Here is a 110,607-nt window from a genome sequence, read left to right on the forward strand (position 1 = left end):
TCGGATCTGGGGGCCCGCACGGACGACGAGCTGCACGCGGCGATGGGGCGGCTCGTCCGGTACGAGCAGCAGGTCTCCCGGCGCCGCCAGGTCCTGCAGCGCGTCGCGGACGACTGCAGCGCGGAGATCGCGCGGCGGTACCGGGAGGGCGAGGCCCAGGTCGACGATCTGCTCGGGGGGTGAGCTCGGCTCCGCCTCGGGGTGCGGGTCTCGTCGTGGCCGGGGTGCGCGGTTCCCCGCGCCCCTTTCGCCTGTACGTCTGCCCGGTTCCTGTTGCGTGGGCGGCCGCGGGCCGGTGGTCCTGCTTCGCGCGGTTCCCCGCGCCCCTGAAGGCGAGCTCCGCTCGCCCCAGGGGAAGCTGCGCGCAGCGCATGCTTCAGGGGCGCGGGGCTGTGTCCATCAGCCGCTCGGCCGCCGGGCGCGAGAAGCCCCAGCGGCGCGCAGCCGGCGAACAATCCGCGGGACACCCCCAAGGGGGCCCGCCTAGCGTGGTCCCATGAGCGACATCGACGTACGGCACATCACCGAGGACGAATTCCCCGCGTGGTGCCGCGCCCTGAACACCGGATTCCTGCGCCCCCCGACCGTCTCCGACGAGGACGTCGCCCGGCGCCGCCCGCACTTCGACCTGACCCGGGTCCGCGCCGCCTTCGCCCCGACGGGGGAAGGGGCCGGCACCCGCCAGGTGGCGACGTTCCGTTCGTTCGCGCAGGAGTTGAGCCTGCCCGGCGGCGGCGTCGTCCCCGCCGACGCGATCTCGAACGTCACGGTCAGCCCCACCCACCGCCGCCGCGGCCTGCTCAACCGCATGATGGCCGCCGACCTCGCCGAGGCGAAGGAGCGCGGCGACGTGGCCGCCACCCTGAACGCCGCCGAGTACCCCATCTACGGGCGGTACGGCTTCGGGCCCGCGACCCACACGATCCGCTGGGAGATCGACGTACCGCGGTCCGGCCTCGACGTGCGCCGGGCGGCGCCCGACGACGGCGGCCGGGTCGATCTCGCCGACGCCGAGGAGGTGCGCCGGGTCGGGCCCGCGCTGCACGACGGGGTGCGCGGGCGGATCGCGGGCGTGGTGTCGCGCGACGACTACTGGTGGCAGCTGAACACCGGACTGCTCCCGACCCCCGAGGAGCCGTGGCAGGAGCCCTTCCACGCCCTGTACCGCAATGACCGGGGCGAGGTGGAGGGGCTGGTGTCCTACCGGGTCGACGCCCGGTTCAACGACGCCGTGCAGCCGGTGTGCACCGCCCAGGTGCTGAACCTGTTCGGGCTCACCCCGGCCGCCGAGCGCGCCCTGTGGCACTACGTCTGCTCGGTCGACTGGGTCACGACCGTGAAGACGGGCCTGCGCGCGACCGACGACCTGCTCCCGGACTTCCTGCCCGATCCGCGCGCCGCCCACGTCGTGTCGCGGGCCGACTTCCTGTGGGTGCGGATCCTCGACGTCGTACGGGCCCTTGAGGCGCGGTCGTACGAGGCGAGCGGCGAGCTCGTCATCGAGGTGCACGACGCGGACGGGCTCGCCGGGGGACGGTTCTCGTTGGCGGCGGCGCCCGGCGGCGCGGTCTGCGCGCCGAGCGCCGCGGCTCCCCAACTCACCCTGGGTATCGGTGAACTGGGGGCGCTGTGGCTGGGCGGCGGCTCCGCGGTGCGCCTCGCCGCCCTGGGCCGGGTGGTGGAGGAAGAGGCGGGCGCCGCCGCCGTTGCCGACGCCCTGTTCCGTACGTCGCGGCGACCGTGGTGCCCCGACGTGTTCTGAACTGTGCGGGTGGTCCGAGACCGACCGGGCTCCCGGCTCCCCTCCGGAAGGGAGCCCGGTCAGCCGCTCTGGGCGAGCAGCATCACGAGGACGACCGCTCCGATGCCGCTGATCACGGTGTTCTTGGCCTTCAGGCCGACCGAGAGCACGATGAAGGCGATGATCCCCATCGGCCCGTACTTCCACTGGATGAGCTGCTCGAATCCGATGGCCAGCGCGGCGACGAGAATGGCGAAGACCGGCATGCTCCTACCCCCTTGGGTTGAGAGTGGTGACCAACTCGCCCGACCTTTCGGTGACGTAGACCAACCGGTGTGGTCGACGCCAACCCCCGAGGTTGTCCGACCATGTCGCTCAAGTTGGTCACCAACTCACTGACTCTTATCTCCGCTGAAGCGCGACTCATAACCACCTTTCTTTCAACTCCCCGAAGATGGCGGGAAGTTGTAGCGTTGGAATGTGAGCGTGGAGCATGCCGCCGTCAATGGACGGCCAGGGCCGCAGCGGGCGCAGTGGACGTACCGCGAAGTGGCCGACGAGCTGCGTGCCCGGATCCGGTCCGGGCTTCTGCGTCCTGGCCAACGGATGCCTACGCAGGCTCAGTTGGCGGACGAATTCGGGGTGGAGCGATCCGCGGTGCGGCAGGCGCTGCGCATTCTGCAGGCCGAGCACCTGTTGGCCAACGTTTCCAAGGGCAGCCCGGCCACCGTCGCGGAGAACACCCAGCCGGCGTTCAACGGCCCCGGTGCGCCTCCGCAGCCGACGATGGTGGGGCTCGGACCGCGGATCGCGGCCGCCTTCGCCCAGCCCGACGTGGAGATCGACGCCCTGTGCCTGACGTCGGTGTCCCTCACCCTGGCGATGGGGGAACCGCTGCGGCACATCCACGCGGGCCGTATGAAACCGGCCAAGGTCCGGGTCCGGGTGCTGATGCCCAGCCGGGACATCGATCTCGCGTTCCCGGCGCCGGCCGCCGCACTGGAGGCCGCGGCGGGGGCGGCGGTGGGCGGCCGACTGCGGCGCAACTGGCTCGCGCAGCGCAACGCGCAGGGCCAGGTCCTCCGGCACAACCTGCTGGCCCTGCGCGCCACGCACGGCATCGACGTGCAGGTCGCGTTCCGGGCGCTGCCGTTCACGCCCCCGGTCAAGCTCTATCTGCTCAACAACACCGAGGCGCTGTTCGCGTACTACACGCTGAGCCTGCGGGGGACGCAGATCGACCACGAGCGGGTCGACGTGTACGACGCGGAGGGGGTGCAGCAGATGCTGTTCGCGTTCGACCAGAGAGCGGGACTGCGCGACACCACCTTCGTCGAGCAGTCCCACCTGTGGTTCAACAGCCTGTGGAACACGATCAGTTCGGACCTGACACTGGGTGCGTGAAGCGGTGTCAGGTCCGGTTCCCAGGGGGATGATCAGTGATGATCAGTGGAGCGCGGGGCCGGCCACCATGATCGCGAGCAGTACGCCGCCGATGGAGCTGCAGGTGGCGTTCCTGGCCTTCACGCCGATGGCCAGCAGGAGCAGTCCCGCTATGCCGGCCGGCCCGTAGTGCCACTGGACGAGCTGCTCGAAGGTGATCACGAAGGCCGCGGAGAGGAGGCTCAGGAAGGGCATGACGGTTCCTCCTTCATCGGCTTCGGGTGGTGCTTCGGGCGAGTGCCCTGTGTCAGTTGGTCTCCGTGCCCGCCAGCGAGTGCCACCTCGCACCAACTGACCGCCAACTACAAGATAGTTGTCCCCGCTTGGTCGTACGAGATAAACAAGGTTCCAACAACTCCCGCCAAATCAAGGGAAGTTGTACCGTTTGGTTGTGACCCGGGAGAGCGTGGCAGACATGGCGGACATGGTGGAGACGGCCGGCGCGGCGGACGTGACACTGAACGGCAGCCGACGGAAGGGCGCGCCGGAGATCGCCGACGACCTGCGCCGACGCATCCGGTCGGGCGAGCTCAGGCCGGGTGAGCGGCTGCCCACCCAGGCGGCGCTCGCCGAGGAGTTCGGCGTGGAGCGCGGCACGATCCGCCAGGCGCTTCAACTCCTCGAAGCCGATGGTCTGTTGAGCAGCCGCAGCAAGGGCAGTCCGCCGCGCATCGCCACCGCGGGACCGGCCCGCGACGAGCCGCAGCCCACGATGGTCGCCCTCGCGCCCCGGCTGGTCGAGGCGTTCCACGCGCCGAAGGTGCGCATCGACGCGGTCTGCATGACCTCCGAGACCCTGATGATGGCCCTCGGCGAGCCGCTCCGCCTCATCCACGAGGGCCGGATGCGCCCGGGGAACATCGACGTCCGCATCCTGCTGCCCGGCCGCGACATCGACCTCGCCTTCCCGGTCCCGGTCCCGGCCCCGGACCACACCGTCAGCTCCCACCGCACCCACCACACGGACCGCGGCGACGGCAGCGAGCGCACGGACCAGCAGGCGGTCCACCAGCGCTGGCTCGCCACGCGCAACGCGCAGGGCCAGGTTCTGCGCCACAACCTCCGCTCGCTGCGCTCCTCGCACGGCATCGACGTACAGGTGACCTTCAGGGCCCTGCCGTTCACGCCCCCGGTGAAGCTCTACCTCCTCAACGAGCAGGAGGCGCTCCTCTCGTACTACATGGTCACCAAGCGGGAGGAGGAGATCGACAGCGGCACCAAACTGGAGATGTACGCGGCCACCGGCACCCAGGCGCTGCTCTTCTCCTTCGAGAGGCGCGCGGGCCACCGCGACCGGGCGTTCGTGGAGGAGTCGCAGAAATGGTTCGACGCGCTCTGGGCAACCATCACCTCCGACCTGACACTCTCCTAGTGACTTCAGATGTGGTGAAGCAGACTGACGCCGTGACTGATTCTGTTGCCGAAGAGACAGAACCGCACGGGGAGTTGACCGGGCTGGTGCGAAGGGCGCGGTACGTGCTCTTCGACTTCGACGGGCCGATCTGCCGGCTGTTCGCCGGCCGTCCGGCCGACCTGATCGCGCGGGAACAGGTGGACTGGCTCGACGCCCAGGGACTCGGGGAGGCCCTGACGGCACAGGAGCGCGTCGACACGGACCCGCACAGCGCGCTGCGCAGCCTGGGCCTGCAGCGCCCGCGCAGCGACCTCGTCGTGGAGATGGAGAAACGTCTCACCGCGGAGGAGCTGCGCGCCGTCCCCACGGCCTGGCCCACCCCGTACGCGGACCCGCTGATCCGCACCTGGACCGCGATGGGCGCGCGGCTCGCCATCACCACCAACAACTCGCCCGAAGTGGCGAGACGTTACCTGGAGGGCCGCGGCCTGTCCGGCTGCTTCCACCCGCACGTCTACGGCCGCACCCAGGACCTGACCCGCCTCAAGCCCGACCCGTACTGCCTCCACCGCGCGCTGAACGCCATGGGGGCCGCGCCCGCCTCGGCGCTGATGATCGGGGACACCCCGACGGACTATCTCGCGTCGCGCGCCGCCGGGGTCGAGTTCCTGGGCTACGCGCGTAATGAACGCAAGGCGGGGCTGCTGCGGGACGCGGGGGCCCGGGTGCTGGTGGGCTCGCTGGAACCGGTGTTGGGGGCGTTGCGGGCCGCCAGGTGAAGAAGGCGCACCCCGGTGAAGATCGCGCGCGGGTGAAGAGGGCCGAGCGCGGATGCGTTCCGCCAACTCCGGGTACGTCATCCCACCCCTGTGACCTGCACCCCTGCCATCCCTCTCGGTAAGTCGGGTGGAGTTGGTCGCCAACTGTCGTAGAGTTGACGGGACTTGGCACTGTGGGACGGGAGTGGGTCGCAGTGAGCGAAAAGGGCAGTCTCGTTCCCCGGGCCACCTCCGAAGAGATCGCCGATGTGCTGCGGGAGCGGATCAGGTCCGGGGTGCTCAAGGCGGGAGACCGGCTGCCCACGCAGGCGGCGCTGACCGAGGAGTTCGGGGTCGAGCGCGGCGCGGTGCGCGGGGCGCTGCAACGGCTGCAGGCGGACGGCCTGTTGGTCAACGTGAGCAAGGGGAGCCCGCCGCAGGTGGCGGCCTCCAAGGAGACGGTGTCGGCCACCTCCCGCTCCGCGCGCAGCATCCTCGGCCCGCACCTGGTGGAGGCGTTCGAGCAGTCGCACGTACAGGTCGACGCGGTCTGCCTGACGGCGGAGACCCTGATGCTGGCACTCGGCGAGCCGCTGCGCCGCGTGTACGACGGGTCGAGCCGCCCGGAGTCGGTGCATGTGCGGGTGGTGCTGCCCAGCCTGGGCCAGGACCTCGACTACCCCCAGCCGGAGAAGGGCTGGGGCCACGACGCCTTCCTGGACGACGCCGTACGGGCCCGCAGCCGCGCCCAGCTGGGCGCGCAGCGCACGGTGCTGGAACACAACCTCGCCGGGCTGCGCAGGGCGGGCGAGATCGACGTACAGGTCGAGTTCCGCGAGACGCGCGGCACGCCGACCCGGAAGGTGTACCTCCTCAACCGCCAGGAAGCGCTCATCGGCCACTACATCCCGGGACGCTTCCTCCGCGAGGTCGAGGACTACGAGGGCGCCAACCCGGTCCCGCTCTGCGACGTCGAGGGCTTCGACACGGCGATGTTCGTCTTCGCGAAGGCCAGGAGCGCGACGGAGGCCGCGTTCGTGGAGGCGGAGCAGACGATGTTCGACGGCATCTGGGAGCACGTGGCGCGGGGTCGGGCCTGAGCGGTCCAATGGGACTGTTTGGCTGCGATTGGTCTCGCCCTGGACCGGAGATCGCTGAGGAACTCGGCTTCTGGAGACGGAAGTTGACTGACTTCGGTATGCGGTCGGGCTGACGGAGGTACGTTCCCCCTGTGACGAGGGGCCGGAGCGGTGGCAGCGGCGGCAAAGAGGTCTTCCGTGTCGTCGAGGAGTTGCGCAGTCGCATAGCCGGCGGTGTCTACCCGACCGACTCGCTCCTGCCGCCCCAGCGAAGGCTCGCCGACGAGTTCTCGGTGTCGAGGGACACCATTCAAAGGGCCTTGGAGCAGCTGAAGGCCGAGGGCTGGATCGATCCGCGTCAGGGCAGCGGCACCCGGGTCGTACAGCGAGTGCTCAGAGAGCAGCAGGTCCAGGCGTACACCGCGAAGGCGGCGGTCGAGGGCCGGGTGTCACTGCGTGAGTACTTCGACGAGGCGTTCTCGGAACCGGATGTCCTGCTCGACGTCTACAGCCTCACCTCGGAGTCGCTCGACACCCAGGTGAAGGGGCAGATCGAGCGGATCAGGTCCGGGTTGACGGCTCCGCAGAGCATCCGCATCCGGATGCTGCTGCCCGCGGAGTCACTCGATCTGCCGTATCCGGTGGCCGTGGATGATCCGGACGGCCCACTGACCGCCCGCTTGAAGGGGCGCCTGCTGGACATCAGCCATCTCCACAGTGCGTCGATACGGACGGAACTGCGTCAGCTCCAGGCCGAAGGGCTGGTGGAGTCCACGGAGATGGAGATCCGTCATGTGGCCCTCACCCCGGCTTTCAAGCTCTACCTGATCAATGGCGCCCAGGCGCTGCACGGCCCGTACGAGGTCATCGAGCGGCCGATCGTCCTGGACGACGAAGAGGTACGGGCGCTGGACGTCCTGGGGCTGGGCGCCAAGCTCACTCACTACGCCAAGGACCCGGGCCACCCGGACTCGCGCGGGTCGGTCTTCCTCGCGTCCTGGCAGACGTGGTTCGACTCGGTGTGGGAGAAACTGGCGCGCTGAATCGGGCCCGGTTCGAACGCCGGACCCCAAGGGCGCTTTTTTGGGAGCCGAGACGGACCAGTCACGGACTCCGGTCGTGAGTCCTTTCACGCGGCACTACTGTGTGGGCCTGTTTACGGCCGCATGCATGTATATCCAGGAGTGGCCTGTGGGCGAATTCAACGCCCCGAGTGCCTGTAGGTCGGACGAGGTCGACACGTCGGCCAGGGACGACTTGCTGAACCGCATCGTCGCGCGTGCGCGGACATCGGGCGTGGGGCTGGGCGGACACCACAACCTCAACCACGTGGTGGGGGTCTCCCCGGAGGAGGCCCGCTTCCTGCGGGTCCCCACCGACTCCAGGGTCATGGTCCGGCACCGCAGGGACGACGTGCTGCCGGTGGTGATCAGGACGTGGCGGGACGAGCACGAGATCCTGGGCGCGATCGGCGGCTCGCTGCCGAACGTGCCTCAGTGCCTGGCGCGGAGCGAGGGCGTGGCGATCCACAGCTACATGGTGGGCGTCCCCCTCGCCGTCGTCTGCCACAACGGGAAGCCGGTCGAGTCGCTGCTCATCGAGGCACTCGCCGGGCAGCTGGCGGAGATGGCACGTGTACCGGTCGACGGCCTCCCGGTGCTGCCGGCCCGGTGGCCGCGTGACGGGGACAGCCGGGGGTTCCTCCGCGTCCTGGCACACCAGGCGGACGCACAGATCCTGAAGCCCAACTGGGCTGAATTCGGCGCACTGTTCGCGTCCTTGGGGGTGAGGAGAACGGCGCTGACCGACTACGCCGGCAGCTCGCCGCCCCTGCGCTCGCGCCCGTTCGGTCTCCTCCACGGCGACCTGCACCGGGACAACGTCATCGTCACCTTCGACGGCACCCCACCGCTCATGTGCGTGGACTGGGAACTGGCCACGTACGGGGATCCGCTGCACGACCTGGCCGTTCACCTCGTGCGGATGCACTATCCGGCGGAGCAGCGATGCGAAGTGGTCGCGAGGTGGCGTGAGGCGATGACACGGGTCCGCTCCGAAGCGACCGCGGGCCTGGGGGAGGACCTGCGGCACTACGTCGACTTCGAGTACGCGCAGTCCGTTTTCCCGGACGTGATCCGGGCCGTGAGCAGGCTCGGCGAGACGTTCACCCAGAGCGACCTGGAAGCGTCCGCGTACGACGTCCACCGCGCTCTGTCCCTTGCCGCCGAGCCGCTTCGGCTGGGCCGGGTGCCGGAGGTGGACGCGATCGAGCCTTTGCTCCAGCGGTGGAAAGCGGCCACCGCACGAGGCTAGGTTCTCGCGGGAAGACTCTGTACCGCACGCAGCAGCGGCTCCAGCGTTTCCACCACGAGCTCCGCGCCCTGCGCGATCATCAAGTCCCTCTCCTCGGCGTCGTTCGTGCACCCGATGAACCGGGTTCCAGCGGCCTGAGCGGCCCGCAGATCGGTTGCCTTGTCTCCCACGAGAGCGCATTCCGAGACGTGCAACCCCAGTTGCGCCACCGCGCGCAGCACGCTGTCCGGGGCCGGCTTCAGTCTGCGGAGGTCGAGGGGATCCCGTCCGCACACGCGCCCCTGGAACAGGGGGCTCATGTCGTGGAGCTCGAGAAAGCGCAGGATGGGGCCCGGCGCGTTGTTACTGGCGATCGACAACTGCTTCCCCCGCGCGGCGAGTTGGTCGACCACCTCGCGGATGTGGGGTGTCGGGAGCACATGGGAGACCGCCGCGTCCTCGTAAGCGGTGATCAGGTCGGCCACCTGGGCGTTCACCTCGGGGGATTCGCCACCGACTTCCTTGAGCAGGTCGTGCGTGTCTTCCACCTTGACGAGGGCGGGCGGGATCTGCTCCGGGTTCCGCCACACCGCTGCTTTGACGGCCGCGGTCTCTGAAGCCGTTCCGTCGGGGAAGAGCAGGCAGACGGGGCCGTCGAAGTCGAAGATCACTCCGTCGACGTCCTGGAGCATTGCCTTCAGGGCGGACCGGACGCACGTGCCGTTTGAGTCGCTCATTCGGCCAGTGTCCCCCCTTGCGGGTCGGCGGTGACGTCAAGCGGCTGCGGAGCGTTGTTGATGAGCAGTACGTTTCTGCCCTCTGTGCGGCTGGGCCAAGATCCTGTGGAGAGCGAGTGATGGCACACACGGCGTTCACGCGAGGCATGCGGAAGGCCTTGGCGCTGAGCGCCGATGAACAGGCGATCATGGGCCCGCTCAAGGGGTTTCACCATGACACGTATGTCTTTCCTCTGACACTTCCGGGCGCCGAGGGCGCCGGCGGCCGCTGGAAGTGCAGGGAACCGCGGGACGGACTCTTCTGGTTCGATCGACGCTGCTTCCCTTCGGAGGCGCAGGTCATCGCCGCGGTGGGCCCACGTGTCCGGCGCATCCCGGGATTCATCAACGTGGGTGACGTCAGGTTGCAGCGTTTCGTCGAGGGGGACACGCTGGGCGCCTCCTGTCCCGCGGACGATCCCGTGCCCGATCGCTATGTCCGTCACATCATGGAGCTGTTCGGCGAGCTGGTGCTGCTCCGCCCGTGGAACCTGTACCTCAAGCCAGGCTGCAAGCCCGAGGACCGGGTGCGGGAAGGCGATACCAAACGGTTCCTCCAACGCCTGGTCTCCTTCGTCCAACGTGGCGTCTACGCGTCTCACCGGGACGAGTTCGGTGTCCTCTTCGCGTCCCTCGGGGTGGGAGAGGAGACCTTCCGGCGGTTGTACGCGCTGGGCGACGGGATGGCGGCCCGTCCGTTCTGTCTGCTCCACGCGGATCTGCACCGGGAGAACCTGATCGTCGACCTGCGGAATGAACTGTGGGTCATCGACTGGGAGTTGGCCATGTTCGGTGATCCGCTCTACGACTTGGCGACTCATCTGTACCTGATGAGGTACCCGGAGGAGCAGGAACGCAGGGTCATCGACCTGTGGACGGCGACCGTGGAGAGCGGTCTTCCGGGAAGCTCGCGGGGAGCGGAGCGCGATCTGTCCAGGCTTCTGGACTTCAAGCGGGCCCAGTCCGTATTCACCGATGTCATTCGGGCGGCCTTGCACCTCAAGGCCACGCCGGACGTAGGGACCGCTCGCGCCGACGAGCTGACCAAGGCCGTGCGCAAGACACGACATGTGCTGGACCAGGCGGCGAAGCCTTTGGGTATCGTCCCGGTTCCCGAGGAGGGGGAGATCCGCACAGCACTTGAGCAGTGGCTCGACGGCAGTGGATGAATGTTTGAACTCCCCGTCTTTTGAACGGGGTTGATGAACAGAGCCGACGTGGTGACCATGGGTCCATGACACGTGGCGGGGGGCGCATCGGTCGGCGTTCGGGCAGAGCGGGCGCAGGCCCGTTCCATGAACGGTTCAGACCCTTGGCCGTGCGCGTCCTCCTGGTGTGCATCTTCGTGTTCGGTTTGGTGGCGAGCTTCGTCAAGCCCGTCGGAGACTGGATCGGAGATCGTGCGTTCGCGGGCGGCTCGTTGCTCAGTCTCATCGCCTTCCTGCTGTACGACGCGATCCTGGATCTGAGCTCCAAAGTGGCTGCGCGCCCGGCGCCTCGGGCGGCCGTGACGTCCGATGCGCTCAAGGAACGGATCATTGTCGCCTTCTCGGCGCGGAAGGTGGAGATCAGGTTCCTCGGATACACGGGCGAGACACTCGTCTCGACCATCGATCAGTGCCTTCGTCGTCTGCAGGACAGCCGGGGGAGGGTGGAGACGGTGACGGTCCGGTTGTTGGTACCGGATTTCACCCATCCCGTAGTGGTTCCCTCGCGGGTGGGTGAAGACGGGTCGCCCGTCGATGACCGGGCCTATCGGCAGCGGCTCATCGACCGGTGCGGGGACAGTGACCGCATCCTCAAAGGGTCGGTCGACAACTTGAGGCGGCACGGGTGGAGCGTGGGTGCGGTGTCGTGCGAGTACAAGGTCTTCCGTGGATTCCCTCGCGACAAGGTAGTGATCCTCAACGACGAGTCGGTGCTGCAGGGGCTGTATGACGTGCGGTCGACCCGGCATTGGCAGGAGAAGGACTACTACGACCCGGAGGGTGCGAGCACCTTGCTGAGCTTCGTGGCTCACCAGTCGGAACCCCTGCAGACGGGACACAGCGTGGAGACCTGGATCAACCACTTCGACGGGCTGTGGCAGCTCGCCGCGTCCCCTGACTGGAGTGGCGGCGGCCGGACGGTCTGAGGTGTGCGCGCGGTTGCCGCCTCGCGGCGAGCCTGGCCGCGGCGACGGCCGGGGGACGAGCCGGCCATCGCCCTGTGGGTCAAGCACCTCGACGACGTGTGGGCGCTCGCGTCCCAGGAGCCGGGGTGGCGGCGCGCCGAGGCCGCCTGACCGTACGCTCGCTGGCATGAGTAGCCCGGAATCAGCCCTTTCTCTGCGCGAGCTGAAGAAGCGGCGCACCCGCGAGACCCTCTCCGAGACCGCCATCCGGCTCTTCCTGGAGAAGGGGTACGACCAGGTGTCCGTCGCCGAGGTCGCGGCCGCCGCCGAGGTGTCGAAGCCGACGCTGTTCCGGTACTTCGCGGCGAAGGAGGACCTGGTGCTGCACCGGTTCGCCGACCACGAGGACGAGGCGGCGCGGGTCGTGGCGGGGCGGGCGCGGGGGGAGACCGCGCTGGTCGCGCTGCGGCGGAACTTCCTGGCGGGCCTTGAGCGGCGGGACCCGGTGACGGGGCTGTGCGATCACCCGGCGGTGCTCGCCTACCAGCGGCTGCTGTACGGGACGCCGGCGCTGGTGGCCCGGCTGTACGGGTACCAGGAGCGGTCGGAGAAGGCGCTGGCCGCTGCGCTCGGCGGGCCGGAGTTCGAGGCGCGGCTCGCGGCCGGGCAGATCGTGGCGGTGCAGCGGATCCTGGCGCAGGAGAACGGACGGCGGATCGCGGCGGGGGAGTCGGTGGACGCGGTCGAGGCGGATGCGGTGCGCGCCGCGGAGCTGGGGTTCGGGCAGTTGGCGCGGGGGCTGCCGGAGCGGCTGGCATAGGAAGCAGCCGGCGTAGGGATCGGGTTCCGTAAAGCGCAACAGAGTAAAAAATTTAACTCGGTAACGTTATTCGGTTACCGTGGAGGGATGAGCCATCCCTCCCTCGACCCCTCCCTCGGCGCCGAGCGCCGCTTCCACGACACCTGCCGCGCCGCCCTCACCGCCATGGTCGAGGGCGCCGACGAGCAGGTCGTCATCGGTGAGAACGCCTCGGCCTCCGGCGCCGACGCGGAAGTGCTCGGGTATCAACTCCGGAGCAAGGCGAAGGAGTTGAAGGAGCTGCCGCGCGGTCCGCTGTTCTTCGGGCGGCTCGACTTCGGGGCGGCGGGGGAGCACGCGGGGCAGAGCTATCACGTGGGGCGGCTGCGCATCACCGAGCATCCGTCCGCACCGCCCCTCGTCGTGGACTGGCGGGCACCGGTGTCGCGGGCGTTCTACCAGGCGAGCGCCAAGGATCCACAGGGTGTGGATGTGCGGCGCCGGTTCGGGTGGGCGCCGGGCAGCACGGGGGAGTCGCGGGACCTGACGAGCCTGGAGGACGAGCGGGTCGGCGCGGGCGAGGTTTCCTCCGGGGGCCGGATCCTGGCCGGGGAGATCGAGCGGCCGCGCGTCGGGCCGATGCGGGACATCGCCGCGACCATCCAGCCCGAGCAGGACGACCTGGTCCGCGAGTCGCCGTCCGCGTCCGTGTGCGTGCAGGGGGCGCCCGGCACCGGCAAGACCGCGGTCGGGCTGCACCGGGCCGCGTACCTGCTCTATACGTATCCGCAGCGCATCCAGCGCGGCGGACTCCTGGTCCTCGGACCGAACCGGACCTTCCTCTCGTACATCTCCGCCGTGCTGCCCGCCCTCGGCGAGACGGGCGTGGGGCAGTCGACCGTGGAGGAGCTCGTCGGCGCCCATCCCGTGCGGGCCCGCGACGACGAGGCCACGGCCGCCGTCAAGCACGACGCCCGGATGGCCGAGGTGCTGCGCCGCGCGCTGTACGCGCGGGTCTCGGCCGACGGGATCGCCGACTCCCTCGCGGTGCCGGACCCGAACGTCTCGTACCGGTGGCGGGTGCCGGTGGACGAGCTGGTGCGGATCGTCGAGGGGGTGCTCGCCGAGGCCCCGCCGTACGCCGTCGGACGGGAGCGTGTCCGCAGCAGGGCCGTGCGCTACATCCAGGAGCGGGCCGAGCGGCGGGCCGTGAACGTGACGGGCGCCTGGCTGCAGAAGATCGAGCGGTCGCGGCCGATGAGTGCGTACGTGGATGCCGTGTGGCCCCGGGTGCGGGCCGACGAGGTGGTGCATCAACTCCTCGCGGACGGTGCGGAGTTGGAGCGGGTCGCGGAAGGGGTGCTGGAGGCCGGGGAGCGGAAGGCGCTGCTCTGGGCGCGGCCCGCTCGCTCGTACAAGTCGGTGAAGTGGTCCGCCGCCGACCTCGTGCTCATCGACGAGGTCGCCGGGCTGCTCGAACACCCCGAGGGGTACGGCCACATCGTCGTCGACGAGGCGCAGGACCTGTCGCCGATGCAGGCGCGGGCCATCGCGCGCCGCGCCGTCTTCGGTTCGCTGACCGTGCTCGGCGATCTCGCCCAGGGCACCACGCCCTGGGCGGCGCGGAACTGGGCCGAGCTGCTCGGGCACCTCGGCAAACCGGAGGCCCACGTGGTGCCGCTCACCACCGGGTTCCGGGTGCCCGCGGCGGTGGTCGCGCTCGCGAACCGGGTGCTCGAACGGATCGACGTGGACGTACCCGCCGCGCGGTCGCTCCGCTCGGACGGGGAGCTGACGGTGCGGGAGGTCGCCGATCTGGGGGCGGGGGTGGTCGCCGCCGTGCGGCGGGCGCTCGCGCACGAGGGGTCCGTCGGGGTGATCGCCGCGGAGGGGGACGTCGAGCGGGTGCGGGGGGCTCTCGCGCGGGGCGGGGTCGAGGTGGCCGACGCCGATGAACTGGGGGCGCGGGTCACCGTGCTCGCCGCGGGGGTGGCGAAGGGGCTCGAGTACGACCATGTCGTCGCCGTCGAGCCCGCGGCGATCGTGGAGGCGGAGGCGCGGGGGTTCGAGCGGCTGTACGTGGTGCTGACCCGGGCGGTGTCGCGGCTGGACGTGGTGCACACGCGGGCGTTGCCGTTCGCCTAGGCGCCGGCGGGGGTTCCTTCCGGGCGGGTGCGGGTCTCGTCGTGGCTGGTCGCGCGGTTCCCCGCGCCTCTGAGGCATGCGGAACCGCGCGAGACGCCCCACCGAGCCGCACCCGCCGACGAACCCGCGCCCTACCCGCGCTGCCGCGGCCGCCGCGCAGGGGCAGGACCGGCGACCGGCGTACTCAAGTGCCCCTGCGCCAGATGGTTCATCAGGCGCAGGAACACCTCCCGGTCCCCCGGAGGGAAGGAGGCGAGCGCCTCCTCGTGCACCCCGTCCACGATCTCCTGGCTCCGCGCGGCGACCTTCGCGCCCTCTGGCGTCACCGCCACGATCCGCGCCCGCCGGTCCGTGCTGGACGGCCTGCGCTCCGCGAGGCCCGCCTTCTCCAGGGCGTCGACGGTGACGACCATCGTCGTCTTGTCCATGTCGCCGATCTCGGCGAGCTGGTTCTGCGTGCGCTCCGCTTCGAGGGCGTGCACGAGGACGCAGTGCATCCGCGCCGTCAGACCGATCTCGGCGAGCGCCGCCGCCATCCGGGTGCGCAGCACGTGGCTCGTGTGGTCCAGGAGGTACGAGAGATCCGGCCTGGTCCGGGTGGGGGCGGGCGTCATCGCGGTCATGGGGCCAGGGTAGTCCACCACTGGTTCCGATAAATATAGTCTGCAACGGAACCATCTGCTACGGTCGTGTTGTCGTCGCCACCCGGTGGGGGTGGTGGCCCGACTCTGGAGGACCGCTGCCGTGTCCGCCGTACCCGACGCGTCCGTCGATTCCCGTACCGCACCCGCCGCGCCCGGGGCCGGGCCGCGCAACCGCTGGCTGGCCCTCGGGGTCATCGCCACCGGGACCCTGATGATCATCCTCGACGGATCCATCGTCACCGTCGCCATGCCGGCCATCCAAAGCGACCTCAACTTCACGCCGACCGGCCTGAGTTGGGTGGTCAACGCCTACCTCATCGCCTTCGGCAGCCTGCTGCTGCTCGCCGGGCGGCTCGGTGATCTGATCGGGCGCAAGCGGATGTTCCTCGCGGGCACCGTCGTCTTCACCGCGGCCTCGCTGCTCGCCGGGGTCGCCGCGACGCCCGCCGTACTGCTCGCCGCGCGGTTCCTTCAGGGCGTCGGGAGCGCCATGGCCGCCGCCGTCGGACTCGGCATCCTCGTCACGCTCTTCGCCGATCCGCGCGAACGGGCCCGCGCCATCGGGGTGTTCAGCTTCACCGGCGCCGCGGGGGCCTCGATCGGGCAGGTCCTGGGCGGCGTACTGACCGACGCCCTCGACTGGCACTGGATCTTCTTCATCAACCTGCCCCTCGGCGCCGCCGTCCTCGCCCTCGCCGTGCCCGCGCTGCCCGCCGACCGGGGGCTCGGACTGCGCGCCGGAGCGGATGTGTGGGGCGCGCTGCTGATCACCGCGGGGCTGATGCTGTCCATCTACGGCGTCGTCAACATCGAGGCGTACGGCGCCGGTTCGCTGCGGGCGGGTGGCCTCGTCGCCGTCGGGATCGGACTCGTCGCCGCGTTCGTCGTACGGCAGGCCCGGGCCCGTACGCCGCTCATGCCCCTGCGCATCCTGCGCTCGCGGGCCGTGGCCGGTGCCAACATCACCCAGGTCCTCACCCTGGCCGCCATGTTCGCCTTCCAGGTGCTCGCCGCGCTCTACATGCAGCAGGTCCTCGGGTACGGGGCCCTGGAGACCGGCCTCGCGATGCTGCCCGCCGCCGTGCTGATCGGGGCCGTGTCGCTCGGCGCCTCGGCCCGCCTCGCCACGCGCTTCGGCGAACGGACGGTGCTGCTCGCGGGCCTGGTGCTGCTGGCCGGAGCGCTCGGGTACCTGGCGCGGGTGCCCGTACAGGGGCAGTACGTGGCCGACCTGCTGCCCGTGATGCTGCTGATCTCCGGCGGCGGGCTCGTCCTCCCGGCGCTCGCCGGGCTCGGGATGTCCGCCGCGAGCGAGGAGGACGCGGGGCTCGCCTCCGGCCTCTTCAACACCACGCAGCAGATCGGCATGGCACTCGGCGTCGCCGTCCTGTCGACCCTCGCCGCATCCCGCGCCAACTCGCTCATGGAGAGCGGGAGTTCGCGCACGACCGCGCTCACCGAGGGGTACCGGCTCGCGTTCGGCGCCGGGGCGGGGCTGATCGCGGTGGCGTTCGTGGTGGCGCTGGTCGTGCTGCGGCCGACGCAGGCGGAAACCGCGCGCTCCGCGAGCTGATCGACGCACTGATCAACGCACTGATCAACGTACGGACCATTGCTGCTGAAGGAGAGTTCCCATGGCCGGCCCCGAACCTCGTTCGCTCACCGAACCCGAACTGCAACAGATCCTGGAGGAAGGGCAGTTCGGGACGCTCGCCAGTGTCCGTGGTTCCGGGCATCCGCACCTGTCCACGGTCCTGTACCGCTGGAGCCCACAGGAGCGCCTGCTGCGGATCTCCACGACGGAAGGACGGCTCAAGCCGCGCCAGTTCCGGGCCGATCCGCACGCGGCGCTGCATGTCAGGCGGGACGACTTCGCGTTCGCCGTCGCCGAGGGCGAGGCCGAGGTGAGCGCGCCGAGTGCCGAACCCGGGGACGCGGTGGGGCGAGAACTCCTTGCCATGGCGCGGGAGTTCGTCGAGGACAGCGGCGAGGAGGAGTTTCTGGCGGAACAGGTCGCCGAACGGCGCGTCGTCATCCGGATCAAGGTGACGCGGTTGTACGGGACCGCGCTCGACGTCGCATAGCGGGCGGGTTCGCGCGGCGCGGACATCGGGTGGACCGGACTCGAACCCCGTCCCTACCGTGACGCGCATGATCTCTCCAGCCGTACGCCTGCGACCGGCCCGCCCCGATGACGCCGAACCGGTTGCCCAACTCCACGCCCGCAGCTGGCGCCTGCACTATCGCGGTGCCTACTCCGATGCCTATCTCGACGGTGATGTCGTCGCCGACCGGCTGGCCGTGTGGTCGGCGCGGCTGGCGGAGGCCGGGCCGGGGGCGGAGACGTTCGTCGCCGAGGACGACGGCGGGCTCGTCGGGTTCGTGCACGTCGTGTTCGACCACGACGAGCGCTGGGGCAGCCTGGTCGACAATCTGCACGTGGCCCAGGAGCGCAGGCGTGGTGGTGTCGGCGCCCTGCTGCTGACCCGGGCGGCCGAGGCCGTCGCCGAACGAGCGGCCGGGCGGGGCCTGTACCTGTGGGTGCAGGAGCAGAACACGGCGGCGCGGGGGTTCTACCGCGCGATGGGCGGTGCGCAGGTGGAGACCGTGGCGATCGCGCCGCCGGGCGGGGTGCCCGAGTGGCTGAACGGGTCGCCGCGGAAGCTGCAGATGGCGTGGGAGGACGTGAAGTCGTGCGAGGCGCGGGTGAGTTGAGCTGAGCGGTGGCGCGGAAAACCCTTGGCGGGCCGCGCCGAGTGGTCTGTACCTTTTCGCATCGTGATGCGATCTGCGCGGTCCGAGCCGTCCGAGCCGTCCGAGCCGTCAGAGAGGGCTGACGGGCTCTTCTCCCGTACGTATCTGCCCGCCACCGCCAGTTTCGCCGCGGTGATGTTCCTGACCGGGTTCGCCGCCCTCGCCGTGATGCCGATGCTGCCGCTGGCGGCCCGGGATCTCGGCGGGGTCGCCCTGTATCCGCTGGTGGCCGGGGCGTTCGTCGCCGCGAGCCTGCTGGGCGGGGTGCTCGGCGGGGCGTGGGCCGACCGGTCGGGGGCGCGCAGGCCGCTCATGGCGGGCGTCGTGCTCACCGTCGCCACGCTCCTCGTCTCCGCGACCAGCACCACGATCTGGCAGCTGGCGCTCGGGCGGTTCACGGACGGGATCGCGGCGGGGCTCGTCGCCGTGTCGGTGAACGCGGCGATCGGGCAGTCGTACCCCGATCACGTACGGGCCAGGGCCCTCGCCCTGATGAGCACCTGCTGGATCGTGCCCTCGCTCGTCGGGCCGCCGCTGGCCGGGCTCGTGGCGGCCTGGTCGTCGTGGCGGACCGTGTTCTTCGGGCTCGCCGTGCTCACCGTGATCCCCGCGGTGGCCGCCGTGCTGCTGCTCCGGGGACAGCCGTCGCGGGCCGACGCCGTGTCCGAGGGGCCGCCGCCCCGGCCCGCGCTGCCGGCGGCGGTCGCGGTGAGCCTGGCCGCGGCGCTGACCCAGTACGGCGTCTCCGCGTGGGACGTCACGCACGTGCTGTGTACGGGATCCGGGCTGGCCCTGCTGGTCTCCTTCGGGCCGCGGCTGCTGCCCCGCGGCACCTGGCGCGCCGCCCGTGGCCTTCCGTCGACGGTGCTGCTGCGCGCCCTGACGTCGGGCGCGTACTTCACCCTGGAGGCGTTCGTGCCGCTGATGCTGACCACGGTGCGGCGGGTGCCGGGGGTGGTGACCGGGCTCGCGTTCACCGGCGCGGCGATCGCCTGGGCCGGGGCGTCCTGGCTGCAGGGACGGCTGCAGGACCGGATTCCGCGGCACCGCATGGTGAGCGCGGGCGCGGCCGTGATGGGCGTCGCGGTGGCGATCGCCGCGCTCTGCACCCTGCCCGCGGTGCCCGCCGCCGTGGCCGTGGCCTCGATGATCCTGGCCGCCGTCGGCATGGGCGGGGCGGCGCCGTCCCTGACCCTGCTCTCCCTCGCGCACAGCCCTGCGGACCGGCAGGGCGCGGCGAGCAGCGCGATGCAGACGTCCCAGAACCTGGGCCAGACGCTGGTGCTGGCCGTCGCGTCCGGCCTGTTCAGCGCGGTGACAGCAGTCGCCTCCGGTCAACTCCCGGCCTTCGCGGGGGCGTTCGCGCTGTTGCTGCTGCCGGTCGCGGGAGCGGTGTCGCTGGCCGCTCGGGCGCGGGTTGCCGTGACGGGCGGGGCGGCTTCGGCCGCGGGTGCGGCGCCGGTGCGGGTGGTGGGGTAGGGCGCGGTCGCGTCTGCCGGGTTTCCGTTTCGGGTGCGGGTGCGGGTGCGGGTGCGGGTGCGGCTCGGTGGGGGCTGGTCGCGCCCCGCGGCGGAGCCGCTGGTCGATACAGCCCCGCGCCCCTGAGGCGCGGGGAACTGCGCGAGAAGCCCCACCGGCCGTCAGCCGGGAAACAAGCGAACCCGGCAGACGCGACCGCCCCCTACCCGGCCACCCGCACGACCGTCACGCCCCCACGTACGCCGCCAGATGCTCCCCCGTCAGCGTCGACCGCGCCGAGACCAGGTCCGTCGGCGCCCCCTCGTAGACGATCTTGCCGCCGTCGTGGCCTGCGCCGGGGCCGAGGTCGATGATCCAGTCGGCGTGGGCCATCACCGCCGGGTGGTGCTCGACCACGATGACCGTCTTGCCGGAGTCGACCAACCGGTCGAGCAGGCCGAGGAGTTGCTCGACATCGGCGAGGTGGAGGCCGGTGGTCGGCTCGTCCAGGACGTAGATGCCGCCCTTGTCCGCCATGTGCGTGGCCAGCTTCAGGCGCTGGCGTTCACCGCCGGACAGGGTGGTGAGCGGCTGGCCCAGGGTGAGGTAGCCGAGGCCGACGTCGGCGAGGTGGGTGAGGATCTTGTGGGCGGCCGGGGTGCGCGCGTCGCCCGTACCGAAGAACTCCTGCGCCTGCGCCACCGGCATCGCGAGCACCTCGCTGATGTCACGACCGCCGAACCTGTACTCCAGGACCGACGAGTCGAAGCGCCGTCCCTCGCAGTCCTCGCAGGTGGAGGAGGTGCCGGCCATCATCGCCAGGTCGGTGAAGATGACGCCCGCGCCGTTGCACGTCGGGCACGCGCCCTCGGAGTTCGCGGAGAAGAGGGCCGGCTTCACACCGTTCTCCTTCGCGAACGCCTTGCGGATCGGCTCCAGCAGGCCTGTGTACGTCGCCGGGTTGCTGCGGCGCGAACCGCGGATCGGGGTCTGGTCGACCGACACCACCCCTTCCGCGCTCTCCTGGAGGGGCATCGCGCCGTGCACCAGCGAGCTCTTGCCGGAGCCCGCCACGCCCGTGACCACCGTCAGGACGCCGAGCGGGATGTCGACGTCCACGTCCTGGAGGTTGTGCTTGTCCGCGCCGCGGATCGGCAGCTTGCCCGTGGGCTTGCGGGTCTCCGGCTTGAGCGACGCGCGGTCGTCGAGGTGCCGGCCGGTCACCGTGTCGCTGGCGCGCAGGCCGTCCACGTCGCCCTCGAAACAGACCGTGCCGCCGCCCGCGCCCGCGCCGGGGCCGAGGTCCACCACATGGTCGGCGATGGCGATGGCCTGCGGCTTGTGCTCGACGACGAGCACCGTGTTGCCCTTGTCGCGCAGGCGCAGCAGCAGGTTGTTCATGTTGCCGATGTCGTGCGGGTGCAGACCCGTCGTCGGCTCGTCGAAGACGTACGTGACGTCGGTGAGGGACGAGCCGAGGTGGCGGATCATCTTCACGCGCTGTGCCTCGCCGCCGGAGAGGGTGCCGGAGGGGCGGTCGAGCGACAGGTAGCCGAGGCCGATCTCGGCGAAGGAGTCGAGGGTCTGCCGGAGGGCTTCGATGAGCGGGGCGACGGACGGTTCCTCCAGACCCTCGACCCACTTCGCCAGGTCCCTGATCTCCATCGCGCAGGCGTCCGCGATGGAGATCCTCTTGATCTTGGACGAGCGCGCGCCCTCGCTCAGCCGCGTGCCCTCGCACTCCGGGCAGACCGAGAAGGCCGTGGCCCGCTCCACGAACGCCCGGATGTGCGGCTGCAACGAGTCGATGTCCTTCGACAGCATCGACTTCTGGATGCGCGGGATCAGACCCTCGTAGGTGAGGTTGATGCCCTCGACCTTGATCTTCGTGGGCTCCTTGTGGAGCAGGTCGTTCAGCTCGCGCTTGGTGTACTTGCGGATCGGCTTGTCCGGGTCGAAGAAGCCGCAGCCGCGGAAGATGCGGCCGTACCAGCCGTCCATGGTGTAGCCGGGGATGGTGAGCGCGCCCTCGTTGAGCGACTTGCTGTCGTCGTAGAGCTGGGTGAGGTCGATGTCGGAGACCGAGCCGCGGCCCTCGCAGCGCGGACACATGCCGCCGGTGCGCGAGAAGCTCGCCCGCACCGCCTTCTTGTTGCCGACCGAGATCGCGCCGCTGCCCTGCGCCGAGGCCGTGTTGAAGGAGAACGCGCTCGGCGGGCCGATGTGCGGCTTGCCGAGCCGGCTGAACAGGATCCGCAGCATCGCGTGCACGTCGGTGGCGGTGCCGACCGTGGAACGCGGATCGGCGCCCATCCGCTGCTGGTCCACGATGATCGCCGTCGTCAGACCGTCGAGGACGTCGACCTCGGGCCGGGCCAGCGTCGGCATGAAGCCCTGCACGAAGGTGCTGTACGTCTCGTTGATCAGGCGCTGCGACTCGGCGGCGATCGTGTCGAAGACGAGTGAGCTCTTGCCCGAGCCCGAGACACCGGTGAACACCGTCAGGCGCCGCTTCGGGATCTCGATGCTGACGTCCTTGAGGTTGTTCTCACGGGCGCCGTGCACGCGGATCAGGTCGTGGCTGTCCGCGTCGTGCGGCTCGGACGCCTGCGGCGACCGGGCCGCGGGCTTCTTCGCCGGCTGCTTCGCCACTGACTTCTTGGCCGCCGCCTTCTTGGCCGCCGCCTTCTTGGCCGGGCGCGGGCTCGGGCTCATCTGTCTCGTCTCTCCATCGGTCGGGCGGGCGGTGCCGGTCCCGCGGGTCAGCTGTCCTGGAGCACACCGAGGACGTTGCCGTCGGGGTCGGTGAAGGTGGCCACGAGGCGGCCGCCGCCGACATCGTGCGCGGGCTCCTTCACAGTGCCACCCGCGGCGGTCACCTCGGTGAGCTTTGCCTCGATGTCCGGTACGTGCCAGTAGGTCACCGGGGCCGTCATGCCCTGCGCGGCGCCGCCCGGGACGAGCCCGATGTGCTGCCCCGCGACCTCGAAGCCGACGTAGTACGCCTCGTCGACCTGCGGCGCGGTGCCGAGCAGGGCCGCGTACACGTCCTTGGCCTTGGCGACGTCGGAGACGGGGTGAAGGACGGTCTTGATGCCCTGGTTCGTCATGATTACTCCCGGAATTCTGGTTTTCGTGCGGTGTGGGTGCCTACGAAGAACGCTAACCGTGGCCCCGCCACAGCGCTTCTCGATTCCTGACCGCTTGCATCGCCGCAGGTCAGAGCCGTGTTCGGGCGGCTCTGTCACAGCCGCGGGCGCTGCGGTGTCTTCATGCCGGACGGCCGAACAAGCACGCTGTACGTCGTCCCTGCGTCCCTACGTCCCCACGTCCCCACGTCCCCACGCATGAGGAGCTCGGACATGACAGAGGAGCCGCAGGACCCGTTCGTGGTCCACCGGAGCCTTCTCTTCACCGTCGCCTACGAGATGCTCGGTTCCGCCGCCGACGCGGAGGACGTGGTCCAGGAGTCCTGGCTGCGCTGGTCCGCCGTGGACCGCGCGCGGGTGAGCGACGCGCGCGCCTATCTCGTACGGATCGTCACGCGGCAGTCCCTGAACCGGCTGCGCACGCTGTCCCGGCGCCGCGAGGACTACGTGGGCGAATGGCTTCCGGAACCGTTGCTGACCAGCCCGGACGTCGCCGAGGACGTCGAGCTGGCGGAGAGCGTCTCCATCGCCATGCTCACCGTCCTGGAGACCCTGGGGCCGGCCGAGCGCGCGGTGTTCGTGCTGCGCGAGGTCTTCGACCTGCCGTACGAGGAGATCGCCGCGGCCGTCGGGAAGTCCACGGCCGCGGTACGGCAGATCGCCCGGCGGGCCCGCGACCACGTTGCGGCGCGCAGGCCGCGGATGCGGGTGGAGCGGGCGGAGCGGCAGGCGGTGGTGGACCGGTTCCTGGCGGCGCTGCGCACCGGACGGCTGCAGGAGCTGATGGAGGTTATGGCACCGGACGTGGTCATGATCACCGATGGTGGGGGAGTGGTGGCCGCCGCTCCGGCCCCGCTGCACGGCGCGGACCTGGTCGCCGGGATCCTCGCGGGCGCGCACGCCAAGGTGACCGCGCTCGAGATGACGGCCCTGCTCCTCAACGGCGAGCCCGCGGGCCGCGTCGACTTCGACGGCGAACCGTCCACGGTCAGCGTCACGGTGGAGAACGGCCTGATCACCCGCATCTACGTGGTCCGCAACCCCGGCAAGCTGACCCGCCTGGACGCCCCGTCGGAGCTGACCAGGTGACACGCCTGAACGTCGCCGTACGGGGCGGTGGGTGACGGGGTGTCAGAGCAGGTCGGGGGCGTTGTCAGTGCCTCCTCCTAGAGTGAGAACGTCACTCGGGGAGCGTCGAAGGGGGAGCACAGTCATGTCCGCAAACAGGTTGGCGAACCGGATCCGGCACAAGGTCAATCACGTCGCGCTGGTCGTGGACTGTTCGGGTTCCATGCGGCCGCACGAGAACCAACTCGTGCGCGTCGTCGACGAGTTCGTGGCGGGTCTGAAGGCCGAGTCGGACAGCCTCGGCCACGAGACCAGGATCAGTCTCTACTCCTTCGACCACCGGGTGGAGAACCTGGTGTGGGACATGGACGTGAAGCACCTGCCGTCCATGCGCGGTCTGTACAGGGTGAACAACGGAGCGACGGCGCTCATCGAGGCTTCGCTCAAATCCCTGGACGACCTGGGGCACATCTGGGAGGAGTACGGGGAGCACAGCTTCCTCCAGATCGTGGTGACGGACGGCGAGGAGAACGCCTCGGGCGGCGACCGGCGGCACGACGGCGACATGCGGATCCTCGGCCCGTGGCTGAAGAGGATCACGGCCACGATGGGCGGGCTCCCGGGCCACTGGACCTCGGCGATCCTCGTGCCGAACTCGCTGGCCAAGCGGACCGCGCAGAACTACGGATTCCCGGCCGGCAACATCGCGATATGGGACGCGGACTCGCAGCAGGGCGTCGAGGAGGCGATCGGCACGGTGCGCGCCGCCGCCACCAGCTTCCTGCGCGGCCGTGAGCAGGGCGTGCGCGGCACGAAGAACCTCTTCGCCGTCGGCCAGGACATATCGGTGGACGAGGTGCGGGCGAACCTGGAGCCGATAGCGGCGGACCGGTACCGGCTCCTGAAGGTCGACAAGGAGATCGCGATCCGCGACTTCGTCAACTCGCACCCGGGCGTGACGTACGAGCGCGGGTCCTGCTACTACCAGCTCGGCTCCCGGGTCCAGGTCCAGCCGGACAAGGAGGTCATCGTCGTCGAGAAGGACACCGACCGCGCCTACACGGGCGACGCGGCCCGCGCCCTGCTCTTCGGCACGGACATCCGGGGGACCGTCTCGGTGAAGGCGGGCAACAACCCCGAGCTGGAGGTCTACGTACAGAGCCGCTCGGTGAACAGAAAGCTGAAGCCGAACACCCGCCTGCTCATCACGCTCTGACGGAGCCTGTGACAGAACGAAGACGTCACGGAGGACCGCCTGTAACTCGGTGCGAGATACAAATATGTCCGACCGCACGAACGGACCGCGTACCGCGTCACACATGGGGGAACACCGTGAAGTACACCCGCATCACCGCTCTCGCCGCCATCACCGTCGCCGCCACCCTCTCGCTCACGGCCTGTGGCGGCGGCGACTCCGGCAAGGACTCGTCCTCCAAGGGCACTTCGACCTCGTCCTCTTCGTCCGCGGACGGCGGCTCGAAGGCGGAGGCCGGTTCGGAGGCCGGTTCGGAAAGCGGCGCGGAGGCCGGTGACGCGAAGTCGGGCTCCGGGAAGAACAGCACGGCGGCGGGAGCGGCGAACGGCGCGACGAACACGAGCGCGAAGGTCACGTTCTGCAGGACGGAGGACCTGGCCATCGACGCCCAGTACGCCGCGGCCGGCGCGGACGAGGGCAGGATCAACATCACCATGATCAACCGGGGTTCGACCACCTGCTCGGCGACGGGCTTCGCGGGCGTCGACATCAAGGACGCCGACCACACCTCGAGCCCCATCGCGCGCGGCCAGGCCCAGCCGCGCATCACCACCCTGAAGCCCGGCGCCGCCGCCGTCTTCGACCTGGCCTACACCGTTGACAACTCCGGCGACAGCCTTGCGTCCCCGACCAACATCCTGGTGACGCCCCCGAACGAGACCCACACCGTGACCCTGGACTGGCCCGAGGGCGCGGGCGCGATCAAGGGCGCCTACACGGACGTCGAGGTCTACCCCACGCACACCACCGAGTGAGCGAGTTGGCGCGTGGGGCAGTGTCCGGTCTCGCTGAGGATGAGGCAGGTTGATGCTCTGACCTGGGGTGCCTCAAGTTGAGTGAGACGCTTCTGGAGATTCCGTCTCGGTCAAGATGAGGTGTCTGGCCTTGAATAAGGGGGCGTGTTGGCCGGCTCGGTCGGCGGGTGGTGCGCTTCGTGGGCGTCGATGAGTTCGTCCAGGTGTGCCTCTGCCCAGGTGCGTGCCGCGTCGAGCAGGTCAAGGAGACTCCGGCCGAGCGAGGTGAGTTCGTATTCGACGTGGCGGGCGGGTCGGGCGTGGACCGTTCGGACGATGAAGCCGTCACGTTCCAGCGCCCGAAGAGACTGTGTGAGCACCTTGGACGTGATGTTCCGCAGTGGGACCCGTAGTTCGGAGAACCGGCGGGGGCCGTCCTCAAGGCACTGGATGATCATCCCGGCCCATTTGTCCCCCACTCGGAAGGGCACCAGGTCAGAGGGGCAGAGAGGGTCGAACATCTCTGGGTCCAGGGGCTTGGTCACAGCGCCACCGTAGTGCGGTATCCAGGAGGTAACCATGAGTGTGGCTACCTTGCTCGGGCATGTCAGCGGACAGATCTTCTTGAGACGCGAGCGAGGTAATCCATGGGCAAGGTCCTTGTTTTCGGGGCAGGCGGGCGAGTCGGACGGGCGGCTGTTGGTGAGGCTCTCCGCCGGGGACACCACGTCACTGCAGTCCTCCGGAACGCCTCCAGGTACCCGGACATGGAAGGTGCGGGAGTCCGTCTGGTGAGCGGTGATGTCACTGACGCAGACGCTGTCGCCGATCTCGCGGCCGGGCATGATGCCGCGATCATGGCCGCCTACGATGCTGGCGCCCAGCCGGACGTCTTCTTCACAGCCGCGGCTCGCGCTCTCCTTGATGGGCTGGCGCGTGCGGGGGTCGGCCGGTTGGTCGCTGTCGGCCTGGCGGCAACACTGGAGACCAGCGAGGGGACGCCTTTGATGGACACTCCCGGTTTTCCGCAGGAGTACCGGCCCTTCTGTCTCGGTCACGCGGCCGGGACAGCTGTGTTGCGTTCCTCGGCGACTTCTCTGGACTGGCTGATCATCAGCCCGGCTGGTGACTTCGATCATGCCGGGGCGGGATCTGGCCGCTACTCCACTTCAGACGTCAACATGGCCAGTCGCATTTCCCACGACGACTTCGCGATCGCCCTGCTCGACGAGATCGATGCTCCTCGTCACCACCACATGCATGTCGGTGTCGAAGGGGCCTGATCCGAGTATGCAGCTGGCCGCCCATGCTTCAGAGCGAGGACGTCGATCATCCGGCTTGCGCGGTGTGTGACAGGGGTTCGTCGTCCCAGGTCAGATCGGCGACGACTTCCACCAGGCCGACGAGGCCGTTGCGGAGCCACGGGAGTGTGATGCCTCGGGGGCGGTGGTCCAGGTGGAAGGCTTGTTCGAACTCGATCTGGGTGGTGCCGGTGAGGTGCGCGACCTTGCGTTCGGTCTCCGGTCGCTGTGCCAGGGAGATGATCAGTTTCGTGAACCTGGCGACCTGGGGGTAGTTGGCGGCCCGGTGGAAGCGCTGCGACCGGATAAGGTCGAAGCGGTCCGGGAGGGTCTTGGAGTCCGGCCGGTAGATGCGCGCAAGCACGGAATCCCGGTCGCCGCGGACAAGTGCCCGTCGGTCGATCTCTCTCCAGAACCGCTCGCAGTGGCGGTAGGCGGTTCCCAGAGCGAACGTCCCGTGCCGGCGTTCCAGCCGGTCAAGGAGGCGCTGGGCGCGGACGACTTCTGGAGCGTGGGAGAGGTCGACCTGCTCGAAGACGTTCGCGCGACCGCAGCTGAGCCAGCGCCGGTGACGGATGCAGACATTGTCGTGAAGCCCGCGAAGGTAGACCTGGATGGGCTGGCCGTTGTTGCCGGAGCGCTCGCTGCAGAGATCACAGGCGGCGCGCGTGTTGAAGATGAAGACTTCGGGCGGGGCGACGATGTCTGGTGCGTGGGACCGCAGTTCGGGAAGTGCCCAGAGCAGGGTCGTGCGGGGCTGGCCGCTGAGTATTTCCAGCCGTTCGAGTTCGTTGAGGGGGCATTGGAGCCAGCGTGAGGGGTTGCGCATGGTGCGGAACTCGGTCTGGTTCGCGGCGGCGAGGCGGTGGCGGTAGGAGTCGAGGGTCTCGTTCGCGAACGGAGTGACTGGATGTGGCAGCGGACGCAGCATGGTCGGGACGAAGGGCAGCGAGGTGACCGGGGCGGGCCCTCGGCGTCGGCCGTTCATCCGGCGGCCTTGCCGCGCAGGGCTTCGCCCCGGAAGGCCCTTTCGCTGGCGTGGTCGACGTGGATGGTGTCGAGCTGGCGGCGGGTGATGCGTTCGCTGCCGTCGAGGATGGCGGAGATCGCGGCGGCCCTGATCAAGTGGGAGAGGCTTCCGATCATGCCTGCGGTGCGCTGATGTAGGTAGGGGTGCAGGTCGGCGAGGGTCTCGGCCTTGTGGTGGTGGAGCCGGAGCGTGGCTTCCATCGTCGCGACCAGGGCCTCCCACTCGGAGTTCAGCGGGAACGGGCCGGTGTGCAGGAGCGTGCAGCGGCCAGCGATCTGGTCGCCGCGGATGCCGGTGAAGAGTCCGGAGTGTTCGACGTCGATGCCCGCATAGATGAAGGTGGCGGGCAGGTGCTCGGTGAAGTACTTGAGATGGTCGGACAGTTCCTCGCCGGCGCTGGTGGCCAGGTTCATGAGGTGGATCTCGTCGACCAGGACCAGGTCCGTGCGGGCCTCGATGAGGACCTGGCAGACGGCGCTGGTGATGTCGACGGTGTTGTGCCGGGGAGAGATCACCGGCAGTCCGAGGAACCGGGCGAACTCGATGGCGAGTTTGCGGGGCGAGCCCTTGGGCGGGGCGGTGACGTAGACGACTGGGACTCGCCTGCCGTCCGGGTAGCGCTGGCGGGTGCGCAGTTCGTGGAGTCTGCCGAGCTGCCGCAGGGCGGTGGTCTTCCCGGTGGTCCGCTCACCCGAGATGATCAGTCCCCGCCGGGCGCCGTGCTCACGGCGGTTCAGCAGGGTCAGCAGCCTTCCCTGGTGGGCGACTTCCCTGACCGTGGACGTCCGCACGACTTGTAGTTCGGAGTGGTAGTCGATGCGCCGTTCGTTGTAGGAGTTGCGGACCCGATCGCCCATGCTCTCCCAGAGTCTGGGGGAGGTGAGCTGGAAGGTGGCGGCGTCCTTTTCGACGAAGTGCCGCCAGCCGGCGAGTGTCGTGGGCGGTTCGATGCGTTCCTCGCCGGCCTCGTCGAAGGGTGCCGTGTCGTCGGCGGACGGGTTCACCACCATCGTTTCGCCTCCTCGCGGGCGTCGAAGATGCCCAGCGGGACTACCTTGGCCAACTCCTCGGTTTCCTCGGCCTCCTCGGAGTCGTGAGCCGCTTCTTCCGGCGACGGCTCCTCGTGTCCGGGAGGTTCGGGCCGGGGCCAGGCGGCCGTGCTGGTTGCCCGGGTGCGGGCTGCGGCTTTGCGGTCGCGCCGCTCGTCCGCTCGGGTTTTCCCCTTCCGCCGCCGGACGGGACGGTCGTCGGGGCCGTCGCTCGCCCGGTCCAGCAGTTCGGCCGCAGCGCGGGCGACGGCTTCCTCGTCCGGCTTGCGTTGTTCACGTTCGGTCAACACCTGGTGGGCCCGCTCGAAGATCAGCTCACCCATAGGGACGGGGGAGGTGCGCAGATGGCGCCAGGTCGCGGTGATCCAGCCGCCTTCGCGATGGTCGCGTACCCAGACACGGGAGATGTCGTAGGGGTCGTAGTGGACCTCCCAGAGCCTGCCGTCCGGACCGGCCCCCGAGGACTGGCGCCGGTAGGGGCCGAGCGCGCGGGCGTCGTAGGTCCGGTTGTTGATCCTCACCCCGCCAGGTCCGATGACCCGCCGCTCGCGGGGCATGAGCTGGATGTACTCCTCCTGCGCCAGAGCAACCGGCACGTATCCGGCCGCCGTAACCAGCGCGGCGTACTTCTCGTTCGGGCTCAGCGGGCGGTCCGGCATCAGCGGGTCCCGCAGACCGTCGTGCGGCCTCGTCTGCCAGACGGCGACGACCCACTCCTGTAAGAGTTCCTGGAGTTCGTGGATGGACCAGGCCGCTTGCGCGGCAGGGTCCTTGCCCCGCATCTCGGCGCTGCGGCCGGTGTAACCGGCAACGTGCTGGGCGAACATCGTCGAGACCGAGCCCAAGGTCCGCTCGATGTGCGGCTTGTCGGTCGGAGTGTCGGGGTGCGAGGGCTGGAACGAGATCCCCAAGTGGCGGCAGGCGTTGCGGAAGTTGTCCGAGATGTATGCCTTCCCCCGGTCGCTGACCACCGTCTCCGGGACGATCACCGGCTTCGCGGCGGCCTTGGCCAGCCGCTCGTCCAACGGCAGCAGCGAGGCGTAGGGCAGCACCGACCGCGACATGCGCAGTGCCTCCGGCCAGCCCGGCCGCACCGGTTCCGGCGTCATCGCCCGTGCCAGCAACAGCGCGGCGTCGACCGCCTTCGTCGACGGCCGCAGCACCACCGCGGCGAGTGTCCTGGTCGCCAGGTCCACCAGTCCGGTCAGTTCGCAGCGGTCCAACGTCCCGTCGTCGTGGACGACCATCACGTCCAGCGGCGTGGAGTCGATCTCCATCACCTCACCCGGTCGCGCTGCCGTCAGCTGCCCGAACATCCGCTTCGGCTGCTTGCCCAGCGAGCGGCGGGTGCGGGCCGAGCCCAGCAGGTGCCGTCCCGTGGAGACCGCCTGAAGCAGCCGATAGAACGCGGCCCGCGACGGCATCGCTACTGTCTCGGCGCCGTGTTCGTCCGCGAGGAGCCGTTCGACCTGGCGCCGCAGCACCTGCGCAGACACGGTCGCCTCTTCGGTCCGGCTGCCGACGACCTTCTCGATCGCCGCCACGACTCGCGGGTCAGCCCTGCTGGTGCCGGTGGCAGGCTTGACCAGCCGCCGGTCCACCAGACCTGCCACCCCCTCGCGCTCGAAACGGGTCCGCAGCCGCTGCAGGGTGCTCAGGGCCACCTCTTCGCCGGCCTCCCGGAGTTCGGCGAGTTTGGCCAGCTCCCGCTGTCGCACCGAGCACACGTCCGGGTCGTACTCGGCCCTCACCGCAGTGCCGGGTTCGGCATCCGGGCGGCCAGTTATCAGCTCGGTCAGATGCTGCTGCCACCACCGAACCCGTTCCGCCTCCTCCTCGGGCAGGCCCTCCAGCACCCCCTCCTCCGGCAGCGGCGGGCGGGACGGGCCCGTGCCGAGCACCGCGAACCCCTCGGAGGCCAGCAGATGACCCAGCAGCACCACGCTCGCGGCCTGGGCGTCGTCGACCAGTCGCACCGCCGTCCCGTGCAGGGCGACGACGCTGTGCTCGCGCCCCTCGTAGCGGACCCGGTCACCCAGCGACAGCAGCCGTGGACGTGCCGGCACCGCTCCCCACCTCCCCCGTCGCCGCGGGCGCCGGTCGCACCACCGTCGCCGCCGACAACCTCTCGCTGGCCAGATCCACGACCAGCTCCCGGCGCCAGACCAGATGGAAGAGCACCGGCAGCACGGCGATCGGATCTCCGACCGTCCGGGCCCCGGCCAGCAGGCCCTGCGGCTGGGCGAACACCGTCCGCAGACACTCCGCCACCGGCTCACACCGCACCCGCGGATGCCGGTAGCCCGACAGCCAGCGCAGATTCGCCGCCAGCACCGGACCGATCACCCCGACCCGCTCAAAGCCCCAGCCGACCCGAGCGCAGGCCACCGCTGTCGCCGCGAACTTCGCCGCGTCCTCCGCCTCGACCAGCTCATCCGGACGCACATCCAGCACCACCGCCCTGCCGTCCTGGCGGCGTACGAAGTAGTCCGGCGTGTGCCTGATCCGCCGACGCCCACCGCCGTACCGCCACGACAGCCGAAACGGCTGGGAAACCACCCCGACCACCTCCGGCTCGGCATCCAGCCGCATCAGATGGCTCAGCTCCACCCACGACTCGTAACCCACCAACTCGGCGCTGGTCGCAGCCCAGTACCAGCCAGAAAAGTTCCGCTGCCCTCGGTACGACGGAAATGCCCGAACCTGCCTGCACGACTCGAACCGGGTCGGCCACATCACCTCAAGCGGCCCACCGCATAGTTCACCCCGGGCATCGACGTACTCCAGCCAGAAGTCATCCGCCTCCACCAGCCACCCCCACTCGGCGCTGACCAGGTGGAACGACCGTAGGCGGCAGGAGCAGCACGTACCTCACATTGAGCGAGACACCGCACCAGTTGCCCGAGATTGAGCGAGACGTGCGACCGAATGCCTCATATCGAGCGGGACTGCCTCAGCTCCGCAGAGACAGGTCAACAGGTCAGTGAGCGAGTTGGCGCGTGAGGGAGTGACTCGGCGCACTATTGCAAGCACGTGCTTGCAATAGTTAGCGCGGGTGCGGCACCATCGAGGCATGGCATCGCTCAACGTCGGAAGTCTCGGCGAGTATCTGCGCGAGCAGCGTCGCAACGCGCAGCTGTCGCTCCGTCAACTCGCCGACGCCGCCGGGGTGTCCAACCCGTATCTCAGCCAGATCGAGCGCGGGCTGCGGAAGCCGAGCGCGGAGGTGCTGCAGCAGGTCGCCAAGGCGCTGCGGATCTCCGCCGAGACGCTGTACGTGCGTGCCGGCATCCTCGACGCGGAGCGCGAGCGGGACGAGATCGAGACGCGTGCGGTGATTCTCGCCGACCCTTCGCTCGACGAGCGCCAGAAGCAAGTCCTGTTGCAGATCTACGAGTCCTTCAGGAAAGAGAACGGCAACCACGAAGGCAGTATCCGCGACGACGGCGATGCCACGCCCTCAAGCACCAGTTGATGTGATCCGGGAGGACCACGCCATGGCCATCAAGGACGACCTGCGCAAGACCTTCTCCGACCCGACCCCCCTCTACTTCGCCGCGGGCGCCGCCGAGTTGACGTACCAGCAGGCGAAGAAGGTGCCGGGACTCGTCGAGCAGCTGCGGACCGAGGCGCCCGCCCGTTTCGAGGCCGTGCGCAACACCGACCCCAAGGACGTGCAGGACAAGGCGACCACCCGCGCCAAGGAGGCCCAGGCCACCATCACGGCGAAGGTGAACGAGTTCGTCACCACCCTCGACACCGACCTGAAGAAGTTCGGGGAGAGCGCCCAGGAGTTCGCGCTGCGCGGTGTCGGGTACGCCGCCGAGGCGGCCGTCAAGGCACGTGAGACGTACGAGAAGGTCGCCGAGCACGGCGAGGAGGCCGTGAAGCACTGGCGCGGCGAGGCCGCCGAGGAGATCGTCGAGATCGCCGAGTCCGTCGAGCCGGACCCCGAGCCGACGGCCAAGGAGACCCCGGCCGCCGCCGCGAAGCCCGCGCCGGCGCCCGCGCCCGCGAAGAAGAGCACCGCCAAGAAGACGACGGCGAAGAAGACCGCTCCCGCCAAGAAGACGGGCTCCGGCTCCACGCCGCCCGCCAAGTAGGGCATACGTTGACGGGCCGGGCACGTGTCGCGTGCCCGGCCCGTTGTACGGGTACGGTGGCCACGATGACCGGGCGCCGTGCGTGCAGGCAGTCGATTCAGGTGGTGGCGTTGTGCTGATGCAGGGTTTCAACAGTCTCTTGTCGCTGCTGAACCTGGCGTTGATCGTCTTCAGCGGCTTCGCGTTCATCGACGCCGCGATGCGGCGCGAGGACGCCTATCGTGCGGCGGACAAGCAGACCAAGCCGTTCTGGCTGATCGTCCTCGGGATCGCCTTCGTCGTGAACTGGATCTTCGGGATCCTGTCGTTCCTGCCGATCATCGGGCTCATCGCGACCATCGTGTACATGGTGGACGTGCGCCCCGCCGTCCGGCAGATCGGCGGAGGAGGCGGCGGCCGCAAGGGACGCGGCTCCAGCAGCGACGGCCCCTACGGTCCGTACAACGGCGGCCGCTGAACCGGGAGCCCGTCGCCCCCGGTCACCGGTCCAGCAGCAGGACCGCCACGTCGTCCGTCAGGTCGCCTCCGTTGAGGTCGCGCACCTCGTTCATCGCGGCCTCCAGGAGCTCCTCGCCGTGCAGGCCCTGCGCGCGCCGGCGGCGGATCAGCTCGACCATGCCGTCCTGGCCCAGGCGCTGGTTGCCCTGGCCGACCCGGCCCTCGATCAGGCCGTCCGTGTAGAGCATCAGGCTCCACTCGGGCCCCAACTCCACCTGCATGCGCGGCCATCGGGCCTTCGGGAGCAGTCCGAGCGCCGGTCCGTTGTTCTCGTACGGGAGCAGCGTCGCCGGGCGGCCCGGGCTCGCGATCAGCGGGGACGGGTGGCCCGCCAGGCACAGGCCCGCGCGGCGTCCGTCCGGCGCGATGTCCACCGTGCACAGCGTCGCGAAGATCTCGTCGTCGGCGCGCTCGTGCTCCAGGACCCGCTGGAGGGTGGAGAGGAGCTCGTCCCCGCACAGGCCCGCGAACGTCAACGCCCGCCAGGCGATGCGCAGTTCCACACCGAGCGCCGCCTCGTCGGGGCCGTGTCCGCAGACGTCGCCGATCATCGCGTGGACCGTGCCGTCGGGCGTGCGGACCACGTCGTAGAAGTCGCCGCCGAGCAGCGCCCGGGAGCGGCCCGGACGGTAGCGCGACGCGAATCGCAGCGGCGAGCCGTCGAGCAGGGGCGTCGGCAGCAGGCCGCGCTCCAGGCGGGCGTTCTCCTGCGCGCGGAGCCGGGACTCGGTGAGCTTGCGCTGGGCCACGTCGGCGCGCTTGCGCTCCACGGCGTAGCGGACGGCACGGCCGAGCAGGCGGCCGTCCAGCTCGTCGCGGAACAGGTAGTCCTGCGCGCCCACCCGCACCGCTTCCGCGCCGCGCTCGGCGTCGCCCGACGCGGTGAGCGCCAGGACGGCGTGCCGGGGCGCGAGGCGCAGCACGTGCCGCAGCGTCTCCAGCTCGTCGGCGTCCTCGCGGCCCGCCTTCGTGGCGGGCAGGGTCAGGTCGAGCAGGATGCAGTTCACGTCGTGCGTGAGCAGCCGCTCGGCCTCGGTGAGGTTGCGGGCCGTGCGGACACGGATCGGCTTGCCCGCGGCGTCCTGCATCTCCGGGACCGTGAGCGACCCGGTCGGGTCGTCCTCGAGCACCAGGAGCGTGAGGCCGGTGGACGAGCCCGACGAGCCGATCGAGCCCGACGAGCCGGTCGGGCCGACGTTCTGGCTGGTCGAGCCAGTGGCCGGGCGGGCCGTGGTGGTGCCGACGGCCGTGGTGCTTCCGGCAGCCGTGTCCGCCGCGGTCGCTGTGGTCGCCGTTCGTGTCGCCGCTGCGGAGACGACCGCGGCGGTCGTGTTGTCGGTAGTGCTGGTCGGGCTGGTCGTGCTGGTGGTGAAGGTCGTGTTGTCGGTCGTGTCGCGGACGGCGGCTGTCTGCCGCGCCGGTCCGGCGGCCGGTGTAGTGGACGCAGCTTGAGCCTGACCACTTTCCACGGCCGGGATCGCTCTCTGCCGCGGTACGGGTACGGGCATCGCTAGGTTTCCTTCCCTCCCCCCGAGGGCGCGGTGGCACGAAGGTCGTCGCACCACCGTCGGGGACCTTAGCGTCAGGCGCCGCTCCAACGGAATGGCGAGTGGTGAACGGCCAGCGTCATATGCCGCTTCCCGCACCGGAATTGGAGGGTTCCGGCCCGTGATGGGCAGGTTCGGGATGACGAACATCACGTCGGACCTGTGCAACCGCGGTGAAGGAAGTGTGGTGCGTCACGTGCGGCGGGTCACCCGGCGCGGGCCTGCGCGCGGGGCGCGTCACGCGTCGGGCCGCACGACTCCGAGTATCGCCATCGACCCGGCTCCGGCGACGGTCACGGTCCGCCCGGGGCGCGGCGCGTGGATGATCGCGCCGTCGCCGATGTACATCCCGACATGGCTGGCGTCGTCGTGGTAGATGATCAGGTCGCCGGGGCGCATGTCGTCGATGTCGATGTGCTTGAGCTGCTTCCACTGCTCCTGCGAGGTGCGCGGGATGCCGTGCCCCGCCGCCGCCCACGCCTGGGAGGTGAGCCCCGAGCAGTCGTACGACTTCGGGCCCTCGGCGCCCCACACGTACGGCTTGCCCAGCTGGGCCGTGGCGAACTGGACCGCCTTCTTGCCCGAGGCGGTCGCCCTGCCGTTGATCTCCTTGAGGACGCCCGAGGAGAGCCAGGCCGTCTGCGCCTTCTGCTCGGCCTCCTCCTCCAGCTTGCGCAGCCGCTCGCGCTCCTTCTTCTCCAGCGTGCTCTCGAGCTTCTGCGCTTCCTCGATCTGCCGCTCGACCTTCTTCTTCGCCGTGGCCTTCCGCTGGGCGCCCTCGTCCAGTTCCTTCCACTTCGCGGAGGCGTCGTCGGCGTACTCCCCGAGTTCCTTCTGCGTCGCGGTGAGTTGGGACAGCAGGTTCTTGGTGGCCTGCTGCCCCTGGTACGCCCGGCCCGCGTTGTCGAGGAACTGCTGCGGGTCGCCGGAGAGCAGGAACTGGGTCTCGCGCGGTATCCCGCCGGTGCGGTACTGCTCGCGGGCGACCGCGCCCGCGCTCTTCTTGAGGCGGTCCAGCTTCTGCTGCCCGACGGCGATCTTCTTGGCCAGCTTCACGATCTCGACGGACTGCTGGTCGGCCTTCTCCTCCGCCGCGTTGTACTCGTCCGTCGCCACCGCCGCGTCGTGGTACAGCTTGTCGATCTTCTTGCGGACGGCTTCGAGATCCGTGCTCTTCGGCGTGGCCGAGGGCGAGGGCGTGGGCGTCGGAGCCGCGAGGGCCGTGCCCGGTGCCGCGAGCACGGTCACGGCACAGACCAGCGCCACGGCCGCCATCTGCGCCACCGACATCGAGTTCCGCTTGCTCATCCGCTCCGCCCCCACAGCCGAGACAACTCAGGTTCACCGCGCGGCAAAACCTGATTTACCGTCAGTAACTTGTGCGCGCTCCGGTGGATGGTGCCACGTGAGCGTCAAATCCGACAGACCCCGCACGATGTGACGAACGGCGTGGGGAGATCGTTCCCCCTGCCCCACCCGGCTTCCCCCGCCCCTCGGGCCTACGCCTTCGGTGCCGGCCCGCCCGGGGCCAACGCCCCCCACGCCACGGTCACTTCGCCCTGCCGCCAGCGCCCCGGGCCGTCCACCACCGGCCAGTCCGCGGCGAGGGCGCGAACCGTACGGATCCAGCGCTGCCGCGCACCGTAGGAGGCGTAGGGCGAGGCCGCCGCCCATGCGCGGTCGAAGTCCCGCAGAAAGGCGTGCACCGGCTCGCCCGGGACGTTCCGGTGGATCAGCGCCTTCGGCAGGCGCTCGGCCAGATCGGAGGGGGCCGCGAGCGAGCCGAGCCGCGTCGCGAAGGTGACCGTGCGCGGGCCCTCCGGGCCGAGCGCCACCCACACGTGCCGCCGCCCGATCTCGTCGCAGGTGCCCTCCACGAGCAGCCCGCCGGGCGCCAGCCGCCCGCACAGCCGCTGCCAGACCTCGGCCACCTGGTCCTCGTCGTACTGGCGCAGCACGTTCGCGGCACGGATCAGCGTCGGGGACGTACCCGCGGGGTCCAGCGGCACCTCGAAGCCGCCGTGCCGGAAGGTGAGGCCCTCGCGCTCGTACGGCTTCGCGGCGGCGACCCGGGCCGGTTCGATCTCGATGCCGACCACGCGCGCGCGGGGCGCGGCCGCGCGCAGCCGGGCGAGGAGCTCCACGGCGGTCCAGGGCGCGGCCCCGTACCCGAGGTCGACGGCGACCGGGTCGTCGGCCCGGCGCAGCGCGGCGCCCTGCACGGACGCGATCCAGCGGTCCATGCGGCGCAGGCGGTTGGGGTTGGTGGTGCCCCGGGTCACCGTTCCAACAGGGCGGGACGGGGTACGCGGGCTCACAGGTACGAGAGTACGCGGCGGTGGCACGCCGAGCCGCCACGCAGACTCGTACGGTAATGATTCGGCAAAGTGGAAATGGAGGGGCGCGGTCCGGTGTTGCCGTCCTTGGACGAGGGCCTGCGCCCTCTTCGAGTCGTGCCCGCAGTAGAGCCGCAGTAGAGCCGTAGTACCGCCGTAAGTAGAGCCGCCAGCAGGAGGACCGCACGTGAGTCAGTACGTGTCCAGGTTCCGCCGTACCGGAGCGGGCGCGGGCCCGGCCCGGCTGCGTTTCCCCGGTGCGCAGCGACGCCCCCGCCGGGTCGCGATGCTCAGCGTCCACACCTCACCGCTGCACCAGCCCGGTACGGGCGACGCGGGCGGCATGAACGTCTACATCGTCGAGCTCGCCAAGCGCCTGGCCTCGATCAACATCGAGGTCGAGATCTTCACGCGCGCGACCACGGGCGGCCTGCCGCCGGAGGTCGAGCTCGCGCCGGGCGTCCTCGTCCGGCACGTGGACGCGGGCCCCTACGAGGGCCTCGCCAAGGAGGACCTCCCCGCCCAGCTGTGCGCCTTCACGCACGGGGTCATGCAGGCGTGGGCGGGCCACCGCCCCGGCTACTACGACCTGGTCCACTCGCACTACTGGCTCTCCGGGCACGTCGGCTGGCTGGCCGCCGAGCGCTGGGGCGCCCCGCTCGTGCACGCGATGCACACCATGGCCAAGGTCAAGAACGCCGCGCTCGCCGAGGGCGACACCCCCGAGCCGCCCGCCCGTGTCATCGGCGAGACGCAGATCGTGCGCGCCGCCGACCGGCTGATCGCCAACACCGCGGGCGAGGCCGACGAGCTGATCCACCACTACGAGGCCGATCCCGGCAAGGTCGCGGTCGTGCACCCCGGCGTGAACCTGGAGCGGTTCCGGGTCGGTGACGGGCGGGCCGCCGCCCGTGCCCGCCTCGGCCTGCCCCAGGACGCCCTGATCCCGCTCTTCGCGGGCCGCATCCAGCCGCTCAAGGCCCCCGACATCCTGCTCAAGGCGGTCGCCGTCCTCCTCGACGAGCGTCCCGACCTGCGCTCGCGCATGGTCGTCCCCGTGGTCGGCGGCCCGAGCGGCAGCGGCCTCGCCAAGCCCGCCGCGCTGCAGAAGCTCGCCGCCCAGCTGGGCATCTCGGACGTCGTGCGGTTCCAGCCGCCGGTCGGCCAGGACCAGCTCGCGGACTGGTTCCGGGCCGCCTCCCTGCTCGTCATGCCCTCCTACAGCGAGTCCTTCGGGCTCGTCGCCATCGAGGCGCAGGCGACCGGGACGCCGGTCCTCGCCGCGTCCGTGGGCGGCCTGCCGGTGGCGGTGCGGAACGAGAGCACCGGCTTCCTCGTCGACGGCCACGAACCCGCCGCCTACGCGCGCGTGCTGCGCGAGTTCGCCGACCATCCCCACCTTGTGGACAGCATGGGCGGTGCGGCCGCCCGGCACGCGCAGTCCTTCGGCTGGGGCACGGCCGCCTCCGCGACGGCGGACGTCTACACCGCGGCCATGCAGGAACACCGCCGTCACGTACTCTCGCACCATGGCTGACCAGCACCCGGCACACCAGGTCATCGAGGCGTTCCTCAAGGACGCGGAGCTGGAGTGGGAGAGCCCCGAGCCGGGCGCGTACGTCGTCAAGCTGCCCGGCACCCGCAAGCTCTCCACGACGCTCTCGCTGCGCGCCGGCAGGCACAGCCTGTCCCTGAACGCCTTCGTGATCCGCCACCCGGACGAGAACGAGACCGGGGTCCACCGCTGGCTCCTGGAGCGCAATCTGCGCCTGTACGGGGTGAGTTACGCGGTCGACCAGCTCGGCGACATCTATCTCGCCGGCAAGCTCCCGCTCGCCGCCGTCACGCCCGACGAACTCGACCGGCTCCTCGGCTCGGTCCTGGAGGCGTCCGACGGCGCGTTCAACACGCTCCTGGAGCTCGGTTTCGCGAGCGCGATCCGCCGGGAGTACGAGTGGCGGGTGTCGCGCGGTGAATCCACCCGCAACCTGGACGCGTTCACGCATCTGATCCAGCGCCCCTCCAAGTAGCCCTTCCCTTCCCGTAGTTCACTGCTGCTGGTCGACCGCTGCGCGATCCCTTCCGTGCCCGCGGTCTCCGTGGCATGCTCGCGCCCGGCATTCACGTGAACAGTGTTCATGTATATGTACGTCGACGAAGGGTGACAGCCGTGCGGGACCTCAGCAGGCGTGGTGTGTTGGGCGGGGCGATAGCGGTGGCGGCCGGCACCGCGGCCGGCGCCGGGGCAGGCGTCGCCGCGGCCGCCCCCGGCCAAGTCCCCGACATCTGGGGAGAGTTCACCAAGACTCCCTACGCCCACCCGCAGATCCCGTACATCGGCCGCGCCGGACACCGCGCGGGCCGCGGCTCCGTCCCCCGCCGGGGCCGGATCCTCCGGGCCGAGGCCTTCGGAGCGGTCGCCGACGGCAGCATCGACAGCGCCCCCGCGATCAACCGTGCCCTCGCCGCCGCCGGACGGGCCGGCGGGGGCACGGTGCTGCTCGGCAAGGGCACGTACCGGATCGACGACCTGATCCACATCGGGGACGACGACGTCGTCCTCAAGGGCGCGGGCAGCGCCGCCACCAAGCTCTACGCGACGAAGAACCTCACCGAGCTGATCGGCGTCTACGGCTCCCGCTACGGCGGCGACAAGTCCTCCTGGTCCTGGGCCGGCGGCCTGATCTGGCTCTGCCCGGCCGACCGTTTCCGTACGCTCACGGACGCCATCAAGGCGCGGGCCTGGCCCTTCGAGGGCTGGACCGGCAACCGGCGCGACGAGTGGCAGACCCTGACGACGGTCGAACCGGCGCGGCGGGGCGCGTGGTCGGTCACGGTCGCCGACGCGTCCCGGCTGCGGCGGGGCGACCTCGTCCTCCTGCGCCTCGCCGACGACGCGGACCACACGCTGCTGGAGCACATGGCGGGCGGCGGCGCGGGCCCCGAGGCGTACTACTGGGACGACAAGACCAAGCTGACCTCGTACGTTCCCTACGAATGGCCCGTGCGGATCGCCTCGGTGCGCGGCGCCCGGGTCACCTTCGAGCGCCCGCTGCCGCTCGACGTGCGCCCCGAGTGGGACCCGAGACTCACGACCCACGTGAAGGCCCTGTCCGGAGCGGGAGTCGAGGGCCTGACCCTGGAGGCGGTGGAGACCCCGCAGGCGCAGCATCTCCTGGACAAGGGCTACAACGGGGTCGCGCTGCAATGCACGTACGACTGCTTCGTCGACGACGTCACGGTGTGGAACGTCGACAACGGCTTCGGCTTCGTCGCGGCGTCGGCCTCGACGCTGCGCCGCACCACGGTCGGTGGCCGCGGCGCGCACCACCCCTATTTCTGCCGCGAGGGCTCGCACGACAACCTGGTCGAGGACTTCACCGTCGCCCGGCGCACGGTCCCGGCCCCGCCCGGGACACAGCTGCACGGCATCAACGTGGAAGGGCTGTCGTCCCACAACGTCTGGTCGCGCGGCCGCATGGAGATGGGCACCTTCGACTCGCACCGTGGCATGCCGTTCGCGAACGTGCGCACCGACATCACGGTGAACAACGACGGCCGGCACGGCGGCGACGCGTCCGCGGGACCGCTGTTCGGGGCGCGCTTCACCCACTGGAACATCAGGGTCACCAACGAGCGCGCGGGCCTCATGAAGATCGACGGGCTCGCCCCGTGGAGCGCGACCGTCGGCGTCACCACGGTCCGGGAGTTCGACCAGATCGACGTACCCGACTTCGAGGGGGACCTCCACTCCCGGCTGGAGCTGTACGGAACGACGGACGCGGTCCGGCCGCGCAACCTGTACGACGCGCAACGACGCCTGTAGTGCGGCTGGTTGCGCGTGGCTGGTGGAGCGAGGCTGGTGGAGCGAGGCTGGTTGAGCGCGGCTAGTTGAGCGCGACCATCCGGACGACGGTGACCGTGAGGACGGACCCGGACACGTAGTACAGGACTATCGCCCCGCCGATCGTCGCCTCGCGGCGGTCGCGCTCGCCGGTCACCGAACTGGAGCCGTGCCCGTACGGGTCGTGGGCGAGGGTGCGGCTCATCTCGGCGCGGAAGGCCTCGGGGTTCGCCATCTTCGTGAGGGTGTCGTCGGCGGGCGGGGCGTACGCGATTCGGCAGGGACTGCGCCTGCGGCGACGGCTCAAGCCGGGCCCCGCCTCTCCGCCTCGTCGCGGGCGAGCCGGGCCAGGATCGCGTCGGCCTCCGGGTCGGGCACGGCCTCCAGCATCCAGTGCCGCATGACGGCGTGGATCTCGTCGACCCCGGCGGCGTTGATGTCCTTGTCGAACTCGGTGCGGCGCTCGGGGGTGAGCGCCGCACGGATCGCCGGAATGCTGTTGGGGACGTCGACCTCGATGCCGCCCACCAGCGTTCTGGGCGGTTCGTCAGTTCTGGAGGAGGTCCTTGGGGCTTCGGACATGTTCGGGTACGTACCCGCCGAAGTGCCCGCTCACGCCGGGGCGTTCTCCGGGGTGCTCTTCGGGGAGTTCTTCGGGGAGTTCTTCGGGGCGGTGACCAAGTCCCTTGCGGGAGAGGCCTCCTGGACGAACTCCTGCGTGGGCAGCCCGCGCATCAGTGCCCAGTAACCGAACGCGGTCACCGTGCCGAGCGCCGCGCACCCCGCCCACAGCCACCCGGCACCGGCCGAGTCGAGCACCCAGCCGCCGGCCAGCGGCGCGACGAGGGCGGCCGCCGACCACGAGGTCGTGTACACGCCCTGGTAGCGGCCGCGCCCGTCGGCGGGCGCGAGCCGGGCGACGAGCCCCGACTGGGTGGGCGCGTTGATCATCTCGCCGAGCGTCCACACCACGACGGTCAGCGCGTACGCGGCCAGCGACCCGGCGAAGGCGGTGAGCGCGAAGCCGTAGCCGATGAGGAGCGAGGAGACGGTGAGCAGCCGGCCCGGGTCGCGGCGCTGGAGGTAGCGGGTCAGCGGGATCTGCAGCGCGACGATGACGAGGCCGTTCACGGCGGCGACGAGCCCGACGTCGGAGCTGCTGAGCCCGTTCGCGCCCATGACGATCGGCAGGCCGACCGAGCTCTGCGTGAAGACGACGGCCACCAGGAAGGACAGGCCCACCATGACCATGAAGCGACGGTCGCGCAGCACGGTCCCCATGGTGACGGCCTGCCGCGCGGCGACCTTCGGGCCCGGCTCGGGCCGCGACTCCTTCACCTTCACGAACACGACGCAGGCGCAGGCCAGCGTCATGGCGGCCTCGACGAGGAAGCCGAGGGTGTAGCTCTGCGCGACCAGGAACCCGGCGTAGACGGACGAGACCGCGAACCCCAGGTTGATCGCCCAGTAGTTGAGCGAGAAGGCGCGGACCCGGTCGTGCGGGGGCACGATGTCGGCCATCATCGCCTGGATCGCGGGCCGCGAGGCGTTCGAGGCGAGGCCGAGGGCGAAGCCGGTCGCGGCGATGGAGACGGGGTCGCGCACGAAGGCGAGCACGGCGACGGTCGCGGCGGTCGCCAACTGCGCGCCGAGCAGGGTGGGCCGCCGCCCGACCCGGTCCGCGAGCACGCCGCCGAGCATGGAGGCGATGACGCCGCCGGCGCCGATGAGCGAGGCGACCAGACCGGCGTACGCGGCCGAGAAGCCACGCGCGGCGGTCAGGTAGAGGGCGAGGAAGGTGAGGACGAACCCGCCGAGCCGGTTCACGAGCGTGCTCGTCCACAGCCACCAGTACGCGCGGGGGAGCCCGGCGACAGAGTCCTTGGCGGCACGTCTGAGCGAGGCGACTGACATGGGTGCATCCCCCGGGGCTGAAGTAAGTGGTGGCGAAGGTTTTCGTAACTTACTTGCCGGGTAGCGGTAGGGGCCAATCAATTGACGGCCACCGTCAATCGGCGAGGACCAGAGCGGTCTATTAGGCTCGGGACCATGGCCGACGCACCGTACAAGCTGATCCTCCTCCGCCACGGCGAGAGCGAATGGAACGCGAAGAACCTGTTCACCGGATGGGTGGACGTCAACCTGAACGAGAAGGGCGAGAAGGAGGCGGTCCGCGGCGGTGAGCTGCTCAAGGACGCCGGCCTGCTCCCCGACGTGGTCCACACCTCGCTCCAGAAGCGCGCGATCCGCACGGCGCAGCTCGCGCTGGAGTCCGCGGACCGCCACTGGATCCCCGTCCACCGCAGCTGGCGCCTGAACGAGCGCCACTACGGCGCCCTGCAGGGCAAGGACAAGGCGCAGACCCTCGCCGAGTTCGGCGAGGAGCAGTTCATGCTGTGGCGCCGCTCCTACGACACCCCGCCGCCGCCGCTCGACCGCGACGCCGAGTACTCGCAGTTCGATGACCCGCGCTACGCGACCCTCCCGCCGGAGCTGCGCCCGCAGACGGAGTGCCTCAAGGACGTCGTCGTCCGCATGCTCCCGTACTGGTTCGACGGCATCGTCCCCGACCTCCTGACGGGTAAGACGGTCCTGGTCGCGGCCCACGGCAACAGCCTCCGCGCCCTGGTCAAGCACCTCGACGGCATCTCGGACGCCGACATCGCGGGCCTGAACATCCCGACGGGCATCCCGCTCTCCTACGAGCTCGACGCCGACTTCAAGCCGGTCAAGCCGGGCGGCACGTACCTGGACCCGGACGCGGCCGCGGCGGCGATCGAGGCGGTCAAGAACCAGGGCAAGAAGAAGTAGCCCACCCCGCTCGCGCTGAGGCCCCCTGCCGACGGTTCGTCCCGTCGGCAGGGGGCCTTTCGCGTGGCCGTGAGGGCAGCGCCGGCCCTACGCCGCGATCACCGCCACCCCGGTCCGCCCGCCGTCCACGTCCACCACGGTGCCGTGGACGAAGGACGCCTCGTCGCTCGCCAGCCAGAGGGCCGCGTGGGCGATGGCGTCGGGGGTGCCGACGGTGCCCGCCGGGGTGCCCTGCATCATCACCTCGCCGGGGTGGGGCTCGGCGCCCTCGGGGGTCGGCGGGAGGACGACGCCGGGGGAGACCGCGTTGACGCGGACGCCCTGCGGGCCGAACTCCGCGGCCCAGGCGCGGGTCAGGGTCTCCATGGCGCCCTTGGTGGAGCTGTAGAGCGCGCCGAGCGGGACGGCGAGTCGCGTGATCCACGAGCCGAGGTTGACGATCGTGCCGCCGCCGGCCGCCGCCATGGCCGGGGCGACGGCGGCGGTGAGGAAGAACGGTGCCTTCACGTTCACGCCGTAGACCTGGTCGAAGGTCTTCTCGTCGGTGTCGGCCGTGCCGGGTGCCGGGTAGATGCCGGCGTTGTTGACCAGGATGTCGATCCGGCCGCCGAGGGCCGCGCGGGCCCGGTCGGCCAGGTCGCGGGAGGCCGCCGGGCTGCCGTCGAGGTCCGCCGCCACGAAGTCGGCCCGGCCGCCGGACGCGCGGATGCCGGTGACGACGGCGGCTCCGCGGCCCGCGTCGCGCCCGGACACGACGACATGGGCGCCCTCGGCGGCGAACACCTCGGCGATCGCCTGCCCGATGTTGCTGGTCGATCCCGTGACCAGTGCCGTTTTGCCGTGCAGTCGTCCACTCATGACGTGATCTCCCAGGTGTTCGTACGTGCGATGACGTGATGACGGCGTCCACGGTGCTCCGCGAAAAATGGACCGGCAAGTCCAGAAAGGGGATACGGTACGAGGCAGGGGGCGACCGGCGAACAGGAGGAGGGGCGGATGCCCGACGTACTGACCGCGAAGGGGCGTGCCACCCGGGCCCGCATCGTCTCCGGCGCGGCCGAGGTGCTGCGCGAGCAGGGCGTCTCCTTCACGACGCTCGACGACGTCCGCGCCCGCACCGGCACCAGCAAGAGCCAGCTCTTCCACTACTTCCCCGACGGCAAGGACGAACTGCTGCTCGCCGTGGCCCGGTTCGAGGCCGACCGGGTGCTGGAGGACCAGCAGCCGCACCTGGGCCGCCTCGACTCGTGGGAGTCCTGGGAGCAATGGCGTGACCTGGTCGTCGCGCGCTACGAACTCCAGGGCGACCACTGCCCGTTGGGCGCGCTGTTCCTCCAGGTCGGACGGTCGAGCACTGGCGCGAGGGCGATCGTCGCGGAGCTGATGCGGCAGTGGCAGGAGCAGCTCGCCCGCGGTGTCCGTGCTCTGCAGGCGGGCGGCCTGGTGGCGGCAGGGCTCGACGCGGACCGCACGGCCGCCGCGCTGCTCGCCGGGATCCAGGGCGGGGTGACGATCATGATGTCCACCGGCGACTCGACCCACCTCAAGGCGGCACTCGACACCGGCATCGAGCATCTGCGGGACCACGCCTGAGGGAACCGTCCCCGGTCCGGCGGAGTCTGGACGGTCGTGACAAGTGCCCTGACGCTTCTCTACCTGGCCGTGCTCTTCGCCCCGATCGTGACGCCGTTCGTGGCCCTGGGCGCCGCCGCGGCGCTGGTGCGACGGGCCCGCGCCCGAGTGCCGGGCAGCGGCTGGCCGCCGGGCGGCGGGACCTGCGCGCTGGTACTGCTCCTCGCGGGGTCGGTCGCGTTCGGGGCGTACGCGTGGGGCGTGATGTCGGGACCGCTGCTCGACCCGGGCCAGTGGTGTTCGGCCCAGGGCGTGGCCGGGGACCGCGTCGTGACCCGGATGTCGCTGCCCGTCAGCGTCCGGTGCGTGACCTCCGACGGGCATGGCACCGAGATGGTCGGGAGCTGGATCAACCCCACCGTCTGCACCGGGCTCGCCGTCGCCGCCCTCGCCGTCGGAGCATGGGCGGCCGCCCTCCGCTACCGGCTCACGCCGCTCTCCCCAGACGCCGCAGCACTCGCCCGCGCAACAGCTCGTACTCCTCACGCAGGCGGCGCAGTTCGGCGTCGGGCGGTCGGGGGATCACGGTTCCCTCGGTGACGATCTCGTGCGGGGCGAACTGCTCGCGGGTCAGGTCGATTTCGAGGCCCTCGCCCAGCCGGTTCCACCAGTGATAGTCGACGCGGACACCGTCGACGAGCACCTCGCCGCGCAACAGCTCCCCGCCCAGCAGATCGTTGAGCACCAGCGCCGTCACCCCGCACTGGTCCCGCGCGGGGTTCTCCCGCGTCCAGCGCGCGCGGTACTCGGGCGTACAGGTGGCGGCGTCCCAACTGGCGCGTACCGCCTGCTCGATGTGGGTGAGCAGCAAGGGCGCATCGGTGGCTGTGGTCATATGGGAACTGTCGCACCCGGCACTGACAACGCCCCCTCACCGCAGGAGACCCCATGACCCGCGACCTGTACAACGTCCGCGCCGTCGCCGCTCCGGACGAGGACCAGTGGGCTCCCACCCCTCTCACCCCTGACGAGGAGAACCGCTACCTGGCCCTGCTGTTCGGCGAGTTGGGAAACCAGGTGGCCGATCACGGGGCGGCCACCCACCCCGCGTACACCACGGAGGACCGGCGGCGGATCGTCGAGGTCGGGCGGCGGCTGAGCGCGCACTGGGGGATGCCGGTGCGGGTGGAGGCGGTCGACACCTGCCGGATGCGGATCAGCGTCGGGACGCCGGCGCAACCGGACCGGTCGGCGTAACCGGACCGGTCGGCGTAACCGGACCGGCCGGCGCAACCGGATCAGTCGACCCGCGCCGCGATCTCCCGCGCACACGCCCGCGGCTCGGTCCGCGACGTGTCCACCACCAGGTCGTACGTGACGCCCTGGTGCACCGATTCGGCCTGCCGCTCCGCCATCCCGGCGATCCGGTCGCCCCGCGCGGCCTCGCGCCGGGCCGCCACCTGCGCGTCGCAGCGCACCCCGACCCACAGCACACCGAGGCCGCGCCGGGCCAGTTCCGTACGCCACCTCTGCTGCGAGGCCGCGCCGCCCAGGAACACCTCGTCCACGACGACCCGCGCCCCGGCCGCCGCCATCGCCGCGACACCCGTGATCCACGCGGCCTCCACCGCGCGGAACTCCGGGCCGACCGTCACCGTCCCGTCCGCACCGAACTCGATACCGGCGCCCGTCGAGGGCAGCGCCTCCACGAACGTGTCGGTGCCCAGGGTCAGCCAGAGAGACGGCAACAGCTCCTGCAAGGACCGCGCGATGCTGGTCTTGCCGGAGCTGGAGCCGCCGTTGAGGACGATCATGTCGGTCATGGGCCGAACATAGCCGCGGCCGAGGTCAGTTGGAGAAGTACAGGTACTTCCAGGAGCTGTGCGTCGTCGAGTTCACGTTGTCCCCGGACGAGTTGTTGATGTACGAGGTGCGCACGCGCGCCTTGACGCCCGCCTCGCCGGGGGAGCCGAGACCGACGGCCACCTTCCCGTCGGTGCCGAGCTTGAAGTACTCCGCGCCGGAGCCGTACCACTTGCCGTTGTAGTAGACCTCCAGCTCCAGGCGCTCCTTGCGGCCCTTGTAGTACGACATCGTCGTGGTCACCACAGGACTGGTCTTCTTGTGGAACCAGTAGTAGCTGTGCGAGCCGATCTTCCCCGTCTTGTAGTGCTTGGAGATCGAGTTCGACACCTTCACGCGCGCGTAGGCCGTCACCTTCACGGTCTTCGGCGCGTAGCGCGCGTCCCCGGCGAACACCGCGCTCACCGTGGTGTCGCGCTTCATGTCCACGGTCGCGGAGACGTTGCCGCTGGAGTTGACCTTCGCCGTCCTGATCAGCTTGTTCGGCTTGTCGCCGCCGTACGGGTTCGCCCAGATCTCCACCGTGCGGTTCTTGTACGTCGTACCGAGGTGCGCGGTGAAGGACACGTCGGCGCCGTACGAGTAGACGTTGCCGTTCTTGTTCAGTGTCAGGGTCGGCGTGCTGCGGGAGACCTCGACCGTGTCCGACGCGGAGGCCGCCGTGTACGTGGCGTCACCCGCGTACGTCACCTTGTACGTGACCTTGCCGCCGGCCGGCGGGGTGTCGGTGAAGCTGAACTTGCCGCCCGTGCCGAGGGACTTGGTGCCCAGAGACTTGCCGTCGGGCGAGTCCAGGTCGGTGCGGGTGACGGTCAGCGGGGTGCCGGCGGGCAGCGGGAGCGTCGTCTTCAGGGTGCCGGTGACGGTCAGCGACTTGCCGCGGGTCGCCTTGGCCGGGGCGGCGGCCGACGCGGTCACGGCGTACTTGCGCGGGGCGTCGACCGCGTGGAACCGGGTGGCGTCGGTCGAGCCGGTCAGCACGAACAGCCGGGAGCCGTCCGGGGACCAGTTCATCGTGTGGCCGAACCACGGCATCCAGGAGTGCGAGAGGTTGCGGACGCTTGCGGGCTGGTCGGCGCCGCGGGAGAAGACGTACGTGTCGCCCGCGTCCTCCGTGTCCATGACGGTGGCGGCGACCGTGCCGTCCGGGGCGATGCTGACCGTCTCCGGCTCGTCGGGCACCGGATAGGTGCGCACCTCGGCGAGATCGGCGAGCCGGTACTCGGTCAGGGCGCGGTTGCCGGGCCCTGCCACCACCACCGACTTCCCGTCGGGTGTGAGCGCCGCGTCGTTGTAGAAGCCGCCCTTCTCGGCGGAGACCTTGATCGACGGGGTGCCGGTCGAGATGTCGTACACCACGATCGGCCCTGAGCTGATGCCCGCGTCCAGCGTCAGCAGGGTGTTCGGGTCGCCCGGGACGGCGTAGAGCATGGGCGGGGAGGCGAAGTCGTGGTCGCCCGCCAGGTCCAGGGTCACCGTCGGTGTCGCCGCGCTCACGTCGATGGACCCGAGCCCGGAGTCCCACTGGTCCCCGTAGGAGAACCAGAGCTTTCCGCCCGCGTACGCCACCTTCGAGGGGCTGCTGCCGGTTCCGGTCGGGTACTCGGCGGTGACCTTGAGCGTCACCGGGTCGATCGCGACGATCTTGTCGTCCTCGGCGACGGCCGCGTACAGCGTGCCGCCGTCGGGCGTCAGGTCGAGATCCTGGACGTAGCGGAGCCCGGTCAGGGTGCCGACCGGTTGCCCGTCGAGGTCGGTGGCGACGATCTTGCCGCCCGAGCGGTCGCTGAAGAACAGCCGCTGATGCGCGCTGTCCACGACCGTGTCCCAGGCCTCGCTCAGCGAGATCGCCCGGTCGGTGTCGGCCGTGGCCGTACCCGTCGCCCCCGCGACAAGTACGGCCGAACTGAAGAACACCGCGAGCGCCGTCGCGGTAGTGATGCTGCGCTTGCGCACAGTCGTACCCCCACTGAAGAGTCCCGGTGGATGACCGGGGAGAGAGAAGCGCCGCGCGACGTCCGGGAACCCGGGGCGCGGCTGCAGGGGCAGCGTAGGGCATGCCTGTGACAGAAGGGGAGGGGGTTTCTGCGGAGGCACGGGTGACGACCCGGCGTCGTTCCTTGCTCGTGTGCGCCGTTGATGCGCCCGCCCGGTTGGGCATGCAATGGGTGAGGCTCTCCGCCACGGAGGTCCACACAGGTCCATCGAGGAGGGAACCATGGCTGCCGAGTCCCCCAGGCCCGACCAGACACCCGAGACGCTCGTCGAAGTGAGCCGCCCCGTACCGGAGTTGGTGATCCTCGGAGCCTGCGGCTGCGGCTCGGGCTGCGGCTGCGGCTGCCAGTCGGGCGCCCCGTGCCAGTGCGGCGGCTGCTGCGGCTGAACCGCGTACGGACGAGGGCCCCGCGCCGGCCGACCTTCGACCGGTGCGGGGCCCTCGACCACGTACGACCACCGCGCCCCGCAGGGCGGGAATCGGTCAGGCGCCCTCGACGGAGTTCTGGGCGCTCTGGGCCGCCTGGACCTCGTCCGCGTGCTCGCCCGTCACCAGGTAGACGACGCGCTTCGCGACGGCCACGGCGTGGTCGGCGTACCGCTCGTAGTAGCGGCCGAGCAGCGTCACGTCGACCGCCGTCTCGATGCCGTGCTTCCACTTCTCGTCCATCAGGTGCTGGAAGAGCGTGCGGTGCAGCAGGTCCATCTCGTCGTCGTCCTGCTCCAGCTGCATCGCCAGATCGACGTCCTTGGTGATGATGACCTCGGCCGCCTTCGCCATCAGGCGCTGCGCCAGCTGCCCCATCTCCAGGATCGTCGCGTGCAGGTCGTGCGGGACGGCCCGCTCCGGGAAACGCAGCCGGGTCAGCTTGGCCACGTGCTGGGCCAGGTCGCCGCTGCGCTCCAGGTCCGCGCTCATCCGCAGCGACGTCACGACGATCCGCAGATCCGTCGCCACCGGCTGCTGGCGCGCGAGCAGGGCTATGGCCCGCGCCTCCAGGTCGTGCTGCAGATCGTCCACCTTCTGGTCGGCGGCGATCACGCTCTCGGCGAGCTTCAGGTCGGCGTCGAGCATGGCCGTGGTGGCGCGCCCGATCGCCGACCCGACAAGGCGGGCCATCTCGACCAGGCCCTCGCCGATCGAGTCCAGTTCCTCGTGGTACGCGTCACGCATACGGCATTCCCTCTCTGTACCGCTGGGGTCGGTGGAGCCGGGGCAGCCCCACGGTCCCACGTTCGGTGGCGTACGCGTCCGGATCCGGCACCCCAAATGAATCACCTCCGTACTGAAGGTGAACTCTGGGCGACGAGTGTTCGAGTGGCCACCCGGACGGCTGTGGAGGACCGGCCGACCCCGCATAACCTGGAGACATGGACGTGAACGCGGCGGTCGCCGCAGCCTCAGCGATCGCCGGAGTGTGCACCGGCGCGGTCGCGACGCTGGCGTTCCGCTGGAGCGAACGCGACCAGAAGCGCCCCACCCGCACTTCTCTGCACACCGACCCCGCCCTGCCGCCCGGCGTGGACACGGTCCTGTCCGTGCTGCGCTCCTCCGCCGTCGTCCTCGACGAGGCGGACAGCGTGGTCAAGGCCAGCTCCGCCGCGTACGCGCTCGGTCTCGTCCGGGGCGGGAAGCTCGCCGTCGATCCGATGCTGCAGATGGCCAGGGACACCCGGCGCGACGGCGAGATACGGCAGGTGGAGCTGGATCTGCCCCGGCGCGGCACCGGCCGCGGGGACGCGCTCGCCGTGTCCGCCCGCGTGGCCCCGCTCGGCTCCCGCCTGGTCCTGCTCCTCGTCGAGGACCTGACCGAGGCCCGCCGCATCGAGGCGGTCCGCCGCGACTTCGTGGCGAACGTGAGCCACGAGCTGAAGACCCCGGTGGGCGCCCTCTCCCTGCTCTCCGAGGCGGTCATGGACGCCTCCGACGACCCCGAGGCCGTCGAGCGCTTCGCCGGCCGCATGCAGATCGAGGCGACCCGCCTGACCAACCTCGTCCAGGAGCTCATCGACCTCTCCCGGGTGCAGAACGACGACCCGCTGGAGGACGCCGAACCGGTCCGCGTCGACGAGCTCGTCGCCGAGGCCATCGACCGCTGCCGCCAGCCCGCCGCCACCAAACAGATCACGATGGCCGCGGGCGGCACCGCCGATCTCCACGTATGGGGCAACCGCGGCCAGCTCGCCGCCGCCCTGGGAAACCTGGTCGAGAACGCGGTCAACTACTCACCCGCCCGCACCCGCGTCGGCATAGCCGCCCGCCGGGTCGCCGCGCCCGGCGGCGACATGCTGGAGATAGCCGTCACCGACCAGGGCATCGGCATCTCCGACAAGGACAAGGAGCGCGTCTTCGAGCGCTTCTACCGCGTCGACCCGGCCCGCTCCCGCGCCACCGGAGGCACGGGCCTCGGCCTGGCGATCGTCAAGCACGTCGCCGCCTCGCACGGCGGCGAGGTCACCGTGTGGAGCTCCGAGGGACAGGGCTCCACCTTCACGCTGCGGCTGCCCGAGGCCGCCGCGATCCGCAGTCCCCACCAGAACTTCTCTGCCTCAGGCCCCGGAGACGTACGCGACGAAGACGACGCACACGGGCCCGACCACACAACCGCATACGAATCCATCCCCGCCGCTCCTGCCGCCCCGGAGGTCCTTCCGTGACCCGAGTGCTCGTCGTAGAGGACGAGGAGTCCTTCTCCGACGCCCTGTCCTACATGCTCCGCAAGGAAGGCTTCGAGGTCGCCATCGCGGCCACCGGGCCCGACGGACTCGACGAGTTCGAGCGCAACGGCGCCGACCTCGTCCTCCTCGACCTGATGCTGCCGGGCCTGCCCGGCACCGAGGTCTGCCGCCAGCTGCGCGGCCGCTCGAACGTCCCGGTGATCATGGTGACCGCCAAGGACAGCGAGATCGACAAGGTCGTCGGTCTCGAAATAGGAGCCGACGACTACGTCACCAAGCCGTTCTCCTCGCGCGAGCTGGTCGCCCGCATCCGGGCCGTCCTGCGCCGCCGCGGCGAGCCGGAGGAGGTCGCCCCGCAGGCCCTGGAGGCGGGCCCGGTGCGGATGGACGTGGACCGCCACGTCGTCACGGTGTCGGGCTCGAAGGTCGACCTCCCGCTGAAGGAGTTCGACCTGCTCGAGATGCTGCTGCGCAACGCGGGCCGCGTGCTGACCCGCATGCAGCTGATCGACCGGGTCTGGGGCGCGGACTACGTGGGGGACACGAAGACCCTCGATGTCCACGTGAAGCGCCTGCGCGCCAAGATCGAGCCGGACCCGGGCGCCCCGCGCTACCTGGTCACGGTCCGCGGCCTGGGCTACAAGTTCGAGCCGTAGACCGCACGCGGTGGTACGTGAACGCCGGAGGGCGGGCCCCAGCTCGGGGCCCGCCCTCCGGCGTTCACGCTGTCGTACGTACGGCTCAGTGACCCGCGGCGCTGTGCGAGGCCGTCGTGGACGACGTGGCCGACGAGGAGGCCGTCGACCCCTCGTTCGGCGACGCGCTCGTGGACGCCGAGGAGGACGCCGAGGAGGACGCGGACGTCGAGGGCGAGGCGGAAGCGCCGGGCGTCGCCGGCATCTCGCTCGGCCCCCACTTCTCGAAGTAGCTCTCGGCCGGGACCACGAACGCCTTCAGCTTGATCTCACCGGCCTCGCTGAAGGAGAAGGTGATCGGCTGCGCGTTGCCGTCCAGGACCGCGGTGCGGCTGTTGGGCAGCTCGGCGGAGGCGTTGCCCTTGCCGCCGAGGATCACGGAGCCGTGGGCCGGGACGGTGATGGTCGAGCCGCCCTTCGGGCCGGTCAGCTCCGCGGTCTTGCCGACCCCGTCGACGGTGATGCCGTCGAGGGTCTGCGCGGTCTTGCCGTTGTTGAAGAGCGTGGCGGTGACGACCGCCGGGCCCTTGGACGTACGGTCCGGCTGGGTGATGACGGTGGCGTTCTGGATCTTGATGTCGCCGACCGCGGTCGCGGCGTTGTCCGGCTTCACCTCGAGCGTCTGCGCGTTGTTGCCGGCACCGCACGCGGCGAGCGAGGCGATCGAGAACGCGATGGCGGCGGCGGCGAGGGCGCCGCGTCGAAGGCTGCTGCTCACGGCGGCGGCAACTCCTTGAACGTGGGCGGAACGAACGGCCTCACGGGAGGTAAAGCCGTCCTAAGGGTCTGTCAGCGGCCTTAGATTACCGAGCCGTTCTCATGCCGCCGCACCCGACCCGCCCCAGACGTCCGTCGAGCCCTCCTCGAACGTCCCGTACGCACCGAACACCCCGTGCTCCTCACCGTCACCAAAGGCACCCTGTTCATCATTCACATAAGGCCTGTCCAGCGGCCCGTACGGATTTCCGGTAAGGAATGCATGGGGGTACGGAAAAACGATCACCCGGGCCCGGGAATCGCGATGATCAATTCCGGATTCGTCTCGAACGATCCTCCGGGTCATCGAACGGAGTAGCGGAGTACTCCCTCTTCGAACCTCGCAAACCGGGACGTTCGGCCCCTTGGGTGCCGGTTCGGGGGTCGGTAGCGTATGGGTTTCCGCTCCGCCGGACAGCCGCTCCGACCTGCGAATACCCCCCTCCTCTTCCGTCGGGGAGCCCCTCCGCAGCACGTTCCTGTTGTTGTTGTCAAGCCCCGAGATATGCCCTGACCTGCGAAAACGCCATTCAGAACCCGCAGTTTCCGTGTTACCCTGGATAGCCACGGAAGGGGTACCTGTCACATGACGTTCAAGGTTGGCGACACCGTGGTCTATCCCCATCACGGGGCCGCGCTGATCGAGGCTATCGAAACTCGCCAGATCAAAGGCGTGGACAAGACCTACTTGGTGCTGAAGGTCGCGCAGGGTGACCTGACGGTACGTGTGCCTGCGGACAATGCGGAGTTCGTCGGCGTGCGTGATGTGGTCGGTCAGGACGGGCTCGACCGGGTCTTCGAGGTGCTGCGCGCGCCGTACGCCGAGGAGCCCACGAACTGGTCGCGCCGTTACAAGGCAAACCTGGAGAAGCTCGCCTCCGGCGATGTCATCAAGGTCGCGGAGGTTGTGCGTGACCTGTGGCGTCGTGAGCGTGAGCGCGGACTGTCCGCGGGTGAGAAGCGCATGCTCGCCAAGGCTCGCCAGATCCTGGTGAGCGAGCTCGCTCTCGCGGAGAACACGAACGAGGACAAGGCCGAGGCCCTGCTCGACGAGGTCCTCGCGTCCTGACGCGCCGCAGCGCCGGACAAAGCGCGTAGGAACAATGCCGTGGTGCCCGATGACCCTGATGGTGTCGCCGGGCGCTGCGGCATGTTCGTACCCGCTTCTCATGCCCAGGCCCCGCGTGATGAATGCGCGTGCTGACCGCGATGTTTCTTTGTGCCGTTCCCCTGGCGTGCCGGGCCCGGGCAGCTGGCTCGACCGATGTCACGGAAGGGTCCGGTCAAGGCGTCGCGCCCGGCACGATGTGGCCATACCCACCACCCCCGAGCGTACAAACCTGAACGGAAGCGATGTCTGACGAAACGCGTCCCGTTGCCGCCCCCGCACGCACCGCGGCTGTGATTCCGGCCGCCGGACGGGGCGTACGCCTCGGTCCCGGCGCCCCCAAAGCGCTCCGTGCGCTGGGTGGCACCCCGATGCTGATCCACGCCGTCCGCGCCATGGCGGCCTCCCGCTCCGTCGCCCTCGTCGTGGTCGTCGCACCGGCCGACGGCGCGGCCGAGGTGAAGAGCCTGCTCGCCGACCACGCCCTGCCCGAGCGGACCGACTTCGTCGTCGTGCCGGGCGGTGAGTCCCGGCAGGAGTCCGTGAAGCTGGGCATCGATGCCCTCCCGGACGGGATCGACATCGTGCTGGTGCACGACGCCGCCCGGCCGCTCGTCCCGGTGGACACCGTCGACGCGGTCATCGAGGCGGTACGCGACGGAGCGCCGGCCGTGGTGCCCGCGCTGCCGCTCGCGGACACCGTCAAGGAGGTCGTGCCGACCACCGACGGGAGCCCCGAGCCGGTCGTCGCGACGCCCTCGCGCGCCAAGCTGCGGGCCGTGCAGACGCCGCAGGGCTTCGACCGCGAGATCCTGGTGCGGGCCCACGAGACCGTCACCGACGACGTCACCGACGACGCCAGCATGGTCGAGCAGCTCGGGCTGCAGGTCGTGCTCGTGCCGGGGCACGAGGAGGCGTTCAAGGTGACGCGTCCGCTCGATCTCGTCCTGGCCGAGGCCGTACTCGCCCGCAGGAGGGCCAACGATGGGTTCTGAGCAGCCTTCCTTCCCCCACGTCCTTCCGCAGGTCGGTATCGGCACCGACATCCACGCCTTCGAAGAGGGGCGCGAGCTGTGGTGCGCCGGGCTGAAGTGGGAAGCCCCCGACTATGACGGCCCCGGGCTCGCCGGGCACTCGGACGCCGACGTCGTCGCCCACGCCGCCTGCAACGCGCTGTTCTCGGCCGCCGGGCTCGGTGACCTCGGGCAGCACTTCGGGACCGGGCGCCCCGAGTGGTCGGGGGCGAGCGGGCTCACGCTGCTCGCCGAGGCGGCCCGGATCGTGCGCGAGGCGGGCTTCGTCATCGGCAATGTCGCCGTGCAGGTCGTCGGGCCACGGCCCAAGATCGGCAAGCGGCGCGAGGAGGCGCAGAAGGTGCTGTCCGAGGCCGCCGGGGCGCCGGTGTCCGTGTCCGGGGCCACAACCGACGGGCTCGGTTTCCCCGGGCGCGACGAGGGCCTGATGGCCGTGGCGACGGCACTGGTGGTGCGGGACCGGGGCTGACCCGGCCGCCTTATTGCACATTGCTTGCAGTTAGCATGGCTGGGCAGGTTGTTCGGCTCGGGCAGGGTGAAGGCAGGCGATGGGTGACTACGTGATCCGCGTGGCCGGTGACGGCGATGTGGACGGGGCCCGCGCCGTCATGCTGGACACCGTGTACCGCGACCTGAGGTCCGGGTACGTGCCGCGCTGGCACGCCGACATCATCGACCCGGCCGCGCACTACCTGCGGCCCGAGCGCCGCACCCTGCTCGTCGCCGAGCACGTGCCGAGCGGGGAGATCGTCGGCACCGGCGGGGTACGGGACCGCGGGCCCGCCGCGCCGCCCAACCCGCGGTGGGTCGCGGACCGCTTTCCCTCCGGCTCCACGGCCCAGCTGTGCCGGATCTACGTACGTCCCGAGCACCGGCGGCACGGGCTCGCGCGGGCGCTCGTACGGGAGCTGACGGACTTCGTGGCGAGTGTCGGCGGGTACGAGGCGCTCTACCTGCACACCGACCCGGCCGTGCCCGGCGCCGAACCGTTCTGGCGGGCCCTCGCGCAGGAGGTCTGCGACGAGCGCGCGCTGCCCGGCGGCGGCCAGGGCATCATCCACTTCGAACTGCCGATGCCCGCACCGGTCGCCGTGCCCGTCGGCTGATGCGGCGCCGCGGTTTCCTGCTGGCGGCGGCCGGGATCGGGTTCACCGGTGCGTGCGGGTCGTTCACCGGCACCGCGCGCGGCGGCCGGCTCGCCATCGACCTCGCCTTCGCGCCCACCCAGGGCCTGACCCCGTACGGCGACGACGGGCTGCTGCTCAGCAGGCTCGCGGTCGTCGACGGGCTCACCCGGATGGACACCGACGGCGTCATCCACCCGGCGCTGGCCGAGAAGTGGACCCGTACCTCCGCCACCACCTGGGAGTTCACCCTGCGCGCCGCGCGCTTCCAGGACGGCCGTGACGTCACCGCGGCCGCCGTCGTACGGGCGCTGCGCCGGGCGGGGAAGGCCGAGGTGACGCCGCGCGTGCTGAGCGACGTCACGCTGACGGTGGAGGCCGTGGGGGAGCGCGGGGTGCGGATCACGACCGGGGACGCCGATCCGCTGCTGCCCGCGCGGCTCGCGAACCCGTCGCTCGCCGTCTTCTCTCCGCGCGCGTACGGGGCGAACGGGAAGGTCGACCCGGTCGGCACCGCCACCGGCCCGTTCGCGCTGACGAAGCTGAACGGGGCCGTGTCCGCCACGCTCGACCGGTTCGACGGGCACTGGCGGGGCCGGGCCGCCGCCCACGGCCTCGACGTCACCTTCGTCGCCGACAACAACGCCCGCGCCAACGCGCTGCGTTCGGGCCAGATCGAGCTCGCCGAGTTCGTGCCCGCCGCGCAGGCCCTCGTCCTCGGCGACCGGGCGCGGAAGGTCGCCACCGTGCGCACCACGACCCTGTACCTGAACACGCGCGAGGGGCCGCTCGCCGACGCCGGGCTGCGGGCCGCCGTGCGCGCGGGCATCGACACTGCCGCGCTGGCCGGCAGCCTCTACGAGGGATACGCCGAGCACGCCACCGGGCTGCTCGGCCCCGGGTTCGCCTGGGCCGACGGCGCGCGGCTGCCCGTCACCGGACGCGCGCAGGCCACGACGCCGCGCGGGCAGACGCTCACCCTCGCCACGTACACCAACCGGGCCGAGCTGCCCGAGGTCGCCGCCGCGCTCCAGCAGCAGCTGAAGAAGGCCGGGTTCGGGGTGCGGCTCGTGGTGAAGGACTACGCGCGCCTCGAAGCGGGGGCGCTGGACGGTGCGTACGACGCGTTCCTCATGTCCCGGTCGACGGCGCTCGACACCGGCGACCCGGTCTCGTACCTCGCCTCCGACTTCACCAGCGGCGGGAGCTTCAACATCGCGCAGCTCGGTGACGCGCGGGTGGACGCCGCCGTGCGCGACGCGGCCGGCCGGGAGGGCGCCGCGCGGCAGCGGGCCGTGCTCGCCGCCGAGGCCGCGATCCTGCGCACCGACGCCGCCGTGCCGATCGTCCACGAGGAGCATCTGCAGGGCGTCGGCGCCTCAGTGCGCGGGGTCGTGCTCGACCCCTATGAGCGGCAGTTCGTCGGGCTGGAGACGCGCGCGTGAAGCACCTCGGAGTGGCGGTGGGCCGGCTGGCCGCCGTCGGCGGACTGCTCGCGGTCACCGCGCTGCTGCCCTGGCTCACCCGGACCGACCCGGCCCTGACCGTGCTGCACGCGCGGTACGGGGACGCGCCGACGACCCCCGGACAGCTGGCCGAGGTGCGGGACCAGCTCGGCCTCGGCGAGGGCCCGTTCACGTTCCTCGGGCAGTGGCTGCGCGGCCTCGCGCACGGCGACCTCGGCACCTCGTGGGTGACCGGAGCCGAGGTCGCGGCCGACGTGTCCGGCGCCTTCTGGGTGTCCGTGTCGCTGATGGCGTACGCGATGGTCGTCGCCTGTGTCCTGGCGGTGGCGGTCTGTCTGCCCACGCTGCGCCGGGGCCGGGCCGAGGCGCCGAACGGGGTGGTCGCCGGAGTGCTCGCCGCCCTCCCCGAGTTCCTGCTCGCCTCCGTCCTCGCGACGCTGTTCGCCGTGCGCCTCGGCTGGTTCCCGGCGCAGGGCTGGGCCTCGCCCGCCTCCGCCGTGCTGCCCGCGCTCGCCCTCGGCATCCCCGCCGGGGCCGTGCTCGGGCGGCTCGGCCAGGACGCGCTGCCCGCCGCGTTCGCCGAACCCTGGGTGCGCACCGCCCGCGCCCACGGCATGCCGCGCTCGCGCATCGCCGGGCACGCGGTGCGCCGCGCCCTGCCCGCGGTGCTGCCGCAGGCGGGGCTGACCGTGGTCGGGCTCACCGGTGCCGCCGCCGCGGTCGAGGCGGTCTTCGCGATCCCGGGGCTCGGCGGCACGGCGGTGGCCGCCGCCCTGGACCTCGATCTGCCGCTGTTGCAGGGCTGCCTGCTCGTGCTGCTCGCGCTCGGCGTCGTCGCGGCCGTCGCCGTCGGCCTCGTACGGCGACGGCTCCTCGGGCCCGCACTGGGCGCGGGCGCGCTGCCGGGAGCCGCGCCGGTGCGCGGGGGCGGCCGGGCGTCCGCGTACGCCGCGCTGCTCCTGGCCGTCGTGCTGCTCGCGGTGCTCGGGTGGGGCCTGACCCGCGACCCCCTCCAGGTCGACCTGACCGCACGGCTCGTGCCGCCGTCCGCCGCCCACCCGTTCGGCACCGACGCGCTCGGTCGCGACGTGCTGGCCCGGCTCGGGCACGGGGCGCTGCGCACGCTCGCGGTGGCGGCGGCCGTGTGCGCCGCCTCGTTCGTCATCGGCGTGGCGCTCGGCCTCACCCGCTGGGCCAAGGGCCCGACCGAGGTCGCCAACGCGCTGCCCGCGATCCTCGCCGGGCTGCTGACCGCCGGCCTGTTCGGGGCGGGCCAGGCCGGGGCGGCCGTCGCCGTCGCCGCGGTCGGCTGGGCACCGCTCGCCGCGCACACCGCGGCCCTGGCCGAGACGGAACGGGCCTCGGGACACGTCGAGGCCGCGCTCGCGCAAGGCGCCGGGCGATGGCACGTCCTGCGGCGCCACGTGCTGAGCGGCGTCCTCCCGCCGGTGGCCCGGCACGCGGCACTGCGCCTCGCCCCGACGACCCTGGCGCTGGCCTCGCTGAGCTTCCTGGGCCTGGGCACCCAGCCGCCCACGCCCGACTGGGGCCGCCTCCTGATGGAGAACCTGCCGTACGCGGAGCGGGCCCCGTGGTCGGTGCTGGCCCCGGCGGCGGCTTTGGCATGCGTGGGGGCGATGGTGGCGCTGACGTCGGGAGGCATGAAGGGGCGCGGGGCCCCTGCGGCGAGCAGGCGATGAAACAGGCCCGCACCGAAAAGCTCCGCATCACCAAACTCCCGCCCTACCTGCGGATGCTCACCGCCACCCAACTCGCCTTCAACATCGGCTTCTACGCGGTCCTGCCCTACCTGGCCACCCACCTCTCCGACGGCATCGGCCTGGCCGGCTGGGCGGTGGGCCTGGTCCTCGGCCTGCGCACCTTCAGCCAGCAGGGCCTCTTCGTCGTCGGCGGCGCGCTCACCGACCGCTTCGGCCCGCGCCCGGTGGTCCTCGCGGGCTGCGCCCTGCGCATCGCCGGGTTCGCCTGGCTCGCGTTCGCCACGACGACGGCCACCGTCGTCGGCGCCGTGCTCCTCGTCGGGTTCGCCGCCGCGCTCTTCTCCCCGGCGGTCGAGTCCGAGACCGCCCGCGAGGCCGTACGCCACGAACGCGCCACCGGCATCCCGCGCGCCCAGGTCCTCGGCGTCTTCTCGGCGGCCGGGCAGGCGGGCGCGTTCCTCGGGCCGCTGCTCGGCACGGCCCTGCTGTTCGTGAGCTTCCGGGCGGCCTGCCTGGCGGGCGTGGCCGTCTTCGCCGGGGTGCTGGCCGGGCACGCCCGCTTCATGCCGCGCCGGGAGCGGGTGGCGGTACGGAGCATCGAGGGCGGCGGCGCGGTGCTGGCCGAGCCGCGCTTCCTCGCCCTGTGCCTCGCCTACAGCGGCTACCTCGTCGCGTACAACCAGCTCTATCTCGCGCTGCCCGTCGAACTGGCCCGCACCACCGGCTCGCAGGACGCCGTCGGCCCGCTCTTCGCGCTGTCCTCGCTGCTCGTCGTCCTCGTCCAGCTGCCGGTGACGCGCTGGTCGGCGGGCCGCCTCGCGCCGCGCACCGCGCTGAGCACCGGGCTCGTCCTGGTCGCCGGGGGCTTCGCGGTGGTCGCGGCCACCGTCGCGTACGTGCCGCGCGACACCGGCTACGCGCTGCTGCCCGCCTGCGCCCTCGTCGTGCTGCTCACCCTCGGCCAGATGCTCCTGGTGCCGGCCGCCCGCGGCCTCGTCCCCGACCTCGTCGACGAACACCGGCTCGGCCTGGCCACCGGCGCCCTCTCCTCCGTCTCCGGGCTCGCCGTCCTCGCGGGGAGCGCCGCCACGGGCGCCCTCCTCGACCTGCCCGCGCCCGCGCTGTGGACGGTGCTCGCCGCGGTGCCGCTGCTGGCGGCCGGTCTCGCGCGCTGTGTGACACCCGTGCGAAATACCGCGCCCGTCGGGTGCGCTCCCGCAGGATCGGGTACGCGCCAGACGTCCCCCGAGTAAGGAGTGCAGCCATGTCCGCCCACCTCTCCGACGAACTCAAGGCCCTGCTCGACACCCCGGTCTTCATCAGCGTCGCCACCATCCAGCCCGACGGGAGCCCGCAGGTGTCCCCGGTGTGGGTGAAGCGGGACGGCGACGACGTCCTCTTCTCCACGACCGTCGGACGGCGCAAGGAGAAGAACCTGCGGCGCGACCCGCGCGTGACGGTTCTGCTGCAGCCGTTCGACGCCCCGTACTCGTACGCCGAGATCCGCGGCACCGCCGAGCTGACCGCCGAGGGCGGGCAGGAGCTCATCGACGAGCTGTCGGTGAAGTACACCGGGAAGAAGTACGCGGAGTTCAACCCGTCGTCGGCGGACGACGCGGAGCGCGTTGTCGTGCGGGTCCGTGCCCGGAAGGTCGTCGGGCGGATCTGAGGATTGTGGGGGTTCGCGTCCTTTTGTTCCGCCTTGCGCCCCCGGGCCCCCATCGGTCTCGTCGTCGGCCGACCGCCGGTGGGGGCTTGTCGCGCAGTTCCCCGCGCCCCTGAAGGGGCACTCGCATCCCCTCGGGGCTACTACCCTGGACGCGTGACTATTCGCCTGTACGACACCAGCGCCCGGCAGATCCGTGACTTCTCCCCGCTCACACCGGGCTGCGTCTCGATCTACCTGTGTGGCGCTACCGTCCAGGCGGCCCCGCACATCGGGCACATCCGGTCGGGGCTCAACTTCGACATCATGCGCCGCTGGTTCACGTACCGCGGCTACGACGTGACGTTCGTGCGGAACGTGACGGACATCGACGACAAGATCATCGCGAAGGCGGCCGAGCAGAACCGGCCGTGGTGGTCGATCGGGTACGAGAACGAGCGGGCGTTCAACGACGCCTACGCCGCGCTCGGCTGCCTGCCGCCCAGCTACGAGCCGCGGGCCACCGGACACGTCACCGAGATGGTCGAGATGATGCGCGGCCTCATCGAGCGCGGTCACGCCTACGAGGCAGACGGCAGCGTCTACTTCGACGTGCGCTCCTTCCCGGGCTACCTGGAGCTGTCCAACCAGGAGCTCGACGGGCTGCGCCAGCCGCCCGAGGAGGGCGTCACCGGCAAGCGCGACCCGCGCGACTTCGCCATGTGGAAGGCGACCAAGCCGGGCGAGCCCAGCTGGGAGACGCCGTGGGGCCGCGGCCGTCCGGGCTGGCACCTGGAGTGCTCCGCGATGGCCCACAAGTACCTGGGCTCCGCCTTCGACATCCACGGCGGCGGCATCGACCTGATCTTCCCGCACCACGAGAACGAGATCGCCCAGGCCAAGGCCTTCGGCGACGAGTTCGCCAAGTACTGGGTGCACAACTCCTGGGTCACCATGTCCGGCGAGAAGATGTCCAAGTCGCTGGGCAACTCGGTCCTCGTCTCCGAGATGGTCAAGAACTGGCGCCCGATCGTCCTGCGGTACTACCTGGGCACCCCGCACTACCGCTCCACCATCGAGTACAGCGAGGACGCGCTGCGCGAGGCCGAGTCCGCGTTCGCGCGGATCGAGGGCTTCATCCAGCGCGTCGGCGAGCTGGCCGGGGGCACCGTCGCCCCGGCCGACGAGGTGCCGCCCGCCTTCGCCGAGGCGATGGACGACGACCTGGGCGTGCCGCAGGCGCTCGCCATCGTGCACACCGCCGTGCGCCAGGGGAACTCCGCCCTCGCCGCCGACGACAAGGAAGCCGCCGTCGCCCGCCTCGCCGAGGTGCGCGCCATGCTGGGCGTCCTCGGCCTCGACCCGCTCGACGAGCAGTGGGCCGGCGCCGACGACCAGGGCGAGGACCTGCACGGCGTCGTCGACAGCCTCGTACGGCTCGTGCTCGACCAGCGCGAGGCGGCCCGCTCCCGCAAGGACTGGGCCACCGCCGACGCCATCCGCGACCAGCTCGGCCAGTCCGGGCTCGTCATCGAGGACAGCCCGAGCGGACCGCGCTGGAGCATCGGTCCCCGCTGAGCCCCGAATGTGCCGCCCGGCCCGTCGGGCGGCACACTTCATAGACGTACACACATTCACGTAAGAGACAGGTAGGTCATGGCCGCCAACAACAACCGCCGCATGTCCGGCAAGAAGGGCGCGCAGGTCGGCAGTGGCGGCCAGCGGCGCAAGGGCCTGGAGGGCAAGGGCCCGACCCCGCCCGCCGAGATGCGCAAGAAGCACAAGAAGAACCGCATCGCCACGGCCCAGGCCAAGCGCGCCCAGGGCCGCCCCACCAGCCGCACCGGCGGCCCGCGCGGCAAGTCGACCTCCGAGATGGTCGTCGGCCGCAACCCGGTCGTCGAGGCGCTGCGCGAGGGCGTGCCCGCGAGCACGCTCTACGTCCAGCAGTTCATCGACAACGACGAGCGCGTGCGCGAGGCGCTGCAGCTCGCCGGTGAGCGCGGCGGCATCCACCTCATGGAGGCCCCGCGCCCCGAGCTGGACCGCATGACCAACGGGCTCAACCACCAGGGCCTCGTCCTCCAGGTCCCGCCGTACGAGTACGCGCACCCCGAGGACCTGGTCGCCGCCGCCTTCGACGAGGGCCAGGACCCGCTGATCGTCGCGCTCGACGGGGTCACCGACCCGCGCAACCTCGGCGCGGTCGTCCGCTCCGTCTCCGCGTTCGGCGGCCACGGTGTCGTCGTGCCCGAGCGGCGCGCGGCCGGCATGACCGCCGGTGCGTGGAAGACGTCGGCGGGCGCCGCCGCCCGGACGCCCGTCGCCCGCGCCACGAACCTGACCCGCACTCTGGAGCAGTACAAGAAGGCCGGCCTCGCCATCGTCGGGCTCGCCGCCGACGGTGAGCACACGGTCGCGGATCTCAAGGCGCTCGAGGGCCCCGTCGTCATCGTGGTCGGCAGCGAGGGCAAGGGCCTGTCCCGGCTCGTCGGCGAGACCTGTGACTACCGGGTACGGATCCCGATGCCGGGCGGCGCGGAGTCGCTGAACGCCGGTGTCGCCGCGGGCGTCGTCCTCTACGAGGCGGCTCGGCGCCGGGGCTGATCCCGGGTCCGTCCCGCGCCCCTGAGATGAGCTCCGCTCGCTCAGGGGCGCCGGAGACGACCTTGACGGGGCCCGGACATTTTGGCGCAGTCAAGGCAGTGTCCTAAACACACATCACTCGGTTAGATGAGTGTGGACACCAGAACGCCCCGCACACCCTCGGGGGACCGCTCGTCGGGATTCGACGACGGCCCCGCGCTGAGCATGGTGAAGGTTCCGTGCGACCCGGCGCAGGTCATCGTCAACCACGCGAGTTTCCGCGTGCAGCTCCCCACGGCGCAGAAGACGCAACTCCCGCGCATCGCCCGGCACTTGAGCGCCGTCGACGCGGCCACCACACGCATTCCCGTGATCACCGCCGCCGGTACGCCGGGCGCCCGGCGACGCCCCGTCGTCATGAGCGGCGCCGATTTCGCCGCCGGCGGCCTGCTGCAGGGCGCGCGACGTCCCGGCGAGGCCGAGGACGCCGGTGCCACGCAGGTCATCCCGCGCATCGCCGAGGACCTCGACCTGTGCGCGGGCGAGCCGACGCAGGAGACGCCCGTCGTCATCGAGCCCCGGCAGGGCGGCGACGCGGCCGGCACCCGGATCCTGCCCCAGATGCGGCAGTCCGGAAGCGCCTTCGAGGAGACCGGCGAGCTCGGCCAACTCTCCTACGGCGACGACGAGTTCGACGACCGCGACGACGAGAGCGCGAACGAGAGCACCGCCGCCCGCCGCTACGGGCCCGTCCGGCACGCCTATTACCCCGGGCGCCGGATGAACCTCGGCGTGGTGCTGCTCCCGCTGCGCGTCTTCCTCGGCTTCATCTCGATCTACGCGGGCATGGGCAAGCTCTGCGACCCCGTCTACTTCGACGGCGGCGAGCGCGGCTCCATGGTCAAGTGGCTGAATTCGCTGCACCCTTGGGCGCTCGCGGAACCGATGCGGGACTGGGCGCTGCAGCATCCGGTCGGCGCCGGGCTCGCCATCGCCTTCTTCCAGGTCGTCGTCGGCGTGCTGACGGTGCTCGGACTGTGGCAGCGGATCGCCGCCGCGGTCGGCGCGCTCCTGTCGGCCGCGATCCTTGTCACCGTGAGCTGGAAGACCGTCCCCGCCTACGACGCGCCGGACATCATCTACCTCGCCGCCTGGTCGCCGCTGATCATCGCCGGCGCCCCCGTGTACTCGGTCGACGGGCGCCTCGCGTCCCGTGCCTGGCGGCGGCTCGGCCCGCGCGCCGCGCTGTGGGAGCTGCGCCGCTACGTGCTGCGCCGCGGCACCGTCGTCGCGACCGTCGTCATCGGCATCACCCTGCTCACCGGTTCGCTGCTCGGCGGCGCCGTGCGCGACGCCGACCGGGTCACCGCCCCGGGCCCCGGCGACGCCCCGCGCAACGAACAGCCCGGCTCCCCGCTCCCCTCCGAGCCCGGCAGCACGCACAAGGAGGAGCGCCGCTCGTCGAGCCCGGCGGCCTCCAACTCGCCGACGCAGGGCACCACGTCGAGCCCGCCCGGTTCTTCGCCGGACGCCGTCCGCGAGAGCGGCAGCGCCAGCGGTACGACGTCCACGCCGACGCAGGGCGCCACCGCGGGCCAGGCCCCGCCGCAGCAGCAGACGACCCCGCAGCAGCCGCCGTCCAGCACGGGCGGGGCGCCCACCACGGGCGGCACGTCCAGCGGCGGCACCTCCTCCGGTGGTACGTCGAACGGCGGCGCCTCCTCCGGCGGGTCCTCCGGTGGGTCCGACCCCGGCCGCAAGCCCGGCCTCGTGGGCGGCATTCTCGGCTGACCGTTCTCCTTCCCGCGCTACGTCGATGGGGCCCCGCACGATGCACGTGCGGGGCCCCATCGACGTAGCGCGGGAAGAACCTCAACGGCCTTGTGCGGCAAGCTCCTTCGCGGCCTCCGTGAGGTCCTTCGCCGTGTCGATCGCCCGCCAGTACGCGCCCTGCGGCAGCGGGAAGCCGGCCAGGCGCTTGGCGCGGGCCAGGCGCGGGAACGTGGTGCGCTCGTGGTCGCCGGTGCTCGGCAGCAGCGAGGCGAACTCGGGGGAGAAGACGTAGACGCCCGCGTTGATCAGGTACGGGGACGGCGGGGCCTCGATGAAGTCGGTGATGTGGCCGAACGCGTTGGTCTCGACGGCGCCCCACGGGATGCGCGGGCGGGCCAGCGCCAGCGTCGCGGTGGCTTCCCGCTCGTGGTGGAAGTCGGCCATCTCGCGCAGCGAGAACCGGGTCCAGATGTCGCCGTTCGTCGCGTACCAGGGCTGGTCGGCGTGCGGCAGGTGCGCCGCCGCGTACTTCAGGCCGCCGCCGCGGCCGAGCGGCTCCGTCTCCACGACCGTCTTGACCCGCAGGGGCAGATCGGCCTGCGCCAGCCACTCCTCCAGGACCTCGGCGAGATGCCCGCAGGAGACGACGGCGTCGGTCACGCCCTCCTCGGCGAGCCAGGCCAGCTGATGCCCGATGATCGGCGTGCCCGTGCCCGGGATCTCCACCATCGGCTTGGGTCGGTCGTCGGTGTACGGGCGCAGGCGCGAGCCCTGGCCGCCCGCCAGGACGACGGCCTGCGTGGGCCGGTGGTTCCCGCCCTGGGGATACGAGTGCGGGCCGTGCGCGGAGGGTTCAGCGGTCGTCATGACCGGAACCCTACGTGCGCACGGCCCGCGGAGTGATTGCGGACGCGGTCCGGGAGGTCAGCCCCGGAAGCCGGCCACGCCGGAGGCGAAGGAGGTGTCGCAGACCGGGCGCGAGTACGACTGCGCGCGCGCCGGGCCGTAGGCCTGCACCGCGGCGCGGCCCAGGGACTTGGCGATGGTCATGCAGTACTTCGCGAGCGAGGGCCTGCGGTCGACCTCCTGCTGGAGATGGGTGAGCGCCACACCCGGGTTCTTCTCCTGCAGTTCGAGCAGGAGCCGGTCGCGCAGGACGTCCTGGGGGGCGCGCGACTTCGCGCGTGCGGAGACGTCCTGTGAGGAAGCTGTGAGGACGGAGTCCGACGAGCCTCCCGACCAGTTGACTCGGGTGACCGCGAGCGTCCCGGAGAGCACCAGCATCACCGGCAGGACGAACGCGAGCGTGCGGGCGGCTCGGCGGGCGGGGCCCCGGCCCCGGGCACGGCGCGGCTTCTGGGTGTAGGTAGCGGAGTGCGTCACGCGAGTGAGCGTAGCGGGCGGTGATGATTTGGCGACATTCAGTCACTCGACCGAGGGACGGGCGAGTTGGTTTTGATGATGAGGTGTTGACGCAGAGGGGCTAAATGTCTTATTTGCCGGGGTATTTGTCGACAACGTGGCCGTACGCGCGGAAGGCCCCGCACCGAAGTGCGGGGCCTTCCTGATGTCGTGCGGTGTCGCGTCGCGCGGCGCGTCAGTCGGTGAGGCGCTCGCCCGTGGAGGTCGAGAACACGTGGGTCTCGCCCGGACGCGGGACGACGTGCAGCTGGGCGCCCTTCTCCGGGATCTGGCGGCCGTTGACACGGACGACCAGGTCCTTGCTCTCGCCGTTGACCTGCGCGGTGCCGTAGACGAAGCCGTCGGCGCCGAGCTCCTCGACCACGTTCACGGAGACCGCGAGGCCCGCCGGGGCGTCGCTGGAGTCCTTGGTGAGGGACTTGGCGGCCTCGCCGCCGCCGAGCTCGACGATGTCGAAGTGCTCCGGACGGACACCGACGGTGACCGTGGTGTCGCCCTTGTCCGAGGCGGCCTTGAGGGCCTCACGGTTGACCGGGACGACCGAGTTGCCGAACTTCACGCCGCCGTCGGTGATCGGGACCTCGACCAGGTTCATGGCCGGGGAGCCGATGAAGCCGGCGACGAAGAGGTTGGCCGGGCGGTCGTACATGTTGCGCGGCGAGTCGACCTGCTGGAGCAGACCGTCCTTGAGGACCGCCACGCGGTCGCCCATCGTCATGGCCTCGACCTGGTCGTGGGTGACGTAGACGGTGGTGATGCCGAGGCGGCGCTGCAGCGAGGCGATCTGCGTACGCGTGGAGACACGGAGCTTGGCGTCGAGGTTCGACAGCGGCTCGTCCATGAGGAAGACCTGGGGCTCACGCACGATGGCGCGGCCCATGGCGACACGCTGGCGCTGACCACCGGAGAGGGCCTTCGGCTTGCGGTCCAGGTACTCGGTGAGGTCGAGGATCTTCGCGGCCTCTTCGACCTTCTGCCGGATCTCCGCCTTGTTCACGCCGGCGATCTTGAGCGCGAAGCCCATGTTGTCGGCGACGGACATGTGCGGGTAGAGCGCGTAGTTCTGGAACACCATGGCGATGTCCCGGTCCTTGGGCGGCAGGTGCGTGACGTCGCGGTCGCCGATGCGGATCGCTCCGCCGTTGACGTCCTCGAGGCCCGCGAGCATGCGCAGGGAGGTCGACTTGCCGCAGCCGGACGGGCCGACGAGGACGAGGAACTCGCCGTCCTCGATCTCGATGTCCAGGCCGTCGACGGCGGGCTTGGTGGAACCCGGGTAGACGCGGGTCGCCTTGTCGAACGTGACAGAAGCCATGGCTGTGAAGCCCCCTTCACCGGCAGGAACGTGCCGGACGATCCGTTGTAAAGCGGGTGAGCCACTGCGGCTGATTGCCGCACTGGTGTAGTCCACGCGGGTGAACTGATCGGACCGTACCTGGCGAGTGCCGGGTCTGTCAGTAGGTCCGGGCCTGTGAGATTCGTCGAAATTTTCGAGGGCGCGGCGCCGGGGTTGGTTACACTGCTCGGGCTGCCTCCTTAGCTCAGATGGCCAGAGCAACGCACTTGTAATGCGTAGGTCGTCGGTTCGAATCCGACAGGGGGCTCCAGTGCGCAACGGCTCCCCGGGTGATCCCGGGGAGCCGTTTTCCGTGCGGGCGCGGCGCGGGCCCGGTGTCAGTGGCGGCCCGCCACCTTGTCCGCCGCCTTCGCCAGGCGGGAGGAGTCCGCGGTGTGGGTGGTCAGCTCGCGGCGGTCGGCCGCGTAGTAGGTGGCGTACATGCCGTGCACGCCGAGCCAGCGGAAGGGCTCCGGCTCCCACTTGCGGACCTTGTGGTTGACCCAGGGCAGGGCGGTGAGGTCCGTGCCGCCCGCCTGACCGGAGTCCTGCTGGACCAGGTCGCGCAGGGTGCGGGCGGCCAGGTTCGCCGTGGCCACCCCGGAGCCGACGTAGCCGCCGGCCCAGCCGAGGCCCGTCGAGCGGTCCAGGGTCACCGTGGCGCACCAGTCGCGCGGGACGCCGAGGACGCCGGACCAGGCGTGGTCGATGCCCACTCCGGCGAGCTGCGGGAAGAAGCGGGTCAGGATCGCGGTGAGGGCCTCGATCGTCTGGGGCTGCGTGCGGCCGTCGTTGTCCGTCTTCGACGCGTAGCGGTACGGGTAACCGCGGCCGCCGAGCGCGATGCGGCCGTCCGCGGTGCGCTGCGCGTACATGTAGGCGTGGGCCATGTCGCCGAGCGTCTCGCGGCCCTCCCAGCCGATCGACTCCCACTGCTCGTCGGTCAGCGGCTCCGTCGCGATCATCGAGGAGTTCATCGGGAGCCAGGTGCGGCGCTGCCCCTTCAGGGAGGCCGTGAAGCCCTCCGTGCAGCGCAGTACGTACGGCGCGCGGACCGTGCCGTAGGGGGTGACCGCGTGCTTCGGCTTGATCTCGGTGACCGGCGTCGACTCGTGGATCGTGACGCCGAGGGCCTCGACCGCCTTCGCCAGCCCCTTGACCAGCTTCACCGGGTGCAGCCGCGCGCCGTGCGGGGTCCACGTCGAGCCGACCGCGCCCGCGACCCGGACGCGCTCCGCCGTCTCGCGGGCGCCGTGCAGGGTGCGGTCCTTCTCGCCGTACGTCAGCTCCGCCTCATGGAACGCCTTCAGGCGGGCCAACTGGGCCGGGGTGTACGCGACTTCGAGGACGCCGCCCTGGTGGATGTCCGCGTCGATCGACTCGGCGCGGGCCACGTCGACGACCTCGGTGACCGTCGCGTTCATCGCCTGCTGGAGGCGGACCGCCGCCTCGTGCCCGTGCAGCTTGGCGTAGCGGTCGCGGCCCGCGATGCCGTTGTAGAGCCAGCCGCCGTTGCGGCCCGAGGCGCCGTAACCGCAGAACTTCTGCTCCAGGACCGTGATGCGCAGGAACGGCGCGGCCTTCTTCAGGTAGTACGCCGTCCACAGGCCCGTGTACCCGCCGCCGACGATCACCACGTCGGCGCTCGCGTCACCGGGAAGGGGTTCGCGGACGTCGGGGAGGCCGACGTCCTGACTCGGGGCGTACCAGAACGATATGCCGCCGTTGACGGTGCTCACGCTGTTGACGCTGCTCATGCGGCGGGACGCTATCGCATGGCCGAGTCCGGCTTCTCGGCGCTGCGGGAGTTGCGTGCGCGCAGGGTGTCCAGGGGGTTCCAGCCGGGGCCGGGCCGGTCGCGGGTGACCGGGTAGCAGGCCAGGCCGATCAGGACCGAGGTGAAGTGGCCCAGGTCGGTGAAGGTGCGGCTGGTGACCAGCGGGGCTCCGTAGACGACCAGGACCCCGGCCAGGTAGCCGAAGCGCCACGGGCGCGCGATGCGGTAGGTGAGGACGGCGACGACGCCCGCCAGTGCGTAACTCACGCCCACGTCCAGGGTGTTGACCATGGACACGGGCGCGTGGCCGTGCCGGATCGCCCACAGCAGGGCGCCCTCGCTGATGTAGGTGGCGCCGATGTGCGCGGTGCCGAGGACGAGCAGCCAGCGCCCGGTGCCCAGCCAGCGCTCCGCGGGCGCGTGGAAGAGCGTGTAGAGGACCGCGTACGGAAGCCAGCGGCCCCCGTCGATCCACAGCGCGCTCTGCACGAGGACCCGGAAGGGGTGCGTCGAGAGCGCGTGGATGTTGGTGGAGCGGTCGCCGAGGAAGGCGTCGAGGGTGTCCGGGGCCATCTGGCGCATCACGATCGTGGTGACGAGGAGGATCGCCAGCCAGATGTACGTGCCGGGGGCGCTGCGGATCCATCCCCGTACGGCCCGTGCGGCCCGTGCTGCTCGGGAAAAATGGTGCATGGTCGATTCAGGCACGTCGGTAGGGTCGGGCACGTGATCGACATTCCGGACGGCTTGGTGGAGAACCAGTACACGTACGCGGGGGAGGCCGGCCGTGCGTTCGTCGCGGGGCTGCCCCTCCTGGTCGAGGAGTACGTCGAGCGGTGGGGCCTGACGGTCGACGGCGCCCCGATGCACGGCATGGCGGCGCTGGTGCTGCCCGTGGTGCGGCGGGCGGACGGGGTGCGGGCCGCGGTGAAGTTCCAGGTCCTCGACGAGGAGACCGAGGGCGAGCCGGTCGCGCTGCGGGTGTGGGGCGGCGACGGCGCGGTGCGGCTGCTCGACCATGACGCCGCCACCGGGACCATGCTGCTCGAACGGCTCGACTCCGGGCGGATGTTGAGCTCCGTGGAGGACTCGCGGAAGGCGGTGCTCGTCATCGCAGAGCTGCTCGCGCGGCTCACGTCCCGGCCCGCGCCGGACGGCATGCGGCGGCTGTCGGACATCGCCGCGCGGATGATCGCCGAGGTGCCCGGGGCGCTGGGGGAGATCGCCGATCCGCAGCAGCGGGGGATCGTCGCGGACTGCGCGGCGGCGCTGCGGGAGGTCGCGGCGGACGGCGCCGGGGACCGGCTGCTCCACTGGGACCTGCACTTCGAGAACGTGCTGGCGGCGGTCGACGGCCGCGAACCGTGGCTCGCCATCGACCCGAAGCCGCTCGCCGGCGACCCGGGGTTCGATCTGTGGCCCGCGCTCGACAACCGCTTCGAGCCGCAGGACGTGGTGTGGCGGTTCGAGGCGATGGCGGACGTGCTGGGCCTCGACCGGGAGCGGGCCCGGGGGTGGACGCTCGGGCGGCTGGTGCAGAACGCGCTGTGGGACGTCGAGGACGGGCGGGCGCTGAGCCCCGACCACCTGGAGACCGCGCGGCGGTTGCTGGGCAGGTGAGGCGGGGCGGACCGGGTGGTTAGCCTGACGCCATGATTCGTAGTGCTGTCCCCGCCGACGTGCCCGTCATCCACGCCATGGTCCGTGAGCTCGCCGCGTACGAGAAGGCCCTGGACGAGGCCAGGGCCTCCGAGGAGCAGTTGCGCGAGGCCCTGTTCGGGGAGCGGCCCGCCGCCTTCGCGCACATCGCCGAGGACGACGCGAGCGGCGAGGTGGTCGGGTTCGCGCTCTGGTTCCTGAACTTCTCCACCTGGCGCGGGGTGCACGGGATCTACCTGGAGGACCTGTACGTACGTCCCGAGGCGCGGGGCGGCGGGCACGGGAAGGCGCTGCTCACCGAGCTCGCGCGGATCTGCGTGGAGCGGGGCTACGAGCGTCTTGAGTGGTCGGTGCTGAACTGGAACGAGCCGTCGATCAACTTCTACCGGGCGCTCGGGGCGCGGCCGCAGGACGAGTGGACCGTGTACCGGCTGACCGACGAGGCCCTCGACAAGCTGGGTGGGTAGGGGAGTTACGGCTCCAGGACCACCTTGCCCGTCGTTCCGCGCGTCTCCAGCGCCCGGTGGGCCGCGGCCGCCTCGGCGAGGGGGAAGCGGTCGACCGACGGGGTCAGGACGCCGCGTGCGGCCAGGTCGAGGGCGGCGAGTTCGAGGGTGCGGACGGGGTTGTCGCCGCCGGCCCGCCGCATCATCTCGGGGCCCAGGGTCTGCACCTGGGTGATGCCGCGGCGGGCGCTCTCCGCCTCGTCGAGGAGGAGCGGTCCCGTGTCGTCGCCGATGCCCTGCGCGGACCAGCCGAAGATCAGGTGCTGTCCGCCGGGGCCGAGCAGGTCGAGCGCGGCGGCCGTGGTGGCGCCGCCGACGCCGTCGAGGAAGACCGTGGCCCGCCGGTCGCCGAGGAACTCCCTTGCACGGGAGGGCCATTCGGGGGCGTTGTAGTCGAGGGCGAGGTCCGCGCCGTTCGCCTCGACGAGCCGGGTCTTGCGCGCGCCGCCGGCCAGGCCGACGACGGTGCCGCCCGCGTGCTTCACGTACTGCACGAGGAGCGTGCCGATGCCGCCCGCCGCGGCCGGGACGAGGGCGACCGTGTCGGGGGTGACGGCGGTGAAGTTCAGGATGCCGAGCGCGGTGCGGCCGGTGCCGATCACGGCGACCGCCTGCGCCGCGTCGAGGCGGGCCGGGATCTCGTGGAGGCGGGACGCGTCGGTGACGGCGAGTTCGGCGTAGCCGCCGGGGGCGAACCCCAGGTGGGCGACGACCCGCTTGCCGAGCCAGGAGGGGTCGGTGTCCGCGCCGAGCGACTCCACGGTGCCGGCGACCTCGCGGCCCGGGACGGTGGGGAGTTCGGGCAGGCGCGGGGCCGGGCCCGGGACGCCCTGGCGGATCGCGGTGTCCAGCAGGTGCACGCCCGCGGCCTCGACCGCGATGCGGACCTGGCCGGGGCCCGGCTCCGGGTCCTCCACCTTCTCGTACGTGAGGTGCTCGGCCGGGCCGAAGGAGTGCAGGCGGATGGCGTGCATGGGGCGCTCCTGACAGGGGTTCGCGTGCCGGGACGCCAGTCTTCGACCTCAAGCGTGGTTGAGGTCAAGGCGGCGGGGGTGTGCGGTGATTGTCAGTGGGGGCGTGCAGCATGGGGGGCATGGCAGCGGACAGGCGTGGTGCGGCGGCGAAGGTGAAGAGGGCGCGGCGGCCGGAGGTGCGGCTGCCTCCGCTCGTGCCGTGGCAGGGCGCGGGTCTGGAGCCCGACGGGGATTACGACGGGGTGGAGTTCCGGGGCGCGGACTTCGCCGGGCAGGAGGGGATCGGGGCGCGGTTCATGGACTGTGCCGTCGAGGCGTGCGGGTTCGACGGGGCGGGGCTCGCGCGGGCCCGGATCCTGGACTCGACGCTGACCGGGGTGCGGGGGGTCGGCACGGACCTGGCGGAGGCGACGCTGCGGGACGTGGAGGTGGTGGACGCGCGGCTCGGCGGGGTGCAGCTGCACGGGTCCGTCCTGGAGAGGGTGGTGATCCGCGGCGGCAAGATCGACTACCTGAACCTGCGCAAGGCCCGGCTCAAGGACGTGGTCTTCGAGGGCTGCGTACTGGTGGAGCCGGACTTCGGGGGAGCGAGGCTGGAGCGGGTCGAGTTCCCGGGCTGCGTGCTGAAGGGGGCCGATCTGACGGGCGCGACGCTGGTGGACGTCGACCTGCGGGAGGCGGCCGAGCTGCACATCGCGCGGGGCGTCGACCGGCTGGGCGGCGCGGTCGTCTCGCCGGGCCAACTCTTCGATCTGGCGGGGGCGTTCGCGGCGCATCTGGGGGTGCGGGTGGAGGGCTAGGTCGTGTCCGTGAAGTCCCTCCGTCCACCCGGAGGGCAGGAGGGACTTCACGGACAGGCCCTGGGCGCCCGCGTCCGTTCCGGGGTGCCGGTCACTTCGTCCGGGGGAAGCGGCCCTGCAGGTCCCAGATCGCCGGGTTGTCCGCCAGGTCCTCGTGCATGTCCGTGAGGTCGGCGATCAGGTCGTGCAGGAAGTCCCGTGCCTCGCGGCGCAGTTCGGAGTGGGAGAAGGTCAGCGGGGGCTCGTCGCCCGGCATCCAGTCGGCCTCGATGTCGACCCAGCCGAAGCGCCGCTCGAAGAGCATGCGGTCGGTGGACTCGGTGAAGTCCAGATCGGCGTACTGGGGCGTCGCGCTGCGGCTGCCGCGCGGGTCCTTGTCCACCTGCTCGACGATGTCGCACAGCGCCCACGCGAAGTCGAGCACCGGCACCCATCCCCAGGCTGTGGACAGCTCCCGGTCGGCCTTGGTGTCGGCCAGGTACACGTCGCCGCAGAACAGGTCGTGGCGCAGCGCGTGGACGTCCGCGCGCCGGTAGTCCGTCTGCGGCGGGTCCGGGAAGCGGCGGGAGAGGGCGTAACCGATGTCGAGCACGGGGTCGATGGTGTCATGCCCGCGGCCGCCCGGCTCAGGGCAGCAGCCGCTGCTCCTTCGCCACCGCCACCGCGCCGGCCCGGGTGTCGACGCCGAGCTTGTCGTAGATCCGGCCCAGGTGCGTCTTGACCGTGGCCTCGCTGATGAACAGGGCCTTGGCGATCTCCCGGTTGCCCAGGCCGTGCGCGAGCTGGGCCAGGATGTCGCGCTCGCGGTCGGTGAGGGTGGGGCGGGGGCTGCGCATGTTGGCCATGACGCGGCTCGCGACCGGCGCGGAGAGGGTGGTGCGGCCCTGGGCCGCGGCGTGGATCGCGGCGAAGAGTTCTTCCGGGCGTTCGGCCTTGAGCAGATAGCCGGTGGCGCCGGCCTCGATGGCGCGGGTGATGTCGGAGTCGGTGTCGTACGTGGTCAGGACCAGGACGTGGGGGACGTGGGCGCCGTCCGGCCCCGGGCTCGCGGTGAGGCGGCGGGTCGTTTCGACTCCGTCGATGCCCGGGCCGAGCTGGAGGTCCATCAGGACGACGTCCGGGTGGAGTTTCGCGGCGAGCGCGAGGGCTTCTTCGCCGGTGCCCGCTTCGCCGACGACCTCGATGTCGTCGGCGCTGTCGAGGAGGGCGAGGAGTCCGGCTCGGACGACCACGTGGTCGTCGCAGAGGATCAGGCGGACCTGGGCTGTCATGCGGGGGGCTCCTCGTCTGGTGCGGCTTTCGTCGTGGCTGGTCGCGCAGTTCCCCGCGCCCCTGTTCGCCTTCGCGTCTGCCGGGTTCCTGTCTCGTGGGCGGGTGCGGGCCGGCGGTCCTGCTGCGCGCAGTTCCCCGCGCCCCTGAGGCATGCGCTGCGCGCAGCCTCCCCATCGCTCAAGGCCCCCGGAGGGGGATCGCTGCGGACAGGACCGTGCCCTCGCCGGGGGCCGATTCGATGGTCAGGGTGCCGCCCAGCTGGCGGACCCGGGCCTGGATCGCCGGAAGCCCGTGCCCCCGTACCCCCGGCGGAGCCGCCGCCGTCGGGTCGAAGCCGTGGCCGTCGTCGGAGACGTCCAGGACGACCTGGTCGTCGAGGAGGGTGAGGGTGAGCGCCGCCGTGGTGGCCCCGGAGTGCTCCCGTACGTTCGCCAGCGCGCCCTGGGCGATGCGCAGCAGGGCCGCCCCGACGCGGTCGGGCAGCCGGTCGAGGGCGCTGCGGTCGCCCGCGTCGACGTGGACGCGGACCGAGAGCCGCTCGCCGGACTCGCGGGCGGCCGCCGTGCGCAGCGCCTCCTCCAGGCCGCGCGCCAGGTCGGCGGGGGCCAGGTCGTGCACGAAGCGGCGGGCCTCGGTGAGGTTGTGCTCGGCGACGGACGCGGCGGTGCGGACATGGGCGCGGGCCTTGACCGGGTCGGACGTCCAGACCCGGTCGGCGGCCTGCAGCAGCATCTGCTGGCTGGACAGGCCCTGCGCGAGGGTGTCGTGGATCTCCATGGACAGCCGCTGGCGCTCGGCGAGCGTGCCCTCGCGGCGCTCGGACGCGGCGAGCTCGCGGCGGGTGCGGATCAGGTCGTCGATGAGGGCGCGCTGCCGGGCCGACTGCCGCTGCATCTGGAGGAAGACGCCGGTGGCGAGCATGGAGACGGCGGGCGGCCCGAGCACCAGGTCCGGGTCCCAGCGCCCGGCGAGCCGCACCTGGGAGGCGACGACCAGGCCGGTGAGGAGCGCGACCAGGAGGAGCGCCGCGCGGATCGGCAGCGTCCGCAGGCCCGTGTAGAAGAGCGGGACCGCGCACCACGCGAAGCTCGGCGCGAGCACGACGAGGACGACGACCACCGCGACCACGAGCCCCAGCCACAGCCGCCGCACCGAGGTGCGCCGCCGCTCGCTGTCACCGGCGATGCCGACGACGTAGAGCACGGCGAGGACGGCGCTGAGGACGACGATCCAGGGCGTGCGCGTGCCGCCCGGGTGACGCAGCAGGAAGCGGGCCAGGGCGACACCGAGCAGCAGGAAGAACGCGGCGTGCATGACGGCGGCCAGCCACCGGGTGTCGGTCGTCCCGGCGTTCTCGTACGACGTCTCGGACGGCGGGGCACTGCGCCTCACGGTCACCTCCTGCACGCTTCTCCACGCCTCCTGCCGGGGCTCCTGCCAGGGCTTCGAACTGGGCAAACACTCCCATTGTCGCGGGCACCCGCGCCCCCGGGGTCAACCGATCGGATGACCCGGGCATCGGCCGCTCGGCCCGCGCCGAGCAGCCGGAACGTCGACGGGTGGGGGCCGGTTCCGGACCCAGGATTGAGTGCAGAAGGAACGAACGCACGAACGAACACCCCGCCTCCCAGGAGTTGAACCCGATGGCTTCCATGAAGAACATGTCCCGCCGTGCCCGTGTCGCCACCGGAGGCGCCGTGCTCGCCGCCGTCGCCGCCGGAACCTTCGGCACGGTCTCCGCGAGCGCCTCGGCCCCGGCCGCCGCGCCCGCCGCGCAGACCGCGAACGTCAAGGGCAACACCACCGCCACGACCACGCACCTGACCCTCGACTCGGCCACCAAGGCCGCCGAGGCCGCGCTGGACGCCGCGAAGAAGGACAACCAGAAGGTCTCCGTCGCCGTCGTCGACCGCAACGGCAACACGATCCTGACCCTGCGCGGCGACGGTGCCGGCCCGCAGTCGTACGAGGCCGCGCAGAAGAAGGCGTTCACCGCCGTCTCCTGGAACGCGCCGACCTCCGAGCTGGCCAAGCGCCTGGAGAACGCCCCGACGCTGAAGGACATCCCCGGCACCCTGTTCCTCGCGGGCGGCGCCCCCGTCACCGCGAAGAACGCCCCGATCGCCGGCATCGGCGTGGCCGGCGCCCCGTCGGGCGACCAGGACGAGAAGTTCGCCCAGGCGGGCGTCGCCGCGCTCGGCTAGACCGGACCGGGCGGGGCTGTACCTCTCCGAGCGGAGAGGTACAGCCCCGCCAGGGGCGCGAGACTGTATCGCTGTGCGGCTCCGCCGCGTGAGCGCGATCAGCCACGATGAACCTGTACCCGCGACGGAAGCCCGACCCCCTACGGCGCGTGGGCCACGGGGCTCCGCCCCGGACCCCGCTCCTCAATCGCCGGAGGGGCTTGACTTGGAGCCCGCCCATGAACGACCACCGCACCCTGCTCGAAGCCGCGGCCCAGGGCGACACGGAGACGGTCCGAGCCGCCCTGGCGACCGGCGCCGATCCCGACCCCCGGGACGAACACCGCCGCACCCCCCTCCTCCTCGCGGCGCTGCACGACCACGTCCCCGCCGCGGCGGAGCTGGTCCGCGCCGGGGCCGACCCGAACGCCCAGGACGACCGTTCCGACAGCCCCTGGCTGGTCACCGGCGTCACCGGCAGCGTCCCCATGATGCGCACGCTGCTCCCGGCGGGCCCCGACCTGAAGGTCACCAACCGCTTCGGCGGCATCTCCCTCATCCCGGCCTCCGAGCGCGGCCACGTCGAGTACGTACGGGCCGTGCTGCGCGAGACCGACATCGACGTCGACCACGTCAACCGCCTCGGCTGGACCGCGCTGCTGGAGGCCGTGATCCTCGGCGACGGCGGCCGCGCGCACCAGGAGATCGTGGAGCTGCTCATCACGGCGGGCGCCACCCACGACCTCCCGGACGGCGACGGCGTCACGCCCCTGGAGCACGCCGAACGCCGCGGATTCACCGAGATCGCGGGCCTGTTGAGGGCCGTACGGTGAAGCGCCTGGCCCTGGCCGCGACGGCCGTGGCCGTCCTGGTGACCGGATGCGCGACGCAGGCGTCCGACAACTCGCCGACCGGCAGGCCGAGTTCGGGAGACAGGTCGCGGCCGAGCGCGACGCCTCAGCCGGACCGTACGACGAAGGCCCCCGGAGCCGCCGCCGGCACCCTCCTCGTCGCCGACTTCGGTGCGGACACGGTCAGCTTCGTCGACCCGGACGAGGGCGTCGTCGACTCCGTGCGGGCGGGCCACGCGCCCTACGGGCTCGTCGTCGGCGACGACGGCCGGGCCTGGGTGGCCACCGCCGAGGGCGTCGCCGTCATCGACACGAAGACCCGTGAGCGCGAGGCGCTCGTCCCGTACGAGACGGACAACCTCGGCCCGGTCACCGACGGCGAGTACCGCGGCGGCGGCATGGGCATCGCCCTCGCGCCCGACGGCGAGCACGTGTACGTCGGGGTCAACGTCCCCGGCGGGAACGGCACGTTGGAGACCGTCGACACCCGCACGCTCAAGGTGACGGACACCGCCGACGTCGGCCGCCGCCCCTTCGACGTGGACGTCTCGCGCGACGGCCGCGAGGTGTACGCGACGGACCACGACTCGTTCGACGTCACCGTGCTCGACACCGACAGCGGCGACACCCGGCGCATCGAGGTCGCCCCGTACGGCACGGAAGGCGGCCTCGGCTCCTGGCTCAAGCCGCACTACGCCGCCGTACGGCCCTCCGACGGCAAGCTGCTGTTCCCCTTCGAGGGCGAGAAGCTCGTCGTCCTCGACCCGGACACCGGCCGCTCCACCATCGAGCGCATGACGGCCGACACCCACCAGCACGGCGTCACGATCACCCCCGACGGCACCCTCCTCGCCGTCGGCACCGGACCCATCGACCCGGCCGAGGACGAGGGCCCGTCCCTGACCGTCCGGACGAAGGACGGCAAGGAGAAGGTGATCCCCCTCGACGGCCCGCACGAGGACGTCGCGGTCTCCGCCGACGGCCGCACGGCCTACGTCACCGGCGGGTTCACCCGCGACGGCTACTGGAACGGCATCACGGTCGTCGACCTCGGCAGCGGCGACACCCGGCGGCTGGCGGCGGGGGAGCGGCCGTTGGGGATCGCTGTCCTGTAGCGACGGCAAGCAGGCATAAGGGCGGATAGAGGGTCATAGGATCGCGGAGTGCGCAGACACTCCCGGTTCCTCGCCCCTGTCGTCCTCCTTGCCGTCACCGCCTGCGGCGGCGGGGTCCACGGCACCCCCGGCGCGGCGGGCCTGCGCGACCCGTACTTCCCCCGGCTCGGCAACGGCGGCTACGACGTCAGCCACTACGCCCTGGACCTCGCCTACGACCCGGACCGCCACCGGCTCACCGGCACGGCGGACATCACCGCGACCGCGCGCAAGGACCTCAGCGCCTTCGACCTCGACCTCCAGGGCCTGACCGTCAGGGATGTCACCGTCGACGGGGAACCGGCCGTGGCCAGCCGCGCCGCCCACGAGCTGACCGTCCGCCCGCACGACGAACTGCCCGACGGCAGCACCTTCCGCACCACCGTCCGCTACTTCGGCGAGCCCGTCACGATCACCGACCCGGACGGCTCCGAGGAGGGCTGGCTGCGCACCGCCGACGGCGCGCTCGGCCTCGGCGAACCGACCGGCTCCATGGCCTGGTTCCCCGGCAACCACCACCCCTCGGACAAGGCCACGTACGACATCACGCTCACCGTTCCCCAGGGCCTCCAGGCCGTCTCCAACGGGGAGTTGACGAGCGAGAGGACCACCTCCGACGGGCGGCGCACCACCACCGTCTGGCACGTGCCGCAGCCGATGGCGAGCTACGTCGCGACCGTGGCGATCGGGAAGTTCGACATCCGGCGCGGCGAGACGGACTCCGGCCTGCCGATCCTCACCGCCGTCGACCCGTACGAGACGGAGGCGAGCGCGAAGGTCCTCGCCCGGCTCCCCGAGGTCGTCGACTGGGAGACGGAGACCTTCGGCGCGTACCCGTTCTCCTCCACGGGCGCGATCGTCGACCGCGAGGGCGACGCCGGGTACGCCCTGGAGACGCAGAACCGCCCCGTCTTCCCCGGCGGCCCCGACCTGGGCACACTCGTCCACGAGATGGCGCACCAGTGGTACGGCGACTCGGTCACCCCGAAGTCCTGGCGCGACATGTGGCTGAACGAGGGCTTCGCCACGTACGCCGAGTGGCTGTGGGACGAGGAGCACGGCGGCGACACCGCCCAGCAGGCCTTCGACGCCCAGTACGCGCGCCCGGCGGGCGCCGACGTCTGGGCCTTCCCGCCCGCCGATCCGCCGAGCGCCGCGCACATCTCCGACACGCCCGTCTACGTGCGCGGCGCGATGGTCCTGCAGAAGATCCGGCAGACGATCGGGGGCGCCAAGTTCCTTACGCTGCTGCGGAGTTGGGCATCCGACCACAAGTACGGCAACGCCGGCACGGACGACTTCACGGCCTACGTCGAACAGCGCAACCCCGGCAAGGAGCAGGCTCTCGCCGGAGTCTGGAAGGACTGGCTCCGCGGGGACGGCAAGCCCGACAGCCCGTGACGGACCGTCACGCGTGCTGTGGGGGCAGTTCCTTGCGCAGGACACGGCACGGCCGGCCCAGCTGCCGGTCGGAGCGCCGGGCGATCTCCACGTAGCCGAGGGCGGTCCAGAAGGCGAGGCCCCTGGGGTTGTTGTCGAGGACGGCGAGCCGGACGGCGGCGCGGCCGTCCGCCCTGAACCGGTTCTCGATCGTGGCCGCCAACTCCCTTCCGTGCCCGGTGCGTTGACGGCTCACGTCGACCAGGAGCAGGCCGATCCACGGGTCGGGGTCGGCCGGGTCCGGATGGTGCGCGAGGGTGAGGGCGACCCCGACGAGGCGGCCCGCTTCGTCCCGGGCCAGCAGCCCCTCGGCGCCGTCCATGGCCGCCTCCTCGGCGAGGGCGGCGGCGACCTGGCCCGGGGTGATGGCGTCGGGGTCGGGGAAGTCGCCGCTCAGGGTGAAGAACTCGCTGTTGGAGGCGTACAGGGTGGTGACCTCCGCGAGGAGGGGGTCGCCGGGTGGGTGGGTGAGGGGGGTGATGTCCACGGGGGAGAGCGTAGAGGTGTGTGGGGGGCGCGGTGGTGTGCCGGGTGCGGCTCTCGTCGTGGTCGCTCCCGCGGTTCCCACCGGACCCGCGGCCGAAAACCCTTTGCGGGGCCGGAGGTCACCGCGCGAACATCCGGGCGTGACCACCACCACGTACACCCCGAGCCACCTGATCGCCCGCACCTCCACCCCGCGGCGACAGCAGCAGGCCACCCCCCACCGGAGGCCGATCCCGCTCGAACGGTGAGCGGGGCCCTGGTCGCCGGGGTGCTCGCCGGGTACGGCATCGCCGTGCCGGTCGGCGCCATCGGGGCCTATCTGGTGTCCCTGACCGCCCGGACGAACCTGCGCACCGGCGCCTGCGCCGCGCTCGGCGTCGCCACCGCCGACGGTCTCTACGCCCTCGTCGCCGTGGCCGGCGGCGCCCCGCTCGCCCCGCTCGTCCGCACCGTCCAGACCCCGCTGCGCTGGGGCGCGGCCGCCGTGCTGCTCGCGCTCGCCGCGCAAGGAGCCGTGCGGGCGCTGCGCCGGCACCGGGACCCGAGCCCGCCCACCGACCCCCAAGTCGCCGTTTCCCGGGCCTACTTGGGTCTCCTCGGCCTTACGCTCCTGAACCCCATGACCGTCATCTACTTCGCGGCGCTGGTGCTCGGCGGCGGCGAGGCCGTCAGCGGCTTCGGACAGCGCGCGGTGTTCGCGGTGGCCGCGTTCGCCGCGTCGGCGAGCTGGCAACTGCTGCTCGCGGGCAGCGGCGCACTGCTCGGCCGCACGCTGGCGGGGCCGCGCGGCCGGCTCGTGACGGCCCTCGCGTCGAGCACGCTGATCGCGGTCCTCGCGGTGCGGCTCGCGCTGTCGGGATAGCCCCGGGCACCCGGACACGCGGACGGGCCCCGGTGTGCACCGGGGCCCGTCCGTCACGCTCCTGCGAGGTCAGGAACCTCAGACGTTCACGCCGAAGTCCTGCGCGATGCCGACCAGGCCCGAGGCGTAGCCCTGGCCGACGGCACGGAACTTCCACTCGGCGCCGTTGCGGTACAGCTCGCCGAAGACCATCGCGGTCTCCGTCGCCGCGTCCTCGGAGAGGTCGTAGCGGGCGATCTCGGTGCCGCCGGCCTGGTTCACGATGCGGATGTACGCGTTGCGGACCTGGCCGAAGTTCTGCGTGCGGGTCTCCGCGTCGTAGATCGAGACCGGGAAGACGATCTTCTCGACGTCGGCGGGCAGCGCCTCGAGGTTGACGTTGATCGCCTCGTCGTCGCCCGCGCCCTCGCCGGAGCGGTTGTCACCGGTGTGCACGATCGACTGGTCCGGCGTCTGCTTGTTGTTGAAGAACACGAAGTGGCCGTCCGAGTAGACCTTGCCCTGCGCGTTCACCGCGATCGCCGAGGCGTCGAGGTCGAAGTCGGTGCCGGTGGTGGTGCGGACGTCCCAGCCGAGGCCCACGGTGACGGCGGTCAGGCCCGGAGCCTCCTTGGTGAGCGAGACGTTGCCACCCTTGGACAGGCTTACAGCCATGGTTCGGGAGTCCCTTCCCTCGTTAAATACGTGCCGTACGGGTGTACGTGCGTAGCCGAAGCTACTCGTACCCCTATGAACGCGAAGCGGGTACCGGAGGTTCCAACTGTCTTTACTTTCTTTACCCGGGTGAAAAGCGAGTGACGGACCGGCCCCGACAGGCGACCATGGACGCATGTCCGGTCCCTATCCCATCCGCGGCGCGGTCGTCCTCCCGGAGGCCGAGCTCGTCTGGCGTTTCTCGCGGTCGTCCGGGCCGGGCGGGCAGCACGTCAACACCAGCGACTCGCAGGTGGAGCTCCGCTTCGACCTGGCCAATACCGAGGCGCTGCCCGAGGTGTGGAAGGCGCGCGCCCTGGAGCGGCTCGCCTCCCGGCTCGTGGACGGCGTCGTCTCCGTCCGCGCCTCCGAGCACCGCTCGCAGTGGCGCAACCGGGAGACGGCGGCCACCCGCCTCGCGGCGCTGCTGGCGGAGGCGACGGCGCCGCCGCCCAAGAAGCGCAGGCCCACGCGGATCCCGCGGGGGATCAACGAGCGCCGCCTGCGCGAGAAGAAGGCCCGCTCCGACACCAAGCGCGGGCGGTCGGGGCGGGACTGGTAGCGGTCTCTCGTCTGCGGGGTGCGGTCGCGTTGCCGAGTGCCGCCCGGTGGGGCTTCTCGCGCAGCGCATGCTTCAGGGGCGCGGGGCCGGGTCGGTCAGCGGCTTCGCCGCGGGGCGCGACCTGGCCACGACGAAACGCGCGCCCGGCAACGCATGAGCAACCCCGCACCCGGCGACGCCTACTCCAGCCCCCGGTACCGCCCCCGGAAGTACATCAGCGGTCCCCCGTCCGCGCTGGGCAGCGTGGCGCCGAGGACCCGGCCGATGTAGAGGGTGTGGTCCCCGGCCACGACCCGCTGTTCCGTCCGGCACTCCAGTGTCGCGAGCGCCCCGCCCACCAGCGGAGCGCAGGTGTGCTCGCCGCGTGCGTACGCGATGTCCTCGAAGAGGAGCCGGTCGCTGATGCGGCCCTTCATGGCGAAGCGGCCCGCGATGTGGCTCTGGGACTCCGTGAGGAGCGACACCGCCCACAGGGGCTGCTCGTCGAGGAGGTCGTCCATGCGGGAGTCGTTGCGGAGCGAGACCATCACCAGGGGCGGGTCCAGCGAGACCGACATGAAGGCCGTCGCCGTCATGCCCGCGTCCTCGCCGGGCGGCGCCGTGGGGTCGTCGGGGTCCAGGGTGGGCTCGTGCGCGGTCAGCAGGACGACGCCCGCGGCGAGGCGGGACAGGGCGGCGCGGAACTCGTCGGTGCTCACCCCCTCAGCATGCCTGGGGGAGGGTGGGACGAGAGGAGGTACGTGAGCGGCAGGGGGAGTCTTCAACACGTTCGAGACGCTAGTCTCGCGGCACCGGGCCCCACATCGGGCCCGCGACCGAGACCGGTCCTAGGACCCTTGGACGAGACAAATGAAACTGTCCGGGTATGGCGCGATTTGGTGTTCGAGGTCCCGTTCCTGTGTTCAGCAAACGCACAGAATGCACCCAGAAATACGCCTCAACCCTTCACTCTCTGCTGTGACTTGAGTCACAGGAGCCATATTTTGTTGACCCTGTGTACCGAGTGGGCAGCGCGCTGTGATTCAGTGGCGGTCGACACTGCGAGATGAACGTGCTGTTGCACGTGCGCGGAGAAAGAGCCGATCAGAATTCTGGAGTGCTGTCGAGGTCTCGGGGAGAACTGAGCATGGAGACCGAGTCGGAGCCCTACGTCCGTCTTGCGACCCTGCGTCAGCTGCACCACGTGATGGCGGACATGAATGCCGCCCGCAGCCTGGCCGACACCCTGCAGACCGTCGCCGACGGCGCGGTGAACGGGCTCGGTTTCGAGCTGGCGTGCGTCAACCTCGTACGACCGGACGGTGACCTCGTCGTCGCCGCCTTCTCCGGGAACTCCGCCGCCGAGGCCCTCATCACCGGCCGGGTCGGCTCCCGCGCCGCCTGGGACCGCCGCCTGAACATGGGCGAGCGCTGGGGCGAGCTGTGCTTCATACCGCACACCGAGGGCTGGATCCTCGACGAGGACGACGTGCCGCAGTGGTTCACGGACGGGCCGCCGCCCCGCTTCGAGGACGAGTGGCACCCCTCCGACCGGCTCTTCGCCCCGATGTACGCGACCGGCGCCGCCGGCGGCGAACTGATCGGCGTGATCTCCGTGGACCGCCCGCGCAACGGGCGGATACCCGGCGCCTGGGGCCGCGAGGCCCTGCAGATGTACGCCTTCCAGGCCGCCATCGCCATCAGCAACGCCCGGCTGCGCGCCAACATGCAGCGCGCCCTCGTCCGCCTGGAGCGCGAGCAGCAGGCCTTGCGCGCCAGCGAGGAGAGCTTCCGGCAGGCCTTCGAGTACGCGCCCTCCGGCATGGCCATCGCCGAGCTGGGCGGCGACGACCGCGGCCGGATCCTGCGGACCAACGACGCGCTGTGCCGGCTCCTCGGCCGCCCCGCCTCCGCCATGCGCCGCTACTCCTTCTCCGACCTCGTGCACCCCGAGGACATCGGCACCCTGCTGCGCACCTCCGCCGAGGGCGGCCGCGCGGAGCTGCGGCTCGGCCGCCGCGACGGCACGTACGTCTGGGTCTCCCTGCGGAACTCGGTGGTGGCCGACGCCGCCGACGGGCCGCGCTTCCTGCTCACCCACGTCGAGGACATCGAGGAGCGCAAGCGCCGCGAGCTGCAGCTCGCCCACCGCGCCTCGCACGACTCCCTGACCGGCCTGCCGAACTCGGCGGAGCTGCGCTCGCGGCTCTCCGCCCGGCTGTGCCGCCGCCCGCAGGACGCCCTGCCCAGCGCCATCGACTCCCTCGACGCGGCCTACGGCGACCACGTGGGCGGCAGCGGCGGGACCCTCGACACCCACGGCCACGGCTTCGACTACGGCGCCGCCCTGCACCGGACCGGACATCCCTCGGGCCTGTACGAGGGGTACGCGGACTACGAGGGGTTCGACCACCACGTCCACGTGATCGCGCCGGGCGGCGACGAGACGAGCGACGACGGCACCAAGGGGCTCGCGGTCCTCTTCTGCGACCTGGACGGCTTCAAGTCCATCAACGACCGGTTCGGGCACAACGCGGGCGACGCCGTCCTCATCGAGGTCGCCCGGCGTCTCACCAGCGGTGTGCGGGACGGGGACACGGTGGCCCGGCTCGGCGGCGACGAGTTCGTGGTGCTCGCCGACGGCCTCGGCCGCGCCGACGCACAGGACCTCGCCGTCCGCCTGCGGAACGCCATCATTCCCCCGATCCGGGTGGACGGCCGGGCGGTCCGGGTGGGGGCGAGTTTCGGCATCGGCTGGGCCCACTGCGGCATGACGGCCGAAGAAGTACTGCAATCCGCTGACCAGCGGATGTACGTGGAGAAAAGATCACGTGCGAAGCAGCACCGCCGCGCAGGCTGAGACCTGGGGCCACCTGCGGCGGCGCATATTCTCATCCACCTGTGAGGTCAAGGCCACTCCTTGGGGTCACTCGCAGCGGGTACGCTCGCCCCGGTAAGCAACGTGTAGGGAGTGATCAGGGATGGCGCCCGGCAACAACGGCGCGAGCACCACGCCCGAGGACGACGATCCGTTCGGCTATCTGTACGCCGACGGGCAGGCGGCCGGGGCGACCCCGCCGGACGGCGGGGGCGGCGGCTACGGCTACCCGAATCCCCGGTCATCCCGTTCCTCGTACCACCAGGTCCGTACCGTCGGCGAGCGCCAGTACGGGCAGCAGCAGGTCCCGCCGCAGCAGCAGACCGCCGCGTACCACCAGCCGAACGCGCACTACCAGGCTCCCGAGACGATGCCCGGCGGCGGTGCCCCCACCCAGCCCGGCGCGCCGCAGCCCCGGCGCGGGGGCGGTGGCCGCGGTCCCAACACCAAGGCGCTGCTGATCGGCGCGGTCGCCGTCGTCGCGGCCGTGATCATCGGCATCGGCATCGCCATGCTCAGCAACGGCTCGGACGACGACAGCAAGGGCGACGAGGCGGGCGGCAAGCCGTCCGGCGACTCGCAGAGCGTGCGGCCGAGCGAGACCGCGTCGCCGTCCGCCTCCGCCGACCCGGTCGACCTGCCGAAGACCGACGCGAAGTCGCTGACCCTGGCCGGCGGCACGTCCGTCGCCTCGGACGTCAAGGGCGCGGACGCCGCCGGGGGCCAGTACGTCGCGGGCTTCAACAAGGTGGGCGCGAGCCTGACCTGGACGGTCAACGACATCCCGAAGGACGCCTCGTACAGCCTGCGCGTGAAGTACGGCGTGCCCGGCAAGGACGCCGACGCCACGGTCTCCGTCAACGGCACGAAGCAGACCCGGCCGCTCAACATGACCAACTTCGCCCACGCCAAGGAAGGCGACTGGGAGCACGGCTGGACCAACACCTACGCCGTCGTCCAGCTCACCAAGGGCACGAACGCGATCACGGTCTCCTGCGAGCAGGGCAACAAGTGTGACGCGAACTTCGACCAGATGTGGCTCGTCGAGGGCACCAACGGCTGAGGACGGGCGCGGCGGCTAGGCCGCGCTCGCCCGCTCCGTCACCGTCACCTTCGCCACCAGGTCGTCGTACGTCTCGCGGTCGAACTCGCCCGCCACCGGCGCCAGCACCGTCGCCGCCGACAGCGCCACCGCGCGGGCCAGGCGCTGCGGCCACGGCAGGTGTTCCACATGGCCGGAGAGCAGGCCCGCCACCGCCGAGTCGCCGGCGCCCGTGGGATTGCCGGTCAGCCGGTCGGGGGCCGGGGCGCGCCAGGTGCCGTCGGGCGTGAGGGCGCACAGCCCGTCCGCGCCGAGCGAGGCGACCACGGTGCGGGCGCCGCGCCTGCGGGCGTCCTTCATGGCCTGCAACGGCTCGTGGGAGCCGGTGAGTTCGGCCAGCTCGTCCGCGTTCGGCTTGACCAGGTCGGGGCGGGCGGCCACACCCCGGCGCAGCGGCTCGCCGCTGGTGTCGAGGAGGACCGGCACCGAGGCGGCCCGCGCGGCCCGCACCAGCGTCGCGTACGCGCCGACCGGGACGCCCGGCGGGAGGCTGCCGCACAGGGCCACCGCGGAGGCGGAGCCGAGCAGCTGCCCGTACGCCTCCTGGAAGGCCGCCCACTCGGCGGGGGTGATCAGCGGGCCCGGCTCGTTGAGCTGGGTCGTGTCGCCGGTCGAGGAGTCCACCACGGCGACTGTGCGACGGGTCGAACCGCTGACGGGCACGAGGGCGTCGGAAATCCGCTCGGAGCCCAGGAGTTGATCCTGGACCGTACGTCCCGTCGCGCCGCCCGCGAAGCCCGTGACGGTCACCTCGTGGCCGAGCGCGGCCAGCACCCGGGCGACGTTCAGCCCCTTGCCGCCGGGGCGTTCGATGACCTCGGTGACCCGGTGCGAGGCGTGCGGGCGCAGTGCGGGCACCCGGTACGTGATGTCGAGTGCGGTGTTCAGTGTGACCGTGAGGATCACTGGACCTCACCCCCCGATGGATGCGCGTACGTGACGTACGTACTTTCAGTAACGGGGGCCGATCATGCCAAAGTCAAGGCGGTTGGCCCAGTCCCGGGGTCAACCGCCTTGAAAGGTCCGCGGGTTACGGCTCGACGAGCCACTCGCCGCGGCGCATCACGCCCTTGAGCTCGAACTCCTCGTCCAGGACGACGAGGTCGGCGTCCTTGCCGGGTTCGAGGGAGCCCACCGTGTCGTACATGCCGAGGAGTCGGGCCGGGTTGGCGCAGAGGGCGCGCACGACGTCCTCGATCGCGAGCCGGTCGACCGTGACCGCCCGCTTGAACGCGCGGTCCAGGGTGAGCGTCGAGCCCGCGATGGAGCCGCCCTCCACCAGGCGGGCCACGGAGTCCTTCACCTCGACCTCCAGCGGGCCGAGCATGTAGCGCCCGTCGCCGAAGCCGGCGGCGTCCATCGCGTCGGTGATGAACGCGACCTTGTCACCGCCCTTGTGGTGGAAGGCGAGTTCGAGGGCGGCCGGGTGCAGGTGCGTGCCGTCGTTGATGAGCTCGACCGTGATCCGCTCGTCCTCCAGGAGCGCGGCGATCGGGCCCGGCGCGCGGTGGCCGAGCGCCGGCATCGCGTTGAACAGGTGCGTGGCGACGGTGGCGCCCGCGTCGATGGCCTCGACCGTCTGCTCGTACGTGGCGTCGGTGTGGCCGATCGCGGCGATCACCCCGTGCTCGGCGAGCAGCCGCACGGAGTCGACGCCGCCGGGCAGCTCGGTGGCGAGCGTGACCATCTTGGCCCGGCCGCGCGCGGCGTCGATCAGCTTGCGGACCTCGGCCGGGTCGGGGTCGCGCAGCAGCGTCTCGTCGTGGGCGCCCTTGCGGCACGGCGAGATGAACGGGCCCTCGAAGTGGATGCCCGCGATCTCGCCCTGCTCGGCGAGCTCGGAGAGCAGGCCCGCGCGCTGGGTGAGGAAGTCCATCTCGCCGGTGACGAAGGACGTGACGACCGTCGTCGTGCCGTGCAGGCGGTGGGTGTGGACGCCCTTGAGGATCTCGTCGACGGTGCCGGAGGTGAAGGACGCGCCGCCACCGCCGTGGTTGTGCATGTCGACGAAGCCGGGCACCACCCAGTGGCCGGCGAGGTCGACGACCTCGGCGTTCTCGGGGGCGCTGCCGGCGATCTTCGTGCCGTCGACGATGACGCGTCCGTCGGTGACGGTCCCGGTGGGCAGTACCACCCGGGCGCCGGCGAGCACCTTTGCTGTGGCCATCAGGCGGTTACCTCCGAGGATCCAGTGGCTGCGGTGTGGTCGAGCTCTACGCGGTCGAGCAGGTCCCAGGCGAGCAGTCCCGCGCCCAGGCACCCGGCGCTGTCCCCGAGGACGGCCGGGACGATCGTGGGCGGCGACTGGAACGTCACGCGCTCGGCGACGGCCGCCCGCAGGGGTGTGAACAAGGTTTCCCCGGCCTCGGCGAGTCCGCCACCGATGATGAGGGTGCGCGGGTCCAGCAGAGTGAGCGCCATGACGAGTCCGTCGGCGAGCGCGTCCACGGCGTCCTGCCAGACCTTGACGGCCCGGCCGTCCCCCGCGTCGACGGCCGCGGCGCAGTCGGCTGCGGTCGCCTTCTCGTCGCCGGTGGCCGCCTGCCAGGCCAGGGTGACGGCGCTCGCGGAGGCGTACCGCTCCAGGCAGCCGCGCTGGCCGCAGCCGCAGTCGATCCCGCCGGGCCGCACGACCACATGGCCGATCTCGCCCGCCGAACCGTGCGCGCCGGGCTCGATGCGGCCCTCGATGCCGATGGCGCCCGCGATCCCGGTGCCCAGCGGCATGAACAGGAAGCGGTCGGCGTCCTTGCCCGCGCCGAGCCGGCCCTCGCCGAGCCCGCCGGTGCGCACGTCGTGCCCGAGGGCGACGGGGATGTCGCCGAGCCGTTCGGTGAGCAGCGCCCGCATGGGCAGGTTCCGCCAGCCGAGGTTGGCGGCGAACACGACGACGCCGGCCTCCTCGTCGACGACCCCGGGCACGGCGACCCCGGCGGCCACGGCGGGCTCGCCGAGGTGCTCCTCCCCGTACGCGCGCAGCTCGGCGGCGAAGCCGAGGATCGTCTCGACGACCGCGTCGCCGCCGCGCTCGCGCTGTGTCGCCCGGCGCGCCTGATGCAGCAGCGTGCCGTCCGCCCCGACCAGGGCGGCCTTCATCCCGGTGCCGCCCACGTCCAGGGCGATGACATGTCTCACGGGGGACAGTGTCGCGCGTCGACCCTTGAGAGGTCTAGTCCACTTGCAGGGATCTTGTACGGGGATGTGCGCACGGCGGCCGGACCAGCCCTGTTGCCGAAGTGAGATCTGGGTGGTGTAGACCTTACGCTCGACTTCCGGATTCCTGAGTACGAGGGTGGGACACACGGTGCAGCGGCACATCACCGGTCTGATCGCGGCGGCGGCCGCACTGGGCATGGCGGGCACGCTCACCGCGTGCGGCGGCGGATCGGGCGACGTGACCCTCAAGCTCGTCGCCGCCGACTACGGGGACTCCTCGGCCAACAACTCCCAGCAGTACTGGGACAAGCTCGCCGCCGCCTTCGAGAAGGACCACCCCGACATCAAGGTCGAGGTCGACGTCTACTCGTGGCAGGACGTCGACAGCAAGGTCAAGGAGATGGTCGACGCGGGCGAGGCCCCCGACATGGCGCAGATCGGCGCGTACGCCGACTACGCCGCCGCGGGCAAGCTCTACTCCGCCGACCAGCTGCTCTCCGTGCCCGTCCAGGCCGACTTCGTCGACGAGATGAGCCAGGCCGGAAAGATCAACGGCACGCAGTACGGCCTGCCCTTCGCCGCCTCCACCCGCCGCCTCTTCTACAACAAGGACCTCTTCGCGAAGGCGCACATCACGCCGCCGAAGACCTGGTCCGAGCTGGTGGCCGACGCCCGCGTGCTCAAGGCGCAGGGCGTCACCTACCCCTTCGCGCTGCCGCTGGGCACCGAGGAGGCGCAGGCCGAGACCCTGATCTGGATGCTCAGCAACGGCGGCGGCTACACCGACAACGTCGGCTCGTACGCCATCGACACCAAGAAGAACGTCCAGGCCCTGAACTGGCTCAGGACCGACCTGGTCGGCAAGGGCCTCACCGGTCCCACCGCCCCCTCGGACCTCAACCGCACCCCCGCCTTCAAGGCGTTCGCCAAGGGCGAGGTCGGCATGATCTCCGGGCACCCCACGCTGATGAACATGGCCAAGGCGCAGGGCGTCGACTACGGCGACGTCGCCATCCCCGGTCCCGGCGGTACGCCCAAGAGCCGGATGGGCGTGAACGACTGGATGATGGCGTTCAAGCAGGGCGGCCACCCCAAGGAGACCGGCGAGTTCCTCGACTACGTCTACAACCGGAAGAACGTCCTCGACTTCTCCCGCGAGTACACGCTGGCGCCCGTCACGGTCTCCGCCTCCGACGCGATGGTGGACTCGTCGCAGGACAAGGCGCTGCGGCCGTTCATCGACGAGCTGGCCGACGCCACGTACTACCCGGCCAACAAGACGTCCTGGCCGCAGGTCAGCGCCCAGATCAAGAAGCGGATCAGCGCCGCCGTCACGGCGAACGGCAGCGCGGCGGCCGTGCTCGGCGGGATCCAGGCCGAGGCGGCGGCCGCGGAGTCCGCCGAGTAGCGTGGCGGGCATGGACTCCCGCCCCCCTCTCGGTGACCGCGAGCGCGCGGTGCTCGCGTTCGAGGGGCGTGGCTTCGCGTCCCCGGGCGCGAAGGAGCGTGCCATCCGGGAGGAGCTGGACCTGGCTCCGGTCCGCTACTTCCAGCTCCTGAACGCCCTGCTGGACGATCCCCGCGCGCTGGAGGCCGCACCGGTCACGGTGAACCGGCTGCGGCGGGTGCGGGACGCCCAGCGCCGGGAGCGTTGAGGCCCGGCCGCTATCGCCCTCAGCCCCGCGGCCCCTTAGGGTCACCCGTATGGACGCCCTACGGACTGTCGCCGGCCGGGACGGAATGGCCGCCATCGTCGCCCGGCCCCAGAAAGCCGTCATCGCGCTCGACTTCGACGGCACGCTCGCCCCGATCGTGCCCGATCCCGAACAGGCCCGCGCCCACCCCGGCGCGGTCCCCGCCCTCGCCGCCCTCGCGCCGCTCGTCGCCTCGGTGGCCGTGATCACCGGCAGGCCGGCCGGGGTCGCGGTGCGGCACGGTGCCTTCGCGGGGGCGCCGGGGCTCGAACACCTGGTGGTCCTCGGGCACTACGGCGCCGAGCGCTGGGACGCCGTCACCGGCACGGTCCACGCTCCCGTCCCGCATCCGGGCGTCGCCTCGGTGCGCGCCGAACTCCCGGGCGTGCTGGGTGAGTTCGGCCTGTGGCACGACACGTACGTGGAGGAGAAGGGGCAGGCCGTCGCGGTGCACACGCGCCGCGCGGGCGACCCGCGGGGGGCGTTCGAGACCCTGAAGGGTCCCCTGAGCGCCCTCGCCGCCCGGCACGGGCTGATCGTCGAGCCCGGCCGCATGGTCCTTGAGCTGCGGCCGCCGGGCGTCGACAAGGGCGTGGCGCTCACCGAGTACGTACGGGAGGTGGGCGCGGAGTCCGTGCTGTACGCGGGTGACGATCTCGGCGACCTGCCCGCGTTCGCGGCGGTGGAGAAGCTGCGGTCGGACGGGGTGCCCGGGGTGCTGGTCGCGGCGGACACGGTGATCACGGAGCTGGCGGACCGGGCGGACCTGGTCCTCGACGGGCCTGCGGGGGTGGTGACCTTGCTGGAACAGCTGGCCCGAGCCGCTGCCGCCTGATCGTCTGTGGCCCGGTGGGGCTTCTCGCGCAGTTCCCCGCGCCCCTGAAGCATGCGCTGCGCGCAGCTTCCCCTCAGGGGCGCGGGGAACTGCGCGAGCAACCACCCACGATCCGCGGCCGCCCGACAAGGGAACGCGCCAGACGCGAGGGCGAAAAGGGGCGCGGGGAACTGCGCGAGAAGCCCCACCGGGCCCGCACCCGACAACGCGCCCCTCAATCCCGCAGCGCCTCCAACTGCTCCAGGAACCACGCGCCGGGCGGCAACGCGGTGGCCGCCGCCGCGAGCCGCTTCGTGCGCTCGACCCGCTCGTCCTCCGGCATGCCCAGCGCCGCGGCCAGCGCATCCGACGTGCCGGACAGGTCGTACGGGTTGACCACGAGCGCGTCCTCGCCCAGCTCCTCGTACGCCCCCGCCTCCCGCGACAGCACCAGCACGCACCCCTCGTCGGAGACGACCGGCACCTCCTTCGCGACGAGGTTCATGCCGTCCCTGACCGGGTTGACCAGCGCCACGTCCGCGAGCCGGTACGCGGCCAGCGAGCGCGCGAAGTCGTCCTTCACGTGCAGCACCACCGGCGTCCAACCCGGAGTCCCGAAGCGGGAGTTGATGGACTCGGCGACCCGTGACACCTCCGCCGTGTAGTCGCGGTACACGGCCAGGTCCTGCCGCGACGGGTACGCGAACGCGACGTGCACCACGTTCTCCCGCCACTCGGGCCGCGACTCCAGCAGCAGCTCGAAGGAGCGCAGCCCGCGCACGATGTTCTTCGACAGCTCGGTGCGGTCCACCCGGACCACGACCTTGCGCCCGGGGCCCACCTGCTCGCGCAGCGCGGCGAGCCGCTCCTCCACGTCGTCGCGGTGCGCCCGCTCGCGCAGGAAGTCCGCGTCGGCGCCGAGCCCGTGCACCCCGATCCGGGTGCCCGACGTGCCCCCGAGAATCCGCGTACAGCACTCGATGAACGCGTCCGCCCAGCGCCGGGTCAGAAAGGCCAGCCGGTCCGCGCCGAGCATGCCGCGCAGCAGCTGCTCGGCGATGTCGTCGGGCAGCATCCGGAAGTAGTCGACGGGCGCCCAGGGGGTGTGCGAGAAGTGCCCGATGCGCAGGTCTTCGCGGAGCTCGCGGAGCATGCCCGGCACCAGCGCCAGGTGGTAGTCCTGGACCACGACCGTCGCGCCCGGCGCCGCCTCTTCCGCCAGCGCCTCGGCGAACGCCCGGTTGTACGCTTCGTAGGACGCCCACCGGCGGCGGAACTCCGGGCCGAACGACGGCTCCAGAGGCGTCTGGTACAGCATGTGGTGGACGAACCACAGCACCGAGTTCGCGATCCCGTTGTACGCGTCCGTGTGCACCTCGGGGTCGATGTCCAGCATGCGTACACCCGGCTCGGTGATCCCGGCGCGCACCGCGGCCCGGTCACCGTCGTCGAGCGCCGCGCACACCCACAGCTTGTCCTCGACGACGCTGAGCGCGGAGACGAGACCGCCGCCGCCGCGCTTCGCCTCGATCCCTGATCCGTCGGGCGAGTCCCCGACGACGTACGAGACGGGGCCGCGGTTGGACGCGACGAGAACCTCAGCAGCACCATGCGTGGAAGCCATACGGGCACGCTAGCCCGACCCGGAAGAATTCAAACGTACGGCCGGACCCCGTTCGGGGTCCGGCCGTATACGAACGCTCCGTCGCGGGTCAGTCCTTGTGCCTGCGGACCGCCGAGAGGATCAGCGCGCCGAGTCCGCACAGGGACACGGCGAGCCCGCCGTACAGCAGGGTGGGGGTGTCCGTGCCGGTCTCGGCCAGCTCGGGGCCCTGCGGGTGGTGCGGCCGGGGCTGGGGAGGCGTGGGCCGGGCCTGGACGCGGCCCACGGTGAAGGTGAGCGTGCACCGCGGGGCGGTGCTGCCCGCCGCGCAGACGCTGTTCGGGATCACCAGTGTGCGCACGACCTTCTCGCCGGGGGTGTTCGGCACCTTGAAGTGCAGCGGCACCTTGACCTGGCCGCCGGGCGGGACCGTGATGTGGTGGGTGCCGTCGTCGTCCTTGACGACCGTCTCCTGTGGGACGGAGGCCGGGTTGCGGATGACGACGGGGACGAGGAGGTCGCCCGGCTTCGGGTTGTCCGGCAGGTCGGGGACGGTGACGTCCAGCGGCGGCGTCGGCTCCGGCTCCTCGATGGTGGGGGCGGCACCGCAGCTCGGGTCGGTGGAGCCGTCGTCGCAGTTGGTGCGCGGGGTGTCGGCGATCACGTTGTTGGTGAGCCTGCCGTCACCGTCGACCGGGTCGTGGACGGTGACGCTGTAGGTGATGGTCGCCGTCCGCCCTTCGGGCACGCTGCCGGTCCAGCTCAGCCGGGGCCGGTCGTACGTGACGGTGCCGATGTTCGCGCTGGCGTCGTTGTTGTACGTCGCGTCGTCGAGCAGGTCGGACAGGTCGTCGGCGAACTTGGCGCCCGGGTAGTCGACGCCGCCGATGTTCTTGGCCGTGACCGTGTACGTCACCTTGTCGCCCGGCCGCACCGTCTTCGGTGACGCGGTCTTGCTGACCTCCAGGTCGGGCACCGGCACCGAGAACGCCAGCGCCGACGGCACGTACGTGTCGCCCCGCGTGCGGAAGGTCAGGTCGGCGGAGGTCGCGCCCTCCGGGATGACACTGGAGGGGATCGTCGCGGTCTTCGCGTCGATGCTGAAGTTGTTGCCCTCGCACGGGTCGAGGCAGCCCTCGGCGCGGCTGTTGAAGAAGTTGTTGGTGCCGCCGCCGCTGTCCGGGTCGGAGATGCGCGTCCCGTTGACCAGGAACGCGTCACCGGTCACGTTCGCGTCGCCCTCGTACGCGGTGACGCTCGCCCGCACGTCCTTGTTGCCCGCGCGGTAGAAGCCGTCGATGCCGATCGTGGTGTCCGGGTCCTTGGACTGCTGGACCACGTGGCCGCCGTAGATGTACACGTTGCGGCGGGTGGGCGCGTACTGCTCGTTGGGGCCGTCGTACTGGTAGACGACGGTCAGCGACCAGCCGCCGACGCAGCCCTTGCCGGTCGGGGCCCAGATGTCGCCGACCGCGACGGGCACCGGGGTGCCGGTGGTGACGCCCGCGAACAGCGCGGTGATGTCGGACTCGGCGGTGTAGTAGTGCGGGCCGCCGACGGCGGCGGGGGTGCGCACCGCGTTCTGCACGGTGGCCCGGGTCTCGGCGCCGCCGCCGACCCTGACCAGCGGCCGGGTGTCCAGCGGGCCGCTGTCGGTGGGCGAGGTGGCGAGGCCCGCGGTGTCGCAGCGCGCGATCTGGTTGTTGCCCAGCTTGTACGTGCCGTCGTTGCCGCCCCAGAACAGGCGGGCGTAGGCGACGGTGGCGCCGGGCGGGATCGTCACCTGGCCGGTGGAGGAGTTCAGGACCCCGGTGCCGAAGCCGGCGGTGTCCGTGTACTGCATGTCGAACTGGTTGTTGTTCTCGGTCGTCGTGCCCGCCTGCGCGGCCAGGCAGCGCGCCGCGTCGTCGGCGGGCGTGGACGGGCACTGCATCACGGTGTTGCCCAGCGTGAGGAAGTCGCCGTAGACGGCCTCGTCGTAGCGCTGGGCGAACGGTTCGACCACGACCGCGGACGCGGGAACGGCCGCGGCGACGAGCGTCGCGGCGGCCGCTGCTGAGGCGGCCAGCGCCGCCAGGGTGCTCTGTACCTGTCTCAGCCACATAAAGGGCAATGTAGGGAAAAGAGCCTATTATCCCGTGATTAAGCCACGCGACGCTCCGCATACTCACTGATTTCGGTCATCGGCTGCCGCTCCTCGGTGTCCACCGAGTGCACCCGCGGCTCGAAGCCGTCGGGGCCGCGCTCGAACTGGGTGAGCACCGGCCGCACCATGTGTCCGCGCGCCAGCCGCAGCTGGGCCGTGCGGTAGATCGCCGCGGCCATCCGCCCGAGCGCCTGCCCGTCCTGGTGCCGGTGGATCCTGACCCCCACGTCGACCTGGGCGAGCGCGTCCAGGCCCACGGTGTGCAGCGCGTCGACGAGCAGCCCGAGCTCCACCCCGTACCCGACGGGGAACGGCAGCTGTTCCAGCAGCGACCTGCGGGCCGCGTACTCGCCGCCCAACGGCTGGACGAATCCGGCCAGTTGGGGCCAGTGCAGATTGAGGATCGGGCGCGCCATCAGCTCGGTGACCCGGCCGCCCTGGCCCGCCGCGCCGGCCAGCGGGCGGTCGTACATCGCCTTCACGAAGTCCACGCCCGGGTCGGTGAGCAGCGGCCCGACGATCCCGGAGACGAAGTCCGCCGAGAACTCCTTCAGATCGGCGTCGACGAAACACACGATGTCGCCGGACGTGACCAGAAGGGAACGCCACAGCACCTCGCCCTTGCCGGGGCGGGCCGCGATCCGCGGCAGGATCGCGTCCCGGTGCTCGACGCGCGCGCCGGCCGCCGCCGCGACCTCGGACGTACGGTCCGTGGAGCCGGAATCGACGACCACGACCTCGTCGACCAGCGGCGTCGGGCCCGTCATCAGCTCACGCCGGATGATCGCGACGATCTCCCCGACCGTCTCCTCCTCGTTGAGTGCGGGCAGCACGACGCTCACCGTCTGGCCGGTGGCGCGTTTCGCGGCGGTCAGCTGGTGCAGCGGGCGGTCGGTCACGGACCAGGAGCGCCTGCTCAGCCAGCGCTCGACTTCTTCCAGCACGTTGCGCGGCTCCTCACGGTGCGGGGGGATACGGGGGATGTGATCCATCTCGCGGTTCGGACGACTATCTCAAGGGTCCACCCCTTCAGTTACAGTCTTGAACAGGGTCGGTGACCATCGCATGTCGGGGTCCCCGTCGCCCGTACCGCGCCTTACCGCGAGGTAACAATCGCAGTGCCACAACCGAATACCGCTCATCCAGAGGGGCAGAGGGATACGGCCCGTTGAAGCCCCGGCAACCCTCCAGCCGGTCTCGTAAGACGCTCACCGTCGACGTCGCGAGGCTCCCGGCTCGGGAAGGTGCCAATTCCGTCTCGTGGCGAGATGCGTCGCGAGGAAGATGAGGAGAAAGGGCCTCGCCTCCATGGCTGCACAGACTTTTGCCACCGACACCCCCGCCACCACCACGGTGGACCTCGGCCCCGCGTCCGGCCTCTCCTGCCGTGAGTGCGGCGCGAAGTTCGAGCTCGGACCGATCTTCGCCTGCGTCGAGTGTTTCGGGCCTCTGGAAGTCGCGTACGACCTTCCCGTCGGCGACCCCGAGGCGCTCCGCAAGCAGATCGAGGCGGGCCCGGCCAACATCTGGCGCTACGCCCCCCTCCTGCCGGTCCCGGCCGACGTCGCCGAGAAGCCGAACCTGAACCCGGGCTGGACCAAGCTGGTCAAGGCCGACAACCTCGCCCGTGAACTCGGCGTCGAGCAGGGCAAGTTGTTCGTCAAGGACGACTCCGGCAACCCCACGCACTCCTTCAAGGACCGCGTCGTCGCGCAGGCCATCGAGGCCGCCCGCGCCTTCGGCTTCACCACGCTCTCCTGCTCCTCCACCGGCAACCTGGCGGGCGCCGTCGGCGCCGCCGCCGCCCGCGCCGGCTTCCGCTCCTGCGTGTTCATCCCGCACGACCTGGAGCAGGGCAAGGTCGTCATGGCCGGTGTCTACGGCGGTGACCTCGTCGCCATCGAGGGCAACTACGACGACGTGAACCGCTTCTGCTCCGAGCTCATCGGCGACCCGCTGGGCGAGGGCTGGGGCTTCGTGAACGTGAACCTGCGCCCGTACTACGGCGAGGGCTCCAAGACGCTGGCGTACGAGATCTGCGAGCAGCTCGGCTGGCGGCTCCCGGACCAGCTGGTCATCCCGATCGCGTCCGGCTCCCAGTTCACGAAGATCGACAAGGGTCTCAAGGAGCTCATCGCGCTCGGCCTCGTCGAGGACAAGCCGTACAAGCTCTTCGGCGCCCAGGCCGAGGGCTGCTCCCCGGTCTCGGTCGCGTACAAGGCCGGCCAGGACGTCGTGCGTCCGCAGAAGCCGGACACGATCGCCAAGTCCCTCGCCATCGGCAACCCGGCCGACGGGCCCTACGTCCTCGACATCGCGCGCCGCACCGGCGGCGCGGTGGAGGACGTCAACGACGAGCAGGTCGTCGACGCGATCAAGCTGCTCGCGCAGACGGAGGGCATCTTCGCGGAGACGGCGGGCGGCGTGACGCTCGGCGTCACCAAGAAGCTCATCGAGGCGGGCCTCATCGACCCGTCGCTGACCACCGTCGTCCTGAACACCGGGGACGGGCTCAAGACGCTCGACGCCGTTGCCGATTCCTCGCAGGCGACCGCGACGATCCGGCCGAGCCTCGACGCGTTCCGCGACGCCGGTCTCGCCGCCCACTGAGCCAACCGAACCTGTAGCACCGGGAGTCACCCACCATGAGCGTCACCGTCCGCATCCCCACCATCCTCCGCACCTACACCGGCGGCCGGGCCGAGGTCCCCGCCGAGGGCGCCACCCTCGCCGACGTCATCGCCGACCTGGAGCAGAACCACACCGGGATCGCCGCCCGCGTCCTGGACGACCAGGGCAAGCTGCGCCGCTTCGTCAACGTGTACGTGAACGACGACGACGTCCGCTTCGAGCAGGGCCTGGAGACGGCGACGCCGGACGGCGCCGGGGTCTCGATCATTCCCGCCGTCGCCGGCGGCTGATCTTTCGGCGATCTTTCGCCGTTCTCCTCAGAGTCACGTGAATTGCCCCCTCCGCGAGAGAAGCGGAGGGGGCAATTCTGCATGGTTGAGCGCGGTACAGTTGGGGAAGCTGGTTCGGTCCCGAAGGTGGCGCATGACAGGCGCATATGAGTTCTCTCCCGGGGGCCGACAAGAAGCAGCCAAAGTACTCCGCCCTTTCAGGCCCTTTATGGCATTTGCACGGCCCGACTTGCCCTGAGATCCGTCGAGTTGGACCGTTTTCCGCGATCACGCGTGCCCAGAATTCTCGTCCGACTGACCTGTTGCAGACGGCAGTTGGGCAGATACATTCAGCCGCGGTCGACGCGTTCCGGCGCACACCCCCATATCCCATGGGGCGTGAGGTCTGACCCGGGTCCGCGAAGTGCGGTCCTGCGCAAGGGCCAGTAATAGGGGAGTTAGGCATGGCTCAGGGCACCGTCAAGTGGTTCAACGCGGAGAAGGGGTACGGCTTCATCGCGGTCGACGGTGGTGCGGATGTTTTCGTCCACTACAGCGCGATTCAGATGGACGGCTACCGCACCCTCGAAGAGGGTCAGCGAGTTGAATTCGAAATCTCGCAGGGCCAGAAGGGGCCGCAGGCCGACATGGTCCGCCTGGCCGCCGGCTGAGCGCGCGACTGACTGCAGCACGCAAGCTTCGTACGTCCATGAAGGGCCCGTCCCCCGGTTCGCCGGGGACGGGCCCTTCGTGCTGCGCGCGCCCCCGCCCGATCTGTGGTAGCCGCTTGCACTCGCATGGGTCGAGTGCTAATCATTGGGCTTAGCACTCTCCGAGTGAGAGTGACAGAACTTGGATCGGGTCGGTGAGGTCCGGGAGCCGGGTGGGGCAAGGAACCACAAGGCTCAAGGGCCGTCCGTCGCGGGCACCAGCACGGTCCGTTTGCGTTTCCACCCCGTCCGGGAGGACCACTTCACATGGCCAAGATCATCGCGTTCGACGAGGAGGCACGGCGCGGCCTCGAGCGCGGCATGAACCAGCTCGCCGACGCCGTCAAGGTGACCCTGGGCCCCAAGGGTCGCAACGTCGTCCTCGAGAAGAAGTGGGGCGCCCCCACGATCACCAACGATGGTGTGTCCATCGCCAAGGAGATCGAGCTCGAGGACCCGTACGAGAAGATCGGCGCCGAGCTGGTCAAGGAGGTCGCGAAGAAGACGGACGACGTCGCCGGTGACGGCACGACGACCGCGACCGTCCTGGCCCAGGCCCTGGTGCGCGAGGGTCTGCGCAACGTGGCCGCCGGTGCCAACCCCATGGCCCTCAAGCGCGGTATCGAGAAGGCCGTCGAGGCCGTCTCCGGTGCCCTGCTCGAGCAGGCCAAGGAGGTCGAGACCAAGGAGCAGATCGCTTCGACGGCCTCCATCTCCGCCGCCGACACCCAGATCGGCGAGCTCATCGCCGAGGCCATGGACAAGGTCGGCAAGGAAGGCGTCATCACCGTCGAGGAGTCCCAGACCTTCGGTCTGGAGCTTGAGCTCACCGAGGGTATGCGCTTCGACAAGGGCTACATCTCGGCGTACTTCGCCACCGACATGGAGCGTATGGAGGCCTCGCTGGAGGACCCGTACATCCTCATCGTCAACTCGAAGATCGGCAACGTGAAGGACCTCCTTCCGCTGCTCGAGAAGGTCATGCAGTCCGGCAAGCCGCTGCTGATCATCGCCGAGGACGTCGAGGGCGAGGCCCTGTCGACCCTGGTCGTCAACAAGATCCGTGGCACCTTCAAGTCCGTCGCCGTCAAGGCCCCGGGCTTCGGTGACCGCCGCAAGGCCATGCTCGGCGACATCGCCATCCTCACCGGTGGCACCGTCATCTCCGAGGAGGTCGGCCTCAAGCTGGAGAACGCCGGTCTCGACCTGCTCGGCCGCGCCCGCAAGGTCGTCATCACCAAGGACGAGACGACGATCGTCGACGGCTCCGGTGACAGCGACCAGGTCCAGGGCCGCGTCAACCAGATCCGCGCCGAGATCGAGAACTCGGACAGCGACTACGACCGCGAGAAGCTGCAGGAGCGCCTGGCGAAGCTCGCCGGCGGTGTTGCGGTCATCAAGGCCGGTGCCGCGACCGAGGTCGAGCTCAAGGAGCGCAAGCACCGCATCGAGGACGCCGTTCGCAACGCGAAGGCGGCCGTCGAAGAGGGCATCGTCGCCGGTGGTGGCGTGGCCCTCCTCCAGGCCTCCGCGGTGTTCGAGAAGCTGGAGCTCGAGGGTGACGAGGCGACCGGCGCCAACGCCGTGAAGCTCGCCCTGGAGGCCCCGCTCAAGCAGATCGCCGTCAACGGTGGTCTCGAGGGTGGCGTCGTCGTGGAGAAGGTTCGGAACCTGGCCGTCGGCCACGGTCTGAACGCCGCCACGGGCGAGTACGTCGACATGATCGCCGAGGGCATCCTCGACCCGGCCAAGGTGACGCGCTCCGCGCTGCAGAACGCCGCGTCGATCGCCGCGCTGTTCCTCACCACCGAGGCCGTCATCGCCGACAAGCCGGAGAAGGCGGGCGCTGCCCCGGCCGGCGGCGGCATGCCGGGCGGTGACATGGACTTCTGAGCCGGTCCCTGACCTGGTTCGGCCAGTCTGTACGTCCCGAGGGCGGCATCTCCTCTTCACGAGGGGGTGCCGCCCTCGGGCGTTTCATCGTTCGTAGTGGTAGCGGCAGGCCGCGATGCGGACCTCGTCCTCGTCCCGGACGGGCTTCACTCGACGAGCTCCCTGACCGTACCGTCGCCGTTCTCCAGGTTCTCGATGGCCTGCAGGATGCGCCGCGCGTTCTCCGGGCTGCGCAGCAGGTACGCCGTCTCCTTCAGAGACTCGTACTCGGCGAGCGCCACGATCACGACCGGCTCGCGGCCCGCGCGGGTCACGATCACTTCTTCGCGGTCGTCGACGACGGCGTTGAGCGTTTCCGCGTACTTCGCCCGGGACTCGGTGTAGGTCATGGTGCGCATTGCGGCCTCCTCGGAGCCTGTGCAGAAAGTCTCTTGCCTCCATGATCACCGCGGGTTACTGTCCCCGGGCGCGTACTGGGGAGTAGTGCGCAATCACGGCAGGTGGGGGACATGACCGACAGCAGTGGTGTGCCGGAGAAGAGCATGAACGCGGTGGGGCAGGCCATTTCGGCCGTGGCCCTCGTGGGGGCGCTCGCCGTCGGGTTCTGGGCGATCTCGGACCTGTCGGCGTCGGACGAGGCCGACGAGCCCAAGGCGGCGGCCTGCTCGGGCGGTGCGGCGGAGAAGGGCGACAAGGCGGCCGGGCGGGTCTACGGGGCCCAGTTGTGCAAGGCGCTGAACCAGCGCGAGCTCGCGACGTGGCTGGGGACGCCGGGCGAGATCCCCAAGAGCGCGAGCGGCAGCGGCGACGGGTCGATCGGCTCGGGCAGCGACAAGATCCCGTACCGGGCGGCGCGGATCGAGTTCGAGACGTACACGGTGACGCTCTCGGCGACGTACGACAAGCTGCCGGTGGACGAGGAGACCGTGGCGTTCCTCGGCCGCGACGTGCACGCCCAGAAGGTGCTGCGCCGCCCCGGGGTCTTCTACTCGACGCAGACCCTGGGCATCCGCTTCCGCCTCGGCGGTTCGGACGCCGAGAGCACGCAGGGGGTACCCGCCGAGGCGCTCGTCGTGGCGTTCGACCCGAAGAACCGCGGCGGCTCCTACGAGCTGGTGGTGTGGCGCAACGCCGGCGGGTATCCGGACCGGACCGTGCTCCTGGACGTCGCGAAGCACGTCCTCCCGGTCATCCCCGGCTTCGACTCAGGTGGGAGGACGCGGGCTTCACGGCACGTCTCAGGACGCGCCTTCCTCGTAGCTCTGCCACGCGTCGCGGCCCGCCCGGGAGGCGCTCGTCGCCGCCGTCTGGGCCTGCCGCAGGGCGCGGTGCGCCAGCTCGGCGGGCGGCACCTCCCAGCTGCCGGTCCAGCTGCGGCCCGCGCGGGCCAGCTCGTAGACGAGGACACCGACGCCGGCCGCGGCGACGAGCATGCCGACGCCGGTCAGCCCGGCACCGGTGGCCAGGCGCCGCTGGTCGGGGCGGAACTCGGTCCAGGAGATCTTGGAAAGGGTGCTGTCAGCCATGGGGCCAGGATGCGGGGTACCGGGCGCGGGCGCATGTGGAGCGGTTACCGCGCGGGCGCCGCGGTCGTTGTATCAGGCATGAGGATGAGCGGGAGTGTGCGCGTGGTGGCGGTGGCCCTGGTGGCGGCCGCGGCCCTGGCGGGTGTGGGTGCCTCCGGGGCGTGGGCGGCGGAGCCGGTGCCGCCGGGCCGCTCGGGGACCGTGGTGCCGCCGCACGAGCGGGCGGCGGCGCTCGGCAGGCTCGACCGGGTGTACTGGGACGGGTAGCCGAGGGCGCTCCCCTCCCAGGTCAGCCCAAGGAGGGGCCGGGCAACTCGGTTACGGGGACGGTCGGTTCGGGGGCCGTCACCTTCACCGGCTTGCCGTGGGTGGACAGGGGCAGGGTGATGGTCATCCGGACGCCGCCCATGTTCAGGTTTGTGCGGGTGTGGGCGGTGCGGGCCCGGAGTACACCGGTGGGTCGCTGCCGGTGTACTCCTTTGCCTGGTTCGTCCTGTCCTTGGTGCCGGGCGCCATCCGCCCGGGCGGGGCGGCGTGGCCGAGCACGCCCCGGTAGTGCGTGGTGCGGACGCCGCCTACGGTCTCCGGGCGGGCGATTACGGGGTGTCGCGCAGGTCGTCGATGAAGGCGGCCCAGGCTGCCGCCCGCAGCACGAGCTTCGGGCCGTCGGGGGTCTTTGAGTCGCGGACGGGGACGATGCCGGGGTAGTCGTGGGTGACTTCGAGGCAGTCGCTGCCGTCGCCGGCACTGTATGAGGACTTGTGCCAGTTGGCCGAGGTCAGGTCAGGTTCGCGTTTCGTGATCGCCATGCGCGTAATCCTCCGCCACTGAAGAGATCAGGGCCAGGGACTTCCTTGGGGTGAGGGCGCTGGCCCGGAGTAGATCGTAGGAGAGTTCCAGGCGGTTGACTGCCGCAGGATCGTCCAACAGCAGTCCTGTTACCGGGGCTTCGATGAACGCGAGGGGCGGTGCGTCGTCGAAGTACATGAGCTTGAGGGAGCCGTGCGGCGAGGCGTGGCCGCCTGCCGCGAATGGGATGACTTGGGCGATGATCCGGCGCGTGCGCACCAGGTTGGCGATGTGCTGCAAGTTCTCGGCCATCACGCTGGCGCTGCCGACCGGCCTGCGCAGGACTGCCTCGTCCAGGACGGCCCACAACTGCGGCTTTGTTGGATGGTCGAGGAGGCGAGTTCGGGACATGCGGGAGGCCAGAAGCTCCTCGATCGCCTGGTCCGGCGCGGTGGGCTGGTAGTCGAGAAAGACTGCTCGGGCGTAGTCGGAGGTCTGGAGCAGGCCGGGGATCAGCATTGCTCCGTACTGCCTGATCCCGGTTGCCAGGGCCTCGGCTTCGGCAGCCTCGGCGAAGTACTCCGGGTGCTTCGATTGGTTCGCCTTCGTGCAGTGCCGGACGAAGAAACCCCCGGCCTTCAGGATCTCGTCGAGCCGTACGGCCATGTCGGGCAGGATGCGTCGCGTCCCCGCCTCCATCTGGCCCACGTAGGACCCGCTGACGAACAACAGCTCTCCCAGGGCCTGTTGGGTCAGATCCGCTCTCTCCCGGGCATGGCGGAGTTCTTCGCCGATCATGACGCGGCGAGACGAGGGATCGAGGTCCTTCGGTCCTGACATGTGCATCAACTCCCGCATGCAGCAATGCGCTCTGTTGGGCCTGCGCCACTGGAAAGCGTAGAGCCGATCACGTCACGCTGGGTGAGGAAATCGGAACACTCGGTGTGAAGGGTGCTGGTCGCGAATGGTCGTGCGGGACGCGGAGCGGATTCGGGTGGTCGAGGAGGTCATCGCTCAACTCAGCGCTGAACTGGGTGTGTTGGGGGTGCTGCTGCCCTCGCTGCGGGTGGATCCGGTGTCGGCGGCGGGGGAGGTGGCGTATCCGCTGGTGGATCTCGGATGCGTCAACCTGGACACGGCGATGCGGCTGGCGTCCGTACTGCACGGGGTGCGGACGTGACGAGCGTCGGGGAGTACGTGATCGACGTACGGGACGGACGGGTCGGGCAGGTCATGGGGGCGGAGGGAGGCTACGTCCAACTCCGGCCGCCCGGCGGGGGAGTGGAGTGGGACTGCCCGCCGGAGGCCGTGACACCCGCGCCGGTGTCGGAGGAGCTGCGGGCGCGGGTGCGGGTGGTGAACCGGGAGGGGCGGCTGCCCTAGGCCCGCTGCGTCTTGCGGGACCGGTACCCCGCCATCTTGGAGCGGGCGCCGCACGTGTCCATCGAGCACCAGCGGCGGCGGCCCGGGCGGCTCTCGTCGACGTAGAGGAGGGTGCAGTCGGGGGCGGCGCACTCGCGGATCCGGCGGGCGTGGGGGCCGGTGAGGAGCTCGGCGCCGTCGCGGGCGACCAGGGTCAACAGGTCGCCGGTCAGGCGGAGTTGGGGGCGCTGGAGTGCGGGGCGGCTCTTCGGGCCGAGGGTGAGGCGGGGGCCCGGCAGGGAGCGGGCCGACCAGTTGCTGATGGTGTCCAGGTCGGCCGGGTCCGGGGCCGAGGGTGCGGAGAAGGCGCGGTGGAGGGCCTCGCGCAGTTCGCGGGCCTGGGCGAGGGCGCGGGGCGTGACGTCGGTCGACGGCCCGTCGGACAGGCCCGCCTCCCGGCACCAGCGGGACAGGTCGGCGGGGGCGCGCAGCCGCTCGCACTCGTCCGCGAGTCCGCGCATGCCCAGTGTGGCCGTGAAGTCGACCGAGGTCCTGCCGCCGAACCAGCGGAAGTTCAGGGGGCCTTGGGGCTTGTCCATGATGCGGGCACCGTAGCAGCTTACCGGTTTGACCGGTAACACGTGGGGGCCGTTCCGCAGTGGAACGGCCCCCACATGTGGTCAGGAGTGGTGCGTCAGACCTTCGCCGGTTCCTTCGGGTCCGCCGCGGTCTTCGGGGCCGACGGGCCCTGCTCGGCGTGGGCCTCGGGGGACTCGCCCGCGTCGACGTCCGCGTTCAGCTCCACCAGCATCTCCTTGGTGAATCCGAAGTAGTACGTCGCGAAGTAGCCGACGATGTAGCCGACCAGCAGGCCGCCCGCGTAGATCGCGATGTCGATGCCGATGTTGTGGTTGCCGTCGAGCAGCGGGAACAGGGCCCAGCCGGACGGGCCGATCGCGGTGGAACCGACCTGGTAGCCGACCATCGAGAAGAACCCGATGAACGCGCCGCCGGCCGCGCCACCGATGCACGCCGTGATGAACGGGCGGCCCAGGGGCAGCGAGACACCGTAGATCAGCGGCTCGCCCACGCCCAGGAAGCCCGCCGGGAGCGCCGACTTGATGGTCTTGCGCAGCGAGGTGTTGCGCGGCAGGCGCTTGAAGACGGCGATGGCCGAACCGACCTGGCCCGCGCCCGCCATGGCGAGGATCGGGAGCAGGACCGTGTAGCCCTGCTGCTCGATCAGGGTGGTGTGGATGGGGATCAGGGCCTGGTGCAGGCCCAGCATGACCAGCGGCAGGAAGAGGCCGCCGAGGATCGCGCCCGCGAAGACGCCCGCGCTGTCCAGGAGCCAGTTGGCCGCCGTGCCGATGCCGGTGGAGATCTCACCCGCGACGTACATCAGGCCGAAGATCGTGACCAGGCCGGAGACCAGGACCGTGAGGGTCGGGGTGACCAGGACGTCCAGGGACTCCGGGACCCACTTGCGGCACCACTTCTCGACGTAGACCGCGAGGATGGCCGCGCCCATCGCGCCCAGCACACCGCCCTGGCCCGGCGAGAGCTTCTCCCCGAACACGGAGATGTTGGCGACGCCCGCGTACACGATGATCGAGGCGACCGCGCCGCCCAGGATCGGGGTGCCGCCGAACTCCTTCGCCGCGTTGTAGCCGACGAACACGGCGATCAGCGACATGAAGCCCGAGGAGATCGCGGCGAGCGCCGGGGTGACCGTCGGCAGCCAGTGCAGGTTGATCAGCAGGCCGTTGATGCCCGCGACGATGCCGCAGCCGATCAGGGCCGGGATCAGCGGCACGAAGATGTTGGCGATCTTGCGCAGGAAGAGCTTGAACGGGGTGTTGTTCTTCGCCTTCTGCGCCGCCTTCATCGCGGCGCCCTGCGCGGCCAGCTCGTCGGCGGTCTTGGCGGGAGCGGCCGGGGCGGCCGCCTTGCCCTCCTCGACCAGCGTCTCGAACTCGGGGGTCACACGGGCGACCTTCCCCGGGCCGAGCACGATCTGGTACGTGTCGTCCTCGACCACGCCCATGACATCGGGCAGCGCCTTGAGCGCCTCGTCCTGGACGAGCGAACGGTCGGCCAGGCCGAGCCGGAGCCGGGTCATGCAGTGGACGACGGAAGTGACGTTCGCCGCGCCGCCGACGAGCGGGAGGATCGCGGCGGCGACGGCGCGGTTCTTGTTCTCGGTCATGGTGCGTGGTGCCTTGCTGTGCGGGTGGTGCTGGGGGACGTGAGGGGGAGGGTCAGGCGGTGGCGGCTGCCGCGAGGGCCGCGCGCAGGTGGCCGTTCGACTCGGTCAGGAGGCGGGCGGCGGTGGGGCCGTCGACCTCGCCGAGGACGACCAGGATGGCGTTCTTCACCTCCCCGTCCGTCGCGGCGAGCGCGGCCTCGATGGCGTCGTCGTCGGCGCCCGTGGCCAGGGAGACGATGCGGCGGGAGCGGGCCCGCAGCTTCTCGTTCGACGCGCGTACGTCGACCATGAGGTTCCCGTACGTCTTGCCGAGCCGGATCATGGTGATCGTCGACAGCATGTTCAGGACGAGCTTCTGCGCCGTGCCGGCCTTCAGGCGGGTCGAGCCGGTGAGCAGCTCGGGGCCGACGACGACCTCGATGCCGTGGTCCGCGGCGGCGGCCAGCGCGCTGTCCGCGTTGCAGGACAGGCCGATGGTGAGCGCGCCGCGGGTGTTCCTCGCGTGCTCCACCGCGCCGATCGCGTACGGGGTGCGGCCCGAGGCGGAGATGCCGACCACGATGTCGTCGGCCGTCAGGTTCAGCGCGTCCAGGTCCTCGGCCGCCAGTTCCTTGGAGTCCTCGGCGCCCTCGACCGCGGTGACCATGGCGCTCGGGCCGCCCGCGATCAGGCCGACGACCTCGCTCGGCTCGGTGTTGAAGGTGGGCGGGCACTCGGACGCGTCCAGCACGCCGAGGCGGCCCGCGGTGCCGGCGCCCGCGTAGATCAGGCGGCCGCCGCGGGCCATGCGCTCGGCGGTGCCGTCGATCGCCGCGGCGATCTGGGGGAGCTGAGCGGCCACGGCGGTCGGGACCGTGGCGTCCTCGCCATTCATGATCTTGGCGATCTCGAGGGTGGGGAGCTGGTCGATCTCGGCGAGCTCGGGGCGGAACGCCTCCGTCGTGAGGGTGGCCAGCTGGGCTCGGAGTTCGGTGTACGTGGCGTCGGTGGACATCGTCGTCTCGGGGCTTTCTGTGCGGGTGGGTGGCGTCTGCCTTGTGCTGTTTCGTTTCCGGCTCACGGCCGGTGGGGCTTCTCGCGCAGTTCCCCGCGCCCCTGAAAGGCCTGCGGCCTTCAGGGGAAGCTGCGCGAAGCGCATGCTTCAGGGGCGCGGGGAACTGCGCGACCAGCCCCCACCGGCCGTGAGCCGGGGACGAGCGTCATGACCTGCCACCCCGGGACGTGGCGCGGTGGCGGTGGGCCAGGGCCTCGTAGGACGCGGACAGCGCCGGCGCCGCCGACTCGTACGTGCGTTGCGCCACGCCCACGAACAGACAGTCCACGACCAGGAGCTGGCTGGTCCGGGAGGACATCGCGGCGGGGCGCAGCTCGCTCTCGCGGGCGATGGACGTGGTGAGGATGTGGTCCGCGTACTGCGAGACCGGGGCGTCCGGGCGGCCGGTGATCGCGATCGTCGTCGCGCCGTGCTCGAAGGCGACCCGGAGGGGTTCGATGACGTCGCTGGTGGTGCCGGAGTGGGTGATGGCGACGGCCACGTCCCCGCTGCGCAGGCTCACCGCGTTGGTGACGGCCAGGTGCGGGTCGGAGTGCGCGTACGCGACATGACCGATGCGCAGGAGCTTCTGGGCCAGGTCCTGGGCGACGAGGCCGGAGGCGGCCATGCCGTAGATCTCGACGCGGCCCGCGCCCGCCAGGGCGTTCACGGCGGCGCCGAGCTGCACGGTGTCCAGGCCCGCGGCGGTGTCGGCGAGGGTCTGCTGCTCGTCGTACG

At 71.2% G+C, this 110,607-nt stretch carries 114 protein-coding genes, 1 tRNA gene and 1 riboswitch (2 of these 116 running past the window's edge); of the genes, 66 read left to right on the plus strand and 49 right to left on the minus strand.

Annotation, left to right across the window (positions count from 1 at the left end; all coding sequences use genetic code 11):
• Both B072_RS0100295 and B072_RS0100300 read left to right on the plus strand, forming a co-directional pair.
• Positions 1-183 carry the 3' end of an ABC transporter substrate-binding protein gene (locus B072_RS0100295; RefSeq protein WP_202539322.1) on the plus strand. It extends 411 nt beyond the left edge of the window, so the window shows 183 of its 594 coding nt (coding positions 412-594); its start codon lies off the left edge, out of view; it ends in the stop codon at positions 181-183.
• Between the two features lie 313 nt (positions 184-496).
• Positions 497-1,762, plus strand: coding sequence for a GNAT family N-acetyltransferase (locus B072_RS0100300; protein ID WP_018527927.1), 1,266 nt, complete (start codon positions 497-499; stop codon positions 1,760-1,762).
• A 59-nt stretch (positions 1,763-1,821) separates the two neighbouring features.
• On the opposite strand, the gene B072_RS0100305 is transcribed toward B072_RS0100300, so the two are convergent.
• Positions 1,822-2,007 carry a hypothetical protein gene (locus B072_RS0100305; protein WP_018527928.1) on the minus strand — a complete coding sequence of 62 codons (186 nt, stop codon included), beginning with the start codon at positions 2,005-2,007 and terminating at the stop codon, positions 1,822-1,824.
• Positions 2,008-2,221: 214 nt separating this feature from the next.
• On the opposite strand from B072_RS0100305, the gene B072_RS0100310 reads away from it, so the two are divergent.
• Complete coding sequence (locus B072_RS0100310) at positions 2,222-3,145, plus strand: winged helix-turn-helix domain-containing protein (protein WP_078506231.1); 924 nt, start codon at positions 2,222-2,224, stop codon at positions 3,143-3,145.
• Positions 3,146-3,187: 42 nt separating this feature from the next.
• On the opposite strand, the gene B072_RS0100315 is transcribed toward B072_RS0100310, so the two are convergent.
• Positions 3,188-3,379 carry a hypothetical protein gene (locus B072_RS0100315; protein ID WP_018527930.1) on the minus strand — a complete coding sequence of 64 codons (192 nt, stop codon included), beginning with the start codon at positions 3,377-3,379 and terminating at the stop codon, positions 3,188-3,190.
• A 220-nt stretch (positions 3,380-3,599) separates the two neighbouring features.
• On the opposite strand from B072_RS0100315, the gene B072_RS0100320 reads away from it, so the two are divergent.
• The 5 genes from B072_RS0100320 to B072_RS42090 all read left to right on the plus strand — a co-directional run bounded on the left by B072_RS0100320 (position 3,600) and on the right by B072_RS42090 (position 8,688).
• Complete coding sequence (locus B072_RS0100320) at positions 3,600-4,556, plus strand: winged helix-turn-helix domain-containing protein (RefSeq protein WP_018527931.1); 957 nt, start codon at positions 3,600-3,602, stop codon at positions 4,554-4,556.
• Positions 4,505-5,317 (plus strand): HAD family hydrolase, encoded by an 813-nt coding sequence (locus tag B072_RS0100325; RefSeq protein ID WP_078506232.1) that lies wholly within the window; start codon positions 4,505-4,507, stop codon positions 5,315-5,317. Before B072_RS0100320 ends, B072_RS0100325 begins: the two co-directional genes overlap by 52 nt.
• 194 nt (positions 5,318-5,511) lie before the next feature.
• Positions 5,512-6,396, plus strand: a complete 885-nt coding sequence (locus B072_RS0100330; protein ID WP_018527933.1) for a GntR family transcriptional regulator — start codon at positions 5,512-5,514, stop codon at positions 6,394-6,396.
• Between the two features lie 131 nt (positions 6,397-6,527).
• Positions 6,528-7,418: a GntR family transcriptional regulator gene (locus B072_RS0100335; RefSeq protein ID WP_026245305.1), complete on the plus strand. Its 891-nt coding sequence runs from the start codon at positions 6,528-6,530 to the stop codon at positions 7,416-7,418.
• A 148-nt stretch (positions 7,419-7,566) separates the two neighbouring features.
• Positions 7,567-8,688, plus strand: coding sequence for an aminoglycoside phosphotransferase family protein (locus B072_RS42090; RefSeq protein WP_018527935.1), 1,122 nt, complete (start codon positions 7,567-7,569; stop codon positions 8,686-8,688).
• Here B072_RS42090 and B072_RS42095 read toward each other — a convergent pair.
• Positions 8,685-9,338: an HAD family hydrolase gene (locus B072_RS42095; RefSeq protein ID WP_158689122.1), complete on the minus strand. Its 654-nt coding sequence runs from the start codon at positions 9,336-9,338 to the stop codon at positions 8,685-8,687. The genes B072_RS42090 and B072_RS42095 overlap by 4 nt on opposite strands.
• A gap of 224 nt (positions 9,339-9,562) precedes the next feature.
• Here B072_RS42095 and B072_RS0100350 point away from each other — a divergent pair, with 224 nt between their 5' ends.
• From B072_RS0100350 to B072_RS0100370, 5 genes are all read left to right on the plus strand, one after another.
• Complete coding sequence (locus B072_RS0100350; RefSeq protein WP_234018769.1) at positions 9,563-10,612, plus strand: phosphotransferase; 1,050 nt, start codon at positions 9,563-9,565, stop codon at positions 10,610-10,612.
• Between the two features lie 149 nt (positions 10,613-10,761).
• Positions 10,762-11,577, plus strand: a complete 816-nt coding sequence (locus tag B072_RS42100; RefSeq protein WP_018527938.1) for a hypothetical protein — start codon at positions 10,762-10,764, stop codon at positions 11,575-11,577.
• A 3-nt stretch (positions 11,578-11,580) separates the two neighbouring features.
• The gene (locus tag B072_RS47975) at positions 11,581-11,727 is read left to right on the plus strand and encodes a hypothetical protein (RefSeq protein ID WP_018527939.1); all 147 of its coding nucleotides are present in this window, start codon (positions 11,581-11,583) and stop codon (positions 11,725-11,727) included.
• Positions 11,728-11,743: 16 nt separating this feature from the next.
• Complete coding sequence (locus tag B072_RS0100365; RefSeq protein WP_018527940.1) at positions 11,744-12,376, plus strand: TetR/AcrR family transcriptional regulator; 633 nt, start codon at positions 11,744-11,746, stop codon at positions 12,374-12,376.
• An 87-nt stretch (positions 12,377-12,463) separates the two neighbouring features.
• Positions 12,464-14,500, plus strand: a complete 2,037-nt coding sequence (locus tag B072_RS0100370) for a HelD family protein (protein WP_018527941.1) — start codon at positions 12,464-12,466, stop codon at positions 14,498-14,500.
• 131 nt (positions 14,501-14,631) lie between these two features.
• Here B072_RS0100370 and B072_RS0100375 read toward each other — a convergent pair whose 3' ends face one another.
• On the minus strand, positions 14,632-15,123 hold the full coding sequence (locus B072_RS0100375; RefSeq protein ID WP_018527942.1) for a MarR family winged helix-turn-helix transcriptional regulator: 492 nt from the start codon (positions 15,121-15,123) through the stop codon (positions 14,632-14,634).
• Between the two features lie 121 nt (positions 15,124-15,244).
• Here B072_RS0100375 and B072_RS0100380 point away from each other — a divergent pair, with 121 nt between their 5' ends.
• The 4 genes from B072_RS0100380 (at position 15,245) to B072_RS42105 (ending at position 19,377) form a co-directional block, all read left to right on the plus strand.
• Complete coding sequence (locus B072_RS0100380) at positions 15,245-16,717, plus strand: MFS transporter (RefSeq protein ID WP_018527943.1); 1,473 nt, start codon at positions 15,245-15,247, stop codon at positions 16,715-16,717.
• A 61-nt stretch (positions 16,718-16,778) separates the two neighbouring features.
• The gene (locus B072_RS0100385; protein ID WP_018527944.1) at positions 16,779-17,228 is read left to right on the plus strand and encodes a TIGR03618 family F420-dependent PPOX class oxidoreductase; all 450 of its coding nucleotides are present in this window, start codon (positions 16,779-16,781) and stop codon (positions 17,226-17,228) included.
• A 67-nt stretch (positions 17,229-17,295) separates the two neighbouring features.
• Entirely contained in the window at positions 17,296-17,859 is a 564-nt protein-coding gene (locus tag B072_RS0100390) for a GNAT family N-acetyltransferase (RefSeq protein WP_018527945.1), read from the plus strand.
• A 66-nt stretch (positions 17,860-17,925) separates the two neighbouring features.
• Positions 17,926-19,377 carry an MFS transporter gene (locus B072_RS42105; RefSeq protein ID WP_051127054.1) on the plus strand — a complete coding sequence of 484 codons (1,452 nt, stop codon included), beginning with the start codon at positions 17,926-17,928 and terminating at the stop codon, positions 19,375-19,377.
• A 225-nt stretch (positions 19,378-19,602) separates the two neighbouring features.
• Here the strand turns inward: B072_RS42105 and B072_RS0100400 are convergent, their stop codons facing one another.
• Both B072_RS0100400 and B072_RS0100405 read right to left on the minus strand, forming a co-directional pair.
• Positions 19,603-22,071, minus strand: a complete 2,469-nt coding sequence (locus B072_RS0100400; RefSeq protein WP_018527947.1) for an ATP-binding cassette domain-containing protein — start codon at positions 22,069-22,071, stop codon at positions 19,603-19,605.
• A 47-nt stretch (positions 22,072-22,118) separates the two neighbouring features.
• Positions 22,119-22,466, minus strand: a complete 348-nt coding sequence (locus B072_RS0100405) for a VOC family protein (protein WP_018527948.1) — start codon at positions 22,464-22,466, stop codon at positions 22,119-22,121.
• A gap of 252 nt (positions 22,467-22,718) precedes the next feature.
• Between B072_RS0100405 and B072_RS0100410 the strand changes: the two genes are divergently transcribed.
• The 3 genes from B072_RS0100410 (at position 22,719) to B072_RS0100420 (ending at position 25,583) form a co-directional block, all read left to right on the plus strand.
• Positions 22,719-23,594: an RNA polymerase sigma-70 factor gene (locus tag B072_RS0100410; RefSeq protein WP_018527949.1), complete on the plus strand. Its 876-nt coding sequence runs from the start codon at positions 22,719-22,721 to the stop codon at positions 23,592-23,594.
• Between the two features lie 124 nt (positions 23,595-23,718).
• Positions 23,719-24,789 (plus strand): vWA domain-containing protein, encoded by a 1,071-nt coding sequence (locus tag B072_RS0100415; RefSeq protein WP_026245307.1) that lies wholly within the window; start codon positions 23,719-23,721, stop codon positions 24,787-24,789.
• 116 nt (positions 24,790-24,905) lie between these two features.
• Entirely contained in the window at positions 24,906-25,583 is a 678-nt protein-coding gene (locus B072_RS0100420) for a DUF4232 domain-containing protein (RefSeq protein WP_018527951.1), read from the plus strand.
• Positions 25,584-25,693: 110 nt separating this feature from the next.
• Here the strand turns inward: B072_RS0100420 and B072_RS42110 are convergent, their stop codons facing one another.
• Positions 25,694-26,143, minus strand: a complete 450-nt coding sequence (locus B072_RS42110) for a winged helix-turn-helix transcriptional regulator (protein ID WP_018527952.1) — start codon at positions 26,141-26,143, stop codon at positions 25,694-25,696.
• A gap of 66 nt (positions 26,144-26,209) precedes the next feature.
• Here B072_RS42110 and B072_RS0100430 point away from each other — a divergent pair, with 66 nt between their 5' ends.
• Positions 26,210-26,845, plus strand: coding sequence for an NAD(P)-dependent oxidoreductase (locus B072_RS0100430; protein WP_026245309.1), 636 nt, complete (start codon positions 26,210-26,212; stop codon positions 26,843-26,845).
• Between the two features lie 46 nt (positions 26,846-26,891).
• On the opposite strand, the gene B072_RS0100435 is transcribed toward B072_RS0100430, so the two are convergent.
• The 4 genes from B072_RS0100435 to B072_RS0100450 are packed head-to-tail and all read right to left on the minus strand — an operon-like array spanning position 26,892 to position 31,750.
• Positions 26,892-27,794: a hypothetical protein gene (locus B072_RS0100435; RefSeq protein ID WP_158689123.1), complete on the minus strand. Its 903-nt coding sequence runs from the start codon at positions 27,792-27,794 to the stop codon at positions 26,892-26,894.
• A 53-nt stretch (positions 27,795-27,847) separates the two neighbouring features.
• Positions 27,848-28,903 (minus strand): ATP-binding protein, encoded by a 1,056-nt coding sequence (locus tag B072_RS0100440; RefSeq protein ID WP_018527954.1) that lies wholly within the window; start codon positions 28,901-28,903, stop codon positions 27,848-27,850.
• The gene (locus B072_RS0100445; protein ID WP_018527955.1) at positions 28,894-31,008 is read right to left on the minus strand and encodes a Mu transposase C-terminal domain-containing protein; all 2,115 of its coding nucleotides are present in this window, start codon (positions 31,006-31,008) and stop codon (positions 28,894-28,896) included. Before B072_RS0100445 ends, B072_RS0100440 begins: the two co-directional genes overlap by 10 nt.
• On the minus strand, positions 30,974-31,750 hold the full coding sequence (locus B072_RS0100450) for a TnsA-like heteromeric transposase endonuclease subunit (RefSeq protein WP_018527956.1): 777 nt from the start codon (positions 31,748-31,750) through the stop codon (positions 30,974-30,976). Before B072_RS0100450 ends, B072_RS0100445 begins: the two co-directional genes overlap by 35 nt.
• A 265-nt stretch (positions 31,751-32,015) precedes the next feature.
• Between B072_RS0100450 and B072_RS42115 the strand changes: the two genes are divergently transcribed.
• The 3 genes from B072_RS42115 (at position 32,016) to B072_RS0100465 (ending at position 33,502) form a co-directional block, all read left to right on the plus strand.
• Positions 32,016-32,417 carry a helix-turn-helix domain-containing protein gene (locus tag B072_RS42115; RefSeq protein ID WP_018527957.1) on the plus strand — a complete coding sequence of 134 codons (402 nt, stop codon included), beginning with the start codon at positions 32,016-32,018 and terminating at the stop codon, positions 32,415-32,417.
• A 22-nt stretch (positions 32,418-32,439) separates the two neighbouring features.
• On the plus strand, positions 32,440-33,045 hold the full coding sequence (locus B072_RS0100460) for a hypothetical protein (protein WP_018527958.1): 606 nt from the start codon (positions 32,440-32,442) through the stop codon (positions 33,043-33,045).
• Positions 33,046-33,157: 112 nt separating this feature from the next.
• Positions 33,158-33,502 carry a DUF2516 family protein gene (locus B072_RS0100465; RefSeq protein WP_018527959.1) on the plus strand — a complete coding sequence of 115 codons (345 nt, stop codon included), beginning with the start codon at positions 33,158-33,160 and terminating at the stop codon, positions 33,500-33,502.
• Between the two features lie 22 nt (positions 33,503-33,524).
• Here B072_RS0100465 and B072_RS42120 read toward each other — a convergent pair whose 3' ends face one another.
• From B072_RS42120 to B072_RS0100480, 3 genes are all read right to left on the minus strand, one after another.
• Entirely contained in the window at positions 33,525-35,051 is a 1,527-nt protein-coding gene (locus B072_RS42120) for a PP2C family protein-serine/threonine phosphatase (RefSeq protein WP_026245312.1), read from the minus strand.
• 276 nt (positions 35,052-35,327) lie between these two features.
• The gene (locus B072_RS0100475; protein WP_018527962.1) at positions 35,328-36,398 is read right to left on the minus strand and encodes a C40 family peptidase; all 1,071 of its coding nucleotides are present in this window, start codon (positions 36,396-36,398) and stop codon (positions 35,328-35,330) included.
• A gap of 191 nt (positions 36,399-36,589) precedes the next feature.
• Positions 36,590-37,333 (minus strand): class I SAM-dependent methyltransferase, encoded by a 744-nt coding sequence (locus tag B072_RS0100480; RefSeq protein WP_202539353.1) that lies wholly within the window; start codon positions 37,331-37,333, stop codon positions 36,590-36,592.
• A gap of 280 nt (positions 37,334-37,613) precedes the next feature.
• Here B072_RS0100480 and mshA point away from each other — a divergent pair, with 280 nt between their 5' ends.
• The 3 genes from mshA (at position 37,614) to B072_RS0100495 (ending at position 41,252) form a co-directional block, all read left to right on the plus strand.
• Complete coding sequence (gene mshA, locus B072_RS0100485) at positions 37,614-38,963, plus strand: D-inositol-3-phosphate glycosyltransferase (protein ID WP_018527964.1); 1,350 nt, start codon at positions 37,614-37,616, stop codon at positions 38,961-38,963.
• Entirely contained in the window at positions 38,956-39,456 is a 501-nt protein-coding gene (locus B072_RS0100490) for a YbjN domain-containing protein (protein ID WP_018527965.1), read from the plus strand. Before mshA ends, B072_RS0100490 begins: the two co-directional genes overlap by 8 nt.
• A gap of 74 nt (positions 39,457-39,530) precedes the next feature.
• A complete protein-coding gene (locus B072_RS0100495) occupies positions 39,531-41,252 on the plus strand; it encodes a glycosyl hydrolase family 28-related protein (protein WP_078506235.1) in 1,722 nt (573 codons plus the stop codon).
• A gap of 61 nt (positions 41,253-41,313) precedes the next feature.
• Here B072_RS0100495 and B072_RS0100500 read toward each other — a convergent pair whose 3' ends face one another.
• From B072_RS0100500 to B072_RS0100510, 3 genes are all read right to left on the minus strand, one after another.
• Positions 41,314-41,505, minus strand: a complete 192-nt coding sequence (locus B072_RS0100500) for a hypothetical protein (protein WP_018527967.1) — start codon at positions 41,503-41,505, stop codon at positions 41,314-41,316.
• Positions 41,506-41,573: 68 nt separating this feature from the next.
• Positions 41,574-41,852 carry a hypothetical protein gene (locus B072_RS0100505; RefSeq protein ID WP_051127055.1) on the minus strand — a complete coding sequence of 93 codons (279 nt, stop codon included), beginning with the start codon at positions 41,850-41,852 and terminating at the stop codon, positions 41,574-41,576.
• Positions 41,853-41,882: 30 nt separating this feature from the next.
• Positions 41,883-43,184: an MDR family MFS transporter gene (locus B072_RS0100510; RefSeq protein ID WP_018527969.1), complete on the minus strand. Its 1,302-nt coding sequence runs from the start codon at positions 43,182-43,184 to the stop codon at positions 41,883-41,885.
• Positions 43,185-43,319: 135 nt separating this feature from the next.
• Between B072_RS0100510 and B072_RS0100515 the strand changes: the two genes are divergently transcribed.
• The gene (locus B072_RS0100515; protein WP_018527970.1) at positions 43,320-44,081 is read left to right on the plus strand and encodes a phosphoglyceromutase; all 762 of its coding nucleotides are present in this window, start codon (positions 43,320-43,322) and stop codon (positions 44,079-44,081) included.
• Positions 44,082-44,168: 87 nt separating this feature from the next.
• On the opposite strand, the gene B072_RS0100520 is transcribed toward B072_RS0100515, so the two are convergent.
• A complete protein-coding gene (locus tag B072_RS0100520; RefSeq protein ID WP_018527971.1) occupies positions 44,169-44,939 on the minus strand; it encodes an SDR family NAD(P)-dependent oxidoreductase in 771 nt (256 codons plus the stop codon).
• Positions 44,940-45,077: 138 nt separating this feature from the next.
• On the opposite strand from B072_RS0100520, the gene B072_RS0100525 reads away from it, so the two are divergent.
• Positions 45,078-45,674 (plus strand): TetR/AcrR family transcriptional regulator, encoded by a 597-nt coding sequence (locus B072_RS0100525; protein WP_018527972.1) that lies wholly within the window; start codon positions 45,078-45,080, stop codon positions 45,672-45,674.
• A 59-nt stretch (positions 45,675-45,733) separates the two neighbouring features.
• Here the strand turns inward: B072_RS0100525 and B072_RS47980 are convergent, their stop codons facing one another.
• Positions 45,734-46,042: a hypothetical protein gene (locus B072_RS47980; RefSeq protein WP_158689124.1), complete on the minus strand. Its 309-nt coding sequence runs from the start codon at positions 46,040-46,042 to the stop codon at positions 45,734-45,736.
• 98 nt (positions 46,043-46,140) lie between these two features.
• Entirely contained in the window at positions 46,141-46,548 is a 408-nt protein-coding gene (locus B072_RS0100535) for a YunG family protein (RefSeq protein ID WP_026245316.1), read from the minus strand.
• 53 nt (positions 46,549-46,601) lie between these two features.
• Here B072_RS0100535 and B072_RS0100540 point away from each other — a divergent pair, with 53 nt between their 5' ends.
• The gene (locus tag B072_RS0100540; RefSeq protein WP_018527975.1) at positions 46,602-46,910 is read left to right on the plus strand and encodes a hypothetical protein; all 309 of its coding nucleotides are present in this window, start codon (positions 46,602-46,604) and stop codon (positions 46,908-46,910) included.
• Positions 46,911-46,951: 41 nt separating this feature from the next.
• Here the strand turns inward: B072_RS0100540 and cpt are convergent, their stop codons facing one another.
• Complete coding sequence (gene cpt, locus B072_RS0100545) at positions 46,952-47,467, minus strand: chloramphenicol phosphotransferase CPT (RefSeq protein WP_043243151.1); 516 nt, start codon at positions 47,465-47,467, stop codon at positions 46,952-46,954.
• A gap of 34 nt (positions 47,468-47,501) precedes the next feature.
• On the minus strand, positions 47,502-49,472 hold the full coding sequence (locus B072_RS0100550; protein ID WP_018527977.1) for a YncE family protein: 1,971 nt from the start codon (positions 49,470-49,472) through the stop codon (positions 47,502-47,504).
• Positions 49,473-49,734: 262 nt separating this feature from the next.
• Here B072_RS0100550 and B072_RS47985 point away from each other — a divergent pair, with 262 nt between their 5' ends.
• The gene (locus tag B072_RS47985; RefSeq protein WP_158689125.1) at positions 49,735-49,899 is read left to right on the plus strand and encodes a hypothetical protein; all 165 of its coding nucleotides are present in this window, start codon (positions 49,735-49,737) and stop codon (positions 49,897-49,899) included.
• Positions 49,900-49,995: 96 nt separating this feature from the next.
• On the opposite strand, the gene phoU is transcribed toward B072_RS47985, so the two are convergent.
• Complete coding sequence (gene phoU / locus B072_RS0100555) at positions 49,996-50,685, minus strand: phosphate signaling complex protein PhoU (RefSeq protein ID WP_018527978.1); 690 nt, start codon at positions 50,683-50,685, stop codon at positions 49,996-49,998.
• Positions 50,686-50,882: 197 nt separating this feature from the next.
• Between phoU and B072_RS0100560 the strand changes: the two genes are divergently transcribed.
• Both B072_RS0100560 and B072_RS0100565 read left to right on the plus strand, forming a co-directional pair.
• A complete protein-coding gene (locus B072_RS0100560; protein WP_018527979.1) occupies positions 50,883-52,169 on the plus strand; it encodes a sensor histidine kinase in 1,287 nt (428 codons plus the stop codon).
• The gene (locus B072_RS0100565) at positions 52,166-52,846 is read left to right on the plus strand and encodes a response regulator transcription factor (RefSeq protein WP_018527980.1); all 681 of its coding nucleotides are present in this window, start codon (positions 52,166-52,168) and stop codon (positions 52,844-52,846) included. Before B072_RS0100560 ends, B072_RS0100565 begins: the two co-directional genes overlap by 4 nt.
• Before the next feature lie 85 nt (positions 52,847-52,931).
• Here the strand turns inward: B072_RS0100565 and B072_RS0100570 are convergent, their stop codons facing one another.
• A complete protein-coding gene (locus B072_RS0100570) occupies positions 52,932-53,603 on the minus strand; it encodes a hypothetical protein (protein ID WP_018527981.1) in 672 nt (223 codons plus the stop codon).
• A 624-nt stretch (positions 53,604-54,227) separates the two neighbouring features.
• Between B072_RS0100570 and B072_RS0100575 the strand changes: the two genes are divergently transcribed.
• From B072_RS0100575 to B072_RS0100625, 11 genes are all read left to right on the plus strand, one after another.
• The gene (locus B072_RS0100575; protein ID WP_003953493.1) at positions 54,228-54,710 is read left to right on the plus strand and encodes a CarD family transcriptional regulator; all 483 of its coding nucleotides are present in this window, start codon (positions 54,228-54,230) and stop codon (positions 54,708-54,710) included.
• A 284-nt stretch (positions 54,711-54,994) separates the two neighbouring features.
• The gene (gene ispD, locus B072_RS0100580) at positions 54,995-55,744 is read left to right on the plus strand and encodes a 2-C-methyl-D-erythritol 4-phosphate cytidylyltransferase (RefSeq protein ID WP_026245317.1); all 750 of its coding nucleotides are present in this window, start codon (positions 54,995-54,997) and stop codon (positions 55,742-55,744) included.
• Positions 55,734-56,252, plus strand: coding sequence for a 2-C-methyl-D-erythritol 2,4-cyclodiphosphate synthase (ispF, locus tag B072_RS0100585; RefSeq protein ID WP_018527983.1), 519 nt, complete (start codon positions 55,734-55,736; stop codon positions 56,250-56,252). The genes ispD and ispF overlap by 11 nt, the downstream gene beginning before the upstream one ends.
• Before the next feature lie 79 nt (positions 56,253-56,331).
• Positions 56,332-56,889, plus strand: coding sequence for a GNAT family N-acetyltransferase (locus B072_RS42130; protein WP_018527984.1), 558 nt, complete (start codon positions 56,332-56,334; stop codon positions 56,887-56,889).
• Positions 56,889-58,352: an ABC transporter substrate-binding protein gene (locus B072_RS0100595; RefSeq protein WP_018527985.1), complete on the plus strand. Its 1,464-nt coding sequence runs from the start codon at positions 56,889-56,891 to the stop codon at positions 58,350-58,352. The genes B072_RS42130 and B072_RS0100595 overlap by 1 nt, the downstream gene beginning before the upstream one ends.
• Positions 58,349-60,073 (plus strand): ABC transporter permease subunit, encoded by a 1,725-nt coding sequence (locus B072_RS0100600; RefSeq protein ID WP_018527986.1) that lies wholly within the window; start codon positions 58,349-58,351, stop codon positions 60,071-60,073. Before B072_RS0100595 ends, B072_RS0100600 begins: the two co-directional genes overlap by 4 nt.
• Positions 60,070-61,347 (plus strand): MFS transporter, encoded by a 1,278-nt coding sequence (locus tag B072_RS42135; protein ID WP_018527987.1) that lies wholly within the window; start codon positions 60,070-60,072, stop codon positions 61,345-61,347. The genes B072_RS0100600 and B072_RS42135 overlap by 4 nt, the downstream gene beginning before the upstream one ends.
• An 11-nt stretch (positions 61,348-61,358) precedes the next feature.
• Complete coding sequence (locus B072_RS0100610; RefSeq protein ID WP_018527988.1) at positions 61,359-61,763, plus strand: PPOX class F420-dependent oxidoreductase; 405 nt, start codon at positions 61,359-61,361, stop codon at positions 61,761-61,763.
• Positions 61,764-61,916: 153 nt separating this feature from the next.
• Complete coding sequence (gene cysS / locus B072_RS0100615; RefSeq protein WP_018527989.1) at positions 61,917-63,317, plus strand: cysteine--tRNA ligase; 1,401 nt, start codon at positions 61,917-61,919, stop codon at positions 63,315-63,317.
• A 78-nt stretch (positions 63,318-63,395) separates the two neighbouring features.
• Complete coding sequence (rlmB, locus tag B072_RS0100620; protein WP_018527990.1) at positions 63,396-64,346, plus strand: 23S rRNA (guanosine(2251)-2'-O)-methyltransferase RlmB; 951 nt, start codon at positions 63,396-63,398, stop codon at positions 64,344-64,346.
• Between the two features lie 126 nt (positions 64,347-64,472).
• Positions 64,473-66,116: a DoxX family protein gene (locus B072_RS0100625; RefSeq protein ID WP_202539324.1), complete on the plus strand. Its 1,644-nt coding sequence runs from the start codon at positions 64,473-64,475 to the stop codon at positions 66,114-66,116.
• 81 nt (positions 66,117-66,197) lie between these two features.
• Here B072_RS0100625 and B072_RS0100630 read toward each other — a convergent pair whose 3' ends face one another.
• The 3 genes from B072_RS0100630 to B072_RS0100640 form a co-directional block, all read right to left on the minus strand.
• Positions 66,198-66,965 (minus strand): nucleotidyltransferase family protein, encoded by a 768-nt coding sequence (locus tag B072_RS0100630; protein WP_018527992.1) that lies wholly within the window; start codon positions 66,963-66,965, stop codon positions 66,198-66,200.
• Positions 66,966-67,022: 57 nt separating this feature from the next.
• Positions 67,023-67,481: a hypothetical protein gene (locus B072_RS0100635; protein ID WP_018527993.1), complete on the minus strand. Its 459-nt coding sequence runs from the start codon at positions 67,479-67,481 to the stop codon at positions 67,023-67,025.
• Positions 67,482-67,695: 214 nt separating this feature from the next.
• Entirely contained in the window at positions 67,696-68,835 is a 1,140-nt protein-coding gene (locus B072_RS0100640; protein ID WP_018527994.1) for an ABC transporter ATP-binding protein, read from the minus strand.
• A 215-nt stretch (positions 68,836-69,050) separates the two neighbouring features.
• Here B072_RS0100640 and B072_RS0100645 point away from each other — a divergent pair.
• Positions 69,051-69,127 (plus strand) — tRNA-Thr (locus tag B072_RS0100645).
• Positions 69,128-69,194: 67 nt separating this feature from the next.
• On the opposite strand, the gene B072_RS0100650 is transcribed toward B072_RS0100645, so the two are convergent.
• Positions 69,195-70,613, minus strand: coding sequence for an NAD(P)/FAD-dependent oxidoreductase (locus B072_RS0100650; protein WP_018527995.1), 1,419 nt, complete (start codon positions 70,611-70,613; stop codon positions 69,195-69,197).
• Between the two features lie 11 nt (positions 70,614-70,624).
• A complete protein-coding gene (locus B072_RS0100655) occupies positions 70,625-71,326 on the minus strand; it encodes a rhomboid-like protein (RefSeq protein ID WP_018527996.1) in 702 nt (233 codons plus the stop codon).
• On the opposite strand from B072_RS0100655, the gene B072_RS0100660 reads away from it, so the two are divergent.
• Together B072_RS0100660 and B072_RS0100665 are read left to right on the plus strand one after the other, a co-directional pair.
• A complete protein-coding gene (locus B072_RS0100660; protein ID WP_063746420.1) occupies positions 71,318-72,253 on the plus strand; it encodes an aminoglycoside phosphotransferase family protein in 936 nt (311 codons plus the stop codon). The genes B072_RS0100655 and B072_RS0100660 overlap by 9 nt on opposite strands.
• A gap of 32 nt (positions 72,254-72,285) precedes the next feature.
• Positions 72,286-72,759, plus strand: coding sequence for a GNAT family N-acetyltransferase (locus B072_RS0100665; RefSeq protein ID WP_026245319.1), 474 nt, complete (start codon positions 72,286-72,288; stop codon positions 72,757-72,759).
• A 5-nt stretch (positions 72,760-72,764) separates the two neighbouring features.
• Here B072_RS0100665 and B072_RS0100670 read toward each other — a convergent pair whose 3' ends face one another.
• The gene (locus tag B072_RS0100670) at positions 72,765-73,772 is read right to left on the minus strand and encodes a zinc-binding dehydrogenase (RefSeq protein ID WP_018527999.1); all 1,008 of its coding nucleotides are present in this window, start codon (positions 73,770-73,772) and stop codon (positions 72,765-72,767) included.
• 119 nt (positions 73,773-73,891) lie between these two features.
• Between B072_RS0100670 and B072_RS0100675 the strand changes: the two genes are divergently transcribed.
• Complete coding sequence (locus B072_RS0100675) at positions 73,892-74,572, plus strand: pentapeptide repeat-containing protein (protein WP_078506236.1); 681 nt, start codon at positions 73,892-73,894, stop codon at positions 74,570-74,572.
• A gap of 91 nt (positions 74,573-74,663) precedes the next feature.
• On the opposite strand, the gene B072_RS0100680 is transcribed toward B072_RS0100675, so the two are convergent.
• The 3 genes from B072_RS0100680 to B072_RS0100690 all read right to left on the minus strand — a co-directional run bounded on the left by B072_RS0100680 (position 74,664) and on the right by B072_RS0100690 (position 77,158).
• Positions 74,664-75,164 carry a hypothetical protein gene (locus B072_RS0100680; protein WP_018528001.1) on the minus strand — a complete coding sequence of 167 codons (501 nt, stop codon included), beginning with the start codon at positions 75,162-75,164 and terminating at the stop codon, positions 74,664-74,666.
• A gap of 34 nt (positions 75,165-75,198) precedes the next feature.
• A complete protein-coding gene (locus B072_RS0100685; protein WP_018528002.1) occupies positions 75,199-75,843 on the minus strand; it encodes a response regulator in 645 nt (214 codons plus the stop codon).
• A 178-nt stretch (positions 75,844-76,021) separates the two neighbouring features.
• On the minus strand, positions 76,022-77,158 hold the full coding sequence (locus B072_RS0100690; RefSeq protein ID WP_106432790.1) for a sensor histidine kinase: 1,137 nt from the start codon (positions 77,156-77,158) through the stop codon (positions 76,022-76,024).
• Between the two features lie 338 nt (positions 77,159-77,496).
• Here B072_RS0100690 and B072_RS0100695 point away from each other — a divergent pair, with 338 nt between their 5' ends.
• The 4 genes from B072_RS0100695 to B072_RS0100710 all read left to right on the plus strand — a co-directional run bounded on the left by B072_RS0100695 (position 77,497) and on the right by B072_RS0100710 (position 81,433).
• Complete coding sequence (locus tag B072_RS0100695) at positions 77,497-78,048, plus strand: GlcG/HbpS family heme-binding protein (protein WP_026245321.1); 552 nt, start codon at positions 77,497-77,499, stop codon at positions 78,046-78,048.
• Between the two features lie 218 nt (positions 78,049-78,266).
• On the plus strand, positions 78,267-78,860 hold the full coding sequence (locus B072_RS0100700; RefSeq protein ID WP_018528005.1) for an ankyrin repeat domain-containing protein: 594 nt from the start codon (positions 78,267-78,269) through the stop codon (positions 78,858-78,860).
• Entirely contained in the window at positions 78,857-79,993 is a 1,137-nt protein-coding gene (locus tag B072_RS0100705) for an SMP-30/gluconolactonase/LRE family protein (RefSeq protein ID WP_018528006.1), read from the plus strand. Before B072_RS0100700 ends, B072_RS0100705 begins: the two co-directional genes overlap by 4 nt.
• 48 nt (positions 79,994-80,041) lie before the next feature.
• Positions 80,042-81,433, plus strand: a complete 1,392-nt coding sequence (locus B072_RS0100710) for a M1 family metallopeptidase (protein ID WP_018528007.1) — start codon at positions 80,042-80,044, stop codon at positions 81,431-81,433.
• Positions 81,434-81,440: 7 nt separating this feature from the next.
• On the opposite strand, the gene B072_RS0100715 is transcribed toward B072_RS0100710, so the two are convergent.
• Complete coding sequence (locus B072_RS0100715) at positions 81,441-81,959, minus strand: GNAT family N-acetyltransferase (RefSeq protein WP_018528008.1); 519 nt, start codon at positions 81,957-81,959, stop codon at positions 81,441-81,443.
• Between the two features lie 243 nt (positions 81,960-82,202).
• Between B072_RS0100715 and B072_RS0100725 the strand changes: the two genes are divergently transcribed.
• Positions 82,203-82,820: a LysE family transporter gene (locus tag B072_RS0100725; protein WP_018528010.1), complete on the plus strand. Its 618-nt coding sequence runs from the start codon at positions 82,203-82,205 to the stop codon at positions 82,818-82,820.
• A gap of 78 nt (positions 82,821-82,898) precedes the next feature.
• Here the strand turns inward: B072_RS0100725 and B072_RS0100730 are convergent, their stop codons facing one another.
• Positions 82,899-83,474, minus strand: coding sequence for a TerD family protein (locus B072_RS0100730; protein WP_018528011.1), 576 nt, complete (start codon positions 83,472-83,474; stop codon positions 82,899-82,901).
• Positions 83,475-83,649: 175 nt separating this feature from the next.
• Between B072_RS0100730 and arfB the strand changes: the two genes are divergently transcribed.
• On the plus strand, positions 83,650-84,075 hold the full coding sequence (gene arfB, locus B072_RS0100735) for an alternative ribosome rescue aminoacyl-tRNA hydrolase ArfB (RefSeq protein WP_018528012.1): 426 nt from the start codon (positions 83,650-83,652) through the stop codon (positions 84,073-84,075).
• Between the two features lie 179 nt (positions 84,076-84,254).
• On the opposite strand, the gene B072_RS0100740 is transcribed toward arfB, so the two are convergent.
• Positions 84,255-84,842: a flavin reductase family protein gene (locus B072_RS0100740; RefSeq protein WP_199790994.1), complete on the minus strand. Its 588-nt coding sequence runs from the start codon at positions 84,840-84,842 to the stop codon at positions 84,255-84,257.
• 359 nt (positions 84,843-85,201) lie between these two features.
• Between B072_RS0100740 and cdgB the strand changes: the two genes are divergently transcribed.
• On the plus strand, positions 85,202-86,914 hold the full coding sequence (gene cdgB, locus B072_RS0100745; RefSeq protein WP_018528014.1) for a diguanylate cyclase CdgB: 1,713 nt from the start codon (positions 85,202-85,204) through the stop codon (positions 86,912-86,914).
• A 121-nt stretch (positions 86,915-87,035) separates the two neighbouring features.
• The gene (locus tag B072_RS0100750; RefSeq protein ID WP_018528015.1) at positions 87,036-87,995 is read left to right on the plus strand and encodes a carbohydrate-binding protein; all 960 of its coding nucleotides are present in this window, start codon (positions 87,036-87,038) and stop codon (positions 87,993-87,995) included.
• Positions 87,996-88,010: 15 nt separating this feature from the next.
• On the opposite strand, the gene B072_RS0100755 is transcribed toward B072_RS0100750, so the two are convergent.
• The 3 genes from B072_RS0100755 to B072_RS42140 form a co-directional block, all read right to left on the minus strand.
• Complete coding sequence (locus B072_RS0100755) at positions 88,011-88,940, minus strand: 1-phosphofructokinase family hexose kinase (protein ID WP_018528016.1); 930 nt, start codon at positions 88,938-88,940, stop codon at positions 88,011-88,013.
• Positions 88,941-89,064: 124 nt separating this feature from the next.
• Positions 89,065-90,201, minus strand: a complete 1,137-nt coding sequence (nagA, locus tag B072_RS0100760; RefSeq protein ID WP_026245322.1) for an N-acetylglucosamine-6-phosphate deacetylase — start codon at positions 90,199-90,201, stop codon at positions 89,065-89,067.
• Entirely contained in the window at positions 90,201-91,169 is a 969-nt protein-coding gene (locus B072_RS42140; RefSeq protein ID WP_043243048.1) for an ROK family protein, read from the minus strand. The genes nagA and B072_RS42140 overlap by 1 nt, the downstream gene beginning before the upstream one ends.
• Before the next feature lie 217 nt (positions 91,170-91,386).
• On the opposite strand from B072_RS42140, the gene B072_RS0100770 reads away from it, so the two are divergent.
• Genes B072_RS0100770 through otsB form a run of 3 tightly spaced genes read left to right on the plus strand, consistent with a single transcriptional unit; the run spans position 91,387 to position 93,719 of the window.
• Positions 91,387-92,598 carry an ABC transporter substrate-binding protein gene (locus B072_RS0100770; RefSeq protein ID WP_051127074.1) on the plus strand — a complete coding sequence of 404 codons (1,212 nt, stop codon included), beginning with the start codon at positions 91,387-91,389 and terminating at the stop codon, positions 92,596-92,598.
• Positions 92,599-92,608: 10 nt separating this feature from the next.
• Entirely contained in the window at positions 92,609-92,845 is a 237-nt protein-coding gene (locus B072_RS0100775) for a DUF3263 domain-containing protein (protein ID WP_018528020.1), read from the plus strand.
• A gap of 49 nt (positions 92,846-92,894) precedes the next feature.
• Positions 92,895-93,719: a trehalose-phosphatase gene (gene otsB / locus B072_RS0100780; protein ID WP_026245323.1), complete on the plus strand. Its 825-nt coding sequence runs from the start codon at positions 92,895-92,897 to the stop codon at positions 93,717-93,719.
• Positions 93,720-93,933: 214 nt separating this feature from the next.
• Here otsB and B072_RS0100785 read toward each other — a convergent pair whose 3' ends face one another.
• The 3 genes from B072_RS0100785 to B072_RS0100795 form a co-directional block, all read right to left on the minus strand.
• Positions 93,934-95,322 (minus strand): alpha,alpha-trehalose-phosphate synthase (UDP-forming), encoded by a 1,389-nt coding sequence (locus tag B072_RS0100785; RefSeq protein WP_018528022.1) that lies wholly within the window; start codon positions 95,320-95,322, stop codon positions 93,934-93,936.
• An 88-nt stretch (positions 95,323-95,410) separates the two neighbouring features.
• Positions 95,411-97,405, minus strand: coding sequence for a DUF11 domain-containing protein (locus tag B072_RS0100790; protein ID WP_018528023.1), 1,995 nt, complete (start codon positions 97,403-97,405; stop codon positions 95,411-95,413).
• Positions 97,406-97,443: 38 nt separating this feature from the next.
• Entirely contained in the window at positions 97,444-98,391 is a 948-nt protein-coding gene (locus B072_RS0100795) for a glucosyl-3-phosphoglycerate synthase (RefSeq protein WP_026245324.1), read from the minus strand.
• Positions 98,392-98,582: 191 nt separating this feature from the next.
• Positions 98,583-98,738, plus strand: a riboswitch (SAM riboswitch).
• Here B072_RS0100795 and thrC point away from each other — a divergent pair.
• The 4 genes from thrC to groL all read left to right on the plus strand — a co-directional run bounded on the left by thrC (position 98,732) and on the right by groL (position 102,950).
• Positions 98,732-100,057 (plus strand): threonine synthase, encoded by a 1,326-nt coding sequence (gene thrC / locus B072_RS0100800; RefSeq protein WP_078506237.1) that lies wholly within the window; start codon positions 98,732-98,734, stop codon positions 100,055-100,057. It overlaps the preceding riboswitch by 7 nt.
• 35 nt (positions 100,058-100,092) lie before the next feature.
• A complete protein-coding gene (locus B072_RS0100805) occupies positions 100,093-100,368 on the plus strand; it encodes a MoaD/ThiS family protein (protein ID WP_018528026.1) in 276 nt (91 codons plus the stop codon).
• A gap of 443 nt (positions 100,369-100,811) precedes the next feature.
• Positions 100,812-101,018 (plus strand): cold-shock protein, encoded by a 207-nt coding sequence (locus tag B072_RS0100810; RefSeq protein WP_005486335.1) that lies wholly within the window; start codon positions 100,812-100,814, stop codon positions 101,016-101,018.
• A 306-nt stretch (positions 101,019-101,324) separates the two neighbouring features.
• The gene (gene groL / locus B072_RS0100815) at positions 101,325-102,950 is read left to right on the plus strand and encodes a chaperonin GroEL (protein WP_018528027.1); all 1,626 of its coding nucleotides are present in this window, start codon (positions 101,325-101,327) and stop codon (positions 102,948-102,950) included.
• 146 nt (positions 102,951-103,096) lie between these two features.
• On the opposite strand, the gene B072_RS0100820 is transcribed toward groL, so the two are convergent.
• On the minus strand, positions 103,097-103,348 hold the full coding sequence (locus B072_RS0100820; protein ID WP_018528028.1) for a type II toxin-antitoxin system Phd/YefM family antitoxin: 252 nt from the start codon (positions 103,346-103,348) through the stop codon (positions 103,097-103,099).
• 111 nt (positions 103,349-103,459) lie between these two features.
• Between B072_RS0100820 and B072_RS48565 the strand changes: the two genes are divergently transcribed.
• Complete coding sequence (locus tag B072_RS48565; RefSeq protein ID WP_018528029.1) at positions 103,460-104,743, plus strand: DUF6215 domain-containing protein; 1,284 nt, start codon at positions 103,460-103,462, stop codon at positions 104,741-104,743.
• A 329-nt stretch (positions 104,744-105,072) separates the two neighbouring features.
• Here B072_RS48565 and B072_RS0100835 read toward each other — a convergent pair whose 3' ends face one another.
• Together B072_RS0100835 and B072_RS0100840 are read right to left on the minus strand one after the other, a co-directional pair.
• The gene (locus B072_RS0100835) at positions 105,073-105,285 is read right to left on the minus strand and encodes a DUF397 domain-containing protein (RefSeq protein ID WP_018528031.1); all 213 of its coding nucleotides are present in this window, start codon (positions 105,283-105,285) and stop codon (positions 105,073-105,075) included.
• Positions 105,260-106,105, minus strand: a complete 846-nt coding sequence (locus B072_RS0100840; RefSeq protein WP_026245326.1) for a helix-turn-helix domain-containing protein — start codon at positions 106,103-106,105, stop codon at positions 105,260-105,262. Before B072_RS0100840 ends, B072_RS0100835 begins: the two co-directional genes overlap by 26 nt.
• Positions 106,106-106,229: 124 nt before the next feature.
• On the opposite strand from B072_RS0100840, the gene B072_RS0100845 reads away from it, so the two are divergent.
• Positions 106,230-106,445, plus strand: a complete 216-nt coding sequence (locus B072_RS0100845; protein WP_018528033.1) for a hypothetical protein — start codon at positions 106,230-106,232, stop codon at positions 106,443-106,445.
• Complete coding sequence (locus B072_RS0100850; RefSeq protein WP_018528034.1) at positions 106,442-106,648, plus strand: hypothetical protein; 207 nt, start codon at positions 106,442-106,444, stop codon at positions 106,646-106,648. Before B072_RS0100845 ends, B072_RS0100850 begins: the two co-directional genes overlap by 4 nt.
• Here B072_RS0100850 and B072_RS0100855 read toward each other — a convergent pair.
• The 4 genes from B072_RS0100855 to B072_RS0100870 all read right to left on the minus strand — a co-directional run.
• Positions 106,645-107,226 carry a CGNR zinc finger domain-containing protein gene (locus tag B072_RS0100855; RefSeq protein WP_018528035.1) on the minus strand — a complete coding sequence of 194 codons (582 nt, stop codon included), beginning with the start codon at positions 107,224-107,226 and terminating at the stop codon, positions 106,645-106,647. The two genes, B072_RS0100850 and B072_RS0100855, sit on opposite strands and share 4 nt — an antisense overlap.
• A 95-nt stretch (positions 107,227-107,321) precedes the next feature.
• Positions 107,322-108,836 carry a PTS transporter subunit EIIC gene (locus B072_RS0100860; protein WP_018528036.1) on the minus strand — a complete coding sequence of 505 codons (1,515 nt, stop codon included), beginning with the start codon at positions 108,834-108,836 and terminating at the stop codon, positions 107,322-107,324.
• 52 nt (positions 108,837-108,888) lie between these two features.
• On the minus strand, positions 108,889-109,830 hold the full coding sequence (gene murQ / locus B072_RS0100865; RefSeq protein ID WP_018528037.1) for an N-acetylmuramic acid 6-phosphate etherase: 942 nt from the start codon (positions 109,828-109,830) through the stop codon (positions 108,889-108,891).
• 205 nt (positions 109,831-110,035) lie between these two features.
• Positions 110,036-110,607 carry the 3' portion of a MurR/RpiR family transcriptional regulator gene (locus B072_RS0100870; RefSeq protein WP_026245327.1) on the minus strand. Its footprint extends 358 nt past the window's final position, so the window shows 572 of its 930 coding nt (coding positions 359-930); its start codon lies beyond the right edge, outside the window; its stop codon occupies positions 110,036-110,038.

It is taken from the genome of Streptomyces sp. HmicA12 (assembly GCF_000373565.1).
Classification (GTDB): domain Bacteria; phylum Actinomycetota; class Actinomycetes; order Streptomycetales; family Streptomycetaceae; genus Streptomyces.

Bases quoted from the DNA above. Each gene is read 5' to 3' on its own strand.
- B072_RS0100300 (WP_018527927.1), top strand. From the start codon at position 497: ATGAGCGACATCGACGTACGGCACATCACCGAGGACGAATTCCCCGCG.
- B072_RS0100305 (WP_018527928.1), bottom strand. From the start codon at position 2,007: ATGCCGGTCTTCGCCATTCTCGTCGCCGCGCTGGCCATCGGATTCGAG.
- B072_RS0100315 (WP_018527930.1), bottom strand. From the start codon at position 3,379: ATGCCCTTCCTGAGCCTCCTCTCCGCGGCCTTCGTGATCACCTTCGAG.
- B072_RS0100320 (WP_018527931.1), top strand. From the start codon at position 3,600: ATGGCGGACATGGTGGAGACGGCCGGCGCGGCGGACGTGACACTGAAC.
- B072_RS0100325 (WP_078506232.1), top strand. From the start codon at position 4,505: ATGGTTCGACGCGCTCTGGGCAACCATCACCTCCGACCTGACACTCTC.
- B072_RS0100365 (WP_018527940.1), top strand. From the start codon at position 11,744: ATGAGTAGCCCGGAATCAGCCCTTTCTCTGCGCGAGCTGAAGAAGCGG.
- B072_RS0100370 (WP_018527941.1), top strand. From the start codon at position 12,464: ATGAGCCATCCCTCCCTCGACCCCTCCCTCGGCGCCGAGCGCCGCTTC.
- B072_RS0100375 (WP_018527942.1), bottom strand. From the start codon at position 15,123: ATGACCGCGATGACGCCCGCCCCCACCCGGACCAGGCCGGATCTCTCG.
- B072_RS0100385 (WP_018527944.1), top strand. From the start codon at position 16,779: ATGGCCGGCCCCGAACCTCGTTCGCTCACCGAACCCGAACTGCAACAG.
- B072_RS0100390 (WP_018527945.1), top strand. From the start codon at position 17,296: ATGATCTCTCCAGCCGTACGCCTGCGACCGGCCCGCCCCGATGACGCC.
- B072_RS42105 (WP_051127054.1), top strand. From the start codon at position 17,926: ATGCGATCTGCGCGGTCCGAGCCGTCCGAGCCGTCCGAGCCGTCAGAG.
- B072_RS0100400 (WP_018527947.1), bottom strand. From the start codon at position 22,071: ATGAGCCCGAGCCCGCGCCCGGCCAAGAAGGCGGCGGCCAAGAAGGCG.
- B072_RS0100405 (WP_018527948.1), bottom strand. From the start codon at position 22,466: ATGACGAACCAGGGCATCAAGACCGTCCTTCACCCCGTCTCCGACGTC.
- B072_RS0100410 (WP_018527949.1), top strand. From the start codon at position 22,719: ATGACAGAGGAGCCGCAGGACCCGTTCGTGGTCCACCGGAGCCTTCTC.
- B072_RS0100415 (WP_026245307.1), top strand. From the start codon at position 23,719: ATGTCCGCAAACAGGTTGGCGAACCGGATCCGGCACAAGGTCAATCAC.
- B072_RS42110 (WP_018527952.1), bottom strand. From the start codon at position 26,143: ATGGTTACCTCCTGGATACCGCACTACGGTGGCGCTGTGACCAAGCCC.
- B072_RS0100430 (WP_026245309.1), top strand. From the start codon at position 26,210: ATGGGCAAGGTCCTTGTTTTCGGGGCAGGCGGGCGAGTCGGACGGGCG.
- B072_RS0100435 (WP_158689123.1), bottom strand. From the start codon at position 27,794: ATGCTGCGTCCGCTGCCACATCCAGTCACTCCGTTCGCGAACGAGACC.
- B072_RS0100440 (WP_018527954.1), bottom strand. From the start codon at position 28,903: ATGGTGGTGAACCCGTCCGCCGACGACACGGCACCCTTCGACGAGGCC.
- B072_RS42115 (WP_018527957.1), top strand. From the start codon at position 32,016: ATGGCATCGCTCAACGTCGGAAGTCTCGGCGAGTATCTGCGCGAGCAG.
- B072_RS0100460 (WP_018527958.1), top strand. From the start codon at position 32,440: ATGGCCATCAAGGACGACCTGCGCAAGACCTTCTCCGACCCGACCCCC.
- B072_RS42120 (WP_026245312.1), bottom strand. From the start codon at position 35,051: ATGCCCGTACCCGTACCGCGGCAGAGAGCGATCCCGGCCGTGGAAAGT.
- B072_RS0100475 (WP_018527962.1), bottom strand. From the start codon at position 36,398: ATGAGCAAGCGGAACTCGATGTCGGTGGCGCAGATGGCGGCCGTGGCG.
- B072_RS0100480 (WP_202539353.1), bottom strand. From the start codon at position 37,333: ATGGACCGCTGGATCGCGTCCGTGCAGGGCGCCGCGCTGCGCCGGGCC.
- B072_RS0100490 (WP_018527965.1), top strand. From the start codon at position 38,956: ATGGCTGACCAGCACCCGGCACACCAGGTCATCGAGGCGTTCCTCAAG.
- B072_RS0100495 (WP_078506235.1), top strand. From the start codon at position 39,531: ATGCTCGCGCCCGGCATTCACGTGAACAGTGTTCATGTATATGTACGT.
- B072_RS0100500 (WP_018527967.1), bottom strand. From the start codon at position 41,505: ATGGCGAACCCCGAGGCCTTCCGCGCCGAGATGAGCCGCACCCTCGCC.
- B072_RS0100505 (WP_051127055.1), bottom strand. From the start codon at position 41,852: ATGTCCGAAGCCCCAAGGACCTCCTCCAGAACTGACGAACCGCCCAGA.
- B072_RS0100510 (WP_018527969.1), bottom strand. From the start codon at position 43,184: ATGTCAGTCGCCTCGCTCAGACGTGCCGCCAAGGACTCTGTCGCCGGG.
- B072_RS0100515 (WP_018527970.1), top strand. From the start codon at position 43,320: ATGGCCGACGCACCGTACAAGCTGATCCTCCTCCGCCACGGCGAGAGC.
- B072_RS0100520 (WP_018527971.1), bottom strand. From the start codon at position 44,939: ATGAGTGGACGACTGCACGGCAAAACGGCACTGGTCACGGGATCGACC.
- B072_RS0100525 (WP_018527972.1), top strand. From the start codon at position 45,078: ATGCCCGACGTACTGACCGCGAAGGGGCGTGCCACCCGGGCCCGCATC.
- B072_RS0100535 (WP_026245316.1), bottom strand. From the start codon at position 46,548: ATGACCACAGCCACCGATGCGCCCTTGCTGCTCACCCACATCGAGCAG.
- B072_RS0100540 (WP_018527975.1), top strand. From the start codon at position 46,602: ATGACCCGCGACCTGTACAACGTCCGCGCCGTCGCCGCTCCGGACGAG.
- cpt (WP_043243151.1), bottom strand. From the start codon at position 47,467: ATGATCGTCCTCAACGGCGGCTCCAGCTCCGGCAAGACCAGCATCGCG.
- B072_RS47985 (WP_158689125.1), top strand. From the start codon at position 49,735: ATGGCTGCCGAGTCCCCCAGGCCCGACCAGACACCCGAGACGCTCGTC.
- phoU (WP_018527978.1), bottom strand. From the start codon at position 50,685: ATGCGTGACGCGTACCACGAGGAACTGGACTCGATCGGCGAGGGCCTG.
- B072_RS0100560 (WP_018527979.1), top strand. From the start codon at position 50,883: ATGGACGTGAACGCGGCGGTCGCCGCAGCCTCAGCGATCGCCGGAGTG.
- B072_RS0100575 (WP_003953493.1), top strand. From the start codon at position 54,228: ATGACGTTCAAGGTTGGCGACACCGTGGTCTATCCCCATCACGGGGCC.
- ispD (WP_026245317.1), top strand. From the start codon at position 54,995: ATGTCTGACGAAACGCGTCCCGTTGCCGCCCCCGCACGCACCGCGGCT.
- ispF (WP_018527983.1), top strand. From the start codon at position 55,734: ATGGGTTCTGAGCAGCCTTCCTTCCCCCACGTCCTTCCGCAGGTCGGT.
- B072_RS42130 (WP_018527984.1), top strand. From the start codon at position 56,332: ATGGGTGACTACGTGATCCGCGTGGCCGGTGACGGCGATGTGGACGGG.
- B072_RS0100595 (WP_018527985.1), top strand. From the start codon at position 56,889: ATGCGGCGCCGCGGTTTCCTGCTGGCGGCGGCCGGGATCGGGTTCACC.
- B072_RS42135 (WP_018527987.1), top strand. From the start codon at position 60,070: ATGAAACAGGCCCGCACCGAAAAGCTCCGCATCACCAAACTCCCGCCC.
- B072_RS0100610 (WP_018527988.1), top strand. From the start codon at position 61,359: ATGTCCGCCCACCTCTCCGACGAACTCAAGGCCCTGCTCGACACCCCG.
- rlmB (WP_018527990.1), top strand. From the start codon at position 63,396: ATGGCCGCCAACAACAACCGCCGCATGTCCGGCAAGAAGGGCGCGCAG.
- B072_RS0100625 (WP_202539324.1), top strand. From the start codon at position 64,473: ATGAGTGTGGACACCAGAACGCCCCGCACACCCTCGGGGGACCGCTCG.
- B072_RS0100630 (WP_018527992.1), bottom strand. From the start codon at position 66,965: ATGACGACCGCTGAACCCTCCGCGCACGGCCCGCACTCGTATCCCCAG.
- B072_RS0100640 (WP_018527994.1), bottom strand. From the start codon at position 68,835: ATGGCTTCTGTCACGTTCGACAAGGCGACCCGCGTCTACCCGGGTTCC.
- B072_RS0100650 (WP_018527995.1), bottom strand. From the start codon at position 70,613: ATGAGCAGCGTCAACAGCGTGAGCACCGTCAACGGCGGCATATCGTTC.
- B072_RS0100660 (WP_063746420.1), top strand. From the start codon at position 71,318: ATGGTGCATGGTCGATTCAGGCACGTCGGTAGGGTCGGGCACGTGATC.
- B072_RS0100655 (WP_018527996.1), bottom strand. From the start codon at position 71,326: ATGCACCATTTTTCCCGAGCAGCACGGGCCGCACGGGCCGTACGGGGA.
- B072_RS0100665 (WP_026245319.1), top strand. From the start codon at position 72,286: ATGATTCGTAGTGCTGTCCCCGCCGACGTGCCCGTCATCCACGCCATG.
- B072_RS0100670 (WP_018527999.1), bottom strand. From the start codon at position 73,772: ATGCACGCCATCCGCCTGCACTCCTTCGGCCCGGCCGAGCACCTCACG.
- B072_RS0100675 (WP_078506236.1), top strand. From the start codon at position 73,892: ATGGCAGCGGACAGGCGTGGTGCGGCGGCGAAGGTGAAGAGGGCGCGG.
- B072_RS0100685 (WP_018528002.1), bottom strand. From the start codon at position 75,843: ATGACAGCCCAGGTCCGCCTGATCCTCTGCGACGACCACGTGGTCGTC.
- B072_RS0100690 (WP_106432790.1), bottom strand. From the start codon at position 77,158: ATGCACGCCGCGTTCTTCCTGCTGCTCGGTGTCGCCCTGGCCCGCTTC.
- B072_RS0100695 (WP_026245321.1), top strand. From the start codon at position 77,497: ATGAAGAACATGTCCCGCCGTGCCCGTGTCGCCACCGGAGGCGCCGTG.
- B072_RS0100700 (WP_018528005.1), top strand. From the start codon at position 78,267: ATGAACGACCACCGCACCCTGCTCGAAGCCGCGGCCCAGGGCGACACG.
- B072_RS0100730 (WP_018528011.1), bottom strand. From the start codon at position 83,474: ATGGCTGTAAGCCTGTCCAAGGGTGGCAACGTCTCGCTCACCAAGGAG.
- arfB (WP_018528012.1), top strand. From the start codon at position 83,650: ATGTCCGGTCCCTATCCCATCCGCGGCGCGGTCGTCCTCCCGGAGGCC.
- cdgB (WP_018528014.1), top strand. From the start codon at position 85,202: ATGGAGACCGAGTCGGAGCCCTACGTCCGTCTTGCGACCCTGCGTCAG.
- B072_RS0100750 (WP_018528015.1), top strand. From the start codon at position 87,036: ATGGCGCCCGGCAACAACGGCGCGAGCACCACGCCCGAGGACGACGAT.
- nagA (WP_026245322.1), bottom strand. From the start codon at position 90,201: ATGGCCACAGCAAAGGTGCTCGCCGGCGCCCGGGTGGTACTGCCCACC.
- B072_RS0100770 (WP_051127074.1), top strand. From the start codon at position 91,387: ATGGCGGGCACGCTCACCGCGTGCGGCGGCGGATCGGGCGACGTGACC.
- B072_RS0100775 (WP_018528020.1), top strand. From the start codon at position 92,609: ATGGACTCCCGCCCCCCTCTCGGTGACCGCGAGCGCGCGGTGCTCGCG.
- otsB (WP_026245323.1), top strand. From the start codon at position 92,895: ATGGACGCCCTACGGACTGTCGCCGGCCGGGACGGAATGGCCGCCATC.
- B072_RS0100785 (WP_018528022.1), bottom strand. From the start codon at position 95,322: ATGGCTTCCACGCATGGTGCTGCTGAGGTTCTCGTCGCGTCCAACCGC.
- B072_RS0100790 (WP_018528023.1), bottom strand. From the start codon at position 97,405: ATGTGGCTGAGACAGGTACAGAGCACCCTGGCGGCGCTGGCCGCCTCA.
- thrC (WP_078506237.1), top strand. From the start codon at position 98,732: ATGAGGAGAAAGGGCCTCGCCTCCATGGCTGCACAGACTTTTGCCACC.
- B072_RS0100805 (WP_018528026.1), top strand. From the start codon at position 100,093: ATGAGCGTCACCGTCCGCATCCCCACCATCCTCCGCACCTACACCGGC.
- B072_RS0100810 (WP_005486335.1), top strand. From the start codon at position 100,812: ATGGCTCAGGGCACCGTCAAGTGGTTCAACGCGGAGAAGGGGTACGGC.
- groL (WP_018528027.1), top strand. From the start codon at position 101,325: ATGGCCAAGATCATCGCGTTCGACGAGGAGGCACGGCGCGGCCTCGAG.
- B072_RS0100820 (WP_018528028.1), bottom strand. From the start codon at position 103,348: ATGCGCACCATGACCTACACCGAGTCCCGGGCGAAGTACGCGGAAACG.
- B072_RS48565 (WP_018528029.1), top strand. From the start codon at position 103,460: ATGACCGACAGCAGTGGTGTGCCGGAGAAGAGCATGAACGCGGTGGGG.
- B072_RS0100835 (WP_018528031.1), bottom strand. From the start codon at position 105,285: ATGGCGATCACGAAACGCGAACCTGACCTGACCTCGGCCAACTGGCAC.
- B072_RS0100840 (WP_026245326.1), bottom strand. From the start codon at position 106,105: ATGTCAGGACCGAAGGACCTCGATCCCTCGTCTCGCCGCGTCATGATC.
- B072_RS0100845 (WP_018528033.1), top strand. From the start codon at position 106,230: ATGGTCGTGCGGGACGCGGAGCGGATTCGGGTGGTCGAGGAGGTCATC.
- B072_RS0100855 (WP_018528035.1), bottom strand. From the start codon at position 107,226: ATGGACAAGCCCCAAGGCCCCCTGAACTTCCGCTGGTTCGGCGGCAGG.
- B072_RS0100860 (WP_018528036.1), bottom strand. From the start codon at position 108,836: ATGACCGAGAACAAGAACCGCGCCGTCGCCGCCGCGATCCTCCCGCTC.
- murQ (WP_018528037.1), bottom strand. From the start codon at position 109,830: ATGTCCACCGACGCCACGTACACCGAACTCCGAGCCCAGCTGGCCACC.